This is a genomic window from Mitsuaria sp. MSU3D, assembly GCF_056867975.1.
Genome location: NZ_CP200314.1, coordinates 2,614,468 through 2,729,174, shown reverse-complemented (window position 1 = coordinate 2,729,174; position 114,707 = coordinate 2,614,468). Strand labels below are relative to the sequence as shown.

Genomic DNA, 114,707 nt, shown 5'->3' with positions numbered 1-114,707 from the left:
TACCTGTCCGAGCTGGAGCCGGCGATGAAGCCGTCGGATGCGTATGCGCACATCGCGCATCGCAAGACGGAGCGCGTCGAGATCGACAAGCTGGAAGGCCGCGTCACCACCGCATTGCTGACGCCGTATCCCCCGGGCATCCCGCTGCTGATCCCGGGCGAGCGCTTCAACAAGCGGATCGTGGACTACCTGAAGTTCACCAGAGACTTCAACGCCAAGTTCCCGGGCTTCGCCACCGACGTCCACGGACTGGTGGCGGAAAAGGGAGAGGACGGCGTGACGCGCTACTACGTGGACTGCGTGATCGACACCAAGAAGTAATCCCAAAAGAAACAGGCCCCTCGGGGCCTGTTTTCATGGGGTTGGGAGATTCACTCCGTGCCGGCCATCGCCCCGTGGCTGAACCCGCCGTCCACGTAGACGATCTCCGAGCTGATTCCGCCCGCCAGGTCCGACAGCAGGAAGGCGGCCGTGTTGCCGACGTCCTCGATCGTGACGTTGCGCTTGATGGCGGCGCTGTCGGCGAACTGCTTGAGCAGCTTGCCGAAGTCCTTGATGCCCGAGGCGGCCAGCGTCTTGATCGGACCGGCGGAGATGCCGTTCACGCGGATGCCCTTGCCGCCCAGGCCGTAGGCCAGGTAGCGCACGCTGGCTTCCAGCGAGGCCTTGGCCAGGCCCATCGTGTTGTAGTTGGGAACGAAGCGGTCCGCCCCCAGATAGGACAGCGTCAGCAGTGCCGAGCCCGCGCGCAGGCGCGGCTGGGCGGCCTTGGCCATCGCCGGGAAGCTGTACGCCGAAATGTCGTGCGCGATGCGGAAGTTCTCGCGCGTCATGCCGTCCAGGAATTCACCGGCGATCGCCTCGCGCGGCGCGAATCCGATCGAATGGACGAAACCGTCGAATTCCGGCCAGTGCTGGCCGAGGTCCGCGAACAGGCGATCGATCTGGGCGTCGTCGCTCACGTCGCAGTCGAACACCAGTTTGGAGTCGAATTCGGCGGCGAATTCGGTGATGCGATCCTTGAAGCGCTCGCCCTGGTAGCTGAAGGCCAGTTCAGCGCCCTCGCGGTGGCAGGCCTTGGCGATGCCGTAGGCGATCGAACGGTTGGACAGCACGCCCGTGATCAGCAGTCGCTTGCCGGCGAGAAATCCCATGTCTGCTCCTGGTATTCATAGATTCAAGGAAGGCAGGGATTCTCGCACGTCATGCCGTGAAGGATGACGCAGCCTTGTCGGCACGCTGTTTGCATAGTACACTTCTAGCTTCGCTGAAAAAGTGAACGGTGGGCGGATTCATCCAGCCCATTTTTTTTGGCTGTACCTACGTGCCTGTCACAGGGCAAATACTTTCGTCGATGAATTTGAGCTGGCAAGCCGTTGTTGAAAAAACCGTGACCGGACTCGGTTACGAGGTGGTGGGCTGCGAACGCAGCGCCGGGGGCTTGCTGCGCGTGTACATCGACAAGGCGCTCGTGAACGGTCAGGAGCCGGAGCAGCCGGTCAACGTCGAGGACTGCGAGCGCGTCACGCGCCAGTTGCGCTACGTGATGGAAGTCGAGGAAGTCGACTACACGCGCCTGGAAGTGTCGACCCCCGGCCTGGACCGTCCGCTGAACAATGCCGGCGACTACGCCCGGTTCCGCGGTCACGAAGTGGAAATCACATTGCGCGAGGCTTTCCAGGGTCGCAAGAAGTACCGGGGTGTCCTGGTCGCGGCCGAAGGCGTGGCGCAGGACGACTGGAACGCGCTGGCGCAGAACACCGCCTGGCGCGTGATCTTCATGGACGGCAAGACCGAGCAGGTGCTGGACTTCGCGCTGGACGAAGTGCGCTCGGCCAAGCTGGTGCCGGAGATCGTTTTCAAGGGTCGCCCGCCGAAGCCGGCGGGCGGCGCTGCCGCGGATGACGCGGCGAAAAAGAACACGGGCTTGGCGCCCGGATCGGAATCTGCTGACGGAGCGGCTGCGAAGCCCAAGGCGTCGAAGAAGAAGAGCAATGCCAAGTCCCGGCAGACGGATGACAAGGTTGACGGAGGTCTCGATCAATGAACCGCGAACTGTTGATGCTGGTGGACGCCATCTCGCGCGAGAAGAGCGTGGAGCGCGATGTGGTGTTCGGCGCCGTTGAGGCGGCACTGGCTTCGGCCACCAAGAAGTTGTATGGCGGCGAGGTCGACATCCGCGTGGCCATCGATCGCGACACCGGCGAGTATGAGACCTTCCGCCGTTGGCACGTCGTGCCCAACGAGGCCGGTCTGCAGAACCCCGATTCCGAGATCCTGCTGTTCGAAGCGCAGGAGCAGATCGCCGACATCGAAGTCGACGACCACATCGAGGAAGGCGTCGAGTCCGTGCCGATCGGCCGCATCGGTGCCCAGGCCGCCAAGCAGGTCATCCTGCAGAAGATCCGCGACGCCGAACGCGAGCAGCTGCTGAACGACTTCATGTCGCGCGGCGAGCGCATCTTCGTCGGCACGGTCAAGCGCCTGGACAAGGGCGACATCATTGCCGAGTCCGGCCGCGTCGAGGGCCGCCTCAAGCGCAACGAGATGATCCCGAAGGAAAACCTGCGCACCGGCGACCGCGTCCGCGCGGTGATCCTGGGCATCGACCCGACGCAGCGCGGTCCGCAGATCATGCTGTCGCGCTCCTCCGGCGAGTTCATGAAGGAACTCTTCGCGCAGGAAGTGCCGGAGATCGAGCAGGGCCTGCTCGAAATCAAGAACGCCGCCCGCGATGCCGGCAGCCGCGCCAAGATCGCCGTCGTCTCGTATGACAAGCGTGTCGACCCGATCGGTACCTGCGTCGGCGTGCGCGGTTCTCGCGTCAACGGCGTGACCAACGAGCTGGCCGGCGAACGCGTGGACATCGTGCTGTGGTCGGAGGATCCGGCGCAGTTCGTGATCGGCGCGCTGGCGCCGGCGAACGTGCAGTCGATCGTCGTGGACGAGGAGCGCCACGCGATGGACGTCGTCGTCGACGAGGAGAACCTCGCGATCGCGATCGGTCGCGGCGGCCAGAACGTGCGTCTGGCCTCGGAGCTGACCGGCTGGAAGATCAACATCATGACCGCCGAGGAATCCGCGGCCAAGCAGGCCGAGGAATCCGACGGGGTGCGCAAGCTGTTCGTCGAGAAGCTGGACGTGGATGAGGAAGTCGCCGACATCCTGATCGCCGAAGGGTTCGCCTCGCTGGAAGAAGTCGCCTACGTCCCGATGCAGGAGATGCTCGAGATCGAGTCCTTCGACGAAGAGACCGTCAACGAGCTGCGCACCCGCGCCAAGGACGCCCTGCTGACGATGGAAATCGCCCGCGAGGAAAAGGTCGAGGAGGTCTCCCAGGACCTGCGCGACCTGGACGGCGTGACCCCCGAGCTGATCGCCAAGCTGGCGGCCGGCGACATCCATACCCGTGACGACCTGGCAGACCTGGCCGTTGACGAATTGGTCGAGATTTCGTCCCTGGACGAGGCAGCGGCACGCGCTTTGATCATGAAGGCGCGCGAGCACTGGTTCAACGCATAACGCCCGAGCAGACACGCTCTGAAGCGACTTCAAGCGAAACCAGACCGCTCCGCCCCACACAAGATTTAAGGATTTCAACAATGGCCGTGACCACCGTCGCCCAGCTGGCCGCAGAGCTCAACAGGCCTGCGACCACGTTGCTGGAGCAGCTCCAAGCTGCGGGCGTCAAGAAGGCGTCCGCCGAGGACACCTTGAACGAAAGCGACAAGGAACGTCTGCTGGATCACCTGCGCACTGCGCACGGGACCGCCGGCGGCGCCGAGCGCAAGAAGATCACGCTGACCCGCAAGTCGACCAGCGAGATCAAGCAGGCCGATGCCTCGGGCAAGGCTCGCACGATCCAGGTCGAGGTGCGCAAGAAGCGCGTCTTCGTCAAGCGCGAGGACGGTGTCGATGACGCCACCGCCGCCGCCGCCGAGGAAGCCGAGCTGAAGCGCCGCGAGGAAGAAGTGCAGGCGCAGGCCGAGGCGCTTCGCCAGCAGGAAGAGGAACTCGCCCGCAAGGTGCGTGAGCGCGAGGACGCCGAGCGCGCCGCGCGCGAAGCCGAAGAAAAGCGTCGCGAGGAAGAGCGCGCCGCGCGCGAAGCGGCTGAACAGGCCGCCGCCGAAGCCGCGGCCAAGGCCGCCGCCGACGCCGAAGCGCGCAAGATCGCCGACGCCGCCAAGTCCAAGGCCGAGAAGGCCGCCGACAAGGCGGCCGAGAAGGCCGCGGCTGCTGCCGCGCCCGCACCGGCGCCGGCTCCCGTGGCCGCTGCTCCGGCACCGGCTCCGGTCGAACCCGCGAAGCCCGTGCTGCGCGTGGTGAAGGCCGCCGACGTCGCCGCCGACGAGAAGGCGCGCCAAGTCGAGCTGGAGCGCCGCCGCAAGGCCGCCGAAGCCGAGGCTGCCGCCATCCGCGCGATGATGAATGCACCCAAGAAGGTGCTGGTCGCGAAGAAGGAAGAGCCCAAGCCCGAAGCCACGCCGGCTGCCGGCATCAAGGGCACGATCCACAAGAAGCCGGGTGGTGCTCCTGGCGCCGCCGGCACGACGGCCGCCGCGGGCGCGAAGCCCGGCGACAAGAAGTCGGTCAAGTCCGAGAAGCTGTCGTCCAGCTGGGCCGATGACGCCAAGAAGCGTGGCGTCGCCGGCAAGCCGGGTGGCGGCCGCACCGATGGTCCGGCCCGTCCTGGCGGCGGCACGGGTTGGCGCGCGCCGGGCCGTGGCGGTCCGTCGGGCCGCCGTGGCGGTCGCGACGATCGCGGCGCCTCGCAGTCCAATTTCCAGGCGCCGAACGAGCCGGTGACCCAGGAAGTCCACGTCCCCGAAACCATCTCGGTCGCCGATCTGGCGCACAAGATGTCGGTGAAGGCCTCCGAGGTCATCAAGCAGCTGATGAAGCTGGGTCAGATGGTCACCATCAACCAGCAGCTGGACCAAGAGACGGCCATGATCCTGGTCGAGGAAATGGGCCACAAGGCCTTCGCGGCCAAGCTGGACGATCCGGACGCGTTCCTCGAGGAAGAGGGCGCCGCCGCCGAAGGCCAGCACGAGCTGCTGCCCCGTGCGCCGGTCGTCACCGTCATGGGTCACGTCGACCACGGCAAGACCTCGCTGCTGGACAGCATCCGCCGCGCCCGCGTGGCGGCGGGCGAAGCCGGCGGCATCACGCAGCACATCGGCGCTTATCACGTCGACACGCCGCGCGGCATGATCACCTTCCTCGACACCCCGGGTCACGAGGCCTTCACGGCCATGCGCGCCCGCGGTGCCCAGGCGACGGACATCGTCATCCTGGTCGTGGCCGCCGATGACGGCGTGATGCCGCAGACCAAGGAAGCCATCCACCACGCGAAGGCGGCCGGTGTGCCGATCGTGGTCGCGATGAACAAGATCGACAAGCCCGATGCCAACGCCGAGCGCGTGAAGAGCGAGCTGGTGGCCGAGCAGGTCGTGCCGGAAGAGTTCGGCGGCGAGTCGCCGTTCGTCCCGGTGTCGGCCAAGACCGGCCAGGGCATCGACGATCTGCTGGAGCAGGTGCTGCTGCAGGCCGAAGTGCTGGAACTGAAGGCCGCGAAGGATTCGATGGCCAAGGGTCTGGTCATCGAAGCCAAGCTGGACAAGGGCCGCGGCCCGGTCGCGACGGTGCTGGTGCAGTCGGGCACGCTCAAGCGCGGCGACGTGGTGCTGGCCGGTTCGACCTACGGTCGCGTCCGCGCCATGCTGGACGAGGACGGCAAGGCTGCCGCCGAAGCCGGTCCGTCGATCCCGGTCGAGATCCAGGGTCTGACGGAAGTCCCGCGCGCCGGTGACGAGTTCATGGTGCTGGGCGACGAACGCCGCGCCCGTGAAATCGCGACCTTCCGCGCCGGCAAGTACCGCGACGTCAAGCTGGCCCGCCAGCAGGCCGCCAAGCTGGAGAACATGTTCGCCGACATGACGGCCGGCGACGTGCAGACGCTGCCGCTGATCATCAAGGCCGACGTGCAGGGTTCGCAGGAAGCGCTGGCCTCCTCGCTGCTCAAGCTGTCGACCGACGAGGTCAAGGTGCAGATCGTGCACGCCGCGGTGGGTGCCATCAGCGAGTCCGACATCAACCTGGCGATCGCCTCCAAGGCCGTCGTGATCGGCTTCAACGTGCGTGCCGATGCCGGCGCGCGCAAGGTGGCCGAGCACAACGACGTCGACCTGCGCTACTACAACATCATCTACGACGCCGTGGATGAGGTGAAGGCGGCGATGGCTGGCATGCTGGCGCCGGAGCAGCGCGAGGAGATCATCGGTACCGCCGAGATCCGCACCGTGTTCGTGGCGACCAAGATCGGCACCATCGCCGGTTCGATGATCACCAGCGGTCACGTGACGCGCAACGCGCGCTTCCGCCTGCTGCGCGACAACGTCGTGGTCTACACCGGCGAGATCGAGTCGCTCAAGCGCCTGAAGGACGACGTCAAGGAAGTCCGCGAAGGCTTCGAGTGCGGTATCAAGCTGAAGAACTACAGCGATATCAAGGAAGGCGACCAGCTGGAAGTCTTCGAAATCAAGGAAGTGGCGCGCACGCTGTAAACCAGCCTGCCGCAGCTTCATGCCCGGCGGTTCGCACCGCCGGGCTTTGTTGTTTGAGAGAGTGAGGAAAGAGCCATGCGTCACAAGCGATCTATCCCCAACCGCGGTCTGCGCGTGGCGGACCAGATCCAGCGCGACCTGGCCGAGCTGATCCGGGACCTCAAGGACCCGCGCGTCGGCATGGTGACGATCAACGCGGTGGAGGTCACGCCCGACTACGCGCACGCGAAGGTCTACTTCTCGCTGCTGGTCGGCGATCCGGAAGCGACCGGCGCGGCGCTGAACGAGGCGGCGGGATTCCTGCGCAACGGCCTGTTCAAGCGGCTGCAGATCCACACCGTGCCGAGCCTGCATTTCCATTTCGACCGCACGATCGAGCGCGCCGCCGAGATGAGCGCGCTGATCAGCAAAGCGAACCTGTCCCGAGCCAAGGACGACGAGACCACCGAGGACTGAGGTCCTCCGAGCCAGAAAGACGGCGTCCCGAGAGGGCCGCCGCGTTGTGATGAGCGCAGTAGCCCCCCGCCCCAAGATCGTGAAGCGCGCCGTGCATGGCGTGCTGATGCTGGACAAGCCGATTGGCCTGACCAGCAATGACGCATTGCAGAAGGTCAAGCGCCTGCTGCGCGCCGAGAAGGCCGGTCATACCGGCACGCTGGATCCGCTGGCGACCGGGCTGCTGCCGCTGACCTTCGGCGCGGCGACCAAGTTCAGCCAGGTCTCGCTGGAGGCCGACAAGGGTTACCGCGCCACCTTGCGCCTGGGCATCACGACGACGACCGGCGACGGCGAGGGCGAGATCCTCGAGCAGCGCGACGAGGTCGCGAAGTCGCTGGACCTCGACGCGATCCGCGCCGCCTGCGAAAGTTTCCGCGGCGCAATCTCGCAACTGCCGCCGATGTATTCGGCGCTCAAGCATCAGGGTCGCGCGCTGTACGAGCTCGCCCGCGAAGGCGTGACCGTCGAACGGCAGCCGCGCAATGTGACCATTCATGCGCTGGACATCGTCGACTGGCAACCTGCCGAGCTGCTGCTCGTGATCGACGTGCGCTGCACCAAGGGCACCTACATCCGCACGCTGGGCGAGGACATCGGCGCCAAGCTGGGCTGCGGCGCGCACCTGGCCGGCCTGCGCCGGACGGCGAGCGGTCCGGTGTCGATCGAACGGGCGGTGACGCTGGAACAGATCGAGGCGCTGGACGAAGATGCCCGCCTGTCGCTGCTGACCGCGCCGGACAGCCTGCTGGGCGAATGGCCCGAGGTCGAGCTGAGCAACGACGAGGCCGGCCGTTTCCTGTCCGGCATGCGCCGACGCGTGACGCTGACGGACATGCCGCAGGTGCGGGTGTACGGCCAGGCGCCGCGCGCCTTCCTGGGCAGCGCCCACGTGGCCGGCGGCGAGCTGATCGCCGACCGGCTGCTGAGCCCGACCGAAATCGCTTCCATGCTGATGCAGGCCGCCTGAGCCCGCATCGCCTAAAAAATCCGAGACATCCCGAGTTCCCCGACTTCCTCCGAATCCAGAGAAAGCCCCTAGCGAAAGCCGCCCCATGAGCAAGCAAATCCGCAACATCGCCATCATCGCCCACGTCGACCATGGCAAGACCACCATGGTGGACCAGCTCCTTCGCCAGAGCGGCACCTTCGCCGAGCACGAGAAGGTCGTCGACACCGTGATGGACAACAACGCCATCGAACGCGAGCGCGGCATCACCATCCTGGCGAAGAACTGCGCGGTCAGCTGGGAAGGCACGCACATCAACATCGTCGACACCCCGGGACACGCGGACTTCGGCGGTGAAGTCGAGCGCGCGCTGTCGATGGTCGACGGCGTGGTGCTGCTGATCGACGCGCAGGAAGGCCCGATGCCGCAGACGCGCTTCGTGACCAAGAAGGCGCTGGCGCTGGGCCTCAAGCCCATCGTCGTCGTGAACAAGGTCGACAAGCCGGGCGCCAAGCCGGACGCCGTCATCAACGCCGCGTTCGACCTGTTCGACAAGCTCGGCGCCACCGACGAACAGCTGGACTTCCCGGTCGTGTACGCCTCGGGCATCAACGGCTGGTCGTCGCTGGAAGAGGGCGCGCCGGGCGAGAAGTGGGGCGAGGACATGTCCGCCCTGTTCAACACCGTGCTCAAGCACGTGCCGGCGCAGAAGGGTGATCCGGATGCGCCGCTGCAGCTGCAGATCTCCGCGCTGGACTTCTCGACCTTCGTCGGCCGCATCGGCGTGGGCCGCATCAGCCAGGGCACGATCAAGCCGTCGATGGACGTGGTCGTCATGGAAGGTCCGGACGGCAAGGCCACCAAGGGCCGCATCAACCAGGTGCTGACCTTCCAGGGGCTGGACCGCGTGCAGGCCACCGAGGCGGGTCCCGGCGACATCGTGCTGATCAACGGCATCGAAGAGATCGGCATCGGCGTGACCGTCACCAGCCCGAGCAACCCGGCCCCGCTGCCGATGCTCAAGGTCGACGAGCCGACGCTGACGATGAACTTCTGCGTCAACACCTCGCCGCTGGCGGGCCGTGAAGGCAAGTTCGTCACCAGCCGCCAGATCTGGGACCGCCTGCAGAAGGAACTGCAAGCCAACGTCGCGCTGCGCGTGAGCGAGACCGACGAAGATGGCATCTTCGAAGTGATGGGCCGCGGCGAACTGCACCTGACCATCCTGCTGGAAAACATGCGCCGCGAAGGCTACGAGCTGGCGGTGTCGAAGCCGCGCGTGGTGTTCCAGGACATCGACGGCGTGAAGTGCGAGCCGATCGAGCTGGTCACTGCCGACGTGGAAGAAACCCATCAGGGCGGCGTCATGCAGGCGCTGGGCGAGCGCAAGGGCGAACTGGTCAACATGGAGCCGGACGGCCGTGGCCGCGTGCGCCTCGAGTACCGCATCCCCGCCCGCGGCCTGATCGGCTTCTCGAACGAGTTCCTGAACCTGACGCGCGGCTCGGGCCTGATCTCCAACATCTTCGACGGCTACGAACCCCACAAGGGCGACATCGCCGGTCGCAAGAACGGCGTGCTGATCTCGATGGACGCGGGTGAAATCTTCACCTATGCGCTGGGCAAGCTCGACGACCGCGGCCGCATGTTCGTGAAGCCGAACGATCCGGTCTACGAAGGCATGATCGTCGGCATCCACAACCGCGACAACGACCTGATCGTCAACGCGACCCGCACCAAGCAGCTGACCAACTTCCGCGTCAGCGGCAAGGAAGACGCCATCAAGGTGACGCCGCCGATCGACCTGACGCTGGAATACGGCGTTGAATTCATCGAGGACGACGAGCTGGTGGAAATCACGCCGAAGTCGGTGCGGCTGCGTAAGCGCCACCTGTCGGAAAACGAGCGCAAGCGCGCGCTGCGGAGCTGATCTTCGGGGGCGCTTGGACTGCGGAGGTCCGGGCGTTGGTCGCCGAGGCATGAGGCCTTGGCGGCAAGCGCCAAAACCTCACGCCTCACCGCCCCCCACCATCACCGTCCTTCAACGGTTTTGCGACCGAGGACGATGTGAGATGAAAACGCCCGGTGCATTTGCATCGGGCGTTTTTCTTTGGGTGCTCGTTGGGTGGGCTGCGCTTCGGCAAAAAGAAAGGCGACCCATCGGTCGCCTTTCGCGGAGCAGGGAGGCTCAGCTTTGGGATTGCTTGCGGCGGCGCACGCCGACCAGGCCGAGCAGGGCGACGGAGGCCAGAGCCAGCGAGGCCGGTTCCGGGACGTTGCCGTTGTTGCTGCCGCCGCCGGGCGCCTTGTTGCCCGAGACGGAGAACAGCTTGACGAAGTCGTAGCCGTTGTAGCTGGTGGTGCCCGTGCCACGGGTCAGCCCGCTGGTGCTGCCGTCGTTGCCCGTCGCCGCGCCGCCCAACTGCGAGTTGTAGGCGGTGATGATCCACCAGCTGGAGGTGAGGCTCGTGTTCAGGTTGAGCGAATTGGCGCTGCCGACATCCGCATAGCTGTTCACCAGCGACCAGCCGTTGGCCGACTTCAGGTTCGCTGCCGTCTTGCCTGCGATGGTGCTCGCGGCGTCGCCGCCACTCGTGTTGCCGGTGTAGGCCAGCACGGTGATGTCGCTGTCGTATTGCCACCAGCCCAGCTTCAGCTGGGTCAGGTTCACGGCGGAGTCGAACTTCAACAGGATCAGGTCCTGGTAGCCGAAATTGTCCAACGCATGGTTGGGCGACTGCGAGTCACCGCCCGGCGCCGTGACGCCAAAACCGCTGCCGCTGTAGTACGCCAACGTGCTCTGCGCGAAACCGCCAGTGCTGGAATACGCGCCGCCGCTGGTTTGGTTGATCACGGCCGAGTAGGCGGCGTAGCTGACGTTGGGCGCCGCGTCGCCGGTCTCGCTGCAGTTGCTGACGCAAGAGCCCGCGGTCCAGGTGGAAAGCGCATGCGCGCTGAACGGCAGCAGCGACGCAAGCGCCACGGCAGCCATTCCGATCAGTCGTTGTTGAACTTTTTGCATGGTTTCCCCTCGGTGCCCCGACGTGATCGGAGTGTCAGATTCGTTCGACCTTCATTTAGCAAGGCCCGGGCCAACATCTTGAATGCCTTGCGGCACAAGCACTTGCCGTTGGATGTGTCCGCTTCTGGAACGGGACTGTAAGTTCTTCCGACAAGCGCAGGAACCCCTCACCAGAGGGGCTTTCCGCCCTCAGCGCAGGGCCTGGCTCAAGGCCAGCGCCTCCTTGTGACTGTCGAACGCGGTGCTGCGCAGCGCGGCATCCAGTTCCTCGCGCGCTTCGGTCTTGCGCCCCGCCTTGGCCAGCGCCGCAGCAAGGTGATAGCGGATGTCCGGGCTGTTGGGCTCCCGCAGGCGCGCATCGCGCAGCAGGGGCAGCGCGCGCTCGCCGTTGCCGGCCAGGTGGTAGGCCCAGCCGGCCGTGTCGATGACGGACGGATTGCGCGGGTCCAGCGCCAGGGCCTTCTCGGCCATCGCCGCAGCCGCCGCCGCCTCGCCCTGACGGATCATCGTGCTCGCCAGGTTGTTCAGCGTCTCGACATCATTGGGCCTGAGCTTCAGCGCAGCCTCGTAGCTGCGCCGGGCCGCCGGGAACGCCCCGGCGCGTGCCTGGGCGTCGCCCAGCGCCTTCCAGGCCGCGAGGTCGGCCGGATGCGTCTTCAGCCAGCGTTCGGCCAGGTCCTGAGCGGCCTTGCCGCCCGCGTCCTGCCGGCTCAAGGCCCGCATCAGCGCCAGCAGGCTGCCGCTGGTGGGCTGGATCTCATGGGCCTTGCGCAGCGCTTCCAGCGCCTGGGCGGGCTGCTTGCGAGCCTGCGCGACGTCCGCCAGCAGCGAATATCCGAGCGCCATCTGCGGCCGCAGCTGGACCACCTGCTTCGCCTGCTTCTCGGCCAGCGTCAGATTGCCCTGCTGCATCGCAACCGTCGAGGACAGGGCCAGGGCGCCGACATGCTGCGGCGCGGCCTGCAGCGCCTTGTCCAGGCTGTAGGCGGCGCCGACCAGGTCACGCGCATCCAGTTGCAGCCCGGCGATCTGTGCGAGCGGATCCGCGCCGAATCCCGACCGCCGCGCCGCGCTGGTCAGCGTCGCCGTGGCGCCCTTGACGTCGCGGTTCGCGAGCTGCGCCCGGGCGTAGGTGATCAACGTCTGCGGATCGTCGGGCGCCTTGCCGAGCAGCTTGCGGGCCGCTTCCAGTGCCGGTCCCGGCTGTTCCTGCTTCAGCAGCCAGGCGACCAGGGCCTGGTCCGCCCGCGTGTTGCGCGAGGTGCTCACGTCGGTGGCCTTGGACAGCCAGCGCTGCACCTCGGCCGTCTGGCCGCGGGCCTCGCTCAGCAGCGCCATCTCGTAGAGCGCCTCGGCGTTCTTCTCGTCCGTCTTCAGCAGGGCCGTCAACCGCGTCTGGGCCGCGTCGAACTGGCGCTCGGTGATGTCGACGCGCACCAGCCCGAGCTGCGCCTCGACCAGGCCGGGGTCGAGCTGACTGGCCTTCTGATAGGCCTCGCGCGCGCCGGCCGCGTTGTTGGCCGCCCGGCGCGCCACGCCGAGCTGGATCCACGCCGTGGGGTTGTTCGGGTCCTGCTTGACCAGCTTGTCCGCGATGCCGACCGCCTTGGCCGTCTGCCCGCCGCGCAGGTAGAGCGAGACCAGCGCCATGCCCGCGTAGACTTGGCGCGGGTCACGCTGGAAGGCCTTCTCCAGCTCGCCGACCGCATCGCCGGACTGGCCGCCGCGCAGCAGCGACAGGCCGAGCGCGGTGCGGAACTCCGGCGCGTCACGGGACTTCAGCGCCTCCTGCATCAGCGTGGCGGCGCGTGCATGGCGGCCCTGTGCCATCTGCAGCGTGGCCATCATCACGAGCGCCTGGCCGTCGCCGGGGTAGGCCTTGAGGTAGGACTCCAGCACCTCGCCGGCGCGGTCGAGGTTGGGCTCCGCCACATAGACCTGCGCCAGCAGCTTGGACAGCGGGCTGTTGGGCGTCTGGCGCTGCGCGTACTCGAGGTAGGGCTTGGCCTTCTCCATCTCGCCCAGGCCGAAATGGGCCAGACCGTTGAGCATCAGCGCCTGGGGGCGGAAGCGGATGAACTCGATCGGCACCGGATCCAGCTCGTTGGTGACGGCCTTCAGCGCGGCCTTGGCCGCAGCGGCGTCGTTGCGGCGCTCGGCGAGCACGGCGCTCAGGTAGAGGGCGCGGGGCTCGCTGGGGACCAGCTTCAACGCGGACTGGACCTGCGCCAGCGCTTCCGCGTCGCGGTTCAGGTCGATCAGCAGGCCGCCGCGCGCCAGTTGCGCTTCGAGGTGGCGCGGATCGGCCGCGATCGCGCGTTCGTAGCCCTTGAGCGCTTCATCGAGCTTGCCCTGCACATGCGGCACGGTGGCGCGCTGGTAGAGCGCCTCGCTGTGGCCCGGTGCCAGCCGCAGCGCCTGGTCGGCGGCGGCGGTGGCCTGGTCGAACTGGCGCGCACGCAGGCGCAGCGGCACCTCGGCCAGCCAGGTGTCGGCGTTGTCCGGAGGAATGGCGCGCGCCAGGTCGATCTGGGCCTGCGCCCGCGTCGGGTCGCCGAGGTCCGAGGCCGCCGCCGCGCGCACCAGCAGCAGCGGCTTGCGGATGTTGTCGGGCAGGCCGTCGGGGACCAGCGCCGGCTGCTTGAACACTTCGGGCTGCTTGCCCTGCGCGACCAGCGCCTGCGCCAGCGGCACGGCCACTTCGGCGCGGTTGATGCCTTGCGACAGCGCCTCGTTGAACTCGATCTCGGCGGCCGCGGCCTCGCCGCGCATCAGCAGCGCCTTGCCCAGCAGCACATGCACCGCCAGCATCCGGGCGTCCTGCTGTAGCGCGTTCTTGAGCTGGATGACGGCGCCGTCGAGGTCCTGGCGTTCGAAGCGCTTGAGCGCGTCCTCGTAATAGCGCGCGGCCTTGGCGCTGTCCGCCTGCGCCGCCGGAGCGCACAGCGCCAGCAGCGCCGCCGTCAACGCCGCAGCGGCGGGACGTCGCCAGCCAGGCTTGCGAAGAGTGCTCATGTCGTCCCCCGGGGATGTTGTTCTGTTGCGCGGCGGATGCCGTCGCGGCGCGCACGCGGGCAGGGCGCCCGCGTGGCGGAGCGGGACCGGCGCCCGACAGGCGCCCGGTCCGCGCCGAAGATCACTTGCGGTAGTTGTCGAAGCTCAGCGGCAGATCGGGCAGTGCCTTGCGCAGCGCGGCCTGCGCGCCCTGCAGGTCGTCCAGCGACTTGCCGGTGATGCGCACGATGTCGCCCTCGATCTGGGCCTGCACCTTGAGCTTGCTTTCCTTGATCGCGGCGACGACCTTCTTGGCCTCGGGCGCCTCCAGGCCGTTCTTGATCTTGTAGACCTGCTTGACGCGGTCGCCGCCGAGCTTCTCGATCTTGTCCTGCTTGTCGACGAAGCCGAGCACGACGCCCTGCTTGGTCAGCTTCGAATAGAGCACGGCCTCGATCTGCTCGAGCTGGAACTCGGCGTCGCCGGTGGCGTGGACTTCCTTTTCCTTGTCCTTCCACTCGATGGCGGCGCTGGTGCCCTTGAAGTCGAAGCGGGTCGCGATTTCCTTGGCGCTGGCGTCCACGCTGTTGCGGACCTTCACCATGTCGGGTTCGAGGACGGTGTCAAAGCTGGGCATGTGTACGGCTCTTTCAGAGGGGGAGGGCGGCGACCGGTCGTCGGGGGCCGTCCTCCGGGGGATCCTTGGGGATATGGGCGAGAATTCTAGCCATGCAGTCTCCCGCCATCCCCCCCTCGACCGAGCGCCGCGAGGGCGTCGTCATCGAGCACGACGTCAACCTCAAGCCCTACAACACCTTCGGCCTGCCCGCGACGGCGCGCCGGCTGGTGCGCATCCGCGAGGAACTGGACGTCCGCCGCGTCGTCGACCACCCGGAACTGGGCCGCGCGCCGAAGTTCGTCCTGGGCGGCGGGTCGAACCTCGTGCTGACGCGGGATGTCGATGCGGTCGTGCTCAAGATGGAGATCATGGGCCTGAGCGTCGAGGAGCGCGACGACTGCTGGATCGTCGAGGCCGGCGCCGGCGTGCCCTGGCACGAGGTGGTGGCCGGGTCGCTGGCGCAGGGCGTGCCGGGGCTGGAGAACATGGCGCTGATCCCCGGGACCGTCGGGGCCGCGCCGGTGCAGAACATCGGTGCCTACGGCGTCGAGCTGAAGGACCGGCTGGAGAACGTGGACGTCGTCGACCTGACGACGGGGCGCCGCGTGACGCTGCCTGCGGCGGTGTGCCGCTTCGGCTACCGCGACAGCGTGTTCAAGCAGACCGGCTACGGCGGCCTCGCGGGCAAGAGCGTGATCACCAAGGTGCGCCTGCGCTGTCCCAAACCGTGGCAGCCGCAACTGGGCTACCTGGACATCGAACGCAAGATGGCCGAGACCGGCATCACCGCACCCGACGCGCGCCAGGTGTTCGAGTGGATCTGCGAGATCCGGCGGGCCAAGTTGCCGGACCCGGCGCGCATCGGCAACGCGGGCAGCTTCTTCAAGAACCCGGTGGTCAGCGCGGAGCAGTGCCGCGACATCATTGCGCGCGACCCGCACATCGTGCATTACCCGATGCCTGACGGCAGCTTCAAGCTGGCCGCGGGCTGGCTGATCGATGCCTGCGGATGGAAGGGCAAGAGCGTCGGCGGCGCGGCGGTGTACGAGAAGCAGGCGTTGGTGCTGGTGAATCGCGGCGAGGCCCGCGGTGCCGAGGTCGTCACGCTGGCGCGGGCGATCCAGGAAAGCGTCTACGGCCGCTTCGGTATCCGGCTGGAACCGGAGCCGGTGGTCGTCTGATCAGATCCAGTGGAAGCCTTTGGCCATGACGGCGACGAGGCTCAGCGCGACAGTGATGAGCGCGCCGAACAACAACCGGAAGTCGTGGGTGCGGATCGCCGAGATGTCGGCGCGCATCTCCTTTCGGAACTCGCGAAACTCACTCTTCAACTCGCTGACTTCGTTCTTCAATCCATGCACGTGGGTCTCCAGGACCGCCACCCTGACGGCAAGGCCGCGATCGTGGGTCGGCACCGAGGCGCGGTCAATGGCCTCGACAGGTAGAGTCAGGTGATGTGGCGACGTCATGCGAGGATCTCCGGCAACGCCTGACCCCATGAACTCATTGGACATGAGACTGCTCATCGGGTGGCTCCTGAAATGGGACGAAAGGAATGCGTCCAATGTCTGCCGAATCGGCGCGAGCCGCTAGTCGGAAAGTCGCCCTCCGAAGAGGGGTTGAAGGGTGCAGACCTTTGGGGGATCAGGAGAGCAATCCCCACGTCCGCAGAAAATGCCGCGTCATCGCCGCGAACGGCTGATCGCCGTCGGCGCGGCGGCGGATGCCGGCGAGGACCTTCGCCGCGTTCGGTGACGCCGGATCCATCTCCTGGAACGCAAGCGCCAGCGTGCGCAGCAGGTCGTAGTGATTCCAGCGCAGGCGCAGCAGCTCCGTGCGGTTGAGGCCGAGCACCTCGTCGGCCGCCTTCGCCGCGGCCTTGGCTTTCGCTGAACGTCCTCGCGCGATGAGCCAGACCTCCTTGGTCTCTTCGATCGCGTTCCACGACAGCAGCTTCTCGGGATCGACGAGGTAAGGATCCGGAAGATGCGGCTGCTCGCCCGCGAAGAAGCGCTTCAGCGATGCGTCCGTGGCGCCGGCCGGATCGAGGCAGAAGCTCGCGGCGAGCGCCGCCGCCTTGGCCGCGTCGACGGGCTGTGCGGCCGGCATGCGTGGTGGCTTCAATCGCGCGCCGGTGACCGGAAAGCTGTTGCCCTTGTAGACCTGGTTGCAGACCTGGCAGCTGAAGGTGTAGTTGTCGACGCAGTAGGCGAGCCACCAGTACAGGTCCTTCGGCCTGAAGTGCTCGACGTCCCCGTGCGCGACCACGGCCGTGTCGGCCTCGCAGTACGCGCACTTGCCAGCCGAATCGAGCTTGAGCGCGGGCTTCGCGGTCGACCAGATCTGGCGCGCCTTGGGCTTGAAGTCGACCCGGCCGCCGTCCTCGTAGAAGTAGCCCTCGAGCTTGAGCAGCCGCTGCTGCAGCTTGGCGCCGGTGAATGCGCCCAGGCTCGCGGCGTCGCGGCCGCGCCGCAGTCGGATCACTTCGAGCGCTCCACCCGCTTCACCGCCGCCCTCAGCTTGGTCGGCGACAGCGCCGGTGCCGGTGCCGGCTTGGCCGGCTTCCGATCGGCTGCGGTGCCAGAGGACTTCCTCGCGACGGTCTTGCCGACGGCGGCCTTCGTGGCGGGCGCGGACTTCGCAGCCTGCTTCGCGATCGTCGTCTTGAGTTCCTTCAGCAGCGCGGTCTGCTGCCGCGCGTAATCGGGCACCGCGTCCCATTCGGGCGCGACGCGAAGCACCTCGGCGCTGCGCTGCAGCTGCGTGTGCTCGCGCGAGGTCAGCGCCTTGCCTTGCGTCTTCGTTTTCGTGTGCAGCTTGCGCGCCGTGTTCCGCGCGGTTTCCACCGCCACCGAGTCCATCGACTCCAACCCGAACATCGGGCTCATCAGCAGCTGGTGCAGCATCATGAGCCGCGGTTCGCCGACGAAGGGCACCAGCGTCGGCCGCTGCTTCGGTCCTTCGCGTCGGATGACGAAGAGCTCGCCTTCACCGCTCTGCTGCGCGGTCAGCGCCGAGTGCGTCGTCGCGATGAACTGGAAATGCGGCAGCAGGGTCGACAGGAAGTCCACCAGTTGCCGCCGCCACACCGGGTGCAGGTGCAGGTCGAGCTCGTCGATCAGCAGCACGCCGCGCGTGGCCAGCGGATCCTTGCGATCAGGGAAGGCTTCGGTGATGCGGAAGAGCAGGTCGCCGCACCATGCCGCCATGTTCTGGTAGCCGTCGGACAGCTGGTTCAACGGCACTTCGCCGTCGACCGTCTTGAACATCAACTGGCCCGACTCCTTGTCGATGCGCGAGAAGTTCATGCCCCGCATCAACTGGTTGAGCGCCGCGCGGATCGGCGCCAGCGCCGCGTCGCCGCGCCGGTAGTCGAGGTCCATGGCCCAGCGCTGCAGCGACACCAGCGACGCGTCCGGCGAGAACATCGAGGCCAGCGCGCGTGCCCGCGACGAGCGCGCCGAATCGTCCAGCGGACCGCTCGAGCGCTTGCCGCCCTCCGGCGGGCGGCGCGAGACGCCGTAGCCCAGCACGAAGTAGTTGCGGTCGGCATGGCGGATCGCCGCGTCCAGCGCTTCCAGCGTCTGCGCGTTGCGCTCGAAGATCTCGCGCAGGCCGTCGCCGCGATGCAGCTCCAGCGCGATCTCGCGCGGGTCACCCTTGGCCGTCACCAGCGTGCCGGCGATGCGGCACTGCCGCGCGCCATTGCGGATCCAGCTGTCGGTGTCGCCGAGCAGCTCGGGCAGGGCCTCGCTGCCCGCCAGCAGCAGGCCGATCGCACGCAGCACGGTGCTCTTGCCGCAGCCGTTCTCACCGAGCAGGAGCGTCCAGCGCCGGTTCGTGCCGGGCGGCGCGTCCGGACCGGCGCCGAAGTCGATCGCCAGCGACGCCATCGAGCGCACATTGGTCAGCGCGATCCGGGACAGGTACATGGGCGGGGCTCTCCGTGGTGGAGAGGGACTATAAGAGAAGGCTCGTGGGCTTCAGCGAAGACGGCCCGCCGTGCCGTCGGCGCGGCCGGGCCACTTTCAAGCCACTTTCAAGCCGCTTCCAAGCCGTTTCAGGCAGCTTCAGGCCTCGCCCGCGACGGCGCCAGCGTCTGCAGGCACGCGCGCAGGGTCTCCAGCTCGACCGGCTTGGCGAGGAAGGCGCTGATGCCGGCCTCGTCGGCCTTCCGGCGCGACTCCTCGAACGCGTCCGCCGAGAACGCGATGATCGGCAGCCGGCCGCGCGGCGCCGGCAGTTCGCGTATCAGCCGGGTCGCCTCGAAACCGTCCATCTGCGGCGTGTGCAGGTCCATCAGCACGATGTCGAACGGTTGCTGACGCAACGCATGCAGCGCCTGCAAGCCGTTCTCGCACAGGGTCGGATGATGGCCGAGCCGCTCCAGCATCGCCTCGATGACGATGCGGTTGGTCGGGTTGTCCTCGCTGACCAGCACGCGCAGGCCGGTGACCGGCTGGGCGGCGGCCGTCGCGTCCTGCGCCCCAGGGTAGGCGTTGGCCGCATTCGAGGCCTCCGCAACACCTGGCACGATGCGCCCCGGCGGCAGCTCCGCACCGGCGCGCAGCGGCAGCGCGAGCGTGAAGCGGGCGCCTTGGCCGACCGCGCTCTGCACGTGGATGTCGCCGCCCATCGCACGCGCCAGCCGGCGCGAGATCTCCAGCCCCAGCCCCGCGCCGCCGTGACGCCGCGAGGTGCTTGCGTCGCCCTGGCTGAAGCGCTGGAACAGCCGCGCCTGCGTCTGCGCGTCGATGCCGGGCCCGGGGTCGCTGACTTCGACCATCAGCAGGTCCTCGCCCAGCGCGCCCACACCGCACCGCATCTGGCAGCCGACCTGACCGCGGTCGCAGAACTTCAGCGCGTTGCTGAGCAGGTTCAGCAGGATCTGGCGCAGCCGCGTCGGATCGGCCAGCAGCCAGCCGGGCACGTCGTCGTCGACGCCGAAATGCAGCGACAGGCCCTTGGCCGCCGCCTGCGGCCGGCTCAGCGCCTCGAGTTCCTTCATCAGCGCGCCCGGCTGCAGCGGCTCCGGCGCGATCGACAGGCCGCCGGCTTCCATGCGCGTCACGTCCAGGATGTCGCCCAGGACCGCCAGCAGATGGCGCGCGCAGTCGTTCGCGGCCTTCAACTGCTCCTGCTGCGCGGACGTCAACGGCGCCTCCTTGATCAACCCCAGCATGCCCAGCAGCCCCTGCAGCGGCGTGCGCAGCTCGTGGCTCATGTTGGCAAGGAACACCGTCTTGGCGTGGTTGGCCGCGTCGGCCTCGCGCTGCGCGTCGGTGAGCCGGGCGGCCAGCGCCTTCTGCTTGTCGCCGTAGCGCTCGAGCCCGCGGAACTGGCGGTAGATGACGGCCGCGAACAGCAGCGTCATCGCCGACAGCGCCGCCGTCAGGCCCAGGCTCACGCGGCTCTGGTTGCGCACGATGTCGTTGCGCCGGGTGACGTCCTCGGCGACGTGGTGGGTCGAGGTCAGCGACAGGTCACGGATCGGATCGGCCAGCGGCTCCAGCCGGTCGATGATCGCGACGATCCGCTCCGGATGCTCGCGGATCAGCGCGCCGTTGAGCGGCAGCGCGTCGGCCCAGCGCACGAAGTCCTGCGTGCGCGCGAGCGTGCGCTGGTAGTCCGGATGATGCGCCAGCACGAGCGCGGCGTGTTCGCTCTCCACCAGGTTCAGGCGGCTGACGAAGATCTCGTAGCGTTGCGCGACCTGGTCGGGATCGACCGCCACGCTGGGCCCGGCGGCCTGCTCGAGCGCCAGGCGCAGCTTCAGGTATTCGCTCTCGAACTGGAACAGGCTCCAGACGAGGTAGTCGTCCTGGTAGCGCCGCGTGCCGTTGAGCGCCTCGTACTGGCGCGCCTGCAGCCAGGCGACGCCCGCGAGCGCCAGCACCAGCAGCAGGCCCATCGCGGAGACGGCGATGCGCCAGCGGCGCTTGGCGTTGGCCTTGGCGCTCACGAGGCGGGCGGCGTCGCGTGTCATGCTCAGCGCAGCTCCAGGTGGGTGAGCTGCCACGCCGAGCGACCGTAGAAGATGCTGCTGCGCAGTTCGGGCGCGCGGTCGAACGGGTAGATCAGGAACAGCGGGCCCTTGTCGCGCACGGCCATGGGCTTGTCGTCGATCAGCCGCGCGACGATCACGTCGTAGCGCGCGCTGTCGTCGACGGGAATGCTGACGCGGTAGTCGTTGAGCGCGCGGGCTTCGATCGTGCGGCCCTGCGCGCCGGCGGCGGCGAGCACGTCGCGCAGCAGCGGGCCGGTGAACTTGCGCGGGCTCGGGTACCAGGGGGTCTGTGTGCTGAAGCTGACCTGCGGCAGCTTTTCGAGCATGGCCATGTCGAAGGCGGCACGGCCGTCGCGGTTGGCGTTGCGCAGCGCGCCGCCGACGGTCAGCACGACCGGACCGGCGGGCAGGTCCAGCGGCGGCGCGGCGGGGAGCGCCCACGCCGTTGATGCGTCGGTGGATCCCAGGACACAGGTCAACAGCCCCAGCAGGGTGGAACGGCGCGCGATCAGCATGGACGGAGGCACGACCCGGCCTCGCATCGACGCTGCCGGATCGGAAGCGGATGCCGTACGGGACATTGGTGAAAGCCCGCATGCTACGCGCGGCGCCCGGGCGGAGCATCTACGGGACCACCCCAATGGCGGGGATGCAGTCTGGTTTACGCCACACGTGGGCGTGGAACGCGCGGGCTGGGCGCTTGGACTGCGGTGGGCCAGGCGCGGGCACTCCACGGCGCTGGGGGCATCCCTCCGGGAACCCCCAGCGCCATTCCGGCCCCATCGGCGCTCGCTGTCCTCGCGCTCCGTCGGGGGTTGTCGCTGCCGTGACAAGGTGGGTCGTGAGACCGACTGAAGATCGGTCCAAACAAAGACAGGAGACAGATCGATGACGCGCGTGGTCACCCCCCGTCCCGAGAACGCCGACGTGCAGTACAGCCATTGGCCGGCCAGGTTGCCGCGGCGGCTGGCGATTCCGCGGACCTCGCTGTGGTTCAACCTCGAGGTCGCCGCGAACCGTTATCCGGACAAGGCGGCGACGCAGTTCCTCGGTGCGACGCTGAGCTTCCGCGAGATGCGCCGCCAGGCCGAGGCGCTCGCCGGCTGGTTGCGGGCGCAGGGCGTGGGCAAGGGCGACCGCGTCGCGCTGTTCCTGCAGAACTGCCCGCAGTACCTGATCGCGTTCTATGCGATCAACCGCGCCGATGCGGTCGTGGTGCCGGTCAATCCGATGAACCGCCAGGACGAGTTCGGCCATTACCTGACCGACCCCGAGACCAAGGTCGTGATCTGCAGCGGCGAGCTCGCCGGCATCGTCGCGAAAGCCGCGGAAACCCTGCCGGTGTCGCAGCGTCCGCGCGCGGTGCTGGTGACGCAGTACTGGCAGATGCTGCCGCCCGCCGGCCCCGATCCCGCCTGCGATGCGCCCGAGGCGATGCGCGCCTGGTTGACCGCCGTGCACGAGCTGCCGCCGGGCGCGACCGACTGGCGTGAGGCGATCGCCGCCGGCCTCGTGCCGGGGCCGCACACCGCGGGGCCCGACGATCTCGCGATGCTGCCCTACACGTCGGGCACCACCGGTCTGCCCAAGGGCTGCGTGCACACGAACGCGACACTGATGGCCAACAGCTGCGGCGGCTGCCAGTGGGGCTATGCCAGCGCGGAATCGGTGGGACTGGCGGTGGTGCCGATGTTCCACATCACCGGCACGCTCTACGGGGTGCTGGGCCCCGTGTTCATCGGCATGACGCTCGTGATCATGCCGCGCTGGGACCGCGAGCTCTGCGGGCGGCTGATCTCGCGCTACCAGGTCACGCACTGGACCTGCATCCCGACGATGATCATCGACCTGTTCGCCAGCCCCAACTACAAGTCCTTCGACCTGCGGAGCCTGCGCTACCTGAGCGGCGGCGGCGCGGCGATGCCCAAGGCCGTGGCGGAACGGCTGCAGGAAGAGTTCGGCCTGACCTTCGCCGAAGGCTACGGCCTGACCGAGACCGCCGCGCCCAGCCACGGCAATCCGCCCGAGCGCGCGAAGCTGCAGTGCCTGGGCATCCCGATCTTCGGCGTCGATTCGCGCATCGTGGATCCGACGACGCTCGAGGAACTGCCGGTCGGCGAGGTGGGCGAGATCATCACGCACGGCCCGATGGTGTTCCAGGGCTACTGGCGGCAACCGGAAGCGACCGACGCAGCCTTCGTCGAGCTCGACGGCAAGCGCTTCTTCCGCACCGGCGACCTCGGACGCATGGACGAGGAGGGCTACTTCTTCATCACCGATCGGCTCAAGCGGATGATCAACGCCAGCGGCTACAAGGTCTGGCCGTCGGAAGTCGAGATGCTGCTGTACCGCCATCCGGCCGTGCAGGAAGCCTGCATCATCGCGGCCAAGGACGCTTATCGCGGCGAGACGGTGAAGGCCGTCGTCGTGCTGCGCGCCGAGGCCAAGGGCAAGACCACCGACAAGGACATCATCGATTGGGCCCACGAACACATGGCAGCCTACAAGGCGCCCCGCATCGTGGAGTTCGTCGACGCGCTGCCCAAGTCGGGGTCGGGGAAGGTCATGTGGCGGCTGCTGCAGGAGAAGGAACCGACGTAAGAGCACCTCGCCGACTGCCCTCGGGCAGGGCCGGGGCAGGCGACTCCGGTCGTGCCTCGGGCGCTCAACTCCCTTCGCTCACCTTCGGCTCGCTGCGGTCAGACAGAACGCGCCTGGTCAGTCTTGACGGCACGACTTCGTCGCCTGCCCCGGCCCTGCCCGAGGGCAGTCAGAATCGCGAACCGGGCTGTTGCAGGAACTCAGTCTCCTCAGGGGTGCTCTCGCGGGCGAGGATCTCGTTGCGATGCGGGAAACGACCGAAACGGACGATGACGTCGCGGTGCCTGCGCGCGTAGTCCAGCGCGTCCATCAGGCGCTCGTCCTCGGTGGCCAGCGCCTCGAAGATCGCGACGCTGCGGTCCTGCATCGCGAGGTCCTCGGCGTGCTCCAGTGGCATTGCAACGAACCAGCGCTCCAGCGTGCCGAGGTCCTGCGCGCGCGGCAGCAACGTCAGCGCGGCCTCCAGCGCCAGCGCGTCACCAGCGAAGGACGTCGGCGTGTCGCGGTGGACGTTGCGCGTGAATTGGTCCAGCACCAGGATTCGCGCCAGCGCGCCCCAGGCCGTGGAGTCCCATTCGCGCAGGCCGCCGCGCAGCGCCTGCTCGATGACGGGTCCGAAGCGCTCGCGCAGCGCCGCGTCGAAGGCCGCATCCTTCTTGAACCACTTCATCTGGACCTGGCCGTCCTGCTCGCTGCCGGGCAGGCCGAACCATTCGTTGAGCACGCGCTGTGCCGGTGCCGGCGTCAGCAGCCGTTGCCAGCGCGGATGCCGCAGCAGCCAGTGCCGCACGTAGCTGCAGCCCGGCACCAGCTGCAGCGGGAACTCCGCCAGCCAGCGCGCGGCGGCCTCCACCAGCGCGGCCGCGAGGCCTTGCCCGCTCAACTGCGCTGGCACGCCGGTGTGGGTGATGATCAGCTGTTCGCCGTGGCGCTCATAGTCGAGCCGGCATTGCAGTCCGGGTTGCGGCTGCGCAAGAAAGCATCTCGCGTCGGGATGATGCTGGATGACCAGATTCAAGATACGTCTCCACGAGGGGACTCCCTGCCGAGTTGCCGCCACAGGTAGGCGAACTCGAGGGCTTGCAACAGCGCCCGCTGCTGGTTGTCCGCAGCGCCGCCGTGGCCGCCCTCGATGTTTTCGTAATAGAAGCACGCCTGGCCCAAGGCCAGCATGCGAGCCGCCATTTTCCTCGCATGGCCGGGATGCACGCGGTCGTCACGCGTCGAGGTGGCGAACAGCGCCCTCGGATACGTGACGCCCGGCTTGAGCTGCTGGTACGGGCTGTATGCGGCGATGTGCGCCCAGTCGTCGGGGTCGTCGGGGTCGCCGTACTCGGCCATCCAGGAGGCGCCCGCCAGCAGCAGGTGATACCGCTTCATGTCGAGCAGCGGCACCTGGCACACCACCGCGCCGAACAGCTCCGGCCGCTGCACCATGCAGGCCCCGACCAGCAGCCCGCCGTTGCTGCCACCCATGATGCCCAGCCGTTCAGGCCGCGTCAGGCGGTGGGCGATCAGGTCCTCGGCCACGGCGATGAAGTCGTCGAAGCTGCGCTGCTTGTGCTCGAGCGTCGCCGCCTGGTGCCAGCGCGGACCGTACTCGCCGCCGCCGCGGATGTTGGCGACCACCAGTTGCCCGCCGCGCGCGAGCCACGCCCGGCCGTTGCCGCCCGAGTACCACGGCTGCAGCGAGACCTCGAAGCCGCCGTAGCCGTAGAGCAGCGTCGGCGTCTCCTGTTGCGCCTGCGCACTGCGGCCGCGCTTGCCGATGACGAAGTAGGGCACCGTCTCTCCGTCGGCGCTGGTGGCGAAGCGTTGCTCGACCGTCATGCCGTGGGCGTCGAACTGCGCGCCGCGCTGCTTCAGCGTCTCGCGCGTGTCGACGCCGGCCTGCGCCAGGCAGACGACGTCGGGCGTGAGGAAATCGCAGTAGTGCAGCAGGTAGCGGTCGCCGAGCGCGTCCTCCAGCAGCTCCGGGTCGTGCAGGCTCTGCACGCTCAGCGTGCCGGGGAAGGGCGCCTTGACCTGGCGCAGCGTCGGCGGCCGGTGCGAGAGGTCCCATTCCTCGAGCCGGCTCGCGACGTGCTCGCTGACGTTGATCAGCAGGTGGTGGCGCGTCAGCGTGTAGTCCTCGAGCGAGCGCCCCGCCGTCGGCGAGAACATCACCCGGATGTGCTTGTCGTGCCGCTCGTTCTTCCAGAACGACGCTTCCTCCATCAGCAGCAGCGAGCCCGACGGATAGGTCGGCCCGTGCGGGATGGCCCAGTCGGTGCGTGGACGCAGCAGCATCCATGGACCTTCCAGGTGGACGCTCATGTCGCTGGGCAGGTCGATCGGGACAAAGGCGCCGTCCTTCCAGAGGAAGCGCGCTTCGTTGTAGAAGTCCAGCGCGCGGCTGAAGACGACACGCTCGAAGCCCGGCGTGCGGTCGACCGACGCGGAGACGGAGACGTCCGCCTTCTCGCCTTCGAAGATCACCGGCGCGGTTTCGAGCGGCGTACCGCGCGCCCAGCGCCGGACCTGCCGCGGATAACCCGACTCGGTCAGCGAGTCCGGCCCGAAATCGCTGCCGACCAGCAACGTGTCGGCGTCCAGCCATTCGACGTCGCTCTTGGCTTCGGGCACGAAGAAACCGCCGTCGGTCGGCGCAATGAAGCGCAGCGTCTCCAGGTCGAATTCGCGCAGCTCGTGCGCGTCGGCGCCACCGTCGGACAGCGACACCAGGCAGCGCCGGTACTCGGGCGCCAGCGCCGTCGCGCCGTGGAAGACCCAGCTGCGGCCCTCGTCGCGACCCAGCGCGTCCAGGTCCAGCACCAGGCGCCAGGGCGGTTCGGCGAGCTGGTATTCCTCCAGCGTGCAGCGCCGCCACAGGCCGCGCGGATGGGCCTCGTCCTGCCACAGGTTGTAGAACCAGTCGCCGCGCCGCGCGACGTGCGGGATGCGGTCGCGGGCGTTGAGGATCTGCAGCAGCTCCTCGCGCACCGGTTCAAACTCGGGCTCCGCCTTCAGCGCGGCGAGGGTGGTCTCGTTACGCTCGCGCACCCATTGCAGCGCGCGTTCGCCCTCGTCGCCCTCGAGCGCTTCGAGCCACAGGAACGGATCGTCCCCGCCGGCGTGGGCCGCGACGGGGTCGATGGAGGCCGTGGGTTCGGCGGAAGCGGAAGGCACGGATTGCGACACAACGGTCTCCTGATCAAGCAACTCCCCGGGCAACTCCCTTTCCCGCCTGCGGGAGAGGGCAGGGGGGAGGGCAGGGGTGAGGGCAGGGGTGAGGGCTGGGGTCTGCGCACCTCACCTTACTCCAGGTCTTACTCCTCGCGTTCCTTCAGCAATTGCGGCGTGATCTCCACCGCGCCCTTCTCGGTGCTGACGTACGCCGTTCCATCCTGGATGCTGACCTGCCACTGCATGCCGCGCTCGGCGAGTGCGGCCAGCGCCTGGGCCTGCTCCGCCGGAATCTGCCACACGGCCAGCTTGGGCGTGCGCTGCAGCTTGTTCTGGATGCCGGCCCACCACACGGGCGTGCTGGACGCGTAGCCGATGACGGTGACGCGGTCCGCCCGGCCATGCGCCTGGCGCAGGCGGCGTTCGTCGGGCTGGCCGAGTTCGATCCAGTGGACGACCTGGCCGGTCAGGTCGAGCTGCCACAGCGGCGGTTCGTCGACGTCGGACAGGCCCTTGCTGAACTCCAGCTTGCCGTGCAGGTCGTCGGCCGGCACGTTCAGCGCGTACGCGAGGATGCGCAGCATCATCCGCTCGTCGGTTTCCGACGGGTGGCGGGCGACGGTCAGGGAGTGCTCGCCGTAGACATGGCGGTCCATGTCGGAGAGCTGCAGCTGGGCTTTGTGGATGGTGGCCTTGAGCGCCATGGTGGGGTGCCGCCCGAGGCGGTCGTGTGCGGGGTGGACAGCCTGCCGTGCGGGCTGCACGCGGGCCGGAAACGATCTGAAGCGGCGCATTATCCGGGTCGTGGCATCATGCCGACCCGCACAGCGGACCGGTCGCGAGCCGGACGGTCCGTACCGACGAGACAGCGCCCATCCGGCGCAATGACTTGAGAGACGACATGAACACTCTTCGCACCTCCCTCGCCGTCGCGGCATTGCTGGCCTGCGGTCTGGCCTCCGCCCAGACGAGCGGCCAGACGAGCGCGCCGGCCAAGCCCGCCGCCAAGCCTGCCACGTCCGCCGCTCCGGCCGCGGCCACGACCACCAAGGGTGGCAAGGGCAAGCTGATGACGCGCGACGAGCTGCGTACCTGCATGAACACCAATCAGCAGAACGAAGCCACCGCCGCGGAACTCGACAAGAAGAAGGCCGAGGTCCTGAAGGAGCGCGACGAGCTGCGCGCCGCCAAGGCCGACTCCGACAAGTTCGAGGCCGACATGCAGGCGCAGAGCACGGCCCTGAAGGCCGAGATCGACGGCGTCAAGGCGTTCGGCGCGGAGATCGAGGCCGGCGCCGCCAAGATGGAGAAGGCGGAACTGAAGGCCAAGCAGGAGGAGTACCAGGCCCGCGCGAACGCGCTGCAGCCGAAGATCGACGCCTTCAACAAGGCCCGCAACGACCGCGTCGAAGGCAACAAGGCCTTCAACGTCCGCGTCGAGGCGCACCAGAAGCTCGCCGACGACTTCAACGAGGCCGTCGAGGATCTGAACGACAAGCGCAACGACTGGAAGTTCAAGTGCGGCAACCGTTCGTACGACGAGGCCGACGAGATCGCGATCAAGAAGGAACAGAACAAGAAGTGATGAGGAAGGGGCAGACCCGATGAGCACCAATCCGCTGCTGTCCGCCTGGACCGGCCCGTACGGGCTGCCCCCGTTCGACGCGATCCGCGCCGAACACGTCGAACCCGCCTTCGACGCCGCGCTCGCCGCGCACCGCGCCGAGCTCGACGCGATCGCCACGAATCCGGCCGCGCCGGACTTCGACAACACGCTGGCCGCGCTCGATCGCGCGGGCCGCGCGCTGACGGCGCTGGAACATCTGTTCTCGACGCTGAGCGCCTCGGCCAGTTCGCCCGAGCTGCAGGCCGTGCAACGCCGCATGGCCGCGCCGCTGGCGGCGCACACGAACGCGATCTACCTGAACGCGGCGCTGTTCGAGCGCGTCGAGCGGCTGCATGAACAGCGCGCGTCGCTGGGCCTGCCGGCCGAGTCGCTGCGGCTGCTCGAACGCGTGCACCTGGACTTCGTCCGCGCCGGCGCCCGCCTGCAGGGTGAGGCGCGCGCGCGTTACGCCGCGATCATGGAGCGGCAGGCCGAACTCAACACCCGCTTCGCGCAGAACGTGCTCGCCGACGAAAGCGGCTACCAGCTGGTGCTGCGCGGCGAGGCCGAACTGGCCGGGCTGCCGGACTTCGTCCGCGCCGCCGCGCGGCAGGCCGCGCTGGAACGCGGGCAGGCGGAAGCGGGCGTGCACGTCGTGACGCTGTCGCGCTCGCTGATCGTGCCCTTCCTGACCTTCAGCGAACGCCGGGACCTGCGCGAGCAGGCCTGGCGCGCCTGGGTTGGCCGCGGCGAGATTCCCGGCGAGACCGATAACCGAGCGCTGGTGCGGGAGCTCCTCGCGCTGCGCCATGAGCAGGCCGCGCTGCACGGTCACCGCAGCTTCGCGGACTATGCGCTCGCCGACACGATGGCCGGCCGGCAGTCCGCCGTGCAAGACCTGCTGGACCAGGTCTGGGAACCGGCCAAGGCAGCCGCCGCGCGCGAGCGGGCGATGCTCGACGAGGTCCGTGCGCAGCTCGGCCACGACCTGACGATCGAGGCCTGGGACTGGCGCTGGTACGCGGAGAAGGTCCGCCAGCAGCGCTTCCAGCTCGACGAGGCCGAGGTCAAGCCCTACTTCCCGCTGGACGCGATGGTGCAGGCGATGTTCGACTGCGCCTCGCGGCTCTACGGCCTGCGCTTCGTCGCGCAGCCGCAGGTCGCCGGCTACCACCCGGACGTGAAGGTCTACGAGGTGCAGCGGCCGGACGGCTCGCTGCGCGGGATCTTCGTCCAGGACAACTTCGCGCGTCCCACCAAGCGCAGCGGCGCCTGGATGAACGCGCTGCGTTGGCAGGCCCGCAACGGCATCGACGCGTTGCCCATCATCCTGAACAACAACAACTTCGCGAAGGGCGCGCCGGGCGAACCAACGCTGCTGTCCTTCGACGACGTGCGCACGCTGTTCCACGAGTTCGGCCATGGCTTGCACGGCCTGCTGTCGGACGTCGAGTTCGAGCGCCTGTCCGGCACGCAGGTGCTGCGCGACTTCGTCGAGCTGCCGTCGCAGCTGATGGAACACTGGATGGCCGAGCCGGAGGTGCTCAAGCGGCACGCGCGCCATTACAAGACCGGCGAGCCGCTGCCCGATGCGTTGCTCGACCGCCTGAAGGCGGCCGCGACCTTCAACCAGGGCTACGAGACGGTGCGCTACTGCGCGTCGGCGCTGGTGGACCTCGCGCTCCACGGGCGCGAGCAGGCCGAGGCGCCGGATCCGGTCGCCTTCGAGCGCGAGACGCTGGAACGCCTGGGCCTGCCGCCGGCGATCGGCATGAACCACCGGTTGACGCACTTCCAGCACCTGTTCTCCGGCAGCTATTACGCGTCCGGCTACTACGTCTACCTGTGGGCGGAAGTGCTGGACTGCGACGCCTTCGAGGCCTTCGTCGAAGCCGGCGATCCGTTCGACGCGGCGACCGCGCAATCGGTACTGGCCAACATCCTGTCGGTCGGCAACAGCCGCGAACCAGGCGCGACCTATCGTGCCTTCCGTGGCCGCGATGCGCGCGTGGAGCCGATGTTGAAGGGCAGGGGACTGATCCCCGCCTGATGCGCGTGCGCTGACATCACGCGGATACCGCGTGGATATCAGTCGGATATCAGGCGGTCATCCGACTGACGAGGGGCCCCGGAAGGGGCCCCTAGTTCATGGGGCAAACCCTTCCGACGGTTGTCATTCATCGCGCCCTGCCGCAGTTCATCGCCGGCTGGCACGGGTTGGTCGCAGCCGACTTTCGCTAGGGGTTAACCCCGGCAATCATTCGTCCCATGCCGCAAGAGCAACCCGCGGCCCCGGAGGACGAGATGAACACCATTCGCTGCTACGACCGATTCACGAACGTCAAGCGCGTCGCCGCGCTGATCGGCGTCGCGACCGGCATCGCCGCGGGCCTGCTGCTGGCGCTGCCCAGCCGCGCCGAAGAGCCGCAGCGACTGCCCACTGTGGTCATCAACGGCAAGTCGACCCAGACACTGGCCGCGCTGCGCGCTGCCGGCGACGTGCGGACGCTGCCGACGGTCGTCGTCTCGGCCCGCCGCGCGGATCGTCCGATGGACGGCGAACAGGTGGCCGCGCGATGAGCGAACACGACGTCCTGTCCGGCATCCGCCTGTCATGGCCGGCTCCGCTCCAAGGGGCGATGCAGGGGGCAACCCCAAGGGCGATGGCGGGCGCAGAGCGCGCCGCGGCTTCAGCCTCGCGTCAGCCGATTTCCCCCGTGCTCCCTATGATGGGGGGATGGACTCTGCCCACGCCGCCCTCGATTCCGTCGCTGCCGACGTGACCCCCTCGCCCGAGGTCGTCCCGCTGGCCGCGGCGACGCCCTCCAAGCTGCGATTCGCCGCCGTGACCGGTGCCGGGTCGGGCATCGGCCGCGCCGCCGCGCAGGCGCTGATGCAGGCCGGCTGGCAGGTGGCGCTGCTGGGCCGCCGCGACGAGATGCTGCGCGAGACCGCCGCGTTCGCCCCGGAGCGCGCACTCGTGCTGCCCACCGACGTCGCCGACGAGGCACAGGTCGCCGCCGCCTTCGACGCCATCGAACGCCGCTGGGGCCGGCTCGATTTCCTGTTCAACAACGCCGGTCGCGGCGCGCCCGCGTCGGACATCGACGAGCTCAGCATCGAGACCTGGCGCGCCGTCGTCGACATCAACCTGACCGGCAGCTTCCTGTGCGCCCGCGCCGCCTTCGGGCTGATGAAGCGGCAGTCGCCGCGCGGCGGACGCATCGTCAACAACGGCTCGATCTCGGCGCATGCGCCGCGGCCGGGGTCGATCGCCTACACCTCGACCAAACATGCCATCACCGGCCTGACGAAGACGCTGGCGCTGGACGGCCGCAAACATGACATCGCCGCGGGCCAGCTCGACATCGGCAACGCCGAGACCGACCTGACCGAGCGTTTCGTGCACGGCGTGCCGCAGGCGCACGGCGGCACGATGGTCGAACCGCGGATGGACGTCGCGCATGCCGCCAGCGCGCTGCTCTACATGGCGGAATTGCCGCTGTCGGCCAACGTGCCGTTCCTGACGGTCATGGCCACCAAGATGCCCTACATTGGTCGAGGATGATTTTTGGGGGATCCGGGGCGTGATGGCCCCGCGGACTTGAATCCGCGCGATCGCCCCGATCTGAAGGAACGATGAACGCTCTCTCCACGCTTTTCTCGATCGCCGCCCGCCTCGTGCTGGCGGTGGCTTCCATCGTGCTGTTCCTGGTGGTGCTCGCCGCCGGGCTGGTGATCTTCGGCGTCGTGCTGCTGTGGAGCCTGATCCGCGGCCGCAAGCCGACGCTGCACACGGCCACGTTCCGCCGCGCGGCCCAGTTCCGTTCGCAGGCGTTCCGACCAGGTGCGATGAACGGAATGAACGGCAGCCGTGCGCCGCAGGGCGAGGTGATCGACGCGGAAGTCCGCGAAGTCCCCAACGTGGATCCGCGTCTGGAACGCTGACAGCGTGGGGCCGCCGGCCCTCACCCCGCTCAATACTTCGGCGGTGCGCTGAGCTCGTCCCAGAGTTCGTCGTAGATGCGGTAGCGCGAGGGGCTGATCTTCCCCGCCTCGACGGCGACCAGCACCGCGCAGCCCGGCTCGTGCCGGTGGCTGCAGTTGTGGAAGCGGCACTCGCCCAGATACGGCTGGAAATCGGGCATGTAGCTGGCCAGGTCCGGTGCCGTGATCTGCCGGAGTCCGAATTCCTGGAAGCCCGGCGAGTCGAGCAGCGCGGCCTCTCGTGTCGCGTCCATCCAGTACCACTGCGTCGTGGTCGTCGTGTGGCGGCCCGAGTTCAGCGCCTGCGAGATCTCGCCCACCTGCGCCTTCGCATCCGGCACCAGCAGGTTGATCAGTGTGCTCTTGCCGGTGCCGCTGGGGCCCAGCACCAGCGTCGCCTGGCCGTGCAGCAGCGGTCGCAGCGTGTCGCTCGCCTCGTCGGGACGGCCCTTGAAACTGAGCTCCAGCACGCGCTGGCCCATCGCCTTGTACGGGGCGAGGCGCTCGCGCGCCGCGTCCGCGCCGGGCAGGTCCGTCTTGTTCAGCACGATGTCGGCGGTGATGCCGGCGCTGCGTGCGGCGATCAGCGCGCGGGTGAGCTGCGACTCCGAGAACTGCGGGTCCACCGCTACCAGGATCAGCAGCCGGTCCAGGTTGGCCGCGAAGCTCTTGGTCTTCCACTCGTCCTGGCGGAACAGCAGGTTGCGGCGCGGGTCGACCTTCTCGATGACGCCCTCGTGATCGCTGCTGCGCTGCCAGCGCACGCGGTCGCCGACGACGCAATCGCTCTTCTTGCCGCGCGTCAGGCAGTGGATGCGCTGGCCGTCGGTGTCCTCGACGACGTAATGCCGGCCGTGCCCTCGCACCACCAGGCCGGTCTGGACGTCCTTGCCCGTGCTCGTGCTCATGCGGGTTGTCCCGTCGGCGTGGCGGGCATCGATGGCGTCACGAGCGAGGCGATCGCCGCCAGCCGCTCACTGGCCGGCGGATGCGAGTAGTAGAAGCGCGCGAACACCGGGTCCGGCGTCAGCGTGCCGGCGTTGTCCTCATGCAGCTTCAGCAGCGCGTTCGACAGATCGGCACCGCTGGCCTGCGCGCAGGCGTAGGCGTCCGCCTCGAACTCGTGCTTGCGCGACCACAGCGACATCAGCGGCGTCAGGAAGAACGCGAACGGCGGCAGCGCCAGCATGATCAGCAGCAGCGCCAGCGCGTCGTTGGGCGCTTCCAGGCTGGGCCGCACGCCCAGGCCCAGGTAGAAGCCCGCCTGCGCGCTGAGCCAGCCCAGCAGCGCGAAGCCGGCCAGGCTCAACGCGAACATCAGCGCCATGCGCTGCGGCACGTGGCGGCGCTTGAAATGACCCAGCTCGTGCGCGAGCACAGCCTCGACCTCCGGCGGGTTCAGGCGTTCCAGCAGCGTGTCGAAGAAGACGACGCGCTTGGCCGCGCCCAGACCGGTGAAATACGCATTGCCGTGCGCCGAGCGCCGGCTGCCGTCCATCACGAACAGGCCCTTGGCCGCGAAGCCGCAGCGTTGCATCAGCGTCTGGACGCGCTCGCGCAGCACGGCGTCCTCCAGCGGCTGGAACTTGTTGAACAGCGGCGCGATGACGGTGGGGTAGATCACCAGCATCAACAGGTTGAAGCCCATCCACGCGCCCCAGGCCCACAGCCACCAGCCGCTGCCGGCCTTGGCCATCAGCCACAGGATCAGCGCCGCGATCGGCAGGCCCAGCAGTGCGCCGACCGCCAGTCCCTTCACCCCGTCGACGAGGAACAGCTTGAGCGTCGTGCGGTTGAAGCCGAAGCGTTCTTCCAGCCGGAAGGTGTTGTAGATCGACCAGGGCAGGTCCAGCACGCCGGACAGCATGGCGAACGCGGCCAGCAGCCCGAGCTGGTAGCCCATGTCGCCGAGCTCGGGGCGCCACGACAGCATCCACTGGTTGAGCAGGTCCAGCCCGCCCAGCAGCGTCCAGCCCACCAGCAGCGCGGTGTCCCAGGCCAGGTGCAGCGTGCCGAAGCGGCCGCGGGCGACGGTGTAGTCGGCCGCCTTCTGATGCGCCGACAGCGGCACCGTCCCGACGAACGCGGAAGGCACTGCGCCGCGATGCCGCGCCACATGGCGCATCTGGCGCGAGGACAGCCAGAGCTTGACCAGGAAGGACAGCATCACCGCGGCGACGAAGGCCGCGGTCAGCATCAGCGGGGAGTGGCTCAGCGCCGAGGGCGACGGAGCGGCGGCGAGCGCCGCGGGAGAGATCTGCATGGACGCAAGTGTAGAGGGGCCCGACTCGGCGACAATCGCGCCCAACCTGAAGGACAAGAACCCCATGACCACCGACACCACCGTCGCCCCCGCCGCTGGCGCCGGCGCCAATCCCGTGCTGCCGCTCAACGACCAGAACCTGATCTGGATCGACCTGGAGATGACCGGCCTGTATCCGGACAAGGACCGCATCATCGAGATCGCCGTCGTCGTCACCGACGCCCAGCTGACGGTGCGCGTCGAAGGCCCGGTCTTCGCGATCCACCAGTCCGACGCGATGCTGGACGGCATGGACGCCTGGAACAAGGGCACGCACGGCAAGAGCGGCCTGATCGACCGCGTCAAGGCGTCGACGATCGCCGAGGCCGACGCCGAGCAGCAGGTCATCGATTTCCTGAAGGCCTACATCCCGGCCGGCAAGTCGCCGATGTGCGGCAACTCGATCTGCCAGGACCGCCGCTTCCTGGCCAACTACATGCCCAAGCTGGAAGACTTCTTCCACTACCGCAACCTCGACGTGTCGACGCTCAAGGAGCTCGCCCGCCGCTGGAAGCCCGCCGCGATGGAGGGCTTCAAGAAGGCCCAGAAGCACACGGCCCTGGCCGACATCCACGAATCCATCGACGAACTGCTCCACTACCGCGAGCATTTCCTGAAGCTGGATTGAGTCCGGCTTCAGGCGTGCTCGCCGCTCCCGCTTCCGTCCCCCTCCCGCTGTTGACGAGGAACGCGCCCCCGCGCGACTGAGACACGATGGACACCCCGCGCCGCCCCCAGGACCTGTGGGCGGCCTTCGACTTTCCGCGTCATCCGCTGGCGCGCGAGGACGGCGAACGCCTGCGTGGCGCCTTTTTCGCGCCGCCGTCGGAGCGCCTGACCGCGCGCGATCCCGATCGCCTGCGCGCCGTGCTGCGGCTGGCGCATGCCGCGTCGCGCGCCGGGGCGTGGGTGCTGGGCGGCCTGCGCTATGAGGCGGCGGGCGCGCTCGACGCGGTGCTGCGCACGCGGCCGGCGGGCGAGGCGCCGCTGGCGGAATTCCACGTCTGGCATGAAGCGCCGGCGCCGTGGCCGGAAGACCTGGCGGCGGCTGGCGCATCCCGCGCGCATCCGATGACGGCGTGGCGCGACACGCAGGCCGAGACCGATGAGCAGGCGCAGGTCGAGCGCATCCGCGAGTACATCCGCGAGGGCGACTGCTACCAGGTCAACCTCACGACGCGGCTGAGCGCCGAGGCGCTCGACGGCTTCGACGAGGTCGCCCATTTCTTCGCGCTGCATGCGTCGCAGCCGGGCGGGTTCTCGATGTTCCTGCGGACCGGGAACGGGACCGGCGCCGGTACTGAAGGCGACGGCGGTGCCGTGGCGAGCGTCTCGCCGGAACTCTTCTTCGACTGGCGTCCGCTGCCCGAGACGCCGCAGGCCAGCCACACCTGGCTGCTGTCGGCGCAGCCGATGAAGGGCACGGCGCCGCGCGGCCGCGACCGCGCCGGCGACGAGGCCGCGCAGGCCTACCTGCGCACCAGCGCCAAGGAACGCGCCGAGAACCTCATGATCGTCGACCTGCTGCGCAACGACCTGTCGCGCGTGGCGGTGCCGGGCTCGGTGCGTGTGCCGCGCCTGTTCGAGCTGCACGCGCTGCCGACGGTCTGGCAGATGACGTCGACGATCGGCGCGGTCACGCGCTCGGGCCTCGCGCTGGACGAGGTCATGACCGCGCTGTTCCCCTGCGGCTCGATCACCGGCGCGCCGAAGAAGCGGGCGATGGAGGTCATCGACGAGCTGGAGCCCGGCCCCCGCGGCTGGTACTGCGGCGCGCTCGGTCTGCTGCAGCCGGGCGGGGCGGTGACCTTCAACGTGCCGATCCGCACCGTCGAGCAGACGGGGCGTGCGCTGCGCTGCGGCGTGGGCAGCGGCATCACGCTGGACTCGCGGCCGGGGGACGAGATCGACGAGTGGCGCGCCAAGGCGCGCTTCCTGGCGCGTGCCCAGGCGCCCATCGAGGCCCTGGAAACGATGCGGCTCGAGGACGGCGAGTTCGCCCGTGCCGGCCGGCACGTGGCGCGGATGCAGCGCACGGCGCGGCATTTCGGGCTGGCGTGGTCGGCGGACGCGGCGAAGGCGTGCCTCATCGACATCGCGCGGCGCCATCCGCGTGGCGCGTGGCGCGTCCGTCTGACGCTGGCCCGCGACGGTACATTCAATGACACGGTGCAGGCCCTGCCGGCACCGATGGCCCCGGCGGCACCGACGGACAAGGGCGAGCCACTCATGGTGGCGCTGGCCCGGACGCCGATCGACACGCGCGGTGCGGGGGCGGAATTCATCCAGCACAAGACGACGCGTCGCGAGGTGTACCAGGTCTTCCTGGACGCCAAGCCGGCGGACTGCTTCGATGTGCTGCTGTTCAACCGGGATGGCGAGCTCACGGAGGGCTGCCTGACCAACCTCGCGCTGCAACAGGCGCCGGACGGGCCGTGGCTGACGCCGCGCGCCGCGGCCGGCCTGCTGCCCGGCACGCTGCGCGAGGAACTGCTGGAACAGGGCCGGCTGCGCGAGGCGCGGCTGACCCTGGACGATCTGCGGCGGGCGCATGCGCTCGCCATCTTCAACGGTGTCCGCGGCTGGCGTGAAGTGCGGCTGCGGCACGAGGATCCTCATGACGACGACTTCCCAACGACGCCGCCCCGCGGCGCGCAAGACCCGAGCGGTCAATGAAGCGGCCGCGCCGGTTGCGATCGACGCCGCCGTGGACACGGTGATCGAGCTCGCGCCCGAAGCGGTGGCCGAGGCGGTGCCGACCCCGGCGAGCGAAGCGCTCAAGCCCGCACGCAAGCGGCCTGCCCGCGCCAAGGCGATTGAAGCTGCTGCACCGGCGGCGTTGTCCGAGGTCGCTCCCGTGGCGACGGCAGAAGCCGCTGAAACGCCGGTCGTGATGGTGGCGGAGGCCGTCGTCGACGCCGATGCGCCAGCACCGAAGCGGCCGCCGCGCAAGCGCGGTGCCGCACCGAAGACCGCGGCGGTCGAGGAGCCCGCCGTCGCGGTCATGCTGGAGGCCGTCGAAGTTATGGCGGTCGCCGAGGCGCCAGCACCGCCGGTCGAGTCCGTTGCCGCCGACGATGCCGTTGCCCAGTCCGCCCCCGCCCGCAAGGGGCGCCGCAAGCCCAAGGCCGAGGCCGCCGTCGAGGAAGTTCCGGCGGAGCCGCCACGCTTCACGCTCGGCGCCCGCGAGGACGACGGCGTGTTCGGCGACTACGAACTGCGCGACGGCGAGACCGGCGGTACGTTCCGCCTGCGCCTGCTGGGTCGCCACACCTGGCGCTGCGATTGCGCTGGCTATCGGGATCAAGGCGCGTGCGAGCACGGCGGCCAGCTGCTGTCGCTGTTCGACGCGGACCAGCACGCGGCACTCGATGCCGGCTGGCCGGCGCGCGAGGCCGAGGTCTGGCTCGTGCCTGGCGACGAGCGCGAGCTTCAGTGGGTCTGCGGCCGCGAGGTGCCGCAACGATTGCGCGAGCAGGCGGGCCTGGACGTTCAACAACGCCGTCGTGCCGAGGGCGGCCACGCGTGGCTGCAGCAGGTGCTGAGCGATGCTCGCGCGCTGGGCGTCGTGCTGCGCGTCGATGCGCCGGTGTGGCCGCAACTGGCCTGCGGACGGGATGCGCAGGCGCGCGTGCAGCGCCTCGAAACCCTGATGGCCGACGGCGCCGCGATGCGCGCGCTGCTGCGCGACGAGCTGCCGACGCATGCGTGGGAGGCCGCGCTGTTTGCCGTCTGCGCAGGGCGTGCGTTGATCTCCGACGACCTCGGGCTGGGCCAGCGCGGCGCCGCCATCGCCGCGATCCAGCTGTGGGCGACGCTGTTCGGCGTGACGCCCGCCGTCGTCATCGCGCCGGAGTCCGCGCATGCCGCCTGGCAGCGCGACCTGAAGCGCTGGCTCGGCGACGACGCGAAGTCGGTGACGGTGGCCGCCGCGCCGCCCGCGAAGCCGCAGGCCGCGTTGCTGATCGTCGACGGCATCGAGTTGATGGGCGCGGATCGTCTGGCCGCGCTGCGCGCGCTGCCGGCCGCCCAGTTGCTGCTGATCGCGCACGAGGAGCCGCTGGGCGACGCGCGTCTGGGCGAGTGGGTCGACTGGCTCGACGACATGCGTCGCGGCCCGCTGTCCGATCTGCGGGTGCTGCCGGACGACGCCGGCAAGAAGGTCAGGCGCGACGCGCTGGAGCCAGTGTTGCTGTCGCGTCGCAAGCGCGAGCTGGACGAGCAATTGCCCGCGGCGTTGCTGACACCGCTGTGGCTGGATGGGGCGGGATCCACAGGCGCCAGCCTGCCCGCCGCGCCGCTGAAGCAACTGCGTCAACTGGTCGAGCGCTGGACCGCGCTGCGCTTCCTGTCGAGCGCCGAGCAGCAGCAGTTGCTGGAGGCGCTCGCGCTGCTGCCGCCGGCCTCGCGCCAGGCGCTGGCAGCCAAGGCCGAGGCCGTGCTTGCGTTGCGCCGCGAATGGATCCAGGCCGCCGCCGTGCCGGCCGCCGCGCGCTTGGTGATCTGTGCGCGCTCGGAGACGCTGCTCGACAGCCTCTCGATGTCGCCCCAGTTGCGCCGTCTGCCGCCGCAGCGCCTGCGCGCCGGTGATGCGACCGACGTCCGCGAGGCGGCGCTGTCGGCCTGGCGCGGCGCCGAGGCCGGCGTGCTGCTGGCCAGCGATGACGCGCTCGGCAGCCTGGACGAGGGTGCGCTCGCTGGCGACCGCGTCGCGATCGTCCACGCGGACCTGCCCTGGCAGCCTGCCGTGCTGGCGCGCCGCATCCAGGCGGCCTGCGGTGAGGACGCCTGCGGCGTGCCGTCGGCGCTGCTGCTGATCGAGGACTCCCTCGACGCGGCCGTGCTGCGCGCGCAGCGCGACGGCGTCGTCTTCCCCGATTGGCTGGACACAGCACCCGCGTGGCTGGATGGCGATCAGCTCGATGGGCTGATGACGGTCCTTCCGAAGCTGCTGGAAGGGCTGTGACTCACAGCGTCGCGAGCGAGGTCTTGAAGACACTCCCCGGGTCCACCGCGCGCTTCACCGCGCGCAGTCGTGCCACGTTGTCGCGGTAATAGGCGGAGGCCGGGTCGGCGATGGCCGCGTCGGGGTAGTTCACGTAGGCGCCGTCGGTGCTCCACGGTGCCATCGCTCCGCGCAGGCTGTGTGTCCATCGGGCATCGTCGTCGAGTTGGGCCGGCGTGCCGCTGCCCGCGAGCCCCTCCGTCAGGTATTGCGCGCTGAACAGCGCGTCGCGATGGGGGAACGCGGTCGCGTCCGTGGCCACTCGCGCGATCGCGCCGCCCATCAGGTCGAAGATCACCGTGCCGCCGCGCCCCGCGCGTCCGCGCGCCGTGAGCGCGTCCACCAACGTCTGCATCCCGGCCGCCGGCATCGGCTGCGCGAAGAAGTCGGAGCTTGCCGTCATCGCCACGCGCGGCATCACGCCGCCCGAGGCCTGCGAGGGCAGGTGGCACTGTGCCGCGGTCAGGTCGGCGCAGCGGTTCATCAGCAGTGTCGCCGCGCTGAGCACCTGCGCCGGGTCCTGCGCCGTCGGTGCGACAGGCGTGGTGGCGAGGAACCGGTCCCACTGCGTCCGGAGCGCCGCGGCCGTGTCGAAGGCCACGACGAAGACGGACAGCAGCAGATGCCCCACGCTGTCGACCGCGATCTGGCACTGCGACCACACCGAGTCCGGCAGCGTCGCGCACCAGGCCTGCCAGGCCAGGGCCACGCCGGCGCGGTCGCCCGAGGCGAACTGTCCCCAGCAGGTGTTGAACGCGGGCAGCGGCTGCGTCTGGAAGCGCAGTTCCGTGACGATCCCGAAGTTGCCGCCACCACCGCCGCGCAAGGCCCAGAAGAGGTCGACGTTGCGCGTCGCATCGCAGGTGAGCGATTGACCATCGGCGCCGACGACCGTCGCGCCGAGGAGCGCATCGCAGGTCAGGCCGTGGGCGCGCTGGAAGAAGCCGAAGCCGCCGCCCATCGTGATGCCGCTGATGCCGACGGTCGGGCAACTGCCGGAGGGCAGCAGCCGCGGCTGCGGCAACGCGAGCAGGGCGCGGTACACGTCGGCGAGCTTGGTGCCGGCGCCGACGACGGCGATGTCGCCGTCCATGCGGACGCTGTCCATCGGGCCGGTATCGATCACCAGCCCGGTGCCGGTCGACGCGGCCAGGTAGCTGTGTCCGCCGCTGCGCGTGGCGAATGCGACCTTGTTGGACCGCGCGAAGTTCAGGGCGGCCACGACGTCCTCGGCCCCCGCGCATCGGGCCAGGGCCTGGGGCACCACGCCGTCGAAGCGCGCGTTGGCCGGCCGCCGGAAGGCGTCGAAATCCGCCTGGCCAGCCACGAGCAACTGACCCTTCATCTGCCGGGCCAGTGCGGTGTAGGGGCCGGCATCGGGTGGGGGAGGTGGGACGACCGGGGTGCCGGCGTCGCCTCCGCCGCCCCCGCATCCGGTGAGCCATGATCCGGCGAGCGCTCCAACGCCCGCGCCCAGCAGTGCGCGACGATCCATGCACGGTCTCCCTGAACAGGTCTGCGGACCTTCAAATCTCCCAGGAGATGAAGTCCAATGTGAGACCAGTGTAGGACCGAAGAGAGTCCAATATGCCTCGTCCCTCATCGGGGCGTACCCCAGATCGAGTGAGGCGGCGGGACGGTGGACGCGCGAATCCTCCGCACGATGGCCCCCCGAGGCGGCTGCAACGATGCGCTAGGTGAAAACCCCGAACGCTGTTATAGTCGTGGGCTTCACCGCTTCTGGCGGTGCTTCGTACGTCTCCTCTGACCTCTTGCAGACCGCTGCGTCGGGCATCCGAATGGACTCCCACGCAGGCTCCGGCTCTCCGCCGAAGCTGTTTCCCGCCACGGGGAGCGCGCACTGCATGCCCTCGGGTTCGGTCGGCGGCGATGCCGTCGCTTTGACTGTTCCCCGGCGCCTCACCAGGCCCTTCATGCCGACCACGGCGGTTGCTCTGCAATCGCGCCGCGCATGTGTCTTTCTTTCCTGGTGATCGACGCGAGCTTTCTCCCAGCGACATCACGGTTCTGCCGCGATCACATCGATCTTGCGCGGCGACCAGGCGCTCCGGCGCGGACTCCGTTTCGACGGCGTCGGCCCGGCTGTGCACCTTTGGATTGCAAAGACAAATGAGTTTCGACCACGACAAGAACACCGCCGCCGACACCCTGGACACGAACGAGGCGCTGGACAGCGGACTCGAGCAGGTGATCGAGGCCGGCGAACTCGGCGCCGACGCCGAGACCACCGGCACGCCGTTCTCGGCCCTGGGCCTGCACGACGCGCTGCTGCGCGCCGTCAAGGATTCCGGCTACGAGAACACCACCGAAGTGCAGGCGCAGGCGATCCCGCCGGCGCTCGACGGCAAGGACCTGATGGTCTCGTCGCGCACCGGTTCGGGCAAGACCGCCTCGTTCATCCTGCCCGCGCTGCAGCAGGTGCTGACCGCCCGCGCCGAACGCGCCGCCACCAACAACAAGACCCGGACCGTCGGCCCGCGCGTGCTCGTGCTGGCTCCGACCCGTGAACTGGCGATGCAGGTCGCCAAGTCCGCGATGACCTACGGCCGCCACATCCAGGGCCTGCGCGTCGCCACCGTGCTGGGCGGCATGCCCTACGCACAGCAGCTGCGCGCGCTGAGCGGCCCGCTGGACGTCCTGATCGCCACCCCGGGCCGTCTGCTGGACCACATCAACAGCGGCCGCTGCAAGCTGGACAACGTGACGATGTTCGTCCTCGACGAAGCCGACCGCATGCTGGACATGGGCTTCATCGACGACATCAACTTCGTCGCCCAGCAGATCCCGGCCGAACGCCAGACGCTGATGTACAGCGCGACCTTCGCCGGCAACACCGGCCGCCTGGCCTCGCAGCTGATGAAGGACCCGCAGCGCATCGACGTCTCGGGCCACACCGACTCGCACGAGAACATCGAGCAGCGCCTGCACTGGGCCGACAACGGCCAGCACAAGCGCAAGCTGCTGGAACACATCCTGGGCCTGCGCGACGTCGACCAGGCCGTGGTGTTCACCAGCACCCAGCAGGACACCGAGTGGCTGGCCGAACAGCTGGAGGCCATCGGCCACCGCGTCGCCGCGCTGCACGGCGGCATGCCGCAGGGCAAGCGCACCCGCACGCTGATGGCGCTGCGCCGTCGCGACCTGCGCGTGCTGGTCGCCACCGACGTGGCCGCCCGCGGCATCGACGTGCCGACGATCTCGCACGTCATCAACTTCGGCCTGCCGATGAAGGCGGAGGACTATGTCCACCGCATCGGCCGTACCGGCCGCGCCGGCCGCTCCGGCCTCGCGGTGACGCTGGCCGAGCGTGGTGACATCTCGATGATCAAGCGCATCCAGCAGTTCACGACGCAACAGATCCCGGTCTCGCGCATCGAGGGCCTGGAGCCGCGTAACGAAGATCCGAAGATCTACCCGGCGCGCCCGGGTTTCGACCGCGGTGATCGCGGCGGCGACCGTGGCGGTTTCGGCGGCAATCGCGGCGGCTACGGTGGCAACCGTGGCGGCTTCGGCGGCAACCGTCCGCAAGGCGGTGGCTATCGTGGCGGCGACAACCGCTTCGACAACAGCGCGCGCTTCGAGCGTCCGGAAGGCCAAGGCCGTCCGCCGTTCGGCGAGCGTCGTGAAGGCGGTCAGGGTGGCCCCGGTGGTTTCGGTGGCGGCCAACGCTTCGAGCACCGCAACGAGCGCCCGCAAGGTGACCGCCCGTTCGGCGATCGTCCGCAAGGCGACCGTCCGCGTTTCGGTGATCGTCCGCAAGGCGGTCAAGGCTTCGGCGGCGCGCCGCGCAGCTATGGCGACCGTCCGCAGCGTGACTTCGGCGGCCCGCGCGAAGGCGGCAACGGCGGTGGTTTCGACCAGCGTCGTCCGGACCCGCGCTTCGACCGTTCGGCCGAGAACAACGACCGCTACGCACCTCGCGCCGAGCGTCCGGCCTTCAACAAGGGCGACGACAACCGCTTCGAAGGTCGTCCGGCCAAGCCGGCGTTCAGCAAGGGCCCGCGTCCGCAAGGTGGCGACGACCGCGGCGAGCGCGGTGGTTTCGTGCCGCGCAAGGGTCCGCGCAAGTTCTGAGCTTCACGGCTCGGCTGACGAGGGGCGCTGAGGGATGCGCGTCGAGGGTCGGATCGTCCAGTGGGACGACGCGAAGGGCTACGGCTTCATCGCGCCGTCCGACGGCGGGCCGAAACGCTTCGCGCACATCAGTGCCTTCGGCATGCGCGCCCGCCGACCCTTCGTCGGCGAACGCGTCGACTACGAGCCTGGATCCGATGCGCAGGGCAAGCCCCGCGCGCTGAAGGTCCGGAGCCTCGAGCCCAAGCCGGCGCCCGCCGGCCCCGCGCCCCGGCGTGGTCCGTCGTCCGGCTCTGCCGACGCGGCCCGCGCTGGCGCGCGATCCAGGCCCGCGCCGTCCGCGCGCGGTGCTTCCGCTGCTTCCTCCCCCAAGACCTCGGCCGACACCGGTGCCTCGCTGTGGCTGGTGCCAGGCTTTGCCTCGCTGGTGCTGTTGACGCACCTGGCGTGGCCGTTGCCGCGCGGCTTGTGGGGCGTCTACGTCGCGATGAGCTTCGCGACCTTCATCGTCTACGCGCTGGACAAGCGCGCGGCGCGACTGGGCCAATGGCGCGTCAAGGAATCGACGCTGCATGTGCTCGCGCTGCTGTGCGGCTGGCCCGGCGCGTTGCTGGCACAGCACTTGCTGCGGCACAAGAGCGCCAAGCCGGTTTTCCGGCGGGTGTTCTGGTTGAGCGTCGCGCTCAACATCCTGGCCTTTGTCTGTCTTTTTACGCCGCTGCTGACGCCGTTCTTTTCGGGGATCTCCGACCACTGGAACGCGCGATCGGCCGGCTCATTCGTTTGATGCTGCAGTTGAAAGTGATTGGCACCGAGGACGTCCCGCACGTGCTCGCGTTGCAGGCCCAGTGCTACGGGCCCGAGTTCCTGGAAAGCGCCGAGGCCTTCGAGGCCAAGCTGAACGCGGCGCGCCATCTCCACTGTTCCTACCTGGCCGTCGAGGCCGGCGAGCCGCTGGCCTATGTCGTCAGCCTGCCGGTCGACGATGGGCAGCTGCCGGCGCTCGACGCGCCGTCGATCACGCCGGCGCGCGCACCGCGCACGCTGTACCTGCACGACCTCGCGGTCTCGCCGGCGGGGCGCGCGAAGCGCCTGGGCCACAAGCTGGTGCAGCAGGTGGTGCATCGTGCCCAGGACATGGGCCTGACGCAGGTCGCGCTGGTGGCGGTGCAGGGCTCGCGCGCCTACTGGGAGCGCCACGGTTTCTCCGACGCCGAGGCGCCGCTGAGCGCCGCGCTGACCGAGAAACTCGCCAGCTTCGGCTCCGGGGCAACCCTGATGCGCAGGTCCCTGACACCCGTGTGATGGGTGGAGGGGCGATGGCGGGCCGAGCGCCGGGCCGCCCCAAGCCGGCCCGCGCCCCCTCGGGGGCGGGACCGAACGTCCCGCAGGGACGGGCGGTCCGGGGGCGCCATAATCCGCCCCTATGACAGTGACCCCGGGAGGCGTGGACGACGTGCTGCGCGACGATCTCCCCGAACCCTCTTTCGAAGACCATTTCCGCGAAGGTCAGCTCCCGCAGGATTCGCTCCTGTGGTGGCAGCTGGAACGCAACGAGGCCCTGCTGGGCGCGCAGCGCGCGCTGTTCCACGGCCCGGCCACGCTGGTGCGGCTGCGCGTCTGGGTGTTCATCGAGCTGATGAGCCTGCCGCATTCGCGGCTCTCGCGCGACGACCTGAACCGCCACTTCCACGTGCTGCGCGACGAGGCGCTGGAGCTCGTGCTCAAGCGCCTGCGCGACGCGCAGTTGCTGGCCTGGGACGCGTCCAACCAGCAGTACGGCGTGACGCCGCTCGCGCAGCAGCTGATGGCGATGGTGTCGCCGCTGACGCAGGGGCAGGCCGCGGACGAGGACGGCGACCTGGCCGGCCTGCTGGCCAACGTGGCCGGCGCGCAGCAGCTCGGCACGCTGGAGCCGGCGCAGCTGCAGCATCTGCTGGCGCAGCTCTCGCGGCTCTACAACGAATTCGCCGACGCGATCGCGTCCGGTTCCGAGTTCCACCTGCGCCGCGCGCGCATGCGCTTCGAGCGCGCGCTCAAGCTGGTCGAGCGGGCCAGCGAGGCGCTGTCCGCGATCATCCGCCAGGCGGAGGACGACGGGAACGCGCGGCTCGAGCGGCTTGCGCGCGAGCTGGGCCTGGCGCAGGCGCGGCTGCTCGCGATGGCGAGCCAGTTCAACCGCGCGCTGCAGCAGGCCGACCGCCAGCGCGTCACGCTCGGCTCCACCGGCATCACGACGACCGATGTGCGGCGCTGGCTGCAGGAGGTCCCGTTCCTCGAGAACCTCGCGCTGGGCGCGCTGTCGCGGCCCGTCCATCCGGTCTTCGTCGCGCAGCATGAACTGCTGGACGGCTGCGAGGCCGAGTTCGAACGCGACCGCCCGGTGCCGCCGACACCGGAGCCGCTGCCGACCGGCCTGGCCGCACCGCAGGGCGAGCTCGCCGTCATGAGTCTGCCGCCCGAGATGAACCAGCTGCAGGCGCTGCTGGGCCTGTGGACCGGCGACAGCGTGCAGATGAACGACCTGCGGCCGGCGGTGCTCGGCGGCAGCTATGCGCGCGCGGCCTACCGCGCGCAGCTGCTGCCGCTGCTCGGCGACGTGCAGGCACAGCATCTGGCCGGCGCGACCGGCGACATGGCGCGCCAGCCGTGGCGTGTGCGCTGGTCCGCGCAGCAGGGCGAGATCGACGACGAACACGTCCGCTGGATGAGCCAGGGCGTGCTGCACTCGACCGAGGTCGAGCCGCCCGTCGAGCCTGAACCCGAACCCAAGTGGCGCCCGCCCGAGCCGCCCGCGCCCAGGCGCGGCCGCCGCAAGGCCGCCGCCGGGGCCGCCGACACGTCCTCGGACGCGGGCGCGCAAGCCCTGACCCCCGATGCCGCCGCCGACACGGCCGCGGCGATGCCCGATTCCCCCGCATCGATCGCCGACACGACGCCGTCTCCGGACGCGCCGAGTGCGGTCGACGTCGATGCCGACACCCCTTCCCAGGCCTCCCAGGCTTCCCAGGCATGAGCAATCAACTCGACGACGCCGCCCAACTGGCGGCTCAACTGCTGGCGCGCCGCTGGCTGCCGCGGAACCAGCCGCTGGTGCGCCGCGCGCTGATCGACCAGGAACTCTGGCGCGCGGTCAACGAGCGCGTCGCCGCCGTCGGCCTGCGCGTCGTGGACAACGTCTACGCGGACCACATCACGCTGGCGATGCTGCGCCCGGCCGAGGTCGCCGTGTTCGGCGAGACCGGCCTGGCGTCCAACAACAACCTCGACCTGCCGCGCGACGGCGTCGCGCTGCTGGTGGTCGTGTGGGCGCTGATCGTGCTGCCCAAGCGCCAGCGCCAGCTCTCGCGCGCCGAGGAGGCCGCCGAAGGGCAGGGCGAGATGTTCTCCAAGGACAAGCCGCTGCCCAGCGCCGCGAGCAGCGCGCCGACGCTCTCCTATCGCAGCCTGCTGGCCGACTTCGGCAACCAGCTGGGCAAGAAGATGCGGCTCGATTCCAACCTCAAGCTGCTCGAGCGCCAGGGCTTCATCACCCGCAAGGGCGAGGACATCTGCGAAGGCCCGCTGCTGGACCTGCTGCTCGACTACGACACGCTGGCCCCGCGCATCCTGGACGGCGCGCTGGCCGACGTGCTCGCGCGCAGCACGGACGCCGAGTCCGGCCCGATGCTCACCGCCATCCTGGCCGCCCGCCACAACGAAGAATCCGATCTGAGCGACGCCTGATGTTTCACCTGCAATCCCTGGAACTGCTGCACTGGGACTACTGCCGCCGCGTCTCGATGCCGCTGGACGGCAACATCATCACCATCGCCGGGCCGAACGGCTCGGGCAAGACGACGCTGCTCGACGCGATGCGGACGTTGCTGGGGCTGGAGTGCTCCGGCGGCCGGACCTACAAGACCTACGCCCGCCACGCCAACGCCGAGCACGCCTGGCTGCGCGCGCTGGTGGACAACCGGCCGCGCAACCGCCAGAACAGCAGCCGCCCGTTCGCGAGCTCGCTGCTGTACTCGGACCAGGTGACGCTGGCCTGCCGCATCTCGCGCCAGGGCGGCGACTGGGTGCGCCGCTACACGCTGGTCGACGGCGTGCAGGAGATCGAGGAGCTCGACACCCGCGCCGACAAGGACTGGCTGGGCATCGAGGCCTGGAAGAAGCGCCTGGAGGCCGCCGGGCTGACGCGCGCGATCGGCCGCGTGCTCGCGCTGGAGCAGGGCCAGACGGACCGCCTCTGCGAGCTGTCGTCCAAGGAGCTGCTGCGACTGGTGTTCGAAGTCTTCGGCGACCAGGAAGTGCTGGACCGCTACGAGCTCGCGCGCAACCACCAGCAGCAGCTGCTCAAGGAAGTCGACCAGTCGACGCATGAGCTGTCGCATGCCCAGGCGCAGTTGTCGGACCTGGCCAACCGCGTCAACAGCTACCAGCAGTACCAGCTGCGGCTGAAGGAGCGCGAGCGGCTCGCGACCGAGGTCGTGCCCGTGATGCAGTGGAGCGAGCAGCGCCAGCGCACCGCGCAGCAGCTGCGCGAGCTGCACCGTCAGCGCCTCTTCGCCCGCTCCGACGAGCGCGGCATCAGCGACAAGCGCGCGCATCTGCTGGCGCTGTTCAAGGCGCAGGAGGCGGCCAAGGACAAGCTGGCCGACCTGGAGCAGCAGCGCAAGGAAGCGCGCCAGGCCTTCGAGGCGGCGCGCGACGGCGAGCGGCCGATGGAGCAGCTCGCCAAGCGCGAGGAGGACCTGAAGGCGCTTGCCGCCGTCGAGACCGACGGCGCGGCGCTGACGGCGAAGCTGGAGGAGCTCGGCACGCGCCAGCACCAGCTGCGCGAGAGCTTCACGCGCCAGAACGACCAGCAGCGCAAGGCGCAGGCGGCGATGGACGAACTGACCGGGCAGCGGCTCCCGCCGCCGCCGGTCGAGGTCACGCGTTTCCGCAAGGCGCTGGACGAGGCCGGCATCGCGCACCACGTGCTGGCCGACGCGATCGACATCGCCGACGACCAGTGGCGCGCCGCCGCCGAAGGTTTCCTGCGGCCCTCGCGCTGGGTCGTGGTGCTCGCGCATGCGAGCGACGAGGGCCAGGCCTACCGCCTCGCGTCGCGCGAGCGCTATCGGCACTACGTCGTCGCCGACGGCGAGTTCGCGCCGACGGTGAGCCCGAAGGACAGCCTGTTGTCCGTGCTCAAGTTCAACGCGAAGGCGCCCGGCTGGCTGCTGCGGCAGCTGGCGTCGATCCGCTGCGTCGCGGATACCGACAAGGGCGCGCAGTCCGGCGGCGAATGGATCACGCCGGAGGCCTACTACCGCGACGGCCGCGGCGGCCGCAGCCTGTGGGTCGAGCCGCGCGAGTACCAGTTCGGCGACTCCGCGCTGGACACGCGTCGGGCCTCGCTGGACAAGGAACTGACGCGCTACGACCTGGAGCTGTCCAAGCTCGCCAAGGAGCAGCTCGAGATCGAGCGCCAGCTCAAGGACGCGCAACGCGCGGCGCAAGGCCACAAGGCGGCGCAGGAGCTCGTGGAGCGCTCCGAGGAATTCGCCGAGGCGCGTGCGCGCCTGCCCGGCCTGCGCCAGTCGCGGATCGAGGCGGCGACGCGCATGGGCGCGCTCGACCAGGAGCACGACCGCACGGTGGCCGCGGCGACGCGCACCGAGCGCGACTACGAAGCCGCGCAGGCCAGCCTCAAGGCCAGCGAGGACAACGTGTCGCGCGCCGAGCGCGACTGGGCGTCCCGGCGCGACGACCTGATCGCGACGGCGAAGGCGTCGCGCGAGGCCCGGGCGAAGTTCCCCGCGATCTGGGTGCACCCGATGCGCCTGAACGCCTTGCGCGATGAATTCGAGAACGCCAAGCAGGCGGAGATCGCGTCGCGCCATGTGCAGCAGGAGCTGGACACCGGCGTGTGGGAAACCGATGCCGGCGTGCAGGAACGCCATGCGCGGATGCAGATGGCGGTGCTGGAGCAGACCACGCAGCTCGACGACCGCCGCGCGAGCAACGAGATGGCGCGCATCGCCGCGTTCAACGCGCGCGAGCGCTACATCGACGTGCTGCGCGCGACGGTGCGGCGCTACAAGAAGAACGTGCAGGAGCTGGGCGAGCTTGCCGGCGTGCATGCGCAGGCCGAGCTGCCGCACCTGGACAACGACGACACGGTGCTGGCGCAGGCCGGGCTGCACGTGAAGTTCAACTTCGACGGCAAGGGCGAGGTGGGCATGAACGACGGCGAGGCCTCGGGCGGGCAGCAGGTGCTCAAGAGCCTGATCCTGCTGGTGGGCCTGATGAAGGACGACGACGCGCCCGGCGGCTTCGTCTTCATCGACGAGCCCTTCGCCCACCTGGACGTGCGCAACATCCAGCTGGTCGGCCACTTCCTGAAGAGCACGCGGGCGCAGTACCTGCTGACGACGCCGATCACGCACAACGTCGAGGTCTTCGAGCCGTCGGAGATCACGCTGGTCACGAGCAAGAAGCCCCGCGGCGAGCGTTGGGCGCCCCCGATCGCGGTGCTGGCGCGACGGCCGGAGAAGTCGGTCTACGGCTGATCCATCGGCCCCTCGATCCCACGAAAGCCGCGCCTCTGCGCGGCTTTTCTTTTGCGCGTCTGCGGGGTGTGCCCCCCATCAGAGGGCCGACTTCAGGACGAGACCTCAGACGGCAAGACTTGGCACTGACGCCTGTCGCAATGATGCGAGGAGGTCCACGTGACGGGTGCTGTCTATCTGGTCGAAGGCTTTCAACGCTGGATGCGCAAGCAGGCGCTGGCAAGACAGCGACCTGTGCCGCGCCGTGGCTGAAATGGAAAGTGGCTTGATCGATGCAAATCTCGGTAGTGGACTTTTCAAGAAGCGGATCGGACGATTCGGTGCTGGGAAACGCGAGGGCTATCGCGTGATCGTCGCCAGGCATCCCGCGGGACGGTGGTTCTTCGTGGATGGCTATGCAAAGAACCGACTGGACAACATCGAGCCGAAAGCACTCCGCGCGTTGCGAGAGGAGGGCGCCTGGCTCACAGGCCTGTCGCAGAAGGAGTTGGCCGCGGTCGTCGGTCATGGCCACCTGAAGGAGGTGATGTGTGATGAGGAAAAGGAAGTCCGCCATCGTTGAGCGCGTACTTGCGGAAGGCCGCTTGTGGCACGCTCACGGACTGATCAGCGATGAGCGTCGTCGGTCCTGCGAGATCGTCTGCATGCCCGCGCCGATGCCGCTGGAGCCGGAGGAAGTGCGCGCCATCCGCGAGCGGGACCAGTTGGAACTGGCCGTGTTTGCGGATCTGATCAACACGACGTCGCGACAACTGCGACGGTGGGAGCAGGGCCTGGGCCGTCCGCAGGGGCCCGCGCTCCGTCTGCTGCATCTGGTCCGGGAGCGCGGCGTCCATGCCATCTTTCTGCCAGCGGAGCTTCAATGAGCTCGTCGAGATGCGCGAAGGCCCGGGCATGCCCGGGCCTTCTGCTGATGGCGTGCGCGAGGCCTACTTGAGCCCGCCGCTCAGGAACGCCTTCAAACGCTCGCTCTGCGGCTTTGCCAGCACCTCGCGCGGGTTGCCCTGTTCCTCGACGCGCCCCTGGTGCAGGAACATCGTGTGCGACGACACCTCGCGCGCGAAGCCCATCTCGTGCGTGACGACGATCATCGTCCTGCCTTCCGCCGCCAGGTCGCGCATCACCTTCAGCACTTCGCCCACCAGTTCCGGATCCAGGGCCGAGGTCGGCTCGTCGAAGAGCATCACCTCCGGCTCCACCGCCAGCGCGCGCGCGATCGCCACGCGCTGCGCCTCGCCGCCCGACAGCTGCGCCGGATAGACGTCCTTGCGGTGCGACACGCCCACGCGCGCCAGCAGCGCCTCGGCCTTCTCGATGGCCTGCGCGCGCGGCTGCTTCAGCACGTGGATCGGCGCCTCGATGACGTTCTGCAGCACCGTGCGGTGACCCCAGAGGTTGAAGTTCTGGAACACCATCGCCAGCCGCGCGCGCCAGCGCTGCAACTGCGCCGCGTCGGCGGACTTCAGGCTGCCGTCGCGGTCGCGCACGAGCTTGAGTTCTTCGGTGCCCAGCTTCAGCGTGCCTTCGAAGGGCTGCTCCAGCAGGTTCAGGCAGCGCAGGAAGGTGCTCTTGCCCGAGCCGCTGGATCCGATCAGCGTGATGACGTCGCCCGGCTTCGCGGCCAGGGACACGCCCTTGAGCACTTCACGATCGCCGTAGCGTTTATGGAGGTTGTCGACAACAAGACTGGCCGCGGACATCAACGGGCTCCCAGGAGTTTTCCGGTGCGGGTCGCTTCGCGCCCCGCGACTTTCGCGACACGCGCCCCGGCCGTGACCAGGCGCAGCGTGTCGCGTGCAAACAGCAGCCCGTCGGTGGGGCTCTTCAGGTCGGTCACCGACCCGCTGATCGGATCGATGACCTGCGCGATCACGTCGCCGGCCTTCACCGTCTCGCCGACCTCGCGCAGGAAGGTCAGCACGCCGCCGACCGGCGAGGGGACCGGGATCGATCCCGCCAGCGGGCGCGCATCGCCGACCGGCGCGGGCACCGGCGGCGTCGCGCCGTCCGGAGCGTCGGACGCGATCACGCCGCGATGGGTCAGGAAGTCCACGATCGCCTGCGCGTCCTTCGCCGCCAGGTCGTGGTGCACGTCCTGCTGGCCGCGCAGCTCGACCGTCACCGACAGGCAGGCCTGCGGGATCGGGAAGCGGTCGCCGAACTGCTTCGCCCACTTCCACCAGACCTGCGAGCAGGCCTCGTCGAAGGGGTTGTCGCCGGAGTCCGTCGCCAGCAGCGTCACGCCGGCGCCCAGGAAGGCGGCCAGCGGCTCGCATTGCGGCCAGCATGGCGTCTCGGTGTAGAGGTGCATCACCGCCTGCGCGTCGCAGTGCAGGTCCAGCACCACGTCCGCGTCGCAGGCCATCAGCATCAGCGTCTTGCGCAGCGCCTTGAGCTCGGTGTCCGCGGGCGACGCCTGGACTTCGGTCTTCAGCGCGGCGCGCAGCACGGCCACGTTGCGCGCCGGATCGGCGCCCAGGCGCGGCTCGGCGTGTCGCGCGGCGGCCTCGATGTGCTCCGGGTAGTGGCGGTTGAAGTTCTCGCCGGACAGGCCTTCGAAGCGGCCCAGGTGCGTCTGCAGCCACCATTGCGACAGGCCGATCGGATTGGCCATCGGCACGAGGATGATCTCCCCACGCAGGCGGCCCGCGGCCTCCAGCGCATCGAAGTGGCGGCGCAGGTGCCAGGCGGTGAGCATGCCCGGCAGCTCGTCCGCATGCAGCGAGGCCTGGATGTAGACCTTCTGGCCCTGGCCGGGCTGGCCGTAGTGCAGCGAGACGAGCTCGCGCTGCGTGCCCGGCGTCGGGCTCGGGAGCGGGTGTTGTCGGAGTTGCATGGGATGTGTTCCGTTCGGGGCGGCGGCACTGCCGTGTCAGCGGGGCACTGCCGTGTCAGCTGGGTATCAGCGGGGCGTCAGCGGGGCATCAGTGGTTTGAGCCAGCGCTTCTCGGCCTGGTGGAAGAGACCGACCAGCACCAGCGTCATCGTGAAGTAGAAGATCGCGGCGGTGATGAAGGCCTCGAACGGGATGTAGTAGGTGGCGTTGACGTCGCGGGCGACGCCGGTGACGTCCATGATCGTGACGAGGCTGGCCAGCGCGGTGCCGTGCAGCATGAAGATGACCTCGTTGCTGTAGGCGGGCAGCGCGCGGCGCAGCGCGTGCGGCACGACGATGCGGCGCAGCATCACCCAGCGGCTCATGCCCAGGGCCTTGGCGGCTTCGACCTCGCCGTGCGGCAGCGAGCGGATCGAGCCGGCGACGATCTCCGTCGTGTACGCGGCGGTGTTCAGCACGAAGGTCAGGCAGGCGCAGAACCAGGCCGAGCTGAACAACGGCCACAGCGCGCTCTGCTGCATCCACTCGAACTGGCCCAGCCCGTAGTAGATGAGGAAGAGCTGCACCAGCATCGGCGTGCCGCGGAAGACGTAGGTGTAGGCCCAGACCGTGCGCGACAGCCATTGGATCGGCAGCGTGCGCAGCACGCCGAGCGGGATGGCCAGGACCAGGCCGATGAGCAGCGAGATGGACAGCAGCTCGAAGGTGATGAGCGCGCCCTCGAGGTAGCGCGGGAGGTTCTCGACGATGGCGTCCAGGTTCATGGGGAATCGTGATTACAGCGAGTGGCGACGCACACCGATGGACAGGCGCTTCTGCAGCTGGTCGAAGACCAGCTCGGACACGGACGTGAAGAGCAGGTAGATCAGCGCCACGGCGAGATAGAAGACGAAGGGCTCGCGCGTGCCGGCGGCGGCCTGCGAGCCGCGCATCATCAGGTCATGCAGCCCGATGACCGAGACGATGGCCGTGCTCTTGATCAGCACCAGCCAGTTGTTGGACAGGCCCGGCAGCGCATGCCGGAACATCTGCGGCAGCGTGATGCGCCACGCGACCTGTGCGGGGCTCATGCCGAAGGCCAGGCCCGCCTCGCGCTGCCCCGGCGGGATCGCCAGGAAGGCGCCGCGGAAGGCCTCGGTCAGGTAGGCGCCGAAGATGAACGCGATCGTCACCACGCCGGCGACGAAGGGGTTGATGTCGACGGGGTCCTCATGCCCCAGCGACAGCGCGATGGCGTTCACCGCGACCTGTCCGCCGAAGAAGATGAGCAGCACCAGCACCAGGTCGGGCACGCCGCGGATCAGTGTCGTGTAGACGGTGGCGACGCCCTTGGCGACGCGGGACTTCGACAGCTTGGCCATCGCGCCGATCAGCCCCAGTACCATGGCCAGCGCCATCGAGTTGAGGGCCACGCCCAGGGTCAATACGGCGCCCTCGAGCAGGCTGGGCAGATAACCGTGCAGGAACATTCGACGGACCTTGTTCGTTCTGAAGGGAAGAGGCCCGGCGGTGCCGGGCCACAACGCACAGGGCGGAGACACCGCGAGCGCGGCGCCTCCGGTGGGATCACTTGCCCGTCTTGCCCGAGATGTCGTACTCGAAGTACTTGTCGTTGAGCTTCTTGAAGGTGCCGTTGGCCTTCACTGCGGCGATGGCGTCGTTGAACTTCTTGCCCAGCGTCTTCTCGTCCGCCTTGCGCAGGCCCACGCCGCTGCCGGTGCCGAAGTACTTGACGTCGTCGTAGCTCGGGCCCACGAACGCGTAGCCCTTGCCGGCCGGCGTCTTCAGGAAGCCCATGTCGGCGGCCACCAGGTCGGCCAGCGTCAGGTCCACGCGGCCCGACTTCAGGTCCAGGAAGGCCTGGTCCTGCGTCGCGTAGCGGACGATCTCGCTCTGCTTGAAGGTGTCGGCGGCAAACTTCTCATGGATGGTCGCGCGCTGCACGCCGATCTTCTTGCCCTTCAGGCCGGCGGGCGAGAAGTCGAACTTCGCGTCGGCCTTGGCGGTGAAGCGGGCCGGGGTGTTGTAGTACGGGTTGGAGAAGGCGATGACCTTCTTGCGCTCGTCGGTGATCGACACCGACGCGATGATCGCGTCCACCTTGCGCGACTGCAGCGCGGGGATCAGGCCGTCGAAGTCCTGCTGCACCAGCGTGCACTCGGCCTTGATCTCGGCGCACAGCGCGAGGGCCAGGTCGATCTCGAAGCCCTTGAGCTTGCCGTCCGCGCCGACTTCGGAGAACGGGGGGTAGGCGCCCTCGACGCCGATGCGGATCTTCTTCCATTCAGGGGCCTGGGCGTGCGCGGCGCCGGCGGTGGCCAGCAGGGCGCAGGCCGCCAGGGCGGCGCGGGCGATCAGTTGTCGTCGTTGCATGTGGGCTCCTTGTGATGAGCAGGAAAGCGTGGAAACGCGTGGAATGGACATCCGGTGACGACCTCGGGCGGTTCGAGCCCGCCTCGTGAGGAGGTCGTCCGGACTGGGGGGCATTGTTGCAATGCCGCACGTGCGGCGGCCATCAGGGTTAAGGAGAGTGCAAAAACGTGTGAACGGCCTGGACGGTGGACGCGGGGTCCTCCTCCTGGGGGACATGCCCTAATTCGGGGAAGACCTGCACGGTGCTGTGCGCGATGGCCTGATGGAAGCGCTCGGCCGCCGCGGGCGGGATGAGGCGGTCCTTGCCGCCCCACAGGATCAGGGTCGGGACCTGGATGCGCGGCAGCAGATCGGCGTACCGGCCGGGCGCGCGCTGTGCCAGTCGTTGCGCCAGCGCCTCGCGGTTGCCTTCGCGCAGCGTCAGTTCGAAGTAACGATCCACCAGCGCCGCGGAAACCTGGGTCGGATCGCCGTAGACCTCGCGCAGGCTGCGGTCCACCAGCGGCCGTGGCAGGAACACGCCGGCCAGCCAGTGCAGCACGCGCGAGTCGGGCACGCGGAACCCCGCGGGCACCGCTTCGCTGCGGACATCGAGCCCGCCGGCGTCGACGAGCACCAGCGCCGCGACCTGTCCGGGATGCCGCGCCGCATACAACCAGGCCAATCCGCCGCCCATCGAATTGCCGCCGAGGACCATGCGGTCAATCTGCAACTGTCGGAAGAACGACAACAGGAACGAGTCATAGGCATCGTCGCTGTAATCGCCTAGGACGGAAGGGCCGGTGAGGCCGAAGCCCGGCAGGTCGAGCGTGATCACGCGGCGCGTCGCGCTGAGCGACTTCACCCAGCCCTCCCAGGTGTGCAGGCTCGCGGCGGTGCCGTGCAGCAGCACGATGGGCGTGGTGTCGGTCTTCGGGCCCTCGTCGCGGAAGTGGACCAGCTGGACCTGCCCGCCGGGCAGCTTCAGTTCGAGGAAGTCCGACGGCGGCGGCGCCCAGCGGGCGACCAGTCCTTCCAACGGCCGTTCCGGCGCGCGGAAGGCCATCGCGAGCAGGGCCGTCGCCAGCACGGCGAACCCCAGCAGCTTCATCAGCCGGGCGCCGACGGTGGGACGCTCGGTCATCCGCTCGATCATTCGACGACGGAGTCGGGCGAGGGCGCCAGTTCGGGGTCGACCGCGCGGCGCTCGTCGAACACGAAGCAGTCGCCGTGGTAATGCGCGTTGCCGACTTCCTCGAAGTACTTGAGGATGCCGCCCTCGAGCTGGTAGACCTTCGCGTCGAGGCCGTGGCGGCCGGCCTCCTGCTCGAGGTAGAGCGCGGCCTTTTCGCAGCGGATGCCGCCGGTGCAGTAGCTGACGACGGTCTTGCCGGCGAGCTCCGCGCGATGGGCCTGGAAGGCGTCGGGGAACTCGCTGAACTTCGTGATGCGCCAGTCGATCGCGCCGTCAAAGGCGCCCACGTCGACCTCGAAGCCGTTGCGCGTGTCCAGCGTGACCACCGGCCGTCCCTCGTCGTCATGGCCCTGGTCCAGCCAGCGCCGCAGCGTGGCTGCGGGCAGCGCGGGCGCGCGGGGCGCCTGGTCCGGGCGGATAGTCGGGTGGTTCATCCGGATGATCTCCGGCTTCACCTTCACCAGCAGCTTGCGGAACGGGACCTCGTCGCTCCAGCTCTCCTTGGGCGCCAGCGCGGCGAAGCGCCGGTCCTCACGCAAGGCGTTCACCCAGGCCTTCACCGCGTCCGGCGCGCCGGCGAGGAAGAGGTTGATCCCCTCCTCGGCGATCAGCACCGTGCCCTTCAGGCCCAGCGCCTGGGCGCGCTCGTGCAACGTGTCCCGCAGTACCTCCGGCGCGTCGATGGCGACGAACTGGTAGCAGGAGATGTTGAGGACAGTCTTGAAGTCGGAATCGGTCGGGACAGCAGTGTTCATGCCGTTGCGGCGGCCAGTGGCCGCGCAGGGTCAGGAAAACAGAAGATTGTAGGCGGCCGATTCAGCGCCGAGTTTCAGGGGACTTGGGTTCGTTGAGCTTCACATCGGGCGCGGGCACGGGCTTGATGCGCACCGGCACGGCGGCGCTGCACAGGTCCGTGTAGCCGGGGCTGTGGACGAACCAGCCGCCGCGGTTGCGGCGCGCGTTCAGCAGTTCGGTCCAGGTGGGCGTGTCGGTGCGCAGGACCTGCAGGGCAGGGCGCTGCTCGGCCGGCAGCGCGGAGGCGAGCGAGACGCGCTCGATGCCCAGCCGCTGCTCGGGCTTGTCGTAGAAGCCCATCGCCGCGCCACCGCGCGGCAGCGCCGACAGGAACTCCATGCCCTTGAGCACGCGACCGACCACCGTGATGTTGAGGTCCAGCCCGCGCGGCGCATGGCCGATCACCGCGTAGAGCTCGGCGCCGGTGCTGGAGTCCTTCGCGTTGCCGCGACCCGCGCCCACGGTGCCGTAGCAATGCGCCAGCCAGGCCTGGCCGGTCTTCGGATCCGCGGCGGCCGGGAACCCGTCCACCTGCCCGGCGCGCGGCGCCCAGCCCTCGACATCCGGCAGCACCGTCATCGGCACGCCCTTCAGGGGGATCGAGAACTCCGCCGGAAGATGGGACTTGGCCCCCGCCGGGAAGGGCTTGCCCTTGCCCTTGAGGCCGGTGTCCTCGTCGTCCGCGTTGGGGTCGCCCCATTGGGTGACGAAGTTGTCCTGCACGCGGACGATCGCCAGTCCGTCGTAGTAGCCGCCGCGAGCCAGCGCGCGGATGTTGTCGACGTGCGCCGGTGCGAAGCGCGGCGCCAGCTCGATGAAGACCTGACCCTGCGGCAGTGCCATCACCAGCAGATTGTCCGGATCGACATCGCGCCAGACGGAGGCGGGCGCGGTGGCGAGGATGTCGGCGCTGCTGCGCGGCGGCTGGGCGGGCTTCTTCGCCGCCGCGGTGGATGCCGCCGTTGACGTCGCCGTCGATGCCGCGGCGGGCTTGGCGGCCTTCGCCGCGGGCTCGGCCGCGTGGGACGGCAGCGGGGCGCACAGCGCCAGGGCCGCCATCAGGGGAAGGGCCTTCATCGTCGTCATGCTCATCGTCATCCGGGCGCTCCGCGAGAGTGTTCGATGGGGGGCGAGCATAGCCTTCTTACAATCGCGCAATGGCTTTCGTTCACCTCCGCACCCACACCGAGTTCTCCGTCGTCGACGGCACGCTGCGCATCGATGACGCCGCCGCCGCGGCCGCCAAGGACGGCCAGGTCGCCCTGGGCCTGACCGACCTCGCGAACATGTTCGGCGGGGTGAAGTTCTACAACGCCTGCCGCAAGAAGGGCGTGAAGCCCATCCTCGGCGTGGAGGCCTGGCTGGAGCCCGAAGCGGTCGACCGCCCGCCGTCGCGGGTGCTGCTGCTGGTGCAGGACATCCAGGGCTACCTCAACCTGAGCGAGCTGCTGTCGCGAGCCTGGATCCAGAACGTGCAGCGCAACCAGGCGCTGCTGAAACTGGAGTGGATGCAGGAGCTCAACGCCGGCCTGATCTGCCTGGGCGGCATGCAGTTCGGCCCGATCGGCCAGGCGCTGATCGCCGGCGACGAGGCGCGCGCGCTGGACGTGGCTCAGCGCCTCGCCGCGATCTATCCGAACCGCTTCTACATCGAGCTGCAACGCGCCGGCCTGCCGGGCCAGGAGGCGCTGCTGCGCCAGCTTGTGCCGCTGGCCGCCAAGGCGGGTCTGCCGGTGGTGGCGACGCACCCGATCCAGTTCCTGGGCGAAGAGGACTTCGAGGCGCACGAGGCCCGCGTCTGCGTGGCCGACGGCGAGACGCTGGCCAACCCGAAGCGGGTCAAGCGCTTCCTGCCCAGCCAGCACTTCAAGAGCCAGGCGGAGATGGAGGCGCTCTTCGCCGACATCCCCAGCGCCATCGCCAACACGGTGGAGATCGCCAAGCGCTGCAGCCTGACGCTGGTGCTGGGCAAGCCGCAGCTGCCGAACTTCCCCACGCCGATCCAGGCCGACGGCACGCCGATGCCGATGGAGCAGTACTTCCGCATGCTCTCGCACGAGGGCCTGGAGGACCGGCTGCAGCTCCTCTACCCCGATCCGGCCAAACGCGAGGCGGTGCGCCAGCGCTATGTGGACCGGCTGGAGTTCGAGCTCGAGACCATCATCAAGATGGGCTTCCCCGGCTACTTCCTCATCGTGGGTGACTTCATCCGCTGGGCGAAGAACAACGGCTGCCCGGTGGGCCCGGGCCGGGGCTCGGGCGCGGGCTCGCTGGTCGCCTACGTGCTGCTGATCACCGACCTGGACCCGCTGCAGTACAACCTGCTGTTCGAGCGCTTCCTGAACCCGGAACGGGTCTCGATGCCCGACTTCGACATCGACTTCTGCCAGGGCAACCGCGACCGCGTCATCGAGTACGTCAAGGACAAGTACGGCCGCCCGGCGGTGAGCCAGATCGCGACCTTCGGCACGATGGCGGCCAAGGGCGCGCTGCGCGACATCGGCCGCGTGCTGGGCATGGGCTTCGGCCATGTGGACTCGATCGCCAAGCTGGTGCCGGCGCCTCCGGGCAAGACGGTGACGCTGGCCAAGCTGCCGCCGGACTTCGATCCGGACAAGGCCAAGATGGTCTACGCGCGCCACGAGTCGCCGGAGATCGGCGAGCGCGAGGCGCAGGACGAGGAGGTCGCCGGCCTGCTGGAGATGGCGGCGCGCGTGGAGGGCACGGTGCGCTCGATCGGCATGCATGCCGGCGGCGTGCTGATCGCGCCGGGCAAGATCACCGACTTCTGCCCGCAGTACCAGCAGCCGGGCTCGACCTCGGCGGTCAGCCAGTACGACAAGGACGACGTCGAGGCCATCGGCCTGGTCAAGTTCGACTTCCTGGGTCTGGCAACGCTGACCATCCTCGAGCTGGCCAAGAACTTCATCGTCGACCGGTATCCCGAGCACAAGGACTTCGCGTTCGAGACCATCCCGCTCGACGACAAGCGGACCTACAAGCTGTTCTCCGACGGCCTGACGGAGTCGGTGTTCCAGTTCGAATCGAGCGGCATGCAGCGCATGCTCAAGGACGCGAAGCCGTCGCGCCTGGAAGACCTGATCGCGCTGAACGCGCTGTACCGGCCGGGCCCGATGGACCTGATCCCGAGCTTCGTCGCGCGCAAGCACGGCAAGGAGGTGGTCGAGTACCCGCATCCGCTGGTGGAGCCGGTGCTGTCCGAGACCTACGGGATCATGGTCTACCAGGAGCAGGTGATGCAGACCGCCCAGGTGCTGGGCGGCTACTCGCTCGGCGGCGCGGACATGCTGCGCCGCGCGATGGGCAAGAAGAAGGCCGAAGAGATGGCCATGCACCGCGACCTGTTCCGCAAGGGCGCCGCGGAAAAGGGCATCGGCCAGGACAAGGCCGACGAGGTCTTCGACCTGATGGAGAAGTTCGCGGGCTACGGCTTCAACAAGTCGCACGCGGCCGCGTACTCGCTCCTCGCTTATCACACGGGCTGGCTGAAGGTGCATTTCACGGCGGAGTTCTTCGCCGCGAACATGACCATCGAATCGGACGACACCGACAAGCTCAAGGTGTTGATGAACGATGCCAAGCTGTTCGGCATCGAGTTCGAGCCGCCCAACATCAACCTGGGCGTCGGCCGCTTCGAGCCGATGGCCGCGGACGAGGGCACGTCGAAGTCGGTGGCCAAGGAAGGCAAGGCCGGCACCACGCCGCGTGCGCGCAAGATCAACTACAGCCTCGGCGCGATCAAGGGCACGGGCGCGGGCGCGATCGAGGCGATCGTGCGCGCCCGCACGGAAGGCGGTCCGTTCACCAGCTTCTTCGACTTCTGCGCGCGCGTCGACCGCAAGGCGGTCAACAAGCGCGTCGTGGAGGCGCTGATCAAGGCCGGCGCCTTCGACGCGCTGCACCCGAGCCGCGCGCGGCTGCTGGCCAGCGTCGCGCTGGGCTACACCTACGCCGACAACCTGGCGCAGAACGTCAACCAGGGCGGGCTGTTCGACTTCGACGGCGGTCACGGCTCGTCGACGGCGGAGCCGGACTTCGTCGACGTCCCCGAGTGGGGCATCAAGGAGCGCCTGAGCCTGGAGAAGACGGCGATCGGCTTCTACCTGTCGGGGCACCTGTTCGACCAGGCGGAGACGGAGCTGCGCCGGATGGTCAAGCGCCGCATCGTCGACCTGCAGGACAGCCGCGAGCCGACGACGGTGGCGGGCATCGTGTCGGACATGCGGGTGATCAACGGCTCGCGCGGCCGGGTGGCGATCTTCAAGATCGACGACAAGACCCATGCGATCGAGGCGGTGGCCAACGAGGAGATGCTCAACGCCAACAAGGAGCTGCTGGCCGAGGACGAGCTGATCATCGCGGTGGGCAAGGTGCAGAACGACCGCTTCTCCGGCGGGCTGCGGATGAACGTGCAGCAGGTGTTCAGCCTGGCGGCGGCGCGGGCGCGTTTCGGGCGCTACCTGCGCACGGCGCCGAACCTGCCGGCGTCGACGGTGCTGGAGCTGGTCAGGAGCTGGCCGGCCAAGCGCGTGGAGACGGAGCAGGGCGTGCTCAGCCAGGGGCTGGAGCTGCGCATCCCGATCAAGCGCAACGGCGCGGTCGCGGAACTGGGCCTGGGCGGCGCCGGCAAGTTCTGGCCCAGCGACGAGGCGCTGGAGCAGCTCAAGCCGGCGGAGATCGTGTACGACGCGGGCGGGTGAAGGAAGGAGCGGCTCTTGGATAACAGTTGTTATGGCAGTTTTTTTGAGCTATAACAATTGTTCCATGAGTCTTAAAACCTTCCCGTTCATCGTCGAAGACTCGCTCGCCGCTCTCGGCGAACGGATTTCGCTTGCCCGCCGTGCTCGGCGGTTGACGCGGCCGGATCTAGCGGCCCGAGCAGGTATCGGCCTCAGCACGCTGGTGGCGATCGAGACCGGTGCCCCCACCGTTCAGATCGGCTCCGTATTGATGGTGCTTTGGGGGCTTGGATTGGAAGGGACGTTCGATACCCTGTCCAACCTGGGATCTGACAAGGAACTCTCCGCATTGATGGCCGACGCCGTGCCGCTGCGCGTTCGTACGCCCAAACGGAGGACCCCATGAGCGCTGACGCCAAACCCGTGTGGGTCTGGCTTCCTCACAGACCGGACCCGGTCGAATGCGGCGTGTTCTCGTTGAAGGACGGCGTCGGCATTTTTGAGTATCGGCAAGCTTATCTGGACGCGCATGGCGTCGCTCTGGATCTGGCACACCTCGCCTTGAGCTCACGCGCTCGGCCGATCATGGAAACCAGACAGGACGGACTCTTCGGTGTGATTCGCGATGCCAAGCCAGAAGGCTATGGGCTGGATCTGCTGGCGCATGTGCGGCAGGTCCGCGTCGAAGATCACATGGCCGTGCTGGAAGAGTCTGAAGGCGATTCGGTCGGGGCCATTGCCGTCTGCGACGACGTGTCGCGAAAGCAGGAGTTCCACTGTCCACCCTCTCAGGATCTGCTCCAGATCCTCGCTGATGTGCCGGACACGCGGCCAGCCAGCGATGCCGTGCGCGAAGTGAAGGGCATCGTCGGCACGAGCGCCGGCGGTGAACGTCCCAAGCTCACGGTGCTGCATGAGGGGCAGCAGTGGCTGGCCAAGCTGCAAGACCGAGGAGATCGACCCCACTCACCGCTTCGCGAATTCGTGGCGATGAAAGTGGCGGCAGAACTCGGCGTGAATGCGGCCGAAGTGCAGTTCAAGCGGGTCGAGCAACGCGAAGTGATCCTCGTCCGACGTTTCGATCGCCATGTGGATGCGCAGCGGCGAGTGACGCGGCGTCTCTTCGCCAGCGCACATACCGTGCTGGGCCTGGACAAACAGGTGCGAGGAAGCCGGGAGCGTTCGTATCTGGCTCTCGCGCATGAGCTGCAGCGGTGGCGGGGGCGCGCCGACAGCGACACGGTGCTGGCGGGAAAGCGCGAACTGTTCCGTCGCATCGTGATGAACGCGATCCTGGGCAACGGTGACGATCACCCACGCAACACGGGCTTCCTGTTCGACGGAACGGGCTGGACTCTTTCTCCAGCGTTCGACATCGCGCCCTATGGCATGGGCTTTTCGGGCACGCAGTCCATGGACATCTCCCGCTCTCGAACGCACGCGGCGTCCGCCGCGGTCTTCAACCTGATCGACGCCTGCACGGAATATGGCTATGTCGAGGAAGAGGCGCGCGAGTACATCGCGTCCGCCCGTCGCCAAGCGCCGGCTCTGTGGACCGAGCAGGTGATCGCTGCCGGTTTCCAGGAAGACGAACTGCCGTTCCAGACGCCAACCTGGCTGGACGCAGAGGCACCGGCAGGCACGACGTCACGCCGGCGTCCGCGGGGGCGTTGACCTCCGTCGCCGGTGGGCCACTGTGGCTCGGGTCACTCGCCTATCCCCCATTTGACGGGTACTGACGCCACCCCACGCCGGGGGCGTCAGGCGTAAGCTGCCCCCATGCAGGATGCCAAGCCCCGGACCGGCCTGATCCTTACCGGAGGAGGCGCGCGCGCGGCCTACCAGGTCGGCGTGCTGGCCGCCATCGCGCAGCTGCGCCGCGACGCCTGCACCACCGGCGACAACCCCTTCCAGGTGATCTCCGGCACCTCCGCCGGCGCCATCAATGCCGCCACGCTCGCCTGCCAGGCCGACGACTTCTGCTCCGCCGTCGACGGCCTCATGTACATCTGGCAGAACATCCACGTCAACCAGGTCTACGCCGCCGATTCCTTCGGCGTGATCCGCTCCGGCGCGAAGTGGCTCAGCATGCTCTCGCTCGGCTGGGCGCTGAACCGCTGGCGCCGCACCCGCCCGCGCAGCCTGCTGAACAACACCCCGCTGCGCGCCCTGCTGGACCAGTGGATCAAGTTCGACCGCCTCGACGAGATGCTCGCCAAGGGCTACATCGACGCGCTCGCGGTGACGGGCTCCAGCTACACGTCCGGCCACCACGTCACCTTCTATCAGACGCACCAGCAGCGCGATCCCTGGGTCCGCACGCAACGCATCGCCACCCGCATCCCGAAGCTCTCGATCGAGCATCTGGTCGCCTCGTCCGCGATCCCCTTCATCTTCCCCGCCGAGCCGCTGGAGCTCGGCGGCGAGGTCGAATGGTTCGGCGACGGCTCGATGCGCCAGACCGCGCCGATCTCGCCGGCCGTGCACCTGGGCGCGGAGAAGGTCCTCGTCATCGGCGCCGGCCGCATGCACGAGGCCGGCGGCGAGGGCCAGCACGGGCCGACGCCCACCGGACATCCCAGCCTGGCGCAGATCGCCGGCCACGCGCTGTCCAACATCTTCCTGGACGCGCTGGCCGTCGACATCGAGCGCCTCAAGCGCATCAACAGCACGCTCGCGCTGCTGCCGGAAGAGGCGCTGCGCAACACGCCGCTCAAGCCGATCGAGGCTCTCGTGATCGCGCCGAGCCGGCCGCTGGACAGCCTTGCCGCCGAGCACCAGGGCGCGCTGCCGCCGCCGATCCGCGCGCTGCTGCGCAGCGTCGGCGTGTCGGGCGAGGGCGCCACCGCCAGCGGCTCGGCGCTGGTCAGCTACCTGCTCTTCGAACCCGAGTACACGAACGAGCTCATCACGCTCGGCATGTCGGACACGCTCGCCCGTCGCGTCGAGATCCAGCGGTTCTTCGACTGGCCCGCGCAGGCGCCGCAGATGGACCCCGCCGCGATGCGCAAGCGCGCCGGCGGCTTCGCGCTGCAGGTCCCGCCCAATCCCCCCGGACCGCCCCGCCTGGTGGCCTCATCGGGGGCCTGAATCGAGACCTGAATCGGGGCCTGAATCGAGCCCACATCCGCATCCGCACCCGCATCTCACTGCACCGCACCACGCCATGCCGAATGGGGCCGGAGGAGATGGATCTTTGCAAGGGACGGTGACGTCTCAGGTCGTCAGGCGGAGTTCAGCCATGAGTCCGCCTTCCGGGCGATTCGACAAGGTCAGCGATCCCCGCTGCCTCAGCGTCAGCTCCCGCGCGATGTAGAGCCCCAGTCCCGCGCCGCCGGTGTGACGGTTGCGGGAGTCCTCCAGGCGGTAGAACGGCTCGAACACCGCTTCCAGCTTGTCCTCCGGAATGCCGGGGCCTGGATCGGTCACGCGCAGCCAGGCGCCTTGCGCGTCCCGGCCGACGCGGACCTCCGCGCTGCCGCCGTAGCGCACCGCGTTGCCCACGAGGTTGCCCAGCACGCGCCGCAGCGCCATCGGCTGGCCTTTGGCGAGCACCGGCGCGCCGTTCATCGACTCATCGTCAGGCGACGCGCTGTCGTCCTCGAAGCGCACCGGCATCGCCTGCTCGATCAGGTCGTCGGTCAGCGCCTGCGCCAACGCGCCGAGATCGACGTCGACCAGCGGCTCCGCCGCGCCCGGCCCGTCGCCGCGGAACAGCTCCATCACCGCGTCCACCAGCGCATTCATCTCGCGGATGTCCTCGACGGAACGCTGGCGCTGGATCTCCTCGATGTCCAGCGTCTCCAGCCGCATGCGCAGCCGCGTCAGCGGCGTGCGCAGGTCGTGGGAGATCGCCGCCACCATCAGCCCGCGCTCGTTGAACTGCCGCCGCAGCTGGCGCGCCATCGCGTTGAAGACCTGCGCGCTCTCGCGGACCTCCAGGGTGCCGCGCTGCTCGTCGAGCAGGGGCAGCCGGTCCTGCTTGTGCAGCGATTGCCCCAGTTCCTGCGACGCCCGCACGAGATCGCGCATCGGGCGCGACAGCCAGCGCGAGGCGATCCAGGCCGCCAGGCCGGTGACGAGCAGGCGGATGCCGTAGTCGAGCGTCAGTTCCCAGGCGGTCAGCGCGCGGAACGGGCCTCGCCACTGCGGCTGCGGTCCCGGGGGCTGCGCGCCCTGCGTCTGCGAGGGCGGCGGAAAGCCGCGGAAGCCCTCGCGCGGTGGCATCGGCATGTCGCCCGGGAGAGGCGGCTCGTCGCGCAATTCGGGGTCGGCGCCCATGCCTTGCGGTCCCGGTCCCGGGCCAGGCCCGGGTTCGGTTCCGGGTATTGGTCCGGGTCTTGGTCCGGGTCCGGGCACCTGAGGCCCGCGCACGAGTGCCGGCATCGGCGGCAGCGACGGCACGCCGTGCATGCGCAGGGCATAGGGATCGCCGCGCGTCCAGGTCACGACGCCGATCGCCAGCGCCTGCGCGACCACCAGCGTGACCCACAGCAGGAGAAAGATCCGCCGTGCGAGCGTGTCGCCGAAAGCCCGCGCGAATCCGTCGCGGATCACGACGGCCCGCCGCTTCAGGCGATGCGTCATCCGGTCCGTCACGCGATCAGGAGCGCTCAAGTCTGCACCTGGGCGTCGAAGAGGTAGCCTTCGCCGCGCATCGTGCGGATCAGGCGCGGCTCCTTGGGCGAGTCGCCGAGCTTCTGCCGCAGCCGCGAAATCGTCAGGTCCACGCTGCGATCGTTGACCTCGACGCCGGGGGCGCGTGTCAGCTCGATCAGCTGCTCGCGGCTCAGCACACGTCCGGGCCGCTCGACGAGCGCGCTCAGCATGCGGAATTCGGCGCTCGACAACGGCACCACCACCTCCTGCGGCGAGACCAGCTGCCGCAGCAGCCGGTCGAAGGCCCAGCCCTCGAAACGGAACTCGCGGCGCGTCTGCGCTTCGTGTTCACCGCGACGCGCGCGGCGCCGGATCGCGTGGATGCGGGCCACCAGCTCGCGGGGCTCGAAGGGCTTGGCCAGGTAGTCGTCGGCGCCCATCTCCAGGCCGAGCACGCGGCTGATCGGATCGCCGTGCGCCGTCAGCATGATCACCGGCACCGACGGGTGGTGCTGCTGGATCCACTGGCACAGCGTCAGCCCGTTCTCGTCGGGCAGCATCAGGTCCAGCACGACGACGTCGAAGACCTGCGTCGCCATCAGGCGGCGCATCTCGCGGCCGTCGCCGGCGGTGCTCACCGCGACGCTGAACTTCTGCAGATACTCGTCGAGCGACCGGCGGATCTCCGCATCGTCGTCGACCACCAGACACCGCGTCATGCGCACCTCCACCGGCGCCACCGGCGGCATGCCGGGGCCAGCCTCGGACGATACACCGGGGTCCGCGGCGCCGGCACGGGTCGTCGGGATGAAGCGCGGCATGGGCGTCCGGATCAGGCGGCGATGCCCACCGTCAGCGTCGCGGCGTAGCCGCTCGCGACGTCGCCGGTGAGCGTGGCCAGCTGGGTCGTGTAGCCGTCGCTGAAGACGTTGTCGGAGGCGAAGGTGATGCGGTTGAAATTCGTCAGGCTGCTGCTGTAGCCCGAGGCGGTGCTGTAGACCGTCGTGCAGACCGCCGTCGGGAACGCGATCTGCGAGGTCTTGATCTTGTTGGCGTACGAGGTCGCGACGTCGGCGCTGCGGTAGACCTCGAAGTGCATGTGGGGCATGCGGCCGTCGTAGCAACCGGGGAAGATGGTCGTGAAGGTGACCGTGCCGTCGCTGCCGGTGCTCTGCACGCCGCGCAGGTAGTTCTCGTTGACGACGCTGGCGCTGTAGAGGGAGTAGCGGCCCTCCCGGTCGCAGTGCCACAGGTAGATCGCGTAGCCGGACAGGTCCGCGCAGCTGCTGCTCGCGTTCACCAGCTTCAGCGTGAGGGTCAGCGGCACGCCGCCGGCGGTACCGCTCGCGGTGCCGATGCTGGTGCGGATGTCGCTGCGCACGACGCCGCTGAGCGCCAGCGCGTTGGTGATCCCGCTGCCGTTGCTGTTGGAACCGTCGCCGGGATAGGGGCCCGCGGTTTCCTCGGGGATCACCGAGCAGCTCGCGGTCGATCCCGTGGAGCCGGTCGATCCCGTGGAACCCGTGGAACCCGTACCCACGGTGCTCGTGCCGGCGTCCGCACCGCCACCACCGCAGCCGAGCAAGGTCAGGCCGCCGAGGCCGGCGACACCCGCCAGCAGGCCCAGCGCGCGTCGGCGCTGCTGGAGCACGGCAAGGTCGTGCGCGAGGCCTTGATCATGGTCGTGGCCGGATTCGTGCGGGGTGTGGCGGTGTGGCTGCATGCGGAGCTCCTGAAGGGGATGCTCCGCATTGGATCGATCGGCCTTGTCGGGGGCTTATCGTCTTTGTGTCAGCGTTGACAAGACGCGCTCGGACCGAGGACAGGTCCGAGGCGCGGTGGGCGACGCTCAGTGCTGGACCTTCACCATGCCGGCATAGACGCCGTCCCTGGCCACCAGCTCGTCGTGGTCGCCGGACTCGACGACCTGGCCGTCGGCCATGACCTGGATGCAGTCGGCCCGACGGATCGTCGACAGGCGGTGCGCGATGACGATCAGCGTCTTGCGACCCTGCCATTGCTCCAGCGCCTGCTGCACGGCGCGCTCGCTCTCGGTGTCCAGCGCCGAGGTCGCCTCGTCGAAGATCCACACCGGCGCGTCCTTGTACAGCGCGCGCGCGATCGCCAGACGCTGGCGCTGACCGCCGGACAGCTTGCTGCCGTTGGCACCGACGGTCGTGTCCAGGCCTTCGGGCAGCGATTGCGCGAAGTCCCACAAGGCAGCGGCCCGCAACGCCTGTTCCAGTTTCGCGTCGTCGCGCATCTGGCCGTAGGCGATGTTGTCCGCCACCGAGGCGTCGAACAGCACGATGTCCTGGGACACCACCGCGAACTGGCGCCGCAGGTTGGCCTTCGTCAACTCATCGATCGAGACGCCGTCCAGCAGGATGCGGCCACTGTCCGGACGCTCGAAGCCCAGCAGCAGGTTGACCACCGAGCTCTTGCCCGCGCCCGAGCTGCCCACCAGTGCCGTCGTCCTGCCGGCCGGGATGTTCAGGTCCAGCGCGGCCAGCGCGTCGCGGTTCGCGCCGGGATAGCGCAGCGTGACCTGCTGCAGGGCGATGTCGCCGCGCACGTCGCTCAGCTCGCGCGTGCCGGTGTCGGGCTCGGCCGGCGTGTCCAGCAGACCGATGCAGCCGCGCGCGACGACGAGGGCGTTCGTGATGGGCTGCATCACGTCGCTCAGATGCCGCAGCCGCGAGCTCATCAGCAGCAGCGCCGCGACGAAGGCCGCGAAGTCGCCCACGCCGGTGCCGTTCACCCGCGACTGGTAGAGCGCCAGGCTCACGATGAGCGAGATGCCGATGCTCGCCATCAGCTGCGAGAGCGGCTGCGCCATCGCATTGGACGCCGCCGTCTTCAGCGAGCTGCGCTGCACCTCGCGCGCCCGGTCGGCGAAGCGCCGCGTTTCGTAATCGGCCGCGTCGAAGCTGCGCACCACGCGCCAGGCGCGGGTGACGTCCTCGACGACGGAAACCAGCCGCAGCTGCGCGTCATAGGCCCAGGTGCCCATGCGCCGGACCCGCTTGTTGACCTTTCGCACCACGAAGGCCAGCCCCGGCACCGTGATCAGCGACAGCAGCGTCAGCTTCCAGTTGATGAAGAACAGGTAGCCCATCAGCGCCAGCGCCGGCAGGCCGTCGCGCAGGATGGTGACCAGCGCGCCGGCGATCAGCGTCACGACATGCTGCGGGTCGTTGACGACCTTGGTCACCGCGGTGGCCGGCTGCAGGCTCGTGTAGACGCGGGCGTCGGCGCGCAGCAGCACCTGCAGCAGCGCCGCGCGCAGATCCATGACGGTGCGCGAGATCGTCCAGTTCAGCATGTACTGGCCGCAGAAGCTGAACAGGCCGCGCAAGGCGAACAGGCCGATCAGCACGATCGGGACCATCCAGATCGGGAAGCTGTACTGGACGTGCATGCTCGGCACGGCCGTGCCACCGGGCAGCGTGGTCGCCGCGGCGCTCTTTCCCTGGAAGCCCTCGCCGAGCGCGAAGCCCAGCAGTTGCGGGATCAGCGGTTCGGTCAGCGCCACCAGCACGAAGGAGACCACCGACAGCAGCAGCCCCCAGCGGTGCGGCTTCATGAAGCGCCACAGGCGGCTCGCGGTGGGGCCGAGCGATTCGTTGTCTTTGGCGGAGGCTTGGTCGGTCATGGCGCAGGTCGGCGCCGGACGCGATGCGCCGGCCCCGGCCAGGGGATCGATGGGAGGAAGCGGCGATTGTGCCGGAGTCGCGGCTCAGCTCGATTCGTCGAGCCAGGCCGTCACGACGCGCGCGGCGCGCCGCTTCCAGCGGATCCACTTGTTGGGCGTTTCCCGCGCGACGAACGTGCGGCGGTACCACGGGCCGTTCACCAGCCCGGGCGCTTCCCGGGCGATCAGGTCCATGCTGGCCTGGCGCAGGATCTGGCGTTCCTGCCAGGCGGTGCGGCCGTTGCGGTAGACCTTGCCGCCGCTGGTCACCGGGCGGCGGTGGCTCGCCATCACCGCGTCCAGCAGCGCCGTGCGGGTCTGGCCGCGCAGCTGTTGCAGCGTCGGGATCAGGAAGCGGTCCAGCCCCCAGGACGAGACGTTGTCCTGGTAGTACGCGCGCGCCGCCATGAACAGGTCGCCGCGGTAGAAGGGCATCATCACCTCGACCCAGTCCACCTCGCGGTAGATGCGGTTGGGCTGGTGCCGCATCCACTGGTGCGAGTACGGGCTGTCGTGGCTCAGCGAGGGCGAGAACACGTCCAGGCGCTCGACGCGCCCCAGGTGCAGCGCGGTGTTGAGCTGGCTGACCGACAGCAGGATGTCGTCGTCGATCACGCCGACGTACTCCGGCCAGGGACCGGCGCCGGCATCCGCCGCCGTGGCGGCGAGGTGATCGGACAGGTGCTTGAAGATCTCGCCCTTGCACTCGGTCTTCGCCGCGAGCACGGTCGTCGGCTGACCGCGCAGCAGGCGCGCACCGGCGGCTTGCCGGCCGGTGTAGTCGAACAGGATCCAGTCGAACTCGGGCGAGGCGTCCAGGTGGACCAGGCTCAGCGGTTCGCTCGTGCCGTCCCAGGACACCAGCACGACGGGGCGCCGGATCGCGGTCGGCGTCCGGTCTTCGGAATAAACGCTCATCCCGCCATTATGTTGGCGGCGTCTCCAGCAGGTCCTGGGCCGTCTTCAGCGCGGCGGCCACGATCTGGTCCATGTTGTAGTAGCGGTATTGCGCCAGCCGGCCGACGAAGGTGACGCCCTGGGCCTGCTCGCCCATCTCGGCGTACTTCTTGAAGAGCGCCTCGTTCTCGGGCCGTGGCACCGGGTAGTACGGATCGCCCTCGGCCTGCGGGTACTCGCGCACGATGGACGTGCCCGCATGCGTCTCGCCGGTCAGGTGCTTGAACTCGGTGATGCGTGTGTACTCATGGTCGTTCGGGTAGTTGACCGTGCCCACCTGCTGCACCTGCGCGGTCGTCGGCAGGTGCTCGTGGTCGAAGCGCAGGCTGCGGTAGGGCAGGGCGCCGTGGCAGTGGCCGAAGTAGGCGTCGATCGGGCCGGTGTAGATGATGTGCGCGCCGGGAAAATCGCCGCGGACCTCCTGGAAATCGACGCCGGTGCGGACGGTGATGCCTGGATGGTCCAGCAGCCGCTCGAACATCGCCGTGTAGCCGTCCGCCGGCATGAACTGGAAGGTGTCGCTGAAGTAGCGGTCGTCGTCGTTGCTGCGCGTCGGGATGCGCGCCGCGACGCCGGCCGACAGCTGCGACAGGTCCAGTCCCCATTGCTTGCGCGTGTAGCCGCGGAAGAACTTGTCGCACAGGTCGCGGCCGACGCTGTTCAGCACCACGTCCTCGCTGGTCTGGATCGGGTCGCGCGGCTCGCGCACCGTCTCGAGGTAGCCCTGCACCTCGTCCTCCGTCAACGACAGGCCGTAGAGCGTGTTGATCGTCGTGCGGTTGATGGGGATGGGCACCAGCTGCTCGCCGACCTTGGCCAGCACGCGATGCTCGTAGAAACGCCAGGTGGTGAAGCGGGACAGGAACTCGAAGACCTTCTTCGCGTTCGTGTGGAAGATGTGCGGCCCGTACGGATGGATCAGCACGCCGTGGGCGTCGCGCTCGTCGTAGGCGTTGCCGCCGATGTGGGGGCGCTTGTCGATCAGGTGGACGGTCTTGCCGGCATCCGCCAGCACGCGAGCGCAGACCGAGCCGGCAAAGCCGGCGCCGACGATCAGGTAATCAGTCTTCATGGTCGAGCCCGGTGGGCTGTCTCCTGCATTCAATTCGTTCGGATTGTGATCTCCGCTGCGGCCGCGATCCTCCGGAACAACCCAGCTTTAGCGGGGCTTCTCAGCGCCCAGCCGACCGTCTTCGGCAGCCGTCGTGCCCGCGGCGTTCCTCGCCGGTAACCGAACGTGCCCCGCATACACTGCCGCGATGTCTGAGATTTCCCCGAGCGGCCTGGCGGCGCCCGAGCGCCGCCGCGTGCTGCACTTCGTGACCGGCGGCTTCTCCGGCGCCACGCAGGTGGCGGTCGATCTGTGCCTGGCGCAGCTGAAGAGCGAGCGCATCGCGCCCATCCTGGTCCTGCGCCGCAAGATGCGCACCGAGAACGCCACCAAGCTGGCCCGCATCCAGGCGCTGCGTGAGCAGGGCCTGCCCGTGTACGTCGTGCCCGGCTGGGCGCACCTGGCGACGATCTGGGCGCTGCGTCGCCTCTGCGAGCAGTTGCACCCCGACGTGCTGATGGCGCATGGCTTTCCCGAACACCTGCTGGGCCGTCGCGCCGGGCGCCTGGCCGGCGTGCCGGTGCTGGTGCAGGTCGAGCACAACTCGCGTGAGCGCTACACGCGTTGCAAGCGCGCGCAGGCGCGTCGGCTGAGCGAGGTCAGTGCGCGGCTGGTCGGCGTGTCGGAGGGCGTTCGAAGACGCCTGGTCGACCTGGGCATGCCGGAAGAGAAGACCACGGCGATTCCGAACGGCATCCGGCTCGATCGCTTCACCGCCGCCGACGACCGTCCGGTCGAGCGCCGCGAGCCCGGCATCGTGATGTCGGCGCGCTTTGCGCGACAGAAGGATCCGCAGACGCTGATCCGCGCGCTGGCGCTGCTGCGCGAGCGCGGCCTGCGGCCGGTGCTGCACCTGGCCGGCGGCGGCAAGGAGGCCTACCGGCGCGCCACCGAGCGCCTGACCCGGCAACTCGGCTTGGGCGACCAGGTGCGCTTCCTGGGGCATCACGGCGACATTCCGGGCCTGCTGATGAGTCAGCAGATCTTCGTGCTGTCGACGCATTGGGAAGGGATGCCGCTGGCCCTGCTGGAGGCGATGGCGGCGGGCTGCGCCTGCGTGGCGTCGCTGGTGCCCGGCGTCGAAGGCGTGATCGAGGACGGGCGCACCGGCCTGCTCGTGCCGGAGGCGGATCCAGCGGCGCTGGCCGACGCGCTGGAGCGGCTGCTGCGCGATCCGCCGCTGGCCGGACGGCTCGGCGCCGCGGCGCGTGCGCGGGCGATCGAGGAGCACGGCGTCGACCTCATGATGCGGCGCTACGAGGACATGCTGCTGGCGCTCTGAGGTGGAAGGGCGGCGTAGGCCGGTTTCGTCCGGCCACGCGGCGGCGTGATCGCCCGCCTCAGGCCGTGGCGGCGCTGCGCTGGTCCTCGGCGCGACGCAGCCAGTAGCGCAGGCGCATCGCACGGATGAACCAGCCCCGGCGCTTGTAGGCGCGATCCAGTTCGCGCAGCGGGATCGGCGATGCTTCCTCGAAGGCCTGGCGGAACATCGCCACCATCCCCGCACAACCTTCGGGTTGCGCCTTGTCGGCCATGCGCGAGGCGCCGATGAAGTTGCGCGCCGCGAAGTGCGCCCAGGCGAAACGCGCCGCATCGTCCAGCGGCGCTCCGAGTGCCGCGTCGCGCAGGTTCGCGAGCGCATGGGCCAGGTGCTCCGCCTTGGTCATGTTGGGCGTGCTCAGGATGGAGCCGGCCCGCTGGCGGTAGGCCACCCACACTTCCGGCTCGTACCACGAGCTCTCGGCGAGCAGCGCCAGCAAGGGCGTGGTCGCCATGTCCTCGAAGTAGCGGCCGACCGGGAAGCGCACCTGTTCGCCCCAGACGCTGCGCCGCGCGATCTTGGACCAGCTGTGCATCTGGCCCGCCTCGAACAGGCCGCGGATCAGCAGCGACGGATCGCGCAGCAGCTGGCGTTCCGGACCGGCGAAGGTGCGCCGATGCAGTTCGCCGCGCAGCCGATGCTTGAGCTTCATCCGCTCGCGCAACATGAAGAAGTCGCACAGCACCAACGCCGGCGCGTGCCCCTGCACCACCTGTCTCAGCCGCGGGATCGCGCCCGGCATCAGGTAGTCGTCGGAGTCGAGGAACCACACGTACTCGCCGCGGGCCTCCTGCAGCATGGTGTTGCGTGCGCCGGAGAGTCCCTGGTTCTGCCCGTGGAAAAGACCCCGCACGCGCACCGGGCCGTCGGCGTGCGCCGCGACCAGCGTGCGCACGAGCTCGTCGGACCCGTCGGTGGAGCAGTCGTCCACCATCAGCACCTCGACGCCGGCATCCGCCTGCGAGAGGACGGAGTCCAGGCACTCGCGCAGGTAGTCCTTGACGTTGTGCACGGGAATGAGCACGGACAGCCAGGGCGTCGCCCCACCGACCGGGCTCGCAGTGTCCTGGGCCTGCCGGTCGGGTGACGGTGCGGACGGAAGGGGGCCGTTCATGGTGCGTGGCTCACTCGTGCCAGTGATCGGCGATCCACGGCGCAGGTTTCGGACGGCGCCAGTTGCCGTTGCTGCGGCCGGCCAGTGCATCGGGCGGGTTCATGACGCCGTGGAAGATCAGGATCCGCGCGCCGTCGGGGATGAAGGGCGCCTGGAAGTAGTTCATCGGCCAGCGCGGGATGCTGTGGTACTTGAAGCTCGCGCACCAGCGGTCGTCCCAGTACTTCAGCAGGCCCTTGCGATGCATCTCGTCGGACAGGTAGGCCTGCTCGTTGCGGAACTGCCGGCGCACCGCGTCGAACTCGCGCCGGAACTTGACCAGCACCTCCGGGTGCGCGCCCAGCGTGAAGCGGTAGACCGAGGAGTTGCCCGTGATGCGCCAGGGGCGCTTCCAGTCATGGATGATGAGGAACTCGCCGGGCTCCTCGAAGAAGGGCGTGATGTCGTCGACGATCACCACGTCCAGGTCGAGGAACAGGGCCGTGCCGCGCAGGCCGTACTTCTGCACGAGGTCGTCGCTGAAGGTCGTCAGCTTGGTCCAGCCGCGCTCCGGGCTGCCGGGCGGCAGGTCCAGCGGCGGGATCGGCAGGCATTCGACCTCGGCACGCACGCCCTCGCCGCGGTCGGTCAGGCAGACGAAGCGGAAGTCGCCGCGCAGGTGCCGGCGCACCATCGCGTACAGGCGGTTGACGTACTCGGGGCCGTACTTCGTGCCCCACTTCATGCACAGGATGACGCGGTCGCCGGACGCGGGGACAGGTGTTGCCGGGGTGCCGGCCGGTGCGGTGGCCGGCGTGTGGGCGGCCGGGGCCGGAGCGGAGCTCATCGGGGTGGTCATCGGTGTCAGAGCTCTTCGACGTGGCGGGGCGGATAACTGTCCCAGCTGAGGCAGCCCGGGCATTGCCAGAAATAGTGCTGCGACTCGAAGCCGCAGGCGGCGCAGCGGTAGCGCTGCAGCGGCCGCACGGCGCGTTGCAGCGCGGTGCCGACCAGTTGGGCCTCGTCGTCGTTGAGCGGCTGCTGGCGCGTCTGGCTCTGCTGCAGCAGCTGCGTCGCAGCCGACAGGGCCGGCTCGACGCGCAGGTGCTCGGTCAGGCGGCGGCGCTGCGCGTCGGGCGCGGGCTCCAGCAGCGCGATGGCCTGCAGCAGCGCCATGCTCGGATGGCGGCGGTACTGGGCCTCGATCAGCGCCAGCGCCTGGGGCGCCGTGCCGGTGGCCTGAGCGGCCTGTGCGTAGTCGCGTGCGACGAGGTTGAAGGCGTCGGGGTTGGCTCGCAGCAGGTCGCCGTAGAGGCCCATCGCACCGGCCTGGTCGCCCTGGCGTGCCAGCATCTGGCCGAGCAGCACATAGGCCCGCGCCGATTGCGGCGCACGTTCGCGGGCCTGGTCCAGCCAGCGGCGCGCCTGCGGCTCGTCCTGACGGGCCTGGGCTTCCAGCGCCAGTTCGCACCAGTAGTTGGCGATGCGGCTCGCGAAGCTGCCGGTGCCGGCCGCCTCAAGCTGCTCGGAGACTTCGGCCGCCTTCGCCCACTCGCGCGAGCGCTCGTACAGCGACAGGAGCGCCAGCGCGGCCTCGTGGTCGAAGGCCGTGCCCTTGAGCGCCTCGTAGGCGGACTCCGCGCGGTCGAACAGCCCGGCCTTGAAGAAATCCTGCGCCAGCGCGTACTGCGCGCGATCGCGCTCGGACTTCGGCAGGTCGCCGCGCGACAGCAGATGCTGGTGCACGCGCACGGCGCGCTCGTATTCGCCGCGGCGGCGGAACAGGTTGCCCAGCGCGAAGTGCAGCTCGGAGGTGTCGGGGTCGGCCTGCACCGCTTCGATGAAGGCGTCGATGGCCTTGTCCTGCTGCTCGTTCAGCAGCAGGTTCAGGCCTTTGAAGTAGGCGCGCGGGGCGTCGCGCTGTTCGCGCTTCCATTGGCGTGCGTCCAGCTTGGACGCGAGCCAGCCCAGTCCGAAGACCAGGGGCACGCCGATCAGCAGCCAGCTGAGATCAAATTCCATCGGGGATCTTGGGGTCGTTGGCGGTCGCGGTCGCCGAAGGGGGCGGCAGGTCGTCCGCCGGAGGGAGCGATCGCGCGGCGGCGCGCTTGTGGCGCCACCAGGCCGGGACCATCGCCAGCACGCCGAAGGCGCAGCCCATCCCGAAGGTGAGCAGCACCACGATCACCAGCGGAGCGCGCCAGGACTGGCCGAAGAACCAGTGCACGACGACCTCCTGGCTGTTGTTCAGCGCGAAGGCGAAGAGACAGAAGAACAGGAATGCTCGGAAGAGCCAGACCAGGATTCGCATGGGGGGCGATTCTAGGCGCGTGCGGAGTACGCCATGACCGATGGCAGGGCGAGTTAACCCCTGCATACATTCGGCCAACGATCGATCGACCGAGCGTTCTTACCCCGGGTCTGGATCAGGCGGCGCTTGAAATCTCCGTGCCGCGCGTGCCTGACGGGTCATCGACGGGCTGGCCTGCAAGGTCACGCTGGCAGCTTGTCCAGTTCCTGCAAGTAGAGTTCGAGATGCCTTTCGGAGGAGCAGCAGAAGATCACCTCCTTGATCGACGTCGATTTGGTCAGGAAGTCGGTCACCGTGCGCACCGCGATCTGGGCGGCTTCCGGCGCGGGGAATCCGTACGAGCCTGTGCTGATGCACGGGAAGGCCACGCTGCGAGCGCCTTTCCTGGACGCCTCTTCCAGGGAGCGGCGGTAGCAACTGGCGAGCAGATTGGCCTCGTCATGGTGGCCGTTCTGCCATTTCGGTCCCACGGTGTGCACGACGTACAGCGCCGGAAGGAGGAAGGCGCGGGTGACCTTGGCGTCGCCGGTGTCGCAGCCGCCCAGCGGCTTGCAGGCTTTGAGCAGATCCTTTCCAGCTGCCTGGTGGATGGCGCGATCGACACCCCCTCCGCCCAGCAAAGAGGGCTTGGCGGCATTGACGATGGCATCGACCGACAGTGTGGTGATGTCCGCGCGAATGGCCTGAAGCTTGGTCTGCGCCGGTGTCTGCGAGACTTCGCCACTGACCGCGCTCGCCGAGGCCGGATCCTCGCGCAGCGCAGAGGCGTCGCCGGATGTGCGCCGGGCGGCTGTCGGTGGGCCCCGCCTTGTCTGCGCCAGTGCGAGATGGTTGAACGCAACCAGCGTCGTGAGGTGAAGCGATTCGAAAATGTCGACGTTGCGGTAGGCCCGCACCTCCGCGCACTTGTTGAAAACAAAGTCGTTGAGATCGTCGATGCTGGGTTCATCCCCCCGCTTCAGACGGCGGTAGGCAGACAAGGCCACGGCCATCAGGGCGGAGGCGTGATCGTCCGCGCACTGGAAAGCGACGGCCTCGCCGTCGCCCTGAGCTTGATCATCAATCGCCTTCACGAGATCCAGCATCCGCTGGGGGGTGAGGGGGTCATGGGGATCCATGGGCGCCGCCTGCAGTCGTCGAACCCGCTGCGTGCGCGCCGTGTTGGCGTCCTGACCGGCGCGCAGCAACGACACCTCGAAGTTCGCCTCCGCGTGGCTTCCCGAGGTCGGATTCGCGTTGGCTGCCTGCTCGAAATCCACACGATAACGAGCCGCGCCCCACGTGGTTGTGCCGCGATTCATGCAATGCCCCTGCCGCTTCTCTGGCGCGTCCAGGTCGACCAGGCAGGAAACCCGGTTGCTGATGCAGGCGTCGGCCCAGGCCACGGCCTCCGCGAACCCAGGGGGTCTCATGAGGATGAGGCGGTCCGCCGGCAGCAGATTGGCATGAAGATTGACGCAACCTCCGGGCATCTCGAAGTCCGGCTTCAGCAGCGTCGACTCGCACACCGGCGGCGCCGTGGCGTCATGGCCCCCCGGTGTGACCTGGCGCTCCCTCGTTCCTTGGAACTGCAGGTGGTCGAGTTCGCGGTACAGCGCCTCGCCGACCTCCCGATGTCGCTCGAGGTCGCGGTGAAGCGGCTGCGATTTCTTCAGGAAATCGGCAGTGTTGGAGGCGCTCGGGGGCGAGTCGAAGACCGTCTTCAGGAGTTGCAGCATGAGCCCGGGCCGACGAGTCCGGCACTGGAGGTTGGATGATGCAAATCAGTGGGCGCCTGCCGGTGCATCGTTCGAAAAAAAAGCGCCGCGGAACGCGGCGCTTCTGTTCGAGCGGTGAGGCGCTCAGGCGGCCTGCTGGTCGTCGTCCGTGACGGGCAGTTGCGCGTCGACGGCTTCGCGCAGGGCCTTGCCCGGCTTGAAGTGAGGCACCAGCTTCTCAGGGATCAGCACCTGCTCGCCGCTGCGTGGATTGCGACCCATGCGCGGCGGACGGCGGTTGATCGAGAAGCTCCCGAATCCGCGGATCTCGATGCGGTGGCCCCGGGCCAGCGCGTCGGACATCGCGTCCAGGATGGTCTTGACCGCGAACTCGGTGTCTCGTTGCGTGAGCTGGCCGAAGCGCTCGGACAAGTGGGCCACCAGGTCGGATCGGGTCATGGTCGTCGGCATCTGAAGAAAAACAGGCTCGCTGCGGAGCGAGCCTGTCGAAGCGCTTGTGCGTCGATTTGGCGTCTGGGAAACAGGCTAACTCAGCCCGCCTCCAGCCAGAACAAGGGATTCTCTTGAGACCGGGCGCGACGCTTGCGCGCCACGCCCGGCGTTCAAGAAGATCAGCCGTTGTTCTGGTTGTCCAGCTTGGCGCGCAGCAGGGCGCCCAGGCTGGTCGTGCCGGCGTTCTCACGCTCGTTGTTCTGCGACAGACGCTGCATGGCTTGCTGTTCGTCGGCGCTGTCCTTGGCCTTGATCGACAGCTGGATGCTGCGCGACTTGCGGTCGACGTTGACGATCACGGCGGAGACTTCGTCGCCTTCCTTCAGCACGTTGCGGGCATCTTCCACGCGGTCGCGGCCGATTTCCGAAGCACGCAGGTAGCCGGTGACTTCTTCGCCCAGGTCGATCTCGGCGCCACGGGCGTCGACGGTCTTGACCTTGCCGGTCACGATCATGCCGCGGTCGTTGACCGAGACGAAGGTCGTGAACGGGTCGCCGTCCAGCTGCTTGATGCCCAGCGAGATGCGCTCGCGCTCGACGTCCACGGCCAGAACGATGGCGTCGACTTCCTGGCCCTTCTTGTAGTTGCGGACGGCGGTTTCACCCGGCTCGTTCCACGACAGGTCGGACAGGTGCACCAGGCCGTCGATGCCCTGGGCCAGGCCCACGAACACGCCGAAGTCGGTGATCGACTTGATCGGGCCCTTGACGCGGTCGCCGCGCTTGACGTTCTCGGCGAACTCTTCCCACGGGTTGGCGCGGCACTGCTTCATGCCCAGCGAGATGCGACGCTTGTCTTCGTCGATCTCCAGGACCATGACTTCCACTTCGTCGCCCAGCGAGACGACCTTGGAGGGCGCCACGTTCTTGTTGGTCCAGTCCATTTCGGAGACGTGCACCAGGCCTTCGATGCCGGGTTCGATCTCGACGAACGCGCCGTAGTCGGCGATGTTCGTGACCTTGCCGAACAGGCGGGTGTTGGCCGGGTAGCGGCGCGACACGCCGAACCACGGATCGTCGCCCAGCTGCTTCAGGCCCAGCGAGACGCGGTTCTTCTCGGCGTCGAACTTCAGGACCTTGGCGGTCAGTTCCTGACCGACCGTCACCACTTCGCTCGGGTGACGGACACGGCGCCAGGCCATGTCGGTGATGTGCAGCAGGCCGTCGATGCCGCCCAGGTCCACGAACGCACCGTATTCGGTGATGTTCTTGACCACGCCGTTGACGATGGCGCCTTCGGTCAGCGTCTCGAGCAGCTTGGCGCGCTCTTCACCCATCGAAGCCTCGACCACCGCGCGACGCGACAGCACAACGTTGTTGCGCTTGCGGTCCAGCTTGATGACCTTGAACTCCATGGTCTTGCCCTCGAACGGGCTCATGTCCTTCACCGGGCGGGTGTCGAGCAGCGAACCGGGCAGGAAGGCGCGGATGCCGTTGACCAGGACGGTCAGGCCGCCCTTGACCTTGCCGGAGACGGTGCCGGTCACGAACTCGCCGGATTCCAGCGCGTTCTCCAGCGACAGCCACGAGGCCAGACGCTTGGCCTTGTCGCGCGACAGGATGGTGTCGCCGTAGCCGTTTTCGATGGCGTCGATCGCCACCGAGATGAAATCGCCGACTTGGACTTCGACTTCGCCCTGGTCGTTCTTGAATTCTTCGACCGGCACGTAGGCTTCAGACTTCAGGCCGGCATTCACCACCACGAAGTTGTGCTCGATGCGGACCACTTCGGCCGAGATGACCTCGCCGGTGCGCATGTTGGCCTTCTGCAGCGATTCCTCGAACAGGGCGGCGAAAGATTCCATTTGGGACATGTGAGATTTCCTTGCCAGGCACAGAGCGTCCGGCGGCTTGAGCACTGACAAGTGACTCAGGCAGCCTGATCCGAGAGGTGCGTGGGCGTGTGTTGCAAGCGGACTTGCGGGTTAGGTTGTAGAACGCATCACCCCCAGTGGACTGACGTCCGGAGGGAGGGGTGACGCTCCTGATTGCGCTCGACCCTGCCGGTGAGGGTCAGGCCTTGAACGGACGCCGTTCGTTCCACCAGCTCAGCACCAGATCACGGGATTCCCCGATGGTCTGCTGCGAGTTGTCCAGTTCGATCGCGTCCGCGGCGGCCTGCAGCGGGGAGGCGCTGCGACCCTTGTCGCGTGCGTCCCGCGCTTCAAGATCAGCGCGCAAGCTTTCGATATTAGCCGAAATGCCCTTGGAAATCAATTGCTTGTAGCGCCGCTCGGCCCGCGTGGCGGCACTCGCGTTCAGGAAGACTTTCAACGCCGCGGCGGGGAAGATCGCGGTGCCCATGTCGCGTCCGTCGGCAACCAGCCCGGGCAGGCGGCGGAAGTCGAGTTGCAGCTGATGCAGCGCGCGGCGCACCGCCGGGTGGGCGCCGACCTGCGACGCCATCAGGCCGGTCGCTTCCTGGCGCAGGTCGCCGGAGACGTCCTCGTCGTCGAGCAGCACGCGGCCGGATTCGAACTTCAGGTCCAGCGTCGGGACGATGGCCGCCACGGCCTCGCCGTCGTCCAGCGAGATGCCCCTGCGCGACGCCGCCAACCCGGTCACCCGGTACAGCGCGCCCGAGTCGAGCACGTCGTAGCCCAGGGCCTGGGCGACCTCGTCCGTCAGCGTGCCCTTGCCGGAGGCGGTCGGACCGTCGATGGTGATGACGGGGATGTCCTCGACGTTCGCGCGGACGACGCCGAACAGCGTCTCGAAGTAGTCCGGGAAGGTCTTGGCGACGCATTGCGGATCGAGGATGCGAACCGGCACGGCCGCGCCCTGTCGATCATCCTGCAGCCCGTTGAACGCGGCCAGCGAGAAACACATCGCCACGCGGTGATCGTCGTAGGTGTGGATGGCCGCCGGCTTCCAGGCCTTCAACGGGTGGACCCGCAACCAGTCGGGACCTTCCTCCACCTGCGCGCCGAGCTTGCCCAGTTCGGCGACCATCGCGGCGATGCGGTCCGTCTCCTTGACGCGCCAGGAAGCGATGTTGCGCAGCGTCGTCGGGCCGTCGGCGTAGAGCGCCATCACGGCCAGCGTCATCGCGGCGTCGGGGATGTGGTTGCAGTCGAGGTCCAGGGCCTTCAGCGGCCAGGCGCCGCGACGGACCTCGAGCCAGTTCGGACCGATCTCGACGCGCGCGCCCATCGCCTGGGCGGCCTCGACGAAGCGGACGTCGCCTTGTACCGAGGTGGAGCCGACGCCCTCGATGCGCAGCGGCGCATCGGTCGCCGCGATCGCGCCGAGCGCGACGAAGTAGGACGCCGAGGACGCGTCGCCCTCGACGTGCACTTCGCCCGGTGAGCGGTAGCGGCTGCCGGCGGGAATGACGAAGCGCTGCCAGTCCTCGTCACGGCGGACCTGCACGCCGAAGCGCGCCAGCAGTTCGAGCGTGATGTGGACGTAGGGCTTGGAGATCAGCTCGCCGGTGACCTCGATGACGACGTCGTTCGCGGCCACGAGCGGCAGCGCCAGCAGCAGGGCGGTCAGGAACTGGCTGGACACGTCGCCGCGCACGCGCACCGGCGCGTCGAGCGTCAGCGTGGCCGGGCCGTTCAGGCGCAGCGGCGGATACCCTTCCTGGCCAAGGCAGTCGATCGGGCAGCCCAAGGCGCGCAGCGCATCGACGAGGTCGCCGATCGGACGCTCATGCATGCGGGGCACGCCGGAGAGCTCGAACGCGCCGCCCTGCGTCGCGGCCAGCAGCGCCAGCGCCGCCGTCAGCGGTCGCATGGCCGTGCCGGCGTTGCCGAGGAAGAGCTTGGCCTCCTTCGTGCGCAGCGTCCCGCCGATGCCGGTCACCGACAGCACGCCGTCGGCGCCGGTCTCGAGCCGGCAGCCGAGCTCGCGCAACGCGGCGAGCATGACCTTCGTGTCGTCCGAATCCAGCAGATCGTGGACGCGCGTCACGCCGTCGGACAGGCCGGCCAGCAGCAGCACGCGGTTGGAGATGCTCTTGGAGCCGGGCAGCGACACGGTGCCCGCGGCACCGCGCAGCGGGGGCAGGTCCAGGAAGGGGATCTTGTACATGGCGCTGTCGCGGCACGCGCGACGTGCCGGCGGAGAGGGGAAGGAGGTTTACTTGGACTTCGACGAGGACGGTGCGGGTGCGCCGAGCTGCCACTGCGCGCGACCCTCGGAGGCCTGGCGGATCATCGCCTCCAGCGCGTGGGGATCGCCCTCGCGGATGGCCTGTTCCATCTGGTCCAGCACTTCGCGGAAGCGTTGCGACTGCGTCAGCAGGTCCTGCTTGTTGGCCATCAGGATGTCGCGCCAGATGGTCGGATCGCTGGCGGCGATGCGGGTGAAGTCGCGGAAGCCGGAGCCGGCCAGGCTGAGGAAGTCGCGGCCCGACGGCTGCTTCTGCACCGAGCTGAAGTAGGCGTAGGCCAGCAGGTGCGGCAGATGGCTGACCGCGGCGAAAGCCTCGTCGTGGTGGTGCGGCGCCATCTTGAGCACCTGGCAGCCCAGCGCCGACCAGAGGTCCGTCGCCTTCTGCACCATCTCCGGCTTGGTCTGTTCCAGCGGCGTCAGGATGACCTGACGGCCCTGGTACAGCGCCGCGTCGGCATGCTGCACGCCGGCGCTCTCCTTGCCGGCGATCGGGTGCGCGGGCACGAAGCTCGAGAACTGCTTGCCCAGCGCGCGCTTGGCCGCGTCGACCACGTCGCTCTTGGTCGAGCCCACGTCCATCAGCAGCACATCGGCGCGGACCAGGTGACGGATCGCCTTGAGCGTCGACTCGGTGGCCGCCACCGGCACGGCGATCAGCACGATGTCCGAGCCGGACACGGCCAGCAGCGCCGATTCCGCGGCGATGTCGATCACGCCCATGCGACGGGCGGTCTCGGTCGTGGACGGGCTCTTGCTGTAGCCGACCACCCGGCGCACGAGGCCGGCTTTCTTCATGGCCAGCGCAAACGATCCGCCCATCAGGCCGCAACCGATCACGCCGAGTTGGTTGTACATCGCGAGAAACCTCTTTCGCTCAGGGCGTCAGCGTCAGGACTTCAGCGGGTAGGCGCCGATGACCTTGTAGAACGCGCACAGCTCCCGCAACTCCGCCAGCGCGGCCGCGACGTGCGGCTGCGACGGATGGCCGTCCAGGTCGATGTAGAAGTAGTACTCCCACTGACCGGTGCGGGCCGGGCGCGATTCCAGGCGTGTCATCGACACGCCATGCTTCTTCAAAGGAACCAGCAGATCATGCATCGCGCCGGGGCGGTTCGCCACGGAGACGATGAGGCTGGTGCAGTCCCGCCCCGTGGCCGGGGGGGTGGCCATGGTCTGCGGCAGGCAGATCACGGCGAAACGGGTTCGGTTGTACGCCTCGTCCTGCACCGCGTGCGCGGTGATGTGCAGGCCGAAGAGCGTCGCCGCGCGCTCGCTGGCGATCGCGGCGTAGGCCGGGTTCTCGGCGGCCAGGCGGGCGCCTTCGGCGTTGCTGGAGACGGCGCGGCGCTCGGCGTTGGGCAGGTGCTTGGACAGCCAGTTCTGGCACTGTGCCAGCGCCTGGGGGTGGGCCAGCACGGCTTCCACGCCCTGCAGCGTGTTCTCCTTGCGCAGCAGGTTGTGGCGGATCAGCAGGCTGACCTCGCCGACCACGTGCGTGGGCGTGTGCAGGAACAGGTCGAGCGAGCGCGTCACCACGCCCTCGGTCATGTTCTCCACGCCGACGACGCCGTACTGCGCGCTGCCGGAGGCGGTCGCGTGGAAGACCTCGTCGAAGCTGTTGCAGTAGATGAGGTCGGCGGCGCCGCCGAAGTACTCGATCGCGGCCTGCTCGCAGAAGGTGCCGAACGGCCCCAGCACGGCGACGCGCTGTGGCGACTCCAGCGCCAGGCAGGCGGACATGATCTCGCGCCAGATCGCGGCGACGTGCTCGCCCTTGAGCGGGCCGGGATTGGCGCCCCTGATCTTGGCGATGACCTGCGCGACGCGGTCGGGGCGGAAGAAGGGCGTGCCGTCGCGGCGCTTGATCTCGCCGACCTGTTCGGCGACATGGGCGCGCTGGTTCAGCAGCGTCAGCAGCTGCGAGTCGAGCGCGTCGATCTGGTCGCGCAGCGCGAGCAGTTCCGGGTCGGCCACCGGCGCCGGAGGCACGGGGGTGCCGGCCGGCTCGAGCGGCTCAGGCGGCGTGGAAGGGGTCGGCGTGTCAGCCATGTCGGGTCTCGAAATCCTTGAGGTGGCTTACCAGGGCTTGAACGCCCTCCAGCGGCATCGCGTTGTAGATCGATGCCCGCATGCCGCCCACCGACTTGTGGCCTTTGAGTTGCAGCAGTCCGCGTTCCCTGGCGCCGGCCAGGAAGGCGTCGTTCAGACGCTCGTCGCGGAGGAAAAACGGAACGTTCATCCGCGAGCGGCAATGCGCCGCCACGCGGTTTTCATAGAGCGAAGAGCCGTCCAGTGCCTGATAGAGCAGGGCGGCCTTGTCGATGTTGCGCTGCTCGATCGCCGCGAGGCCGGTCTTGCCGCCGTACTCGAAGCGCTTGAGCCATTGGAAGACCAGGCCGGCGACGTAGATGCCGAAGGTCGGCGGCGTGTTGTACATCGACTCGGCCTCGGCCACGATCTTGTAGTCGAACGCGGACGGGCAGATCGGCAGCGCATGGCCCAGCAGGTCCTCGCGGACGATGACCAGCGTCAGGCCGGCCGGGCCGATGTTCTTCTGCGCGCCGGCGAAGGCGATGCCGACCTTGGACCAGTCGACCGGGCGCGAGGCCACGTGCGACGAGAAGTCGATCGCCAGCGGCGCGTCGCAGCCCAGCGCGCGGAGGTCGGGCAAGGCCTGGAATTCGATGCCGTCGATCGTCTCGTTGGTGCAGACGTGGACGTAGGCGGCGTCCTTGCGCAGTTGCCAGGTCGACGGATCGGGGATGTCGAGGTAACGACCGCCGGCGGCGTCCAGCTCGGCGGCGTTCGCGGCGATCTTCACGTCGGCATAGCGCCTGGCTTCGCCGGCGCTCTTCTTCGACCACGAGCCGGTGACGACGACGTCGACCGCGCCGCCGCGCGACAGGTTCAGCGGCAGGATGGCGTTCTCGCCCAGGCCGCCGCCCTGCATGAACAGGATGCGGAAGTTCGCCGGGACCTGCAGCAGCTCGCGCAGATCGGCCTCGGCGGCTTCGTAGATCGAGATGAATTCGCGGCCGCGATGGCTCATCTCCATGACGCTCATGCCGGAGCCGTGCCAGTCGAGCATCTCCTCGGCGACCAGGCTCAGGACCTCTTGAGGGAGGGCGGCGGGACCGGCGGAGAAGTTGAACGGGCGGACAGCTTGCATGGAGGCGCGGAGGGAGGACGCGGATGGCAGTGGCGATGACGGCGCGATCGGGATGCGATCGAGCGGTCCGACGAGGGGCGGGGCCCCTCGTCGGAGGGCGATGCCGGATTACTTCTTCGGTGTCGTCGCGGGCTTGTTGGTGTTCAGCTTCGGTGCCGAGGCCGCGCCCGAGGGCGGCGGACCGGCTTCCAGGCCGAGCTGCTTGGCGATGTTCTGCTGCAACGCGGTGAACTTCTCGTCGAGCTGCTTGCCGTTGTCGTCGATCAGCTTCTTCGTGTAGAGGCTCTGCAGTTCCTGCGAGGATTCGGCGAACTTCTTGCTCACCGGGGATTGCAGCCAGGCCAGCAGCTGCTTGAGTTCGTCCTCGGTGAACTTCTCGTCCAGCGCGACGCCCATCGTCGACGGGGCCAGCTTGATGCCCTTGTCGACCAGCGGCTTGGCGTTGTCTTCGAGGAACTTGCGCAGGTCGGCGTCGATCTGCTTGGCGGTGGCTTCGCGCTTGGCTTCCGGCACGTTGCGCAGTGCGGGCGCGGCCTTGGCGGCGAGTTCATTGACCGGACGGCTCAGCACGCCCATGGTCAGCGCCTCGATCGCGGGCCGCTGGATTTCCAGGACCTTCGCGATGACATCCTTCTTGGACTGCGGGCTGTCAGCCTTCTGCGCGAAGACGACGGGGCTCGCCAGCAGCGAGGCGGCGATGGCGCCGGCTTGGATGGACTTCAGCAACAAGGTCATTCCTTCACGTCGGGGGTGGAGTCGCCTGCGTCGCCCGTGGCGTCGCCGGCATCGGAACCGTCGGCGCCGGTGGCGTCCGCATCGGTCGATTCTGTCGATTCAACCGCATCGTTTTCCACGATGCGCTGCAGGCCCGAGAGCTTCGCGCCCTCGTCCAGCGAGATCAGGGTCACGCCCTGCGTGGCGCGGCCCAGTTCGCGGATCTCGGCAACCCGCGTGCGCACCAGCACGCCGGTGTCCGTGATCAGCATGATCTCGTCCTCGGGGCGGACCAGCGTGGCGGCCACGACCTTGCCGTTGCGCTCGCTCTGCTGGATCGCGATCATGCCCTTCGTGCCGCGGCCATGACGCGTGTATTCCGCGATGTTGGTGCGCTTGCCGTACCCGTTCTCGGTCGCGGTCAGCACGCTCTGCGTCTCGTCCTCGGCCACCAGCATGGCGATCAGGCGCTGGTCGGGCTCGAGCATCATGCCGCGCACGCCGCGGGCCTGACGGCCCATCGGGCGGACGTCGTCCTCGTCGAAGCGCACCGCCTTGCCACCGTCGGAGAACAGCATCACGTCATGCTGGCCGTCGGTCAGCGCGGCGCCGATCAGGTAGTCGCCCTCGTCCAGGTCGACGGAGATGATGCCGGCCTTGCGCGGGTTGCTGAAGTCCTTCAGCGAGGTCTTCTTGACCGTGCCCAGCGCGGTGGCGAAGAAGATGAAGTGGTCTTCGGGGAAGGTGCGGAACTCGCCGGTCAGCGGCAGGATGACGTTGATCTTCTCTTCCGGCTGCAGCGGGAACATGTTGACGATCGGCTTGCCGCGCGCGTTGCGCGAGCCTTGCGGCACTTCCCAGACCTTGAGCCAGTACACGCGGCCGCGGTTGCTGAAGCACAGCATCCAGTCGTGCGTGTTGGCGATGAAGAGCTGGTCGATCCAGTCGTCGTCCTTCGTGGCGGTGGCCTGCTTGCCGCGGCCGCCGCGGCGTTGCGCGCGGTACTCGCTCAGCGCCTGGCTCTTGATGTAGCCGGTGTGGGAGAGCGTCACCACCATGTCGGTCGGCGTGATCAGGTCCTCGGTGCCGAGTTCCTGCGCGTTGTGCTCGATCACGCTGCGGCGCGCGCCCAGCTTGGTCTGGCCGAATTCCTGGCGGACCGAGGCCAGCTCGTCGCCGATGATCGTCGTCACGCGGGCGGGCGTGGCCAGGATGTCGAGCAGGTCGGCGATCTGGGCCATCACGTCGCGGTACTCGCCAACGATCTTGTCCTGCTCCAGCCCGGTCAGGCGTTGCAGGCGCATCTGCAGGATCTCGCCGGCCTGGTCGTCGGACAGCTTGTACAGGCCGTCCTCCTGCATGCCGTACTGCGCGGGCAGGCCTTCCGGACGGTAGGCGTTGCGGCCGCCGGCGGTCTCGCCCTCGGCGCGGGACAGCATCTCGCGCACCAGCGACGAGTCCCAGGCGCGGGCCATCAGCTCGGTCTTGGCGACCGGCGGGCTGGGGCTGCGCTTGATGATCTCGATGAAGTCGTCGATGTTGGCCAGCGCGACGGCCAGGCCTTCCAGCACGTGGCCGCGCTCGCGGGCCTTGCGCAGTTCGAAGACGGTGCGGCGGGTGACGACCTCGCGGCGGTGCTCCAGGAAGACCGTGATCAGGTCCTTCAGGTTGCACAGCTTGGGCTGACCGTCGATCAGCGCCACCATGTTCATGCCGAAGCTGTCCTGCAGCTGCGTCTGCTTGTACAGGTTGTTCAGGACGACTTCCGGGACCTCGCCGCGCTTGAGCTCGATCACCACGCGCATCCCGTCCTTGTCGGACTCGTCCTGGATGTGGCTGATGCCCTCGATCTTCTTTTCCTGGACCAGCTCGGCGATGCGCTCGAGCAGGGTCTTCTTGTTCACCTGGTAGGGGATCTCGTCGACGATGATCGCCTGGCGCTGGCCGCGGTCGATGTCCTCGAAGTGCACCTTCGCGCGCATCACCACCTTGCCGCGGCCGGTGCGGTAGCCCTCGCGCACGCCGCTCAGGCCGTAGATGATCCCGGAGGTCGGGAAGTCCGGCGCCGGGATGATCTCCATCAGCTCGTCGATCGAGCAGTCCGGGTTCTTCAGCGCATGCAGGCAGGCGTCGACGGCCTCGTTGAGGTTGTGCGGCGGGATATTCGTCGCCATGCCGACCGCAATACCGGACGAACCGTTGATCAGCAGATTCGGCAGGCGGGCCGGCAATACCAGCGGTTCTTTCTCGCTGCCATCGTAGTTCGGACCGTAATCGACGGTTTCCTTGTCGATATCGGCCAGCATTTCATGGGCGATTTTCGACAGCCGGATTTCGGTGTATCGCATGGCGGCGGCGTTGTCGCCGTCGATCGAGCCGAAATTGCCCTGGCCGTCCACCAGCATGTGGCGCAGCGAGAAGTCCTGCGCCAGCCGCACGATGGTGTCGTACACGGCGCTGTCGCCGTGCGGGTGGTACTTACCGATGACGTCGCCGACGATACGGGCCGACTTCTTGTAGGGCCGGTTCCAGTCGTTGTTCAGCTCGTGCATCGCGAAGAGCACGCGCCGGTGCACCGGTTTGAGGCCGTCGCGGGCGTCGGGCAGCGCGCGGCCGACGATCACGCTCATCGCGTAGTCGAGGTAGGAGCGGCGCATCTCCTCCTCGAGGCTGATCGGCAGGGTTTCCTTGGCGAACTGGGTCATGCGCGTGTGCCGCGCACGGAAGTGCACGGCCTCTGGAGAGATCGGAAGACGATGATTCTAATTGCGCCCGCTTGTCGTGCTTCTGCAACAGGTTCATGAACGGAAGTCGCCACTGCCGTGAGAATGCAGACGTCCTGTTGCCCTATGGCACAATCGGTTCGTCCCTAGGAGAAACCCTTGGTCGGGGAGACTCCTGAGGTTTTAGTTCCGACATTGGACGTTTCGCAGGGCAACTGCGGCTTTCCTTGAGAGGAGAATCATGAAGAAATTGAACCGCGTGGCAGCGCTCTTCGCTGTCGCCGCCGTCGCCACCTCGGGCGCTATGGCCCAAACCGTGGATAACTGGCGCGCAACGGATGGCACCGTTTGGAAGAACGGCACCAACGAGCTGTGCTGGCGCGATGCTTTCTGGACCCCGGCTACCGCTGCCAAGGACTGCGACGGCGCGCTGAAGCCGGTGGTCGCTCAGGCTCCGGCCGCAGCGCCCGCTCCGGCTCCTGCCGCGGCGCCGTCCGCTCCGGCGCCGGTGCCGGTCCCGGTGGCACCGACCAGCGAAAAGGTCACCTACGCCGCTGACGCCTTCTTCGACTTCGACAAGTCGACGCTGAAGCCGGAAGCCAAGGCCAAGCTGGATGACCTGGTCTCGAAGACCGGTGGCATCAACCTGGAAGTGATCATTGCTGTCGGCCACACCGACGGCATCGGCTCTGACGCCTACAACCAGAAGCTGTCGGTTCAGCGTGCTGAATCGGTCAAGTCCTACCTGGTGTCGAAGGGTCTGGAAAAGAACCGCGTCTACACCGAAGGCAAGGGCAAGAAGCAGCCCATCGCCGACAACAAGACCGCGGAAGGCCGCGCCAAGAACCGCCGCGTCGAAATCGAAGTGGTCGGTACCCGCGCCGTCAAGTAAACGGTCCGAGGGCGACTTCGGTCGCCTCTCGACAAACCCCGCCAGCCGTCAGGCTCGCGGGGTTTTTTCATTACGGCGTCATGTCGTGGGCGTGCCCGGGAGGGTGCATGGCGTCGGCAATCTGCGCGATGTCGGGCAGTGGCGCCGCGCTGCTCGGCTACCATTGCGCCCATGGCGAATGTCGATGCAAAAGAGCTCGAGAAGTTCAGCGAGCTGGCCCACCGCTGGTGGGATACCGAAAGTGAATTCAAGCCGCTGCACCAGATCAATCCATTGAGATTGAACTGGATCGACGGGTTGTGCGGCCTGCAAGGCAAGACGGCGCTCGACGTCGGCTGCGGCGGCGGCATCCTGGCCGATGCGATGGCGCGCAAGGGCGCGAACGTCCTGGGCATCGACCTGGCGACGAAGTCGCTGCGCGTGGCCGAGTTGCATGCGATGGAGGCCGGCACGGAGAACGTCGCCTATCAGGAGATCGCGGTCGAGGACCTGGCGGCCCAACGTCCAGCCTCCTTCGATGTCGTGACCTGCATGGAAATGCTGGAGCACGTGCCGGATCCCGCGTCGGTCGTGACCGCGCTGGGGCAGCTGGTGAAGCCGGGCGGCTGGGTCTTCCTGTCGACCTTGAACCGCAACGCGAAGTCCTTCCTCTTCGCGATCGTCGGCGCCGAGTACGTGCTCCGCATGCTGCCCGCCGGCACGCACGAGTACGCGCGCTTCATCCGTCCGTCGGAGCTGGCGCAGATGTGCCGCGATGCCGGCCTGGAAGTGCAGGGCGCCAAGGGGCTGACCTTCAATCCGCTCACGCAGCGGTATGCGCTGAATGCGGATACCGACGTGAACTACCTGCTGGCCTGCCGCCGTCCCGCATGAGCACGGTGATGCTGAACTCGCCGGTCGGCATGCCGGCGCGCACGACCATCCGGACGGTGCTGTTCGATCTCGACGGCACGCTGGTGGACAGCGCGCCTGATCTGGCGGGCGCGACGAACGAGATGCTGATCGCGCGCGGCCTGCCCGAAGTGCCGTTCGAGCGACTGCGTCCGATGGTCGGCGCAGGTGCGCGCGGCATGATGGGCGTGGCGTTCGGCGTGTCCCCGATGGAGATGTCGTTCCCCGCGCTGCGCGACGAATTCTTCGATCGATATGAGCAGCGCCTGCTGCGCGCGACCTTTCCGTTCGACGGCGTCGCCGCGATGCTGCAGTCGCTGTCGGACGACGGCCTGAGCTGGGGCATCGTGACCAACAAGTCCGAGCGTTTCGCGCTGCCGTTGACGCGAGGGTTGGGTTGGGAGGCGCAAGCCGCGGCGGTCATCGGCGGCGACACGACGCCGCACAGCAAACCGCACCCGGAGCCGCTGCTCGAAGCGGCCAGACGTGCCGGCGTTGCGCCGCAGGAATGCATCTACGTCGGTGACGATGCGCGCGACATCCTGGCGGGTCGCGCGGCGGGCATGCAGACGGTGGCGGTGCGTTGGGGCTACCTGGGCGATGGCGAGCCCATCGAGGCCTGGGGTGCGGACCTGGTGCTGGACACGCCGGCGCAACTGATCGAGTGGCTCCGGGCGTCGCGCTGAGCGCGCGCCGATTGGCTCGGCGACACACGCCTGTCGAACTTCAGAAGCGTCTTTGAAAGACTCTTTGTTGAACTTGTCGAGATCGGGCTCTTGAAGTCTGGTCGGCAGGCATAATGTGAGACTTCTCTCTCTGGGGCCGACCTGGTTTCGACGTGGGTACGGATTTGGAGTAGGGCATGCCGAGGGCCAGGCACCTCGTAAATCCATCTGGAACAAACCAACTGCGAACGATCAAACGTACGCTCTCGCGGCTTAAACCCCGCGGACCTCTCACCGGTTGGCCAATGGGCCGGGTGACGGGACGCAAGTCCTGACACAGAGAGGTTATACACATTGGCTGGCTGTTATTCGTGCACCTTGGGTGACGGCGAGATTTAGGGTGCTGGCCCGTCCGGTAGCGTGCTCCTGCGCGACCGGATAGGTGAGAACCAAATCAGAGAGCTAAGCATGTAGAACTGCCCGATGAAGGCTTGCGGACGCGGGTTCAATTCCCGCCGGCTCCACCATCTTCCTGAAAGGGCCCGGACGTTTCGTCCGGGCCCTTTTCATTTTGGGCGGCGAGGGCGGCAGCAGTGGCACGCCATCACGCCGCCGCGCGGGCTCAGCACGAGGCTCCGTGCAGCGTGGGCAACGCGTCGCCGCGTTTGCGCCTACCGCGCCACCGTCTTGCCCGACCGCGCCTTCACCCGCGGCGCCGGCAGGCCCAGTTGCGGCAGCTTCCGGCGCGAGTTCAGCACTGCGTCGATGTCCTCGTTCGCGCCGTCGATCAGCAGGACGATCGCGCGCTCGGCTTTCTGCGGCGAACGCGCGATCACCGCGTCGAGCACCGCCCGGTGCAGCGGCAGCGACGACGCCGGCCCGTCCGGGCGCAGGTTCGAGATCTCGAAGCTGGTGCGCAGCAATGCGTCCAGCGCCTTGCTCATCTGCGCGACCATGCGGTTGTGGCAGGCGCGCAGCAGGCCATGGTGAAAGCGCAGGTCGTGGGTGACGTAGTCGCCGCCTTCCTCCACCGACCGCACCATGCCGGCGTAGGCCGACTCGATCTCGGCAATGTCTTCCTCCGTGGCGCGCTCTGCGGCCAGGCGTACCGCGACCGGCTCGACGAGGCGCCGCAGCTCCTGCAGATCACGCAGGAAATCGCGCGACAGTCCGGCGCGGGACTGCCACCTCACGACGTCGGGGTCGAACCAGTTCCACAGGTCCTCGTTGAGCACCCGCGTGCCGACCTTCGGGCCGGTCACCAGCAGGCCCTTGGCAATCAGCGACTTGACCGCCTCGCGGATCACCGTACGGCTCACGCCGAGCTCTTCGCACAGCAGCGGCTCGGGTGGCAGCGAGCTCCCGACGGGATAGCGGCCCGTGACGATCGCCTCGCCGAGCAGATCGACGGTGCCGCCGTGTACGTTCTTGATCATCGCGAATGTGTGTTCAGAGCGTGGTGATCACGCTGCCGTCGCGACCGGCAAGCCTTTGGTCTGCTCTTCACGACCCCCTTGTCCGCAGTGTAGACCACGGTACCGCGCAGGCCGGGCGCGGTGCGGATGTGACGGCGAGCTCAGCCCAGGCGATGGCCGCTGGCCGAGTCGAACACATGCGCCTTGTCCACGTCGATGGCGAGGTGGAGCGTGTCGTCGGGCCGTGCGGCGGCGCGGCCGTGGATCACGGCGATGACTTGCGCGTCGCCGACCTGCAGCAGCAGCTCGGTCTCGGCGCCAGTGGCCTCGACGACGATGACCTTCGCCGCAATGCCCGAGCCCTCGGACGCCAGATGGATGTCGCCCGGGCGGATGCCGTAGTGCACGGCCTGCCCGTCGCTGCCGCCGATCTGCGGCGGCACCGGCCACCGCGTGCCGGCCGCCAGGACCTCGGTGGCGCCGCCGCTGCCGTGCAGCGTGCCGGGGAGCACGTTCATCGCCGGCGAGCCGATGAATTGCGCGACGAACAGGTTGTCGGGCCGGTCGTACAGATCGAGCGGCGTGCCGATCTGCTCGATGATGCCGTCGTGCATCACGACGATGCGGTCCGCCATCGTCATCGCCTCGATCTGGTCGTGCGTGACGTAGACGGTGGTGGTCCTGAGCCGCTGGTGCAGCGCCTTGATCTCGGCGCGCATCGCGACGCGCAGCTTGGCGTCGAGGTTGGAGAGCGGCTCGTCGAACAGGAAGACCTTCGGGTCGCGCACGATCGCGCGCCCCATCGCGACGCGCTGACGCTGGCCGCCGGAGAGCTCGCGCGGGTGGCGGTCGAGCAGGGTGTCGAGGTTGAGGATCTTCGCGGCCCGGGCGACTCGCTCGTGGATCAGCGCCGCATCGGCCTTGCGCAGTTTCAGGCTGAACGCCATGTTCTCCCCGACCGTCATGTGCGGGTACAGCGCGTAGCTCTGGAACACCATCGCGATGTCGCGGTCCTTCGACTCGAGATCGTTGACGACCTTGCCGTCGATCGTGATCTCGCCGCCGGTGATGTCCTCCAGGCCCGCGAGCATGCGCAGCAGCGTCGACTTGCCGCAGCCCGACGGACCGACCAGCACGACGAACTCGCCCTCGGCGATGTCGACGCTGACGTCGTGCAGCACCTTGACCTTGTTGCCGTAGGTCTTCTCGATCTTGTGAAACCCCACCGTGGCCATGTCTCGTCCCCTCGTCGCTCTGTGGTTGTCGGCGGCGCTTCAGCTCTTCACGGCGCCGGCCGTCAGGCCGCTCACCATGTAGCGCTTGAAGGCGTAGTAGATCGCCGCCGGCGGCAGCGCATAGATCAGGCCGGTGGCCATCAGCAGCTCCCACGGCGAATCGTCGGCGGAGAGAAAGTTGCCGAGCGTGACCGCCAGCGTCACGCTCCTGTCGTTGGACAGCAGCAGGAAGGCGTACAGATATTCGTTCCACGCCAGCAGCAGCGCGTACGTGCCGACCGCGACCAGCGAGGGCACCATCAGCGGCAGGTAGACCAGGCGGAACAGCTGCAGCGGCGAGGCGCCGTCCATGCGCGCGGCTTCGTCGAGCTCCGGGGGCAGCTTGTCCGACGCCTGCTTGAGCACCCAGATGCAGTAGGGCGAGGCGATCGTCACCATCGCGAGGATCAGCGACCACTGGCTGTTCAGCAGCCCGTAGTTGCCCATGGTCTTGTACATCGGCACCGCGAGGAACGCGGCCGGGATGAAGTAGGTGAAGAGGGCGAGGTTCATCACCGTCCGCCCGCCGCGCACCTTGAGCCGGCTGATCGCGAACGCGGCCGAGGTGGCGACGAACAGCGTGATCGCCGCGACCGCCACCGCGATCAGCACCGAGTTGCCCAGCTGCAGCCAGAAGTGGTCGAGGTAGAAGTGCTTCTGTCCGAACACGTTCTCGAAGTTCTTGAGCGTCGGGTGATCGGGCCACAGCTTGCCGGTCGTGCCCTCGTCCTTGGGCGAGATCGCGAACAGCACGAGGTGGTAGACCGGGATGATCGTCCACAGCAGCACCGGGATGCCGATCAGCAGCAGCTTCGCTTCGGTGGTCACCGTCGTCCAGTTCAGCTTCCCGCCGCTCATTTGGACAACCTCTTCATCATGATGCAGACGAGCGGCAGCACGAGCGGCAGCGCCACGACGATCGACGCCATCGACAGATCGATCTGGTCGAGCCGCAGGTAGCGGATGCCCAGGGTCGCCAGGACATGCGTCATGTCGGCCGGGCCGCCGCCGGTCAGCAGGTAGACGCTGTTGAAGTCGCCCAGCGTCCAGATCATCGACAGGATCAGCGAGGTCACGTAGAGCGTGCGCATCGACGGCCAGGTGATGAAGCGGAACTTCTGCCAGCGGGTCGCGCCGTCGACCGACGCGGCCTCGTACTGCTCGGAAGGGATGGCCAGACGCCCGGCGATCAGGATCAGGGTCCAGAACGGCAGCGACTTCCAGATATGCATGAGCATCGAGAAACCGAGCGCCAGCGGCGGGTGGTTCAGCCAGTTCGGGCCGTCCCGCCCGGTGAGCTGGAAGATCAGCGTGTTGATCACGCCCCACTCGGGGTTGAGCATGAAGCGCACCGACAGGATCGTCGGGATCGACGGCAGCGCCCAGGGCAGGATGAAGACCAGCGACAGGATCCGGATCCACCAGCGCTCGGTCACGAAGAAGCCCGAGAGCATCATCGCCACCACCATCTTGATGTTGATCGCGACGATCAGGAACACCAGCGTGTTGAGCAGGCTGCGCAGGAAGATCGGATCGTCGAAGAGCTTTTCGTAGCTGGACGGATGGCGCGCCAGCCACATCCCGTAGCCCAGCGGATAGAGCACGAAGACCACGAAGACCAGGAGGTAGGGCAGCACGAGCATGCGCCCCCAGAACTGCCAGCGGTCTGGCGTTCGTCCCGGGCGCGTGCCCGCGCCGGCCGGATCGGCACTCATCGGGGCGCTCACATCGGCACTCATCTCGGCACTCATCTCGGCGCTCACATCGGCGCTCATCTCGGCGCCGCCACCGCCGCGATCGGCGCCGCGGTCGGCGTCGCGACCACCTTGATGCGCGCGATCATCTCGTCGACGGCCTGGTCGACCGGCACCTTCTCGTTGAGGACGCGGTTCATCGCCTTGGCCCAGACGTTCTCGTTGTTCAGCACCGTGAACTTGTAGTTCTTCGTGAACTCGAACGTGACCGTGCCGGCCATGAACTGATCGTGGACCGATTGGCGATGGGCGTCGGCCTTCCAGAATGCGCTCTGCTGCGCCGTCCTGGTGACCGGGAACCAGCGGCCCAGCGCGCCTTCGACATAGGGCGTCAGGTTCTGCTCTTCGAGCAGGAAGGCGACGAACTGCTTGGCCGCGGCCTTGTTCTTTGCCTCCTTGAACACCACGCCGGTCTTCACCGCCGCGCGGTAGACCATCTTCGAGCCGTCGGGCTTGGCGGGGAACCCCGCGGTGCGGATCCGCTGCGTGTAGTTCTTCTTCGCCGTGGCGCGCTGCTCGTCGCTGAGCATGGCGTTGTTCATGTCGTCCAGCCACTTGGCGGCGATCGAGATCGTCGCGTTGTGCGTCATCACGGTCGTCCTGTTGTGGAACGCGACGTTGTTGTCCGGGTCCTTCCAGCTCGTGCTCGAAGGCGGCGAGCATCCCTTGCTGTAGACCTGGGTGTAGTCGGTCATCGCGCGGATCAGCCCCTGGCGCACGGTCGGGTCGTCGATCAGCAGCTTGCCGCTGTCGTTGACGAGCTTGACGTTGTAGGCGTCCATGAAGGTCAGGAACGAGTAGAACGAGTCGCTCGAATCCACGCCCAGCGGCATGCCGATGCCGAACACGCGCGAACCGGTCTTGGCGCGGTACGCGGGTTGGACCCTGTCGCACCAGAAGCTCCAGAAGTCCTTCCAGACGGTCGGGATGTCCGACTCCTTGAAGCCTGCTTCGGCGAGCATGTCGACCCAGAACTCGATGTGCATCGTCTGCTGCTTGATCGGGAACGCGTAGTACGCGCGCTTCCTCTCCTGGTCGTTGTACAGGAACGTGGTCTCGACCGTGTTCGGCGCGAAGCGCGCGCGGATCGGGTCGATCACGCTGCTGATGTCCTCGAGCTTGCCGTCGAAGGCCCACTTGCCCGTGACCTGCAGGTCGAAGAGGTCGCCATAGGACACGTCCGGCGGGTTGCCGGAGTCGAGTGCGGACACGATCTTGGGGATCATGTCGTGCAGCGGGTACAGCGACAACTCGACCTTGATGTCCCTGTGCTTCTCCTCGAATTTCCTGATCGCGGCGAAGAGCGCGTCGTCCTCGGCCTTGTAGAAGCCCTTGACCCACCAGACGGTGAGCTTTTCCTGCGCGAAGACCGGACCGGTGGCAACGAGGCAGGCGCCGGCGAGCGCGACCGTCATCCATGTTCTGAGCTGCATGTGCTTGTCTCCTGTGGAAGGGCCCAATCTGTCGAGGGCTAGTAGTATCGTATGATGATTGACTGGATCGGACTGCCGGGAAATACCCGGATGGCGGCGCCGATCGGACCGCCTCAGGCGGTGCCGGCCGCCCGCGCGACCGCCCGGGGATCGACCCCGAGCTGGCGTGCGCTCTCGAGGATCTGCCCCCACGTCGTCGCATCGACCGGCACGCCGTCGCGCAGCCGGCGCACGCGCGATTCGCGTTCGGGCTCGCCGGCCAGCCGGATCTTGTCGACGCCTTCACGCGGCGGCGACGCGAGCGCCCAGTCGGTGAACGCCAGCACCTCGCGCTCGAAGGCCGCGCGGTCGCCGAGCGCCGCCGGGTCGATCAGCACCGAGAGCATGCCGTTGAGCACGCGCCGCTGGCCGGTGTCGCCGCCGTGCTGCGCGAGGCCCGCGGCGAGCGCGCCGCCGAGCAGTTCGCACAGCATCGCCAGGCCGTAGCCCTTGTGCGCGCCGAAGGGGAGGATCGCGCCGAAGGGCTCGATCACCGAGTAGCGCGGATCGCGCGTGGGCCGTCCGATGTCGTCGATCAGGATGCCCGGCTCGAGCAGCTCGCCCTTGTTGTGCGCGACGCGGGTCTTGCCCTGCGCCAGCAGGCTGGTCGCGAAGTCGAGGATCATCGGCGGGCGGCCCGGCATCGGCACGCCGGCGGCGAACGGGTTGGTGCCGAAACGCGCATCGCTGCCACCGAACGGCGCGACGATGCAGCGCGAGATCACGTTGACGAAGTGGAGCGACACCAGGCCCGCCTCGGCCGCCAGCTCCGCCCAGGCGCCGATGCGACCCAGGTGGTGCGAGTTGCCGAGCGCCACGATGCAGCAGCCGCATTGCCTGGCCCGTGCGATGCCCAGCGCCATCGCCTCGCGTCCGATCACCTGGCCGAAACCGGCCCCGCCGTCGAGCCGCAGCATCGCGCCGGCGTCGAGCAGCGTGCGCACATGGGCGTTGGGGTTGAGGCCGGATTCCTGGTACGCCCCGGCGTAACGCGGCAGGATGCCGATGCCATGGGAGTCGTGACCAGTCAGATTGGCGTCGACGAGGTGGGTGGCGACCACGTCGATCTCGTCGTCGCTGCTGCCGAAGCCGGCGACGATCAGCCGCACGGCGCTGAGCAGCCGCGTCGCGTCGATGGTCAGCATCCCGCTCATGGTTGACATTCCGGCACCGGCGAGATCGGCGGCCTGCCGCCGAGGCGCGCCTGCAGGTTGGCGACCACGAGGTCGGCCATCGCCTGGCGTGTCTGGGTGGTGGCGCTGCCGATGTGCGGCGAGAGCACCACGCGGGGGATCGCGCGCAGGCGCTCGGACACGTCCGGCTCGCGCTCGAACACGTCGAGCCCGGCGCCGCCGATCACGCCGCGCTCCAGCGCGTCGATCAGCGCCGCTTCATCGACGACCGAGCCGCGCGCCACGTTGATCAGAATGCCCTTGTCGCCCAGCGCGGCGAGCGCCTCGGCGTTGATCAGATGGCGCGTCGCGGCGCCGCCCGGCGTGATGACGACGAGAAAGTCGCTCTCGGCGGCCAGCGCCACGGGGTCGGCGAGGTAGCGGTGCGTGACCCCCGCCCGCGGGCTGCGCGAGGTGTACGCGATCGACATGCCGAACGCCGCGGCACGGTGCGCGATGGCCTGTCCGATGCGCCCCATGCCGACCAGCCCGAGCCGCGCGCCCGACATCTTGCGGCCCAGCGGCATCGGCCCGCTCGCCGCCCATTGGCCGCTGCGCACATGGCGGTCGGCCGCGGGCAACTGGCGAGCGGCCGACAGCATCAAGCCGATCGCGAGGTCGGCGACGTCGTCGTTCAACACGTCGGGCGTGTGCGTGACGACCGCGCCGCGCGCCTTTGCGGCCGCAACGTCGACGCCGTCGTAGCCGACCCCCATCACCGAGATGATTTCGAGTCTGGGCAACTGGGCGATCAGCTCGGCGGGGATCTTGGACTCGCCGTTGGCGGCGATCGCGCGGATCGTCGGTGCGACGGCCGCGAACGCGGTGGGGTCGGTCTCGTGCAGGCGATCGTGCACGGCAAAGGCGGCGTCGAGTTTCGGCACGAGCAAGGACGACAGTCTGGCGGCGGTGAGCAGCGGAATGGCGGCGGGCATGGGTGATTCCTCGGAATGACACGACAGGTTGACGTTCAATCGTCATACCATAATACTGATGCTAGTCCCGGGCGCCGATCCGGGTTAACCGGGGTGGAAATGAACCAGACTCCCAAGAAGAAGCCCGAGGCGCTGCGCAGCCACCAGTGGTTCGGACGCCAGGACCGCGACGGCTTCGCCTACCGCAGTTGGCTCAAGGGATCGGGCGTGCCGCACGACCAGTTCGACGGCCGGCCGGTGATCGGCATCTGCAACACCTTCAGCGAGCTCACGCCCTGCAACTCGCACTTCCGCACGCTGGCCGAGCAGGTCAAGATCGGCGTGTACGAGGCAGGCGGCTTTCCGCTCGAGTTCCCGGTGATGTCGCTGGGCGAGACGCTGATGCGCCCGACCGCGATGCTGTACCGCAACCTGGCGTCGATGGATGTCGAGGAGAGCATCCGCGGCAACCCGATCGACGGCGTCGTGCTGCTGATGGGTTGCGACAAGACGACGCCGTCGCTGGTGATGGGCGCGGCCAGCGTCGACCTGCCGACCATCGGCGTCAGCGGGGGGCCGATGCTCAACGGCAAGTGGCGCGGCCAGGAACTCGGTTCGGGTACCGGCGTGTGGCGCATGAGCGAACAGGTGCGCGCCGGCACGCTCAAGCTTGCGGATTTCCTCGACGCCGAGAGCTGCATGCACCGCAGCCACGGCCATTGCATGTCGATGGGCACGGCAAGCACGATGGCGTGCATGGTCGAGGCCCTGGGCCTCGGGCTGCCGGGCAATGCGGCGTACCCGGCCGTGGACGGCCGGCGCAACCTGCTGGCGCGCAACGCCGGGCGGCGCATCGTGCAGATGGTGCACGACGACCAGCGGCTGTCGACCCTCCTGACGCGCGAGGCCTTCGAGAACGCGATCAGGACGCTCGCCGCGATCGGCGGTTCGACCAACGCGGTGATCCACCTGATCGCGATCGCCCGGCGCATGGGCGTGGCGCTGGACATCGAGGACTTCGACCGGCTCGGGAGCGACTTGCCGTGTCTCGTGGATCTCCAGCCGTCCGGCAGCTTCCTGATGGAAGACTTCTGCTACGCCGGCGGGCTCCCGGTCGTGATGAAGGAGATCGCGCAGCATCTGCACCTGGGCGCGATGACCGCGAGCGGTCTGAGCGTGGGCGAGAATATCGCCGACGCCGAGAACTTCAACGCGGAGGTGATCCGGCCGCTCGCCACGCCGTTCAAGGAGAAGGCGGGCATCGCCGTGCTGCGTGGCAACCTCGCGCCGCGGGGCGCGGTGATCAAGCCGAGCGCGGCGACGCCCGGCCTGCTCGTGCACAAGGGCCGCGCGGTGGTGTTCGAGGACATCGAGGACTTTCACCGGCGCATCGACGACGAGGACCTCGACATCGACGAGACCTGCGTGATGGTGCTGAAGAACTGCGGTCCCAAGGGCTATCCCGGCATGGCCGAGGTCGGCAACATGCCCTTGCCGCCCAAGGTGCTGCGCAAGGGCATCACCGACATGGTCCGCATCAGCGACGCGCGCATGAGCGGCACGGCCTACGGCACGATCGTGCTGCACACCGCGCCGGAGGCCGCGGCGGGCGGGCCGCTGGCGGTCGTGCGCAACGGCGACATCGTCGAGCTGAACGTGCCGGAGCGGCGTCTGCAGCTGCACATCAGCGACGCGGAGCTGGCGACGCGCCTGGCGGCCTGGCAGGCGCCGCCGCCGCCGCTCGCCAGCGGCTACTGGCGCCTGTACGTGGACCACGTGCTGCAGGCGGATCAGGGCGTGGATCTGGATTTCCTCGTCGGCAGGCGCGGGGCCTTCGTGCCGCGGGACAACCACTGAGGACCTGGATCGCGGTCAACGAGGCCCGTCGTCGCCGCTGACGTACGCAGAACGGCATCCTGCCTGCCATGCGTCTTCCCACAAGGAGACGCCATTGATGGAGAGCGATGCGCATCGAGACGGCATCCACCGGGCCGCACTGGCCCGACAACTGCGCGAACTGATCGACGACGGCCGCGACGCACTGCCGCTGCCCGGCGGCGGCCGCACGCTCGACCGCTGGCGCGCGCTCGCCCGCGTCGCCGCGCAGGATCTGTCGCTGGTCAAGCTCTTCGAGGGCCACACCGATGCCCACGCCACGCTCGCGGAGGCCGGCGCCGCGCCGCACGCCCTCGCCAGCTACGGCCTGTGGGCCGCCGAACCGCCGCAGGCGCGGGTGGTGTTCCGCCGCGTGGCCGCGGGCGGGATCGTCCTCTACGGCAACAAGTCCTGGTGCTCCGGCGCCGAGAGGCTCGACCGTGCGTTGCTGACGGTGTGGGACGAGCAGGGAGCCGGTCCCTGGCTCGCGGATGTCGATCTGCATCACCCCGGCGTGCACATCGACGACGCCGCCTGGCACGCCGTCGGCATGGCCGCCACGGCGAGCGCCACGGTGAACTTTGAAGCCGCTCCCGCACGCCTGATCGGCGACGCCGGTTTTTACCTGTCGCGCCCCGGCTTCTGGCACGGCGGCATCGGCATCGCGGCCTGCTGGCACGGGGCCGCGTGTGCGGTGGCAGACGCTCTCCGTGCGCAAGCGAACACAAGCCCCGACCCCGGCTGGCACCGCAGCCTGGCGCTGGGGGAGGTGGACCGCCTGCTCAGCGCCAACGCCGCCCTGCTGCGCGAGGCCGCCGCCTGGATCGACCGCCATCCGACCGCCAACGCCCGCATCTGGGCGCTGCGCACGCGGGCGGCCGCCGACGACTGCGCCCAGCAGGTCCTGCGCGCCGCCACGCGCGCCATGGGCGCCGGTCCGCTGTGCCTTGACCCTCATTTCGGGAGGCTGGCAGCGGATTTGCCAGTGTTCATCCGGCAATGCCACGGCGACCGCGATCTGGCCGCCCTGGGGGCCGACAACCTCAAGGAAGACACCCCGCCATGGACGCTCTGATGCACCGACGCCCGTTCCAGACCGTGAACGAGGGCATGCCCGCCGGCCTCGCCTCCGGCGAGTCGCCGCTGCGGTCGCCGTCCGACCGCCGCATCGACGGCGAAGGGACGCCCGAATGGGCCTGGCGCCAATGGCAGCCGCTGTGGGGCGCGCCGCTGACCTCGCTCGACGAACTGGTGCCCGAAGGCCGCCGCGCCGTCGTCGTCGCGCCGCATCCCGATGACGAGGTCCTGAGCTGCGGCGGCTTGCTGTCGCTGCTGGTGACGCGTCACCGCGCCGGCCTGCCGCCCGATCGCGCGCCGGCGCCGCCGGTCGAACTGGTGGCCGTGACGGATGGCGAAGCCAGTCATCCGGGCTCGCCGCGCTGGACGCCGCAGCGCCTGGCCGTGCAGCGCCGCTACGAGCGTGCCTCCGGCCTGCGCCGACTGGGACTGCACGTCCCCGTGCATGCGCTCGGCGTGCCGGACGGGCGCATCGCCGAGCAGGAGGACGACCTGGTGCTCGAGTTGTGCCGCCGTCTGCGGCCGGACGATGTCGTCCTCACCTCGTGGCGATTCGACGGCCACCCGGACCATGAGGCCACCGGCCGCGCCTGCGCGCGCGCCACGCTGCTGACGGGCGCCTCGCTGGTGGAGATCCCCATCTGGGCCTGGCACTGGGCCCGTCCCGGCGACGCCGCGGTGCCCTGGCACCGGATGCGGCGCCTGCCGCTCAACGCGCGTTCGCTGCGGGACAAGCGCACCGCGCTGGCGGCGCATCGCAGCCAACTGCTCGACGACGGGGACCACCCGCCGGTGCTCTTCGCCGAAGCGGTGAACCGCCTGCTGCGCCCCTTCGAATTCGTGCTCGCGCCCGAGGCGCCTCAATGAAGGACGACGCCAGCGGTGCTCCGGCGGCGTTGGCGCGTCATTTCGAAGCGCTGTTCACCGACAGCGCCGACCCCTGGGGCTATCGAACCCGGTGGTACGAACAGCGCAAGCGTGCGATGGTGCTGGCCTGCCTGCCGCGGGAACGCTACGCGCGCGGCTTCGAGCCCGGCTGCGCCAACGGCGAGCTGAGTGCCGCGCTGGCCACGCGATGCGACCGCCTGCTGTCGACCGACGGCAGCGAGACGGCCGTGGCGCATGCGAAGGAACGGCTGGCGTCCCTGGTCCATGTCGACGTCACGCGCGCGACGATGCCGGCCGACTGGCCGGTCGGCCGCTTCGACCTGATCGTGCTGAGCGAGATCGGCTACTACCTGGAGGAGGGCGGTCTCGACGCGTTGATCCGCCGCGCCGCCGCGAGCCTGGAGACGGGCGGCACGCTGCTGGCGAGCCATTGGCGGCACCAGGAGGGGGACTACCTGCGCCTGGGCGACGAGGTGCACCGCCGCATCGACCTGCTGCTGCGCGAGCGCCACGGCATGACACGGCTGCTGCGGCACGACGAGGCGGACTTCCTCGTCGAGGTCTGGAGCGACGACGTGCGCTCGGTGGCGCAGCGCGAGGGCTTGAGACCATGATCGGCATCGTGGTGCCCGCGCATGACGAGCAGGCGCTCATCGGCCGCGCGCTGAGGGCGCTGAAGATCGCCGCCGCGCATGAGGACCTGGGCGCGGAGGAGGTCCGGATCCTCGTGGTGCTCGATGCGTGCCGCGACGGGACGGAGGCGGTGGCCCACGCGCTCGGCATCGACTGCCTCGCGATCGAGGCGCGCAACGTCGGCATCGCGCGCGCGGCCGGCGCCCAGGCGCTGATCCAGCGCGGCGCGCGCTGGCTCGCCTTCACCGACGCCGATTCGACGGTCGCGCCGTGCTGGCTCGCGCGGCAGCTCGCGCTGCGCAGCGAGGCGGTCTGCGGCGTCGTGGAGGTCGACGACTGGAGCGGCTATTCCAGCGAGGAGCGGCGCGCCTACGAAGCCGGCTACCTCGATGCCGAGGGGCATCGCCACATCCACGGCGCCAACCTCGGCGTGTGCTCGAACGCCTATCAGCGCGCCGGCGGCTTTCCGCCGCTGACCAGTCGCGAGGACGTGGCGCTGGTGCACCGGCTCGTCGCGCAGGGCGCCCGCATCGCATGGACCAACACCGTGCGCGTGCTGACGAGTGCCCGCCGCGCCGGCCGCGCGCCGGAAGGCTTCGCCTCCTTCATGCAAGGGCTGTGCGTGTCCCCGCAGACCTCGTGAGTTTCGTGAGACTCGCACGCCTCGCGGTAGGACCCAGAGGCCTCACGGTCCACAGGCGCCACAGCGCCACTGGTCACTCACCCCGCAGGCCACCAGCCCCGCTGGCCTCATGGGCCTCGCGATGACCGACGCCGTGGGTCTCCTCATGTCCGCAGGTCGGCGACCTTGTCCGGCGTCATCGGCGTGCTGCGCAGGCGCTTGCCGGTGGCGTGGAAGATCGCGTTGCTGATCGCCGCGGCGACGCCGACGAGGCCGATCTCGCCGACGCCCTTGGCGCCGAGGCTGCTGACCACGCGGTCGTCCTCCTCGACGAAGAGCACGTCGATGTCGGGCACGTCGGCGTTGCAGGCGATGTGGTACTCGGCCAGGCTGTGGTTCATGAAGCGGCCGAGCGCGTGATCGCTCAGCGTCTCCTCATGCAGCGCCTGGCCGATGCCCCACACGACGCCGCCGATGATCTGGCTGCGCGCCGTCACCGGATTGATGATCCGCCCCGCCGCGACCGCGCTGACGACCCGCGTCACGCGCACCGTGCCCAGACGCTCGTCGACGCGCACCTCGACGAAGACCGCCGAGTGCACCGCCCGGATGTACTTCCGCTGCTTCAGTACGTTGGGCAGCATCAGGTACTTCTCGTCGAGCGGCCCGCCGGCCTCCTCGCGCAGCAGCTGCGACAGCGGCACCGCCGCGCCGGTGTCGGATCGATGGAGCTGGCCGCCGCGGCAGACCACATCGGAAAAGCGCGCGCCGTCGAAGCCCGGCGCGTGTTGCTTTGCCCGTTTCCACAGCGCCTTGCGCAGTTTCTCGCAGACGCCTTGCACGGCTGAGCCCACCGTCGCGACGTGCGCCGAACCGCCCTCGATCGGCGCGACCGGCAGCGTCGAGTCACCGAGCCGGAACGTGACCCGCTCCAGCGGCAGGCCCATCTCCGCCGCCGCGATCTGCGCCATCGTCGTGTAGGTCCCGGTGCCGATGTCGGTCGCGGCGCTCTCGACGACGAGACGACCGTCCTCATCGAGCGTCGCCCGCGCCCGCGCGAACATCTGCATCGCATCCCAGGTCCCCGTCGCCATGCCCCAGCCGACGAACTCATGGCCCTGCCGCATCGAGCGCGGCGCGGCGGGCCGTCGCTCCCAGCCGAAGCGCCGCGCGGCCTGCTCGTAGCACTGGCGCAGCGCCTTCGTCGAATAGGGCAGGTCGTTGGCCTCGTCCCGCTCGGCGTAGTTGCGCAGCCGCAGCTCGAGCGGATCGATGCCCGCGGCATGGGCGAGTTCGTCCATCGCGACCTCCAGCGCATGGACGCCGTGCGCGGCGCCGGGCGCGCGCATGTCGATCGGGCTGTACTGGTCGAGCGGGACGACCCGGTAGTCCAGCCGCACGTTGTCGCAGGCGTAGAGCTGGCCGGACCAGTTGACGACGACCTCCACGTAGTCCTCGCGGCGCGAGGTCTCCGCGATGGCCTCGTGCATCACGGCCGTCAGCCGGCCGTTCGCGTCCGCGGCCAGCCGCACGCGCTGCCAGGTCTCGGGCCGATGGCCGAAGGTGAACATCTGCTGGCGCGTCAGCACGACCCGCACCGACTGCTTCAGCTGCAGCGCCGCCATCGTCGCGAGCAGCAGGTTGTACTGCGGCCGCAGGCCCGAGCCGAAGGCGCCGCCGACGAAGGCGTTCTTCACCGTCACCCGGCGCGCCGGCAGCCCGAAGGCGCGCGACACGACCCAGCGCGAGTTCTGCGATCCCTGCGTCTTGTCGTGGATGGTCAGGTGACCGTCGGGATCAATCAGCACCGTCGTGGCGTGCATCTCCATCGGGTTGTGGTGCTCGACGCCGGCGTAGTACTCGCCGTCGGTCGAGAACGCGGCCGCGTGCCACGCGGCCTCCGCATCGCCGCGCGGCTTCGGCGGCGGCGAGAAGCCGACCTTCAGCCGCGACGGTTCGCGGGCGCGCGAACGGTCGTCCAGCAGATGCGTGTCGTGCGGCGCGACCTCGACCTCCACGCGGACCAGCATCGCCGCGTAGCGCGCCAGCTCCAGCGTGGTCGCCACCACCAGCGCCACCGGCTGGCCGCTGTAGTGGACTTCGTCGTCGTGCAGCGGCTTGAACGGCGAGCCTCCCGGTGCGGTCATGTCCTTGTAGAACAGGTCCATCGATCGCATCTTCGGCCGGTGGAGGTGGGTCAGCACGTCCACGACGCCGGGCAGCGCCAGCGCGGCGCTCGCGTCGATGGACACGATGCGGCCGCGCGCGACCGGCGTGTTGACGACGACGCCGATCAGCAGCCCGGTGCCCGAATGCTCCGCGGCGTACTTCGCCGCGCCGGTGACCTTTGCCAGCGCGTCGATGCGCGGCAGCGGCGTGCCGATCACGACCGCGCCGGTGCCGGCGGGGGCCATGGGCTGCTGCGTCTCGCGCAGTCGACGGCGTTCATCACCGGTCGTCGTGCCGGCGCCGGCGGGAAGGTCGAAGACATCGGCGGCGTCGGAGGCATTGGACGCATTGGACGCATTGGACGCGTTCGCCGCATCGGACGAACTGGAAACGGGCAGTGAGCTCATGGAGCCTCCGCGGTCGGGGCGCGGTCCTCTCGCGCGCCGAGCGCGCGAAAGGCGTCTTCGCCGGTATTGGTGGGGATGCCCGCCAGCGCCATCTCCAGCGCGCGCACGACGGCCTGTCGCGCCAGCGGGATCTTGAAGGCGTTGCCGGGCGTCGATTCGGGCAGCGCGGGACCGCCGCAGGGGGTGGCGTCCTTCAGCAGCGCCGCCGCGCAGGCGCTGAAGAGCTGCGGAGAAGGCCGCTCGCCGACCAGCAGCCGTTCGGCATCCGGGTTCCGCCAGGGCTTGTGGGCGACGCCGCCCAGGGCGACCCGTGCGTCGACGATCAGCCCCGTGTCGTCGAGCTCGAATCCGGCGGCCACCGAGACCAGCGCGAACGCGTAGGACGCGCGCTCGCGCAGCTTCAGATAGCAGCTGTGCGCCTGCAGGCTGTTGGGCGGCACGACCAGATGGGTGATGAGCTCGCCCGGAGCCAGTGTGGTGTCGAGGTCCGGTCGATCGCCGGGCAGCCGGTGGAACTCGCCGAACGGGATCACCCGTCGGCCCGCGGTGCCGATGACATGGACCTCCGCGTCCAACGCGGCCAGCGCGACGCAGAGGTCCGACGGATGCGTCGCTACGCAGTGCGCGCTGGCCCCGAGGATCGCGTGCTGCCGCGCCAGTCCCGTCGCCGCCGGGCAGCCGCTGCCGGGGATGCGCTTGTTGCAGGGCACGCCGATGTCGTAGAAGTAGAGGCAGCGGGTGCGCTGCAGCAGGTTGCCGCCGTTGGTCGCGCGGTTGCGGATCTGCGGCGAGGCGCCGGCCAGGATGGCCGAACGCAGCAGCGGCAGGCGCTCGGCGACCAGCGGGTGGTAGGCGGTCGCCGCGTTCGTCGCCAGCGCGCCGAGGTGCACCGCGCCGTTGCCGGTGTCGCGGATCTCGCGGATCTCGCGCATGTCGCCGACGCCCAGCCGGCTGATGTCGACGAGCCGCACCGGCGCCATCACGCCTTCCTTCATCAGGTCGACGAGGTTGGTACCGCCGGCGAGGTAGCGCGGCGCGCGCGCCTCGGCGGCGTCGGAGGTTCCGAGGTCGCGCGGCCCGATGGCCGCTTCGGCGAGGGGCGTCTCGAGGGCGGCGTCGCCGACCGGACCGGCGGCCACACCGGCGGCCAGACCGGCGAACTGGTGGAGGGCCTCGTCCGCGGACGTGGCGCGGTGATAGTCGAAGCGGTTCATTCGCGCACCTCGCCGGTGTCGGCGGCGGAGGCCACCATCGACGCCGCGGCCGCGCAGACGGCGGGCACGGCGCTGTCCGATCGCAGCACGATGCGCGCGACCGCGTCGACGATCTGCGGATAGGCCCCGCAACGGCAGAGGTTGCCGCTGAGCCGCTCGCGCAGCTCATGCCGGTTGACGGGGCGGGGCTCGTTCAGCAACCCCGCCGCCGAGCACAGTTGTCCTGGCGTGCAGTAACCGCACTGCAGCGCGTCGCAGTCGATGAACGATTGCTGCAGCGGATGCAGGACATCCGGGTCGGTGGCCGTGGGGTCTTGACCCGTGTTCGTGGTTGCGGCCATGGCCGCGTTCGTGGCCGTTGCCGTTGCCGTTGCCGTTGCCGTTGCTGCGGTCACAAGACCGGGCAGGCCCTCGACCGTCGTGATGGCCTGGCCGTCGAGGCTCACGGCGAGCAGCAGGCAGCTGTTCATGCGCGCGCCGTCCACGAGCACCGTGCACGCGCCGCATTGGCCGTGGTCGCAGCCCTTCTTCGTGCCGGTGAGGTCGAGCTGCTCGCGCAGCAGGTCGAGCAGCGTCGTCCATGGCTCGACCGCGAGCGCGTGAGTGCGTCCGTTGATCGTGAGCCGGATCGGCTCGGGCCGCATCGGCGCGGGCAGGGCGTCCGCGCCGGTGTGCAGGGGCGGGTGTTCGGCGATGTCCATGGGACCTCCTGGCGGGTGCTGGGGTTGTGCTGCGTTGGGAGCCGGAGGCTCAGGATTTCTTCGTGACGGACGCCCACAGTTCGCGCAGCGTGGCCGCGATGACGCCGCGCGCGTCGGGATCGCCGAGCAGCAGCGCCCTGGCGTACTGCAGCATCTGCCGGGGCTCGACGTGCGGCGGCAGCGGCGGGACGTCCGGATCGACGACCATCTCCAGCAGCATCGGCCGATCGGCGCGGAGCGCGCGATCCCAGGCGGGCGCGACGTCCTCGGGCCGGTCGATGCGCAGGCCCTCGAGACCCAGCATGCGGGCGTACTCGGCATACGGGAAGGCGGGCAGCGTCTGCGAGGCCTCGAACTTGGGATCCCCGGCCGTGACGCGCTGCTCCCAGGTCACCATGTTGAGGTCGCCGTTGTTGAGCACCATCACGACAAGGCGCGGGTCCGACCAGTCGCGCCAACGATGCGCGATCGTGATCAGCGCGTTGATGCCGATCATCTGCATCGCGCCGTCGCCGAGCAGCGCGATCACCGGCCGCCCCGGATGCGCCAGCTTGGCCGCCAGCGCATAGGGCACGGCGCAGCCCATCGTCGCCAACCCGCCGGAGACCGAGCCCATCATTCCGGGGCGCGACTTCAGGTCGCGCGCGTACCAGCCCGCGGACGTGCCGGAGTCGCAGGTCAGGATCACATCGTCCGGCAGGCGCGGGGACAGATCCCAGAACACACGCTGCGGATTCAGCGGCTTCGCGTCGGTCATCGCGCGCGCCTCGAGGACCTGCCACCAGTCGCGGACCTCGGACTCGATGCGATGCCGCCAGGTCTTGTCCGGATTGGGTCTCAGGTACGGCAGGAGCGCCTCGAGCGTGATGCGGCTGTCGCCGACCAGGTTCGCCTCCATGGGATATCGCGTCGACACGCGCCGGCCGTCGATGTCGATCTGCACGCCGCGCGCCTGGCCTTCCTTGGGCAGGAACTCCGAGTACGGGAAGTGCGATCCCACCATCAGCAGCGTGTCGCACTCGTTCATCATCGTCCAGCTCGGCTTGGTGCCGAGCAGGCCGATCGAGCCCGTCACGAAGGGCAACTCGTCGGAGACGGCCATCTTGCCCAGCAGCGCCTTGGCGATGCCCGCGCCCAGGCGCTCCGCGACCTGGATGAGCGCATCGCCCGCGTGCAGCGCGCCGGCGCCGGCGAGGATGGCCACGCGCTTGCCCGCATTGAGGATGTCCGCCGCGGCGCGCAGTTGCGCGTCGCCCGGCGCGCCGGGCGACGCGGTCCAGCCGATGCCGGTGTGGATCGTGTCATGCGTGCGCGGCGGTTCGGTCACGGCGTCCAGTTCCTGCAGATCGTGCGGCAGGATCACGCAGGTCACGGTGCGCTGGTCCCGCGCGATGCGGACCGCGCGGTCGATCAGGTGGCGCACCTGCGCGGGCGCCATCGCCGTGTGGACGAACTCGTGCGCGACGTCCTTGAACAGGCTGTGCAGGTCGACTTCCTGCTGGTAGTCGCCGCCGAGCGCGGAGCGCGCGCTCTGCCCGACCAGCGCGACCACCGGCATGTGATCGGCCTTGGCGTCGTACAGGCCGTTGAGCAGGTGGATCGCGCCCGGTCCGGAGGTGGCCATGCAGACGCCGACCTCGCCGGTGAACTTGGCGTGCGCGGTCGCCATGAACGCGGCGAGCTCTTCGTGGCGGACCTGCACGAAGCTCATGTCGTCCTTGCGCCGCCCGAAGGCGCCCATCAGGCCGTTGATGCCGTCGCCGGGATAGCCGAAGACGCGACGGATGCCCCAGCCGTGGAGTCGGTCGAGGATCTGGTCGCTGACGGTGGCGGTCATTCGGTGGGGCTCCGGCGGGTGGGCGTGCCCCTCGTCGGCAAGCCGCTTGCCCATCCCCGCCAGGGCACACGGCAGCGATGAACCGGCGGCCGCGTCCGTTCGACACCGTGCCGCCATTCGACGCCGCCATTCCACGCCGCTATTCGACGCCGCCATCCGACGCCGCCATCCGACGGCACCATCCGACGCCGCCGACCAGGCACGAGCGCGGCGGGGCATTGCCGCGGCGCAGCATGACAACGCCGAGGACCGGGGCGTAGCATCGAGATTCCTCGGACTCATGTCCCCCGTCATGTCAGTCTGGCAATTCGATCTCGCCTTTTCGCAAGGCGGCGCGGCGGCCTCGTGGTTGCCGTCCTCGCGCACCGACGTCATGCACTACCTCGCTTCGCGCGTCGGGCCGAGCACGCCGATGCTCGAAGGCTGGCGCTACTTCGGCAACGAGGCGGGCAACTGCATCGACATGGTCTCCGACCCCGACGGTCGCTATGAGCTGCACGCGCGGCTGGACGCCTGCGCCAGCGAGACCGACCACTTCATCGAGGTCGTCTGCGACGTCGCCCATGCGCTGGGCTGCGAGTTCTTCAGCGAGGAGCTGTCGGCGCTGGTGCGGCCGAGCTCGCGTGAACTGAAGGAAGCGCTGCAGCGCTCGAGCGCCTGGCGCTTCGCGCTCGATCCCGAGGGCTTCCAGCCGAGCCGCTGATCAGCCCCGGTTCATCAGCCTCGGGTGTTGCCGTCGATCGCTGCCTTCAGATGTGGCGCCGTGCGCGAGTCCGCGCTGGCGGCCACCTCGTCCGGCGTCCCCGCTGCGACCACGCGCCCGCCATCGCCGCCGGCCCCCGGACCGAGGTCGATGACCCAGTCCGCCGCGGCGACGACGCGCATCTCGTGCTCGACGACGACCACCGTGTGGCCGGCCTCGACCAGGTCGCGCAGCTGGACCATCAGTTTGTCGACGTCGGACGGATGGAGACCGGTGGTGGGCTCGTCCAGCACGTACAGCGTGTGGCCGCGCTGCGTGCGCTGCAACTCGGTGACGAGCTTGATGCGCTGCGCCTCGCCGCCCGACAGTTCGGTCGCCGGCTGGCCGAGCCGCAGGTAACCCAGGCCGATGCCCTTCAGCAGCCCCAGCGGCCGTGCCAGCGCCGGTTCCTCCATGAAGAACTCGAAGGCCGTGTCGACCGTCATGCCGAGCACTTCCGCGATGCTGCGGTCGCGGTAGCGGATCTTCAGCGTCGCCTCGTTGTATCGGGCGCCGTGGCAGGCGGGGCAGGGCGCGAAGACGCTGGGCATGAACAGCAGCTCCACGCTGACGAAGCCTTCGCCCTCGCAGGTTTCGCAGCGGCCCTTGGCGACGTTGAAGGAGAAGCGCCCCGCATCGAACTTGCGGGCGCGCGCGGCCGGCGTCGCGGCGAAGAGCTTGCGCACGTGGTCGAACAGCCCCGTGTAGGTCGCGAGGTTGGAGCGCGGCGTGCGGCCGATCGGCTTCTGGTCGACCTGCACCAGCCGGCGGATCGCCTCGGCGCCGCCGGCGATCCGTCCGCCGGTGGCCGCTTGCACGTCGGCGCTGAGCTCAGCGTCCTCGTCGTCCTCGACGGCCGCGGGTTCATGGCCCAGGTGCGCGCCGACCAGGTCCACCAGCGCGCGGCTCACCAGCGACGACTTGCCGGAACCCGACACGCCGGTCACCGCGGTGAACACGCCGAGCGGGAACGCGGCGTCCACGTCGACGAGGTTGTTCTGCGTGATGCCTTCGAGCCGCAGCCAGTCCTTCGGTGCGCGGCGAGCGGGCCGCCGGTCGGGACGGCTCGCCGCGCCGGCGGGTCCGATGGAGTGCTCGGGGCCGCCGTGGGCCGGCGCGTCGGAGAAGGACTCGGGGAACAGGTAGGCGGCGGTGCGTGATTCCGCGACGCCGCGCAGGCCTTCCGGCGGACCGCTGTACAGCACGCGGCCGCCGAGTTCACCGGCCGCGGGTCCGACATCGACGATCCAGTCCGCGGCGCGCATCAGGGTGAGGTCATGCTCGACGACATAGACCGAGTTCCCCGCCGCCTTCAGCGATCGCAGCGAGGCGAGCAGCGATTCGTTGTCGGCCGGATGCAGGCCTGCGGACGGTTCGTCGAGCACGTAGACGACGCCGAAGAGGTTGGAGCAGATCTGCGTGGCCAGCCGCAGCCGCTGGAGCTCGCCGGGCGAGACGGAGGGCGTCGCGCGCTCCAGCGACAGATGGCCCAGTCCCAGCGTGAGCAGCGGACGCAGCCGCATCAGCACGTCGTCGACCAGGCGCCGCGCCGCGAGGCGCTTCTCCTCGCTGAGGCCGTCCGTCGCGGCATCGCCGAGGTGCTCCGCCAGCTGCGCCAGCGGGAACTGCGACAGCGCGCCGATGTCGAGCCCGCCGAAGCTCACCGACAGCGCCTCGCGCTTGAGCCGCTTGCCGTCGCAGACCGGGCAGGCGCCACCGATCAGGTAGCGCGACACGCGGCGCTTCATCAGCGCGCTCTGCGTGGTCGCAAAGGTGTGCATCACGTAGCGCCGCGCGCTGCTGAAGGTGCCCTGGTAGCTGGGCTCCATCTTGCGGCGCAGCGCGTCCTTGGTCTCCGCGGGCGTGAAGCCGGCGTAGACGGGCACGGTGGGCTGCTCGTCGGTGAACAGGATCCAGTCGCGCGTCTTGCGCGGCAGTTCGCGCCAGGGCTTGTCGACGTCGATGCCCAGCGTGACCAGGATGTCGCGCAGGTTCTGGCCGTGCCAGGCCGGCGGCCAGGCGGCGACGGCGCGGTCGCGGATGGTGAGCGTGTCGTCGGGGACCATCGAGGCCTCGGTGACCTCGTACACGCGGCCCAGCCCGTGGCAATGCGGGCAGGCGCCCTGCGGCGTGTTGGGCGAGAAGTCCTCCGCGTACAGCATCGGCTGCTTCGCCGGATAGCGGCCGGCGCGCGAGTACAGCATCCGCAGCAGCGACGACAGCCCGGTCACGCTGC

The 114,707-nt window shown here is 68.9% G+C and carries 93 protein-coding genes and 1 other RNA gene (2 of these 94 only partly in view); 40 read left to right on the top strand and 54 right to left on the bottom strand.

The features are described 5' to 3' along the window. Window positions 1-321: the end of an Orn/Lys/Arg family decarboxylase gene (locus tag AC1VNM_RS11995; protein ID WP_377153481.1), read on the top strand. It extends 1,959 nt beyond the left edge of the window; 321 of the gene's 2,280 nt are visible here — the last part of the coding sequence; its start codon lies beyond the left edge, outside the window; its stop codon occupies window positions 319-321. Between the two features lie 50 nt (window positions 322-371). Here the strand turns inward: AC1VNM_RS11995 and fabI are convergent, their stop codons facing one another. Further along, the gene (fabI, locus tag AC1VNM_RS11990) at window positions 372-1,154 is read right to left on the bottom strand and encodes an enoyl-ACP reductase FabI (RefSeq protein WP_377153483.1); all 783 of its coding nucleotides are present in this window, start codon (window positions 1,152-1,154) and stop codon (window positions 372-374) included. A gap of 128 nt (window positions 1,155-1,282) precedes the next feature. On the opposite strand from fabI, the gene rimP reads away from it, so the two are divergent. The 6 genes from rimP to typA all read left to right on the top strand — a co-directional run bounded on the left by rimP (window position 1,283) and on the right by typA (window position 9,940). Then, window positions 1,283-2,047, top strand: a complete 765-nt coding sequence (rimP, locus tag AC1VNM_RS11985; RefSeq protein ID WP_483107056.1) for a ribosome maturation factor RimP — start codon at window positions 1,283-1,285, stop codon at window positions 2,045-2,047. After that, window positions 2,044-3,522 carry a transcription termination factor NusA gene (gene nusA, locus AC1VNM_RS11980; protein WP_377153487.1) on the top strand — a complete coding sequence of 493 codons (1,479 nt, stop codon included), beginning with the start codon at window positions 2,044-2,046 and terminating at the stop codon, window positions 3,520-3,522. The genes rimP and nusA overlap by 4 nt, the downstream gene beginning before the upstream one ends. Before the next feature lie 80 nt (window positions 3,523-3,602). Further along, window positions 3,603-6,566, top strand: a complete 2,964-nt coding sequence (gene infB, locus AC1VNM_RS11975) for a translation initiation factor IF-2 (protein ID WP_377153489.1) — start codon at window positions 3,603-3,605, stop codon at window positions 6,564-6,566. A 75-nt stretch (window positions 6,567-6,641) separates the two neighbouring features. Further along, window positions 6,642-7,022: a 30S ribosome-binding factor RbfA gene (gene rbfA, locus AC1VNM_RS11970; RefSeq protein ID WP_377153491.1), complete on the top strand. Its 381-nt coding sequence runs from the start codon at window positions 6,642-6,644 to the stop codon at window positions 7,020-7,022. Between the two features lie 49 nt (window positions 7,023-7,071). Then, window positions 7,072-8,031 carry a tRNA pseudouridine(55) synthase TruB gene (gene truB, locus AC1VNM_RS11965; RefSeq protein WP_483107055.1) on the top strand — a complete coding sequence of 320 codons (960 nt, stop codon included), beginning with the start codon at window positions 7,072-7,074 and terminating at the stop codon, window positions 8,029-8,031. A gap of 85 nt (window positions 8,032-8,116) precedes the next feature. Further along, window positions 8,117-9,940 (top strand): translational GTPase TypA, encoded by a 1,824-nt coding sequence (gene typA / locus AC1VNM_RS11960; protein ID WP_297528746.1) that lies wholly within the window; start codon window positions 8,117-8,119, stop codon window positions 9,938-9,940. A gap of 258 nt (window positions 9,941-10,198) precedes the next feature. Here the strand turns inward: typA and xdp1 are convergent, their stop codons facing one another. The 3 genes from xdp1 to AC1VNM_RS11945 all read right to left on the bottom strand — a co-directional run bounded on the left by xdp1 (window position 10,199) and on the right by AC1VNM_RS11945 (window position 14,663). After that, window positions 10,199-11,032: an exosortase-dependent surface protein XDP1 gene (gene xdp1 / locus AC1VNM_RS11955; RefSeq protein ID WP_377153494.1), complete on the bottom strand. Its 834-nt coding sequence runs from the start codon at window positions 11,030-11,032 to the stop codon at window positions 10,199-10,201. Between the two features lie 189 nt (window positions 11,033-11,221). Continuing rightward, window positions 11,222-14,047 (bottom strand): XrtA/PEP-CTERM system TPR-repeat protein PrsT, encoded by a 2,826-nt coding sequence (gene prsT / locus AC1VNM_RS11950; protein WP_483107054.1) that lies wholly within the window; start codon window positions 14,045-14,047, stop codon window positions 11,222-11,224. Window positions 14,048-14,168: 121 nt separating this feature from the next. After that, complete coding sequence (locus tag AC1VNM_RS11945; protein WP_297528740.1) at window positions 14,169-14,663, bottom strand: YajQ family cyclic di-GMP-binding protein; 495 nt, start codon at window positions 14,661-14,663, stop codon at window positions 14,169-14,171. A gap of 92 nt (window positions 14,664-14,755) precedes the next feature. Between AC1VNM_RS11945 and murB the strand changes: the two genes are divergently transcribed. Beyond that, a complete protein-coding gene (gene murB, locus AC1VNM_RS11940; protein ID WP_483107053.1) occupies window positions 14,756-15,826 on the top strand; it encodes a UDP-N-acetylmuramate dehydrogenase in 1,071 nt (356 codons plus the stop codon). On the opposite strand, the gene AC1VNM_RS11935 is transcribed toward murB, so the two are convergent. From AC1VNM_RS11935 to AC1VNM_RS11915, 5 genes are all read right to left on the bottom strand, one after another. Continuing rightward, window positions 15,827-16,171 carry a hypothetical protein gene (locus AC1VNM_RS11935; protein ID WP_483107052.1) on the bottom strand — a complete coding sequence of 115 codons (345 nt, stop codon included), beginning with the start codon at window positions 16,169-16,171 and terminating at the stop codon, window positions 15,827-15,829. It abuts the gene before it with no gap. A gap of 118 nt (window positions 16,172-16,289) precedes the next feature. Continuing rightward, the gene (locus tag AC1VNM_RS11930; protein ID WP_483107051.1) at window positions 16,290-17,129 is read right to left on the bottom strand and encodes an HNH endonuclease family protein; all 840 of its coding nucleotides are present in this window, start codon (window positions 17,127-17,129) and stop codon (window positions 16,290-16,292) included. After that, on the bottom strand, window positions 17,126-18,577 hold the full coding sequence (locus AC1VNM_RS11925) for an AAA family ATPase (protein ID WP_483107050.1): 1,452 nt from the start codon (window positions 18,575-18,577) through the stop codon (window positions 17,126-17,128). The genes AC1VNM_RS11930 and AC1VNM_RS11925 overlap by 4 nt, the downstream gene beginning before the upstream one ends. Before the next feature lie 128 nt (window positions 18,578-18,705). Continuing rightward, a complete protein-coding gene (locus tag AC1VNM_RS11920) occupies window positions 18,706-20,631 on the bottom strand; it encodes an ATP-binding protein (protein WP_483107049.1) in 1,926 nt (641 codons plus the stop codon). 2 nt (window positions 20,632-20,633) lie between these two features. Continuing rightward, window positions 20,634-21,179, bottom strand: coding sequence for a putative pterin-binding protein (locus AC1VNM_RS11915; RefSeq protein ID WP_377153506.1), 546 nt, complete (start codon window positions 21,177-21,179; stop codon window positions 20,634-20,636). Between the two features lie 361 nt (window positions 21,180-21,540). On the opposite strand from AC1VNM_RS11915, the gene AC1VNM_RS11910 reads away from it, so the two are divergent. Beyond that, complete coding sequence (locus AC1VNM_RS11910) at window positions 21,541-23,253, top strand: long-chain fatty acid--CoA ligase (RefSeq protein ID WP_377153508.1); 1,713 nt, start codon at window positions 21,541-21,543, stop codon at window positions 23,251-23,253. Between the two features lie 169 nt (window positions 23,254-23,422). On the opposite strand, the gene AC1VNM_RS11905 is transcribed toward AC1VNM_RS11910, so the two are convergent. The 3 genes from AC1VNM_RS11905 to AC1VNM_RS11895 form a co-directional block, all read right to left on the bottom strand. Continuing rightward, complete coding sequence (locus tag AC1VNM_RS11905) at window positions 23,423-24,271, bottom strand: DUF924 family protein (RefSeq protein ID WP_483107048.1); 849 nt, start codon at window positions 24,269-24,271, stop codon at window positions 23,423-23,425. Then, on the bottom strand, window positions 24,268-26,433 hold the full coding sequence (locus AC1VNM_RS11900) for a prolyl oligopeptidase family serine peptidase (RefSeq protein WP_483107047.1): 2,166 nt from the start codon (window positions 26,431-26,433) through the stop codon (window positions 24,268-24,270). The genes AC1VNM_RS11905 and AC1VNM_RS11900 overlap by 4 nt, the downstream gene beginning before the upstream one ends. Before the next feature lie 128 nt (window positions 26,434-26,561). Further along, on the bottom strand, window positions 26,562-27,122 hold the full coding sequence (locus tag AC1VNM_RS11895; RefSeq protein ID WP_377153514.1) for a YaeQ family protein: 561 nt from the start codon (window positions 27,120-27,122) through the stop codon (window positions 26,562-26,564). Between the two features lie 197 nt (window positions 27,123-27,319). Between AC1VNM_RS11895 and AC1VNM_RS11890 the strand changes: the two genes are divergently transcribed. From AC1VNM_RS11890 to AC1VNM_RS11870, 5 genes are all read left to right on the top strand, one after another. After that, window positions 27,320-28,003 carry a hypothetical protein gene (locus tag AC1VNM_RS11890; protein WP_377153516.1) on the top strand — a complete coding sequence of 228 codons (684 nt, stop codon included), beginning with the start codon at window positions 27,320-27,322 and terminating at the stop codon, window positions 28,001-28,003. A 19-nt stretch (window positions 28,004-28,022) separates the two neighbouring features. Continuing rightward, on the top strand, window positions 28,023-30,074 hold the full coding sequence (locus AC1VNM_RS11885; RefSeq protein ID WP_483107046.1) for a M3 family metallopeptidase: 2,052 nt from the start codon (window positions 28,023-28,025) through the stop codon (window positions 30,072-30,074). 254 nt (window positions 30,075-30,328) lie between these two features. Continuing rightward, window positions 30,329-30,604 carry a hypothetical protein gene (locus tag AC1VNM_RS11880; protein WP_431104416.1) on the top strand — a complete coding sequence of 92 codons (276 nt, stop codon included), beginning with the start codon at window positions 30,329-30,331 and terminating at the stop codon, window positions 30,602-30,604. A 157-nt stretch (window positions 30,605-30,761) separates the two neighbouring features. Next, complete coding sequence (locus tag AC1VNM_RS11875) at window positions 30,762-31,592, top strand: SDR family oxidoreductase (RefSeq protein WP_377153522.1); 831 nt, start codon at window positions 30,762-30,764, stop codon at window positions 31,590-31,592. A 71-nt stretch (window positions 31,593-31,663) separates the two neighbouring features. Next, window positions 31,664-31,972, top strand: coding sequence for a hypothetical protein (locus AC1VNM_RS11870; protein ID WP_483107045.1), 309 nt, complete (start codon window positions 31,664-31,666; stop codon window positions 31,970-31,972). Window positions 31,973-32,001: 29 nt separating this feature from the next. Here the strand turns inward: AC1VNM_RS11870 and rsgA are convergent, their stop codons facing one another. Both rsgA and AC1VNM_RS11860 read right to left on the bottom strand, forming a co-directional pair. Then, window positions 32,002-32,919 (bottom strand): ribosome small subunit-dependent GTPase A, encoded by a 918-nt coding sequence (rsgA, locus tag AC1VNM_RS11865; protein ID WP_483107044.1) that lies wholly within the window; start codon window positions 32,917-32,919, stop codon window positions 32,002-32,004. Next, a complete protein-coding gene (locus tag AC1VNM_RS11860; protein WP_483109268.1) occupies window positions 32,916-34,226 on the bottom strand; it encodes a M48 family metallopeptidase in 1,311 nt (436 codons plus the stop codon). Before AC1VNM_RS11860 ends, rsgA begins: the two co-directional genes overlap by 4 nt. A 112-nt stretch (window positions 34,227-34,338) precedes the next feature. Here AC1VNM_RS11860 and orn point away from each other — a divergent pair, with 112 nt between their 5' ends. The 3 genes from orn (at window position 34,339) to AC1VNM_RS11845 (ending at window position 39,279) form a co-directional block, all read left to right on the top strand. Then, window positions 34,339-34,941, top strand: a complete 603-nt coding sequence (orn, locus tag AC1VNM_RS11855) for an oligoribonuclease (RefSeq protein ID WP_431104412.1) — start codon at window positions 34,339-34,341, stop codon at window positions 34,939-34,941. A gap of 86 nt (window positions 34,942-35,027) precedes the next feature. Beyond that, window positions 35,028-36,989 carry a chorismate-binding protein gene (locus tag AC1VNM_RS11850; protein WP_483107043.1) on the top strand — a complete coding sequence of 654 codons (1,962 nt, stop codon included), beginning with the start codon at window positions 35,028-35,030 and terminating at the stop codon, window positions 36,987-36,989. Further along, a complete protein-coding gene (locus tag AC1VNM_RS11845) occupies window positions 36,931-39,279 on the top strand; it encodes a hypothetical protein (protein ID WP_483107042.1) in 2,349 nt (782 codons plus the stop codon). The genes AC1VNM_RS11850 and AC1VNM_RS11845 overlap by 59 nt, the downstream gene beginning before the upstream one ends. A 1-nt stretch (window position 39,280) precedes the next feature. Here the strand turns inward: AC1VNM_RS11845 and AC1VNM_RS11840 are convergent, their stop codons facing one another. Continuing rightward, a complete protein-coding gene (locus tag AC1VNM_RS11840; RefSeq protein ID WP_483107041.1) occupies window positions 39,281-40,813 on the bottom strand; it encodes an FAD-binding oxidoreductase in 1,533 nt (510 codons plus the stop codon). Between the two features lie 635 nt (window positions 40,814-41,448). Here AC1VNM_RS11840 and AC1VNM_RS11835 point away from each other — a divergent pair. The 8 genes from AC1VNM_RS11835 to AC1VNM_RS11800 all read left to right on the top strand — a co-directional run bounded on the left by AC1VNM_RS11835 (window position 41,449) and on the right by AC1VNM_RS11800 (window position 50,824). Continuing rightward, window positions 41,449-43,413, top strand: a complete 1,965-nt coding sequence (locus tag AC1VNM_RS11835) for a DEAD/DEAH box helicase (protein WP_377153534.1) — start codon at window positions 41,449-41,451, stop codon at window positions 43,411-43,413. Between the two features lie 34 nt (window positions 43,414-43,447). Continuing rightward, a complete protein-coding gene (locus AC1VNM_RS11830) occupies window positions 43,448-44,200 on the top strand; it encodes a DUF1294 domain-containing protein (protein WP_483107040.1) in 753 nt (250 codons plus the stop codon). Continuing rightward, window positions 44,200-44,718: a GNAT family N-acetyltransferase gene (locus AC1VNM_RS11825; protein ID WP_377153538.1), complete on the top strand. Its 519-nt coding sequence runs from the start codon at window positions 44,200-44,202 to the stop codon at window positions 44,716-44,718. Before AC1VNM_RS11830 ends, AC1VNM_RS11825 begins: the two co-directional genes overlap by 1 nt. Window positions 44,719-44,839: 121 nt before the next feature. Further along, window positions 44,840-46,429 (top strand): hypothetical protein, encoded by a 1,590-nt coding sequence (locus tag AC1VNM_RS11820; RefSeq protein ID WP_483107039.1) that lies wholly within the window; start codon window positions 44,840-44,842, stop codon window positions 46,427-46,429. Then, window positions 46,426-47,139 carry a hypothetical protein gene (locus AC1VNM_RS11815; protein WP_297529563.1) on the top strand — a complete coding sequence of 238 codons (714 nt, stop codon included), beginning with the start codon at window positions 46,426-46,428 and terminating at the stop codon, window positions 47,137-47,139. The genes AC1VNM_RS11820 and AC1VNM_RS11815 overlap by 4 nt, the downstream gene beginning before the upstream one ends. Beyond that, the gene (locus AC1VNM_RS11810; RefSeq protein WP_377153542.1) at window positions 47,139-49,958 is read left to right on the top strand and encodes an ATP-binding protein; all 2,820 of its coding nucleotides are present in this window, start codon (window positions 47,139-47,141) and stop codon (window positions 49,956-49,958) included. The genes AC1VNM_RS11815 and AC1VNM_RS11810 overlap by 1 nt, the downstream gene beginning before the upstream one ends. Window positions 49,959-50,124: 166 nt before the next feature. Further along, window positions 50,125-50,520, top strand: a complete 396-nt coding sequence (locus AC1VNM_RS11805; protein WP_483107038.1) for a type II toxin-antitoxin system RelE/ParE family toxin — start codon at window positions 50,125-50,127, stop codon at window positions 50,518-50,520. Window positions 50,521-50,602: 82 nt separating this feature from the next. Next, window positions 50,603-50,824 (top strand): helix-turn-helix domain-containing protein, encoded by a 222-nt coding sequence (locus AC1VNM_RS11800; protein WP_377153544.1) that lies wholly within the window; start codon window positions 50,603-50,605, stop codon window positions 50,822-50,824. A gap of 63 nt (window positions 50,825-50,887) precedes the next feature. Here the strand turns inward: AC1VNM_RS11800 and AC1VNM_RS11795 are convergent, their stop codons facing one another. The 8 genes from AC1VNM_RS11795 to AC1VNM_RS11760 all read right to left on the bottom strand — a co-directional run bounded on the left by AC1VNM_RS11795 (window position 50,888) and on the right by AC1VNM_RS11760 (window position 58,234). After that, the gene (locus AC1VNM_RS11795) at window positions 50,888-51,658 is read right to left on the bottom strand and encodes an ABC transporter ATP-binding protein (RefSeq protein WP_377153546.1); all 771 of its coding nucleotides are present in this window, start codon (window positions 51,656-51,658) and stop codon (window positions 50,888-50,890) included. Beyond that, window positions 51,658-52,794 (bottom strand): succinylglutamate desuccinylase, encoded by a 1,137-nt coding sequence (locus AC1VNM_RS11790; protein ID WP_483107037.1) that lies wholly within the window; start codon window positions 52,792-52,794, stop codon window positions 51,658-51,660. The genes AC1VNM_RS11795 and AC1VNM_RS11790 overlap by 1 nt, the downstream gene beginning before the upstream one ends. A 77-nt stretch (window positions 52,795-52,871) precedes the next feature. Next, window positions 52,872-53,558, bottom strand: coding sequence for an ABC transporter permease (locus AC1VNM_RS11785; protein ID WP_377153551.1), 687 nt, complete (start codon window positions 53,556-53,558; stop codon window positions 52,872-52,874). Window positions 53,559-53,570: 12 nt separating this feature from the next. Further along, a complete protein-coding gene (locus tag AC1VNM_RS11780) occupies window positions 53,571-54,263 on the bottom strand; it encodes an ABC transporter permease (protein WP_483107036.1) in 693 nt (230 codons plus the stop codon). 97 nt (window positions 54,264-54,360) lie between these two features. Next, window positions 54,361-55,167 (bottom strand): ABC transporter substrate-binding protein, encoded by an 807-nt coding sequence (locus AC1VNM_RS11775; protein WP_377153555.1) that lies wholly within the window; start codon window positions 55,165-55,167, stop codon window positions 54,361-54,363. 148 nt (window positions 55,168-55,315) lie between these two features. Next, window positions 55,316-56,290 carry an alpha/beta fold hydrolase gene (locus AC1VNM_RS11770; protein WP_483107035.1) on the bottom strand — a complete coding sequence of 325 codons (975 nt, stop codon included), beginning with the start codon at window positions 56,288-56,290 and terminating at the stop codon, window positions 55,316-55,318. An 8-nt stretch (window positions 56,291-56,298) separates the two neighbouring features. Then, window positions 56,299-57,096 carry a sulfurtransferase gene (locus tag AC1VNM_RS11765; protein ID WP_377153559.1) on the bottom strand — a complete coding sequence of 266 codons (798 nt, stop codon included), beginning with the start codon at window positions 57,094-57,096 and terminating at the stop codon, window positions 56,299-56,301. A 61-nt stretch (window positions 57,097-57,157) separates the two neighbouring features. After that, on the bottom strand, window positions 57,158-58,234 hold the full coding sequence (locus tag AC1VNM_RS11760) for a peptidylprolyl isomerase (RefSeq protein ID WP_483107034.1): 1,077 nt from the start codon (window positions 58,232-58,234) through the stop codon (window positions 57,158-57,160). 59 nt (window positions 58,235-58,293) lie between these two features. Between AC1VNM_RS11760 and dnaE the strand changes: the two genes are divergently transcribed. The 4 genes from dnaE to AC1VNM_RS11740 all read left to right on the top strand — a co-directional run bounded on the left by dnaE (window position 58,294) and on the right by AC1VNM_RS11740 (window position 64,926). Next, window positions 58,294-61,857 (top strand): DNA polymerase III subunit alpha, encoded by a 3,564-nt coding sequence (dnaE, locus tag AC1VNM_RS11755; protein WP_483107033.1) that lies wholly within the window; start codon window positions 58,294-58,296, stop codon window positions 61,855-61,857. Between the two features lie 64 nt (window positions 61,858-61,921). After that, window positions 61,922-62,242, top strand: coding sequence for a helix-turn-helix domain-containing protein (locus AC1VNM_RS11750; RefSeq protein ID WP_331614439.1), 321 nt, complete (start codon window positions 61,922-61,924; stop codon window positions 62,240-62,242). Next, window positions 62,239-63,510 carry a type II toxin-antitoxin system HipA family toxin gene (locus AC1VNM_RS11745; protein ID WP_483107032.1) on the top strand — a complete coding sequence of 424 codons (1,272 nt, stop codon included), beginning with the start codon at window positions 62,239-62,241 and terminating at the stop codon, window positions 63,508-63,510. The genes AC1VNM_RS11750 and AC1VNM_RS11745 overlap by 4 nt, the downstream gene beginning before the upstream one ends. A 105-nt stretch (window positions 63,511-63,615) precedes the next feature. Further along, window positions 63,616-64,926: a patatin-like phospholipase family protein gene (locus AC1VNM_RS11740; RefSeq protein WP_377153568.1), complete on the top strand. Its 1,311-nt coding sequence runs from the start codon at window positions 63,616-63,618 to the stop codon at window positions 64,924-64,926. Between the two features lie 126 nt (window positions 64,927-65,052). Here AC1VNM_RS11740 and AC1VNM_RS11735 read toward each other — a convergent pair whose 3' ends face one another. The 6 genes from AC1VNM_RS11735 to glf form a co-directional block, all read right to left on the bottom strand. Continuing rightward, window positions 65,053-66,453 (bottom strand): ATP-binding protein, encoded by a 1,401-nt coding sequence (locus AC1VNM_RS11735; RefSeq protein ID WP_483107031.1) that lies wholly within the window; start codon window positions 66,451-66,453, stop codon window positions 65,053-65,055. Continuing rightward, a complete protein-coding gene (locus tag AC1VNM_RS11730) occupies window positions 66,450-67,256 on the bottom strand; it encodes a response regulator transcription factor (protein WP_377153572.1) in 807 nt (268 codons plus the stop codon). The genes AC1VNM_RS11735 and AC1VNM_RS11730 overlap by 4 nt, the downstream gene beginning before the upstream one ends. Before the next feature lie 11 nt (window positions 67,257-67,267). Continuing rightward, a complete protein-coding gene (locus AC1VNM_RS11725; RefSeq protein WP_483107030.1) occupies window positions 67,268-68,158 on the bottom strand; it encodes a dioxygenase family protein in 891 nt (296 codons plus the stop codon). A 126-nt stretch (window positions 68,159-68,284) separates the two neighbouring features. Then, the gene (gene msbA / locus AC1VNM_RS11720) at window positions 68,285-70,090 is read right to left on the bottom strand and encodes a lipid A export permease/ATP-binding protein MsbA (protein ID WP_483107029.1); all 1,806 of its coding nucleotides are present in this window, start codon (window positions 70,088-70,090) and stop codon (window positions 68,285-68,287) included. 84 nt (window positions 70,091-70,174) lie between these two features. Continuing rightward, window positions 70,175-71,047 (bottom strand): hypothetical protein, encoded by an 873-nt coding sequence (locus AC1VNM_RS11715; RefSeq protein WP_483107028.1) that lies wholly within the window; start codon window positions 71,045-71,047, stop codon window positions 70,175-70,177. A 7-nt stretch (window positions 71,048-71,054) separates the two neighbouring features. Continuing rightward, complete coding sequence (glf, locus tag AC1VNM_RS11710) at window positions 71,055-72,158, bottom strand: UDP-galactopyranose mutase (RefSeq protein ID WP_483107027.1); 1,104 nt, start codon at window positions 72,156-72,158, stop codon at window positions 71,055-71,057. 187 nt (window positions 72,159-72,345) lie between these two features. On the opposite strand from glf, the gene AC1VNM_RS11705 reads away from it, so the two are divergent. Beyond that, entirely contained in the window at window positions 72,346-73,479 is a 1,134-nt protein-coding gene (locus tag AC1VNM_RS11705) for a glycosyltransferase (RefSeq protein ID WP_483107026.1), read from the top strand. Window positions 73,480-73,537: 58 nt separating this feature from the next. Here AC1VNM_RS11705 and AC1VNM_RS11700 read toward each other — a convergent pair whose 3' ends face one another. The 13 genes from AC1VNM_RS11700 to gyrA all read right to left on the bottom strand — a co-directional run bounded on the left by AC1VNM_RS11700 (window position 73,538) and on the right by gyrA (window position 89,839). After that, window positions 73,538-74,632 (bottom strand): glycosyltransferase family 2 protein, encoded by a 1,095-nt coding sequence (locus tag AC1VNM_RS11700; protein WP_483107025.1) that lies wholly within the window; start codon window positions 74,630-74,632, stop codon window positions 73,538-73,540. Window positions 74,633-74,642: 10 nt separating this feature from the next. After that, window positions 74,643-75,356, bottom strand: coding sequence for a glycosyltransferase (locus tag AC1VNM_RS11695; protein WP_377161847.1), 714 nt, complete (start codon window positions 75,354-75,356; stop codon window positions 74,643-74,645). A 119-nt stretch (window positions 75,357-75,475) separates the two neighbouring features. After that, on the bottom strand, window positions 75,476-76,633 hold the full coding sequence (gene lapB / locus AC1VNM_RS11690) for a lipopolysaccharide assembly protein LapB (protein ID WP_377153589.1): 1,158 nt from the start codon (window positions 76,631-76,633) through the stop codon (window positions 75,476-75,478). Further along, window positions 76,623-76,922 carry a LapA family protein gene (locus AC1VNM_RS11685; protein ID WP_377153591.1) on the bottom strand — a complete coding sequence of 100 codons (300 nt, stop codon included), beginning with the start codon at window positions 76,920-76,922 and terminating at the stop codon, window positions 76,623-76,625. Before AC1VNM_RS11685 ends, lapB begins: the two co-directional genes overlap by 11 nt. A gap of 182 nt (window positions 76,923-77,104) precedes the next feature. Further along, the gene (locus AC1VNM_RS11680) at window positions 77,105-77,680 is read right to left on the bottom strand and encodes an O-acetyl-ADP-ribose deacetylase (RefSeq protein WP_483109267.1); all 576 of its coding nucleotides are present in this window, start codon (window positions 77,678-77,680) and stop codon (window positions 77,105-77,107) included. Window positions 77,681-78,763: 1,083 nt separating this feature from the next. After that, window positions 78,764-79,078: an integration host factor subunit beta gene (locus tag AC1VNM_RS11675; RefSeq protein WP_067282544.1), complete on the bottom strand. Its 315-nt coding sequence runs from the start codon at window positions 79,076-79,078 to the stop codon at window positions 78,764-78,766. Window positions 79,079-79,251: 173 nt separating this feature from the next. Beyond that, window positions 79,252-80,937 carry a 30S ribosomal protein S1 gene (gene rpsA, locus AC1VNM_RS11670; RefSeq protein ID WP_377161851.1) on the bottom strand — a complete coding sequence of 562 codons (1,686 nt, stop codon included), beginning with the start codon at window positions 80,935-80,937 and terminating at the stop codon, window positions 79,252-79,254. A 208-nt stretch (window positions 80,938-81,145) separates the two neighbouring features. Continuing rightward, the gene (locus AC1VNM_RS11665) at window positions 81,146-83,167 is read right to left on the bottom strand and encodes a bifunctional 3-phosphoshikimate 1-carboxyvinyltransferase/cytidylate kinase (RefSeq protein WP_483107024.1); all 2,022 of its coding nucleotides are present in this window, start codon (window positions 83,165-83,167) and stop codon (window positions 81,146-81,148) included. A 48-nt stretch (window positions 83,168-83,215) separates the two neighbouring features. Next, window positions 83,216-84,106 carry a prephenate dehydrogenase gene (locus AC1VNM_RS11660; RefSeq protein WP_377153596.1) on the bottom strand — a complete coding sequence of 297 codons (891 nt, stop codon included), beginning with the start codon at window positions 84,104-84,106 and terminating at the stop codon, window positions 83,216-83,218. A gap of 33 nt (window positions 84,107-84,139) precedes the next feature. Beyond that, window positions 84,140-85,300 (bottom strand): prephenate dehydratase, encoded by a 1,161-nt coding sequence (pheA, locus tag AC1VNM_RS11655; protein ID WP_431104379.1) that lies wholly within the window; start codon window positions 85,298-85,300, stop codon window positions 84,140-84,142. Beyond that, the gene (gene serC, locus AC1VNM_RS11650; protein ID WP_483107023.1) at window positions 85,293-86,420 is read right to left on the bottom strand and encodes a 3-phosphoserine/phosphohydroxythreonine transaminase; all 1,128 of its coding nucleotides are present in this window, start codon (window positions 86,418-86,420) and stop codon (window positions 85,293-85,295) included. The genes pheA and serC overlap by 8 nt, the downstream gene beginning before the upstream one ends. A gap of 108 nt (window positions 86,421-86,528) precedes the next feature. Beyond that, window positions 86,529-87,146 carry a DUF2059 domain-containing protein gene (locus AC1VNM_RS11645; protein ID WP_377153602.1) on the bottom strand — a complete coding sequence of 206 codons (618 nt, stop codon included), beginning with the start codon at window positions 87,144-87,146 and terminating at the stop codon, window positions 86,529-86,531. A gap of 5 nt (window positions 87,147-87,151) precedes the next feature. Next, window positions 87,152-89,839, bottom strand: coding sequence for a DNA gyrase subunit A (gyrA, locus tag AC1VNM_RS11640; RefSeq protein ID WP_483107022.1), 2,688 nt, complete (start codon window positions 89,837-89,839; stop codon window positions 87,152-87,154). 259 nt (window positions 89,840-90,098) lie between these two features. Between gyrA and ompA the strand changes: the two genes are divergently transcribed. The 4 genes from ompA (at window position 90,099) to ssrA (ending at window position 92,832) form a co-directional block, all read left to right on the top strand. Then, window positions 90,099-90,749 (top strand): outer membrane protein OmpA, encoded by a 651-nt coding sequence (gene ompA, locus AC1VNM_RS11635; protein WP_377153604.1) that lies wholly within the window; start codon window positions 90,099-90,101, stop codon window positions 90,747-90,749. Between the two features lie 171 nt (window positions 90,750-90,920). Continuing rightward, window positions 90,921-91,622, top strand: a complete 702-nt coding sequence (gene ubiG, locus AC1VNM_RS11630; RefSeq protein ID WP_377153607.1) for a bifunctional 2-polyprenyl-6-hydroxyphenol methylase/3-demethylubiquinol 3-O-methyltransferase UbiG — start codon at window positions 90,921-90,923, stop codon at window positions 91,620-91,622. After that, window positions 91,619-92,326, top strand: coding sequence for a phosphoglycolate phosphatase (gph, locus tag AC1VNM_RS11625; RefSeq protein WP_483107021.1), 708 nt, complete (start codon window positions 91,619-91,621; stop codon window positions 92,324-92,326). Before ubiG ends, gph begins: the two co-directional genes overlap by 4 nt. 132 nt (window positions 92,327-92,458) lie before the next feature. Beyond that, window positions 92,459-92,832: a transfer-messenger RNA gene (gene ssrA / locus AC1VNM_RS11620) on the top strand. Between the two features lie 144 nt (window positions 92,833-92,976). On the opposite strand, the gene AC1VNM_RS11615 is transcribed toward ssrA, so the two are convergent. The 7 genes from AC1VNM_RS11615 to AC1VNM_RS11585 all read right to left on the bottom strand — a co-directional run bounded on the left by AC1VNM_RS11615 (window position 92,977) and on the right by AC1VNM_RS11585 (window position 100,327). Continuing rightward, complete coding sequence (locus tag AC1VNM_RS11615; RefSeq protein WP_377153720.1) at window positions 92,977-93,741, bottom strand: FadR/GntR family transcriptional regulator; 765 nt, start codon at window positions 93,739-93,741, stop codon at window positions 92,977-92,979. A 140-nt stretch (window positions 93,742-93,881) separates the two neighbouring features. Next, complete coding sequence (locus AC1VNM_RS11610) at window positions 93,882-94,955, bottom strand: ABC transporter ATP-binding protein (RefSeq protein ID WP_483107020.1); 1,074 nt, start codon at window positions 94,953-94,955, stop codon at window positions 93,882-93,884. 39 nt (window positions 94,956-94,994) lie between these two features. Beyond that, on the bottom strand, window positions 94,995-95,852 hold the full coding sequence (locus tag AC1VNM_RS11605; RefSeq protein WP_377153726.1) for a carbohydrate ABC transporter permease: 858 nt from the start codon (window positions 95,850-95,852) through the stop codon (window positions 94,995-94,997). Continuing rightward, window positions 95,849-96,709 carry a carbohydrate ABC transporter permease gene (locus AC1VNM_RS11600; protein WP_377161855.1) on the bottom strand — a complete coding sequence of 287 codons (861 nt, stop codon included), beginning with the start codon at window positions 96,707-96,709 and terminating at the stop codon, window positions 95,849-95,851. Before AC1VNM_RS11600 ends, AC1VNM_RS11605 begins: the two co-directional genes overlap by 4 nt. Window positions 96,710-96,765: 56 nt before the next feature. Next, a complete protein-coding gene (locus AC1VNM_RS11595) occupies window positions 96,766-98,181 on the bottom strand; it encodes an ABC transporter substrate-binding protein (protein ID WP_377153729.1) in 1,416 nt (471 codons plus the stop codon). 113 nt (window positions 98,182-98,294) lie between these two features. Further along, window positions 98,295-99,374 carry a malate/lactate/ureidoglycolate dehydrogenase gene (locus AC1VNM_RS11590; RefSeq protein WP_483107019.1) on the bottom strand — a complete coding sequence of 360 codons (1,080 nt, stop codon included), beginning with the start codon at window positions 99,372-99,374 and terminating at the stop codon, window positions 98,295-98,297. Next, window positions 99,371-100,327 (bottom strand): 2-hydroxyacid dehydrogenase, encoded by a 957-nt coding sequence (locus AC1VNM_RS11585; RefSeq protein WP_483107018.1) that lies wholly within the window; start codon window positions 100,325-100,327, stop codon window positions 99,371-99,373. The genes AC1VNM_RS11590 and AC1VNM_RS11585 overlap by 4 nt, the downstream gene beginning before the upstream one ends. 99 nt (window positions 100,328-100,426) lie before the next feature. On the opposite strand from AC1VNM_RS11585, the gene AC1VNM_RS11580 reads away from it, so the two are divergent. The 5 genes from AC1VNM_RS11580 to AC1VNM_RS11560 all read left to right on the top strand — a co-directional run bounded on the left by AC1VNM_RS11580 (window position 100,427) and on the right by AC1VNM_RS11560 (window position 105,422). Further along, window positions 100,427-102,163: an IlvD/Edd family dehydratase gene (locus tag AC1VNM_RS11580; RefSeq protein WP_483107017.1), complete on the top strand. Its 1,737-nt coding sequence runs from the start codon at window positions 100,427-100,429 to the stop codon at window positions 102,161-102,163. A 97-nt stretch (window positions 102,164-102,260) separates the two neighbouring features. Further along, window positions 102,261-103,256, top strand: coding sequence for an acyl-CoA dehydrogenase (locus AC1VNM_RS11575; RefSeq protein ID WP_483107016.1), 996 nt, complete (start codon window positions 102,261-102,263; stop codon window positions 103,254-103,256). After that, window positions 103,256-104,125, top strand: coding sequence for a PIG-L deacetylase family protein (locus AC1VNM_RS11570; RefSeq protein ID WP_483107015.1), 870 nt, complete (start codon window positions 103,256-103,258; stop codon window positions 104,123-104,125). Before AC1VNM_RS11575 ends, AC1VNM_RS11570 begins: the two co-directional genes overlap by 1 nt. Further along, a complete protein-coding gene (locus AC1VNM_RS11565; RefSeq protein WP_377153747.1) occupies window positions 104,122-104,760 on the top strand; it encodes a class I SAM-dependent DNA methyltransferase in 639 nt (212 codons plus the stop codon). The genes AC1VNM_RS11570 and AC1VNM_RS11565 overlap by 4 nt, the downstream gene beginning before the upstream one ends. Beyond that, entirely contained in the window at window positions 104,757-105,422 is a 666-nt protein-coding gene (locus tag AC1VNM_RS11560; RefSeq protein WP_483107014.1) for a glycosyltransferase family 2 protein, read from the top strand. The genes AC1VNM_RS11565 and AC1VNM_RS11560 overlap by 4 nt, the downstream gene beginning before the upstream one ends. 143 nt (window positions 105,423-105,565) lie before the next feature. Here the strand turns inward: AC1VNM_RS11560 and AC1VNM_RS11555 are convergent, their stop codons facing one another. The 4 genes from AC1VNM_RS11555 to AC1VNM_RS11540 all read right to left on the bottom strand — a co-directional run bounded on the left by AC1VNM_RS11555 (window position 105,566) and on the right by AC1VNM_RS11540 (window position 111,729). Further along, on the bottom strand, window positions 105,566-107,815 hold the full coding sequence (locus AC1VNM_RS11555; RefSeq protein ID WP_483109266.1) for a xanthine dehydrogenase family protein molybdopterin-binding subunit: 2,250 nt from the start codon (window positions 107,813-107,815) through the stop codon (window positions 105,566-105,568). Window positions 107,816-107,973: 158 nt separating this feature from the next. Continuing rightward, the gene (locus AC1VNM_RS11550) at window positions 107,974-109,191 is read right to left on the bottom strand and encodes an FAD binding domain-containing protein (protein ID WP_483107013.1); all 1,218 of its coding nucleotides are present in this window, start codon (window positions 109,189-109,191) and stop codon (window positions 107,974-107,976) included. After that, on the bottom strand, window positions 109,188-109,835 hold the full coding sequence (locus AC1VNM_RS11545) for a (2Fe-2S)-binding protein (RefSeq protein WP_483109265.1): 648 nt from the start codon (window positions 109,833-109,835) through the stop codon (window positions 109,188-109,190). The genes AC1VNM_RS11550 and AC1VNM_RS11545 overlap by 4 nt, the downstream gene beginning before the upstream one ends. A 106-nt stretch (window positions 109,836-109,941) precedes the next feature. Further along, window positions 109,942-111,729, bottom strand: coding sequence for a thiamine pyrophosphate-requiring protein (locus AC1VNM_RS11540; protein WP_483107012.1), 1,788 nt, complete (start codon window positions 111,727-111,729; stop codon window positions 109,942-109,944). A gap of 292 nt (window positions 111,730-112,021) precedes the next feature. Here AC1VNM_RS11540 and AC1VNM_RS11535 point away from each other — a divergent pair, with 292 nt between their 5' ends. Next, window positions 112,022-112,432, top strand: coding sequence for a hypothetical protein (locus AC1VNM_RS11535; protein WP_377153758.1), 411 nt, complete (start codon window positions 112,022-112,024; stop codon window positions 112,430-112,432). 14 nt (window positions 112,433-112,446) lie between these two features. On the opposite strand, the gene AC1VNM_RS11530 is transcribed toward AC1VNM_RS11535, so the two are convergent. Further along, window positions 112,447-114,707 carry the 3' portion of an excinuclease ABC subunit UvrA gene (locus tag AC1VNM_RS11530; RefSeq protein ID WP_483109264.1) on the bottom strand. The gene runs 316 nt beyond the window's last position, so the window shows 2,261 of its 2,577 coding nt (coding positions 317-2,577); the start codon falls outside the window, past its right edge; its stop codon occupies window positions 112,447-112,449.

Coding starts and splice junctions, on each gene's coding strand:
- fabI (WP_377153483.1), bottom strand. CDS start 1,154: ATGGGATTTCTCGCCGGCAAGCGACTGCTGATCACGGGCGTGCTGTCC.
- nusA (WP_377153487.1), top strand. CDS start 2,044: ATGAACCGCGAACTGTTGATGCTGGTGGACGCCATCTCGCGCGAGAAG.
- infB (WP_377153489.1), top strand. CDS start 3,603: ATGGCCGTGACCACCGTCGCCCAGCTGGCCGCAGAGCTCAACAGGCCT.
- rbfA (WP_377153491.1), top strand. CDS start 6,642: ATGCGTCACAAGCGATCTATCCCCAACCGCGGTCTGCGCGTGGCGGAC.
- truB (WP_483107055.1), top strand. CDS start 7,072: ATGAGCGCAGTAGCCCCCCGCCCCAAGATCGTGAAGCGCGCCGTGCAT.
- typA (WP_297528746.1), top strand. CDS start 8,117: ATGAGCAAGCAAATCCGCAACATCGCCATCATCGCCCACGTCGACCAT.
- xdp1 (WP_377153494.1), bottom strand. CDS start 11,032: ATGCAAAAAGTTCAACAACGACTGATCGGAATGGCTGCCGTGGCGCTT.
- prsT (WP_483107054.1), bottom strand. CDS start 14,047: ATGAGCACTCTTCGCAAGCCTGGCTGGCGACGTCCCGCCGCTGCGGCG.
- AC1VNM_RS11945 (WP_297528740.1), bottom strand. CDS start 14,663: ATGCCCAGCTTTGACACCGTCCTCGAACCCGACATGGTGAAGGTCCGC.
- murB (WP_483107053.1), top strand. CDS start 14,756: ATGCAGTCTCCCGCCATCCCCCCCTCGACCGAGCGCCGCGAGGGCGTC.
- AC1VNM_RS11935 (WP_483107052.1), bottom strand. CDS start 16,171: ATGAGCAGTCTCATGTCCAATGAGTTCATGGGGTCAGGCGTTGCCGGA.
- AC1VNM_RS11925 (WP_483107050.1), bottom strand. CDS start 18,577: ATGTACCTGTCCCGGATCGCGCTGACCAATGTGCGCTCGATGGCGTCG.
- AC1VNM_RS11920 (WP_483107049.1), bottom strand. CDS start 20,631: ATGACACGCGACGCCGCCCGCCTCGTGAGCGCCAAGGCCAACGCCAAG.
- AC1VNM_RS11910 (WP_377153508.1), top strand. CDS start 21,541: ATGACGCGCGTGGTCACCCCCCGTCCCGAGAACGCCGACGTGCAGTAC.
- AC1VNM_RS11895 (WP_377153514.1), bottom strand. CDS start 27,122: ATGGCGCTCAAGGCCACCATCCACAAAGCCCAGCTGCAGCTCTCCGAC.
- AC1VNM_RS11890 (WP_377153516.1), top strand. CDS start 27,320: ATGAACACTCTTCGCACCTCCCTCGCCGTCGCGGCATTGCTGGCCTGC.
- AC1VNM_RS11885 (WP_483107046.1), top strand. CDS start 28,023: ATGAGCACCAATCCGCTGCTGTCCGCCTGGACCGGCCCGTACGGGCTG.
- AC1VNM_RS11880 (WP_431104416.1), top strand. CDS start 30,329: ATGAACACCATTCGCTGCTACGACCGATTCACGAACGTCAAGCGCGTC.
- AC1VNM_RS11875 (WP_377153522.1), top strand. CDS start 30,762: ATGGACTCTGCCCACGCCGCCCTCGATTCCGTCGCTGCCGACGTGACC.
- AC1VNM_RS11870 (WP_483107045.1), top strand. CDS start 31,664: ATGAACGCTCTCTCCACGCTTTTCTCGATCGCCGCCCGCCTCGTGCTG.
- rsgA (WP_483107044.1), bottom strand. CDS start 32,919: ATGAGCACGAGCACGGGCAAGGACGTCCAGACCGGCCTGGTGGTGCGA.
- orn (WP_431104412.1), top strand. CDS start 34,339: ATGACCACCGACACCACCGTCGCCCCCGCCGCTGGCGCCGGCGCCAAT.
- AC1VNM_RS11850 (WP_483107043.1), top strand. CDS start 35,028: ATGGACACCCCGCGCCGCCCCCAGGACCTGTGGGCGGCCTTCGACTTT.
- AC1VNM_RS11845 (WP_483107042.1), top strand. CDS start 36,931: ATGACGACGACTTCCCAACGACGCCGCCCCGCGGCGCGCAAGACCCGA.
- AC1VNM_RS11840 (WP_483107041.1), bottom strand. CDS start 40,813: ATGGATCGTCGCGCACTGCTGGGCGCGGGCGTTGGAGCGCTCGCCGGA.
- AC1VNM_RS11835 (WP_377153534.1), top strand. CDS start 41,449: ATGAGTTTCGACCACGACAAGAACACCGCCGCCGACACCCTGGACACG.
- AC1VNM_RS11830 (WP_483107040.1), top strand. CDS start 43,448: ATGCGCGTCGAGGGTCGGATCGTCCAGTGGGACGACGCGAAGGGCTAC.
- AC1VNM_RS11825 (WP_377153538.1), top strand. CDS start 44,200: ATGCTGCAGTTGAAAGTGATTGGCACCGAGGACGTCCCGCACGTGCTC.
- AC1VNM_RS11820 (WP_483107039.1), top strand. CDS start 44,840: ATGACAGTGACCCCGGGAGGCGTGGACGACGTGCTGCGCGACGATCTC.
- AC1VNM_RS11815 (WP_297529563.1), top strand. CDS start 46,426: ATGAGCAATCAACTCGACGACGCCGCCCAACTGGCGGCTCAACTGCTG.
- AC1VNM_RS11810 (WP_377153542.1), top strand. CDS start 47,139: ATGTTTCACCTGCAATCCCTGGAACTGCTGCACTGGGACTACTGCCGC.
- AC1VNM_RS11800 (WP_377153544.1), top strand. CDS start 50,603: ATGCCCGCGCCGATGCCGCTGGAGCCGGAGGAAGTGCGCGCCATCCGC.
- AC1VNM_RS11795 (WP_377153546.1), bottom strand. CDS start 51,658: ATGTCCGCGGCCAGTCTTGTTGTCGACAACCTCCATAAACGCTACGGC.
- AC1VNM_RS11790 (WP_483107037.1), bottom strand. CDS start 52,794: ATGCAACTCCGACAACACCCGCTCCCGAGCCCGACGCCGGGCACGCAG.
- AC1VNM_RS11785 (WP_377153551.1), bottom strand. CDS start 53,558: ATGAACCTGGACGCCATCGTCGAGAACCTCCCGCGCTACCTCGAGGGC.
- AC1VNM_RS11780 (WP_483107036.1), bottom strand. CDS start 54,263: ATGTTCCTGCACGGTTATCTGCCCAGCCTGCTCGAGGGCGCCGTATTG.
- AC1VNM_RS11775 (WP_377153555.1), bottom strand. CDS start 55,167: ATGCAACGACGACAACTGATCGCCCGCGCCGCCCTGGCGGCCTGCGCC.
- AC1VNM_RS11770 (WP_483107035.1), bottom strand. CDS start 56,290: ATGACCGAGCGTCCCACCGTCGGCGCCCGGCTGATGAAGCTGCTGGGG.
- AC1VNM_RS11765 (WP_377153559.1), bottom strand. CDS start 57,096: ATGAACACTGCTGTCCCGACCGATTCCGACTTCAAGACTGTCCTCAAC.
- AC1VNM_RS11760 (WP_483107034.1), bottom strand. CDS start 58,234: ATGACGATGAGCATGACGACGATGAAGGCCCTTCCCCTGATGGCGGCC.
- dnaE (WP_483107033.1), top strand. CDS start 58,294: ATGGCTTTCGTTCACCTCCGCACCCACACCGAGTTCTCCGTCGTCGAC.
- AC1VNM_RS11750 (WP_331614439.1), top strand. CDS start 61,922: ATGAGTCTTAAAACCTTCCCGTTCATCGTCGAAGACTCGCTCGCCGCT.
- AC1VNM_RS11745 (WP_483107032.1), top strand. CDS start 62,239: ATGAGCGCTGACGCCAAACCCGTGTGGGTCTGGCTTCCTCACAGACCG.
- AC1VNM_RS11740 (WP_377153568.1), top strand. CDS start 63,616: ATGCAGGATGCCAAGCCCCGGACCGGCCTGATCCTTACCGGAGGAGGC.
- AC1VNM_RS11730 (WP_377153572.1), bottom strand. CDS start 67,256: ATGCCGCGCTTCATCCCGACGACCCGTGCCGGCGCCGCGGACCCCGGT.
- AC1VNM_RS11725 (WP_483107030.1), bottom strand. CDS start 68,158: ATGCAGCCACACCGCCACACCCCGCACGAATCCGGCCACGACCATGAT.
- msbA (WP_483107029.1), bottom strand. CDS start 70,090: ATGACCGACCAAGCCTCCGCCAAAGACAACGAATCGCTCGGCCCCACC.
- AC1VNM_RS11715 (WP_483107028.1), bottom strand. CDS start 71,047: ATGAGCGTTTATTCCGAAGACCGGACGCCGACCGCGATCCGGCGCCCC.
- glf (WP_483107027.1), bottom strand. CDS start 72,158: ATGAAGACTGATTACCTGATCGTCGGCGCCGGCTTTGCCGGCTCGGTC.
- AC1VNM_RS11705 (WP_483107026.1), top strand. CDS start 72,346: ATGTCTGAGATTTCCCCGAGCGGCCTGGCGGCGCCCGAGCGCCGCCGC.
- AC1VNM_RS11700 (WP_483107025.1), bottom strand. CDS start 74,632: ATGAACGGCCCCCTTCCGTCCGCACCGTCACCCGACCGGCAGGCCCAG.
- AC1VNM_RS11695 (WP_377161847.1), bottom strand. CDS start 75,356: ATGAAGTGGGGCACGAAGTACGGCCCCGAGTACGTCAACCGCCTGTAC.
- lapB (WP_377153589.1), bottom strand. CDS start 76,633: ATGGAATTTGATCTCAGCTGGCTGCTGATCGGCGTGCCCCTGGTCTTC.
- AC1VNM_RS11685 (WP_377153591.1), bottom strand. CDS start 76,922: ATGCGAATCCTGGTCTGGCTCTTCCGAGCATTCCTGTTCTTCTGTCTC.
- AC1VNM_RS11675 (WP_067282544.1), bottom strand. CDS start 79,078: ATGACCCGATCCGACCTGGTGGCCCACTTGTCCGAGCGCTTCGGCCAG.
- rpsA (WP_377161851.1), bottom strand. CDS start 80,937: ATGGAATCTTTCGCCGCCCTGTTCGAGGAATCGCTGCAGAAGGCCAAC.
- AC1VNM_RS11665 (WP_483107024.1), bottom strand. CDS start 83,167: ATGTACAAGATCCCCTTCCTGGACCTGCCCCCGCTGCGCGGTGCCGCG.
- AC1VNM_RS11660 (WP_377153596.1), bottom strand. CDS start 84,106: ATGTACAACCAACTCGGCGTGATCGGTTGCGGCCTGATGGGCGGATCG.
- pheA (WP_431104379.1), bottom strand. CDS start 85,300: ATGGCTGACACGCCGACCCCTTCCACGCCGCCTGAGCCGCTCGAGCCG.
- serC (WP_483107023.1), bottom strand. CDS start 86,420: ATGCAAGCTGTCCGCCCGTTCAACTTCTCCGCCGGTCCCGCCGCCCTC.
- gyrA (WP_483107022.1), bottom strand. CDS start 89,839: ATGACCCAGTTCGCCAAGGAAACCCTGCCGATCAGCCTCGAGGAGGAG.
- ompA (WP_377153604.1), top strand. CDS start 90,099: ATGAAGAAATTGAACCGCGTGGCAGCGCTCTTCGCTGTCGCCGCCGTC.
- ubiG (WP_377153607.1), top strand. CDS start 90,921: ATGGCGAATGTCGATGCAAAAGAGCTCGAGAAGTTCAGCGAGCTGGCC.
- gph (WP_483107021.1), top strand. CDS start 91,619: ATGAGCACGGTGATGCTGAACTCGCCGGTCGGCATGCCGGCGCGCACG.
- AC1VNM_RS11615 (WP_377153720.1), bottom strand. CDS start 93,741: ATGATCAAGAACGTACACGGCGGCACCGTCGATCTGCTCGGCGAGGCG.
- AC1VNM_RS11610 (WP_483107020.1), bottom strand. CDS start 94,955: ATGGCCACGGTGGGGTTTCACAAGATCGAGAAGACCTACGGCAACAAG.
- AC1VNM_RS11605 (WP_377153726.1), bottom strand. CDS start 95,852: ATGAGCGGCGGGAAGCTGAACTGGACGACGGTGACCACCGAAGCGAAG.
- AC1VNM_RS11600 (WP_377161855.1), bottom strand. CDS start 96,709: ATGAGTGCCGATCCGGCCGGCGCGGGCACGCGCCCGGGACGAACGCCA.
- AC1VNM_RS11595 (WP_377153729.1), bottom strand. CDS start 98,181: ATGCAGCTCAGAACATGGATGACGGTCGCGCTCGCCGGCGCCTGCCTC.
- AC1VNM_RS11590 (WP_483107019.1), bottom strand. CDS start 99,374: ATGAGCGGGATGCTGACCATCGACGCGACGCGGCTGCTCAGCGCCGTG.
- AC1VNM_RS11585 (WP_483107018.1), bottom strand. CDS start 100,327: ATGCCCGCCGCCATTCCGCTGCTCACCGCCGCCAGACTGTCGTCCTTG.
- AC1VNM_RS11580 (WP_483107017.1), top strand. CDS start 100,427: ATGAACCAGACTCCCAAGAAGAAGCCCGAGGCGCTGCGCAGCCACCAG.
- AC1VNM_RS11575 (WP_483107016.1), top strand. CDS start 102,261: ATGGAGAGCGATGCGCATCGAGACGGCATCCACCGGGCCGCACTGGCC.
- AC1VNM_RS11570 (WP_483107015.1), top strand. CDS start 103,256: ATGCACCGACGCCCGTTCCAGACCGTGAACGAGGGCATGCCCGCCGGC.
- AC1VNM_RS11565 (WP_377153747.1), top strand. CDS start 104,122: ATGAAGGACGACGCCAGCGGTGCTCCGGCGGCGTTGGCGCGTCATTTC.
- AC1VNM_RS11560 (WP_483107014.1), top strand. CDS start 104,757: ATGATCGGCATCGTGGTGCCCGCGCATGACGAGCAGGCGCTCATCGGC.
- AC1VNM_RS11555 (WP_483109266.1), bottom strand. CDS start 107,815: ATGGCCCCCGCCGGCACCGGCGCGGTCGTGATCGGCACGCCGCTGCCG.
- AC1VNM_RS11550 (WP_483107013.1), bottom strand. CDS start 109,191: ATGAACCGCTTCGACTATCACCGCGCCACGTCCGCGGACGAGGCCCTC.
- AC1VNM_RS11545 (WP_483109265.1), bottom strand. CDS start 109,835: ATGCGGCCCGAGCCGATCCGGCTCACGATCAACGGACGCACTCACGCG.
- AC1VNM_RS11540 (WP_483107012.1), bottom strand. CDS start 111,729: ATGACCGCCACCGTCAGCGACCAGATCCTCGACCGACTCCACGGCTGG.
- AC1VNM_RS11535 (WP_377153758.1), top strand. CDS start 112,022: ATGTCAGTCTGGCAATTCGATCTCGCCTTTTCGCAAGGCGGCGCGGCG.